At 42.7% G+C, this 115,343-nt stretch carries 105 protein-coding genes, 6 tRNA genes and 1 riboswitch (2 of these 112 cut by a window edge); of the genes, 50 read left to right on the forward strand and 61 right to left on the reverse strand.

Annotation, left to right across the window (positions count from 1 at the left end; genetic code table 11):
- A protein-coding gene (ponA, locus tag B1202_RS04450; RefSeq protein WP_078189384.1) for a penicillin-binding protein PBP1a crosses the window boundary here: on the forward strand, nt 1-419 show its 3' portion. It extends 2,122 nt beyond the left edge of the window; 419 of the gene's 2,541 nt are visible here — the last part of the coding sequence; its start codon lies off the left edge, out of view; its stop codon occupies nt 417-419.
- 55 nt (nt 420-474) lie between these two features.
- Here ponA and B1202_RS04455 read toward each other — a convergent pair whose 3' ends face one another.
- The 9 genes from B1202_RS04455 to B1202_RS04495 form a co-directional block, all read right to left on the reverse strand.
- Nucleotides 475-1,278 carry a putative RNA methyltransferase gene (locus B1202_RS04455; protein WP_078189385.1) on the reverse strand — a complete coding sequence of 268 codons (804 nt, stop codon included), beginning with the start codon at nt 1,276-1,278 and terminating at the stop codon, nt 475-477.
- Nucleotides 1,279-1,354: 76 nt separating this feature from the next.
- Nucleotides 1,355-2,473 carry a phospho-N-acetylmuramoyl-pentapeptide-transferase gene (mraY, locus tag B1202_RS04460; protein WP_078189386.1) on the reverse strand — a complete coding sequence of 373 codons (1,119 nt, stop codon included), beginning with the start codon at nt 2,471-2,473 and terminating at the stop codon, nt 1,355-1,357.
- The gene (locus B1202_RS04465) at nt 2,473-3,882 is read right to left on the reverse strand and encodes a UDP-N-acetylmuramoyl-tripeptide--D-alanyl-D-alanine ligase (RefSeq protein ID WP_078189387.1); all 1,410 of its coding nucleotides are present in this window, start codon (nt 3,880-3,882) and stop codon (nt 2,473-2,475) included. Before B1202_RS04465 ends, mraY begins: the two co-directional genes overlap by 1 nt.
- Nucleotides 3,883-3,891: 9 nt before the next feature.
- On the reverse strand, nt 3,892-5,388 hold the full coding sequence (locus tag B1202_RS04470; protein ID WP_078189388.1) for a UDP-N-acetylmuramoyl-L-alanyl-D-glutamate--2,6-diaminopimelate ligase: 1,497 nt from the start codon (nt 5,386-5,388) through the stop codon (nt 3,892-3,894).
- A gap of 10 nt (nt 5,389-5,398) precedes the next feature.
- A complete protein-coding gene (gene ftsI, locus B1202_RS04475; RefSeq protein WP_078189389.1) occupies nt 5,399-7,225 on the reverse strand; it encodes a penicillin-binding protein PBP3 in 1,827 nt (608 codons plus the stop codon).
- A 12-nt stretch (nt 7,226-7,237) separates the two neighbouring features.
- Nucleotides 7,238-7,570, reverse strand: coding sequence for a cell division protein FtsL (gene ftsL / locus B1202_RS04480; RefSeq protein ID WP_078189390.1), 333 nt, complete (start codon nt 7,568-7,570; stop codon nt 7,238-7,240).
- 10 nt (nt 7,571-7,580) lie between these two features.
- Entirely contained in the window at nt 7,581-8,492 is a 912-nt protein-coding gene (rsmH, locus tag B1202_RS04485) for a 16S rRNA (cytosine(1402)-N(4))-methyltransferase RsmH (protein ID WP_078189391.1), read from the reverse strand.
- A gap of 185 nt (nt 8,493-8,677) precedes the next feature.
- Nucleotides 8,678-9,694, reverse strand: a complete 1,017-nt coding sequence (locus B1202_RS04490) for a sulfate ABC transporter substrate-binding protein (RefSeq protein WP_078189545.1) — start codon at nt 9,692-9,694, stop codon at nt 8,678-8,680.
- A gap of 248 nt (nt 9,695-9,942) precedes the next feature.
- Nucleotides 9,943-10,950, reverse strand: a complete 1,008-nt coding sequence (locus B1202_RS04495; RefSeq protein ID WP_078189392.1) for a sulfate ABC transporter substrate-binding protein — start codon at nt 10,948-10,950, stop codon at nt 9,943-9,945.
- Nucleotides 10,951-11,331: 381 nt separating this feature from the next.
- Between B1202_RS04495 and B1202_RS04500 the strand changes: the two genes are divergently transcribed.
- The 4 genes from B1202_RS04500 to B1202_RS04515 all read left to right on the forward strand — a co-directional run bounded on the left by B1202_RS04500 (nt 11,332) and on the right by B1202_RS04515 (nt 13,965).
- On the forward strand, nt 11,332-11,625 hold the full coding sequence (locus B1202_RS04500) for a hypothetical protein (protein WP_078189393.1): 294 nt from the start codon (nt 11,332-11,334) through the stop codon (nt 11,623-11,625).
- Nucleotides 11,626-11,793: 168 nt separating this feature from the next.
- Nucleotides 11,794-13,302 carry a glutamate--tRNA ligase gene (gene gltX / locus B1202_RS04505; protein WP_078189394.1) on the forward strand — a complete coding sequence of 503 codons (1,509 nt, stop codon included), beginning with the start codon at nt 11,794-11,796 and terminating at the stop codon, nt 13,300-13,302.
- A gap of 91 nt (nt 13,303-13,393) precedes the next feature.
- Nucleotides 13,394-13,469, forward strand: a tRNA-Glu gene (locus B1202_RS04510).
- A 154-nt stretch (nt 13,470-13,623) separates the two neighbouring features.
- Nucleotides 13,624-13,965: a hypothetical protein gene (locus tag B1202_RS04515; RefSeq protein ID WP_078189395.1), complete on the forward strand. Its 342-nt coding sequence runs from the start codon at nt 13,624-13,626 to the stop codon at nt 13,963-13,965.
- 25 nt (nt 13,966-13,990) lie between these two features.
- On the opposite strand, the gene B1202_RS04520 is transcribed toward B1202_RS04515, so the two are convergent.
- The gene (locus tag B1202_RS04520; protein ID WP_078189396.1) at nt 13,991-14,956 is read right to left on the reverse strand and encodes a cation diffusion facilitator family transporter; all 966 of its coding nucleotides are present in this window, start codon (nt 14,954-14,956) and stop codon (nt 13,991-13,993) included.
- Nucleotides 14,957-15,309: 353 nt separating this feature from the next.
- Here B1202_RS04520 and B1202_RS04525 point away from each other — a divergent pair, with 353 nt between their 5' ends.
- Nucleotides 15,310-15,720: an SEL1-like repeat protein gene (locus tag B1202_RS04525; RefSeq protein ID WP_078189397.1), complete on the forward strand. Its 411-nt coding sequence runs from the start codon at nt 15,310-15,312 to the stop codon at nt 15,718-15,720.
- 63 nt (nt 15,721-15,783) lie between these two features.
- On the opposite strand, the gene ettA is transcribed toward B1202_RS04525, so the two are convergent.
- Entirely contained in the window at nt 15,784-17,445 is a 1,662-nt protein-coding gene (ettA, locus tag B1202_RS04530; protein WP_078189398.1) for an energy-dependent translational throttle protein EttA, read from the reverse strand.
- Between the two features lie 319 nt (nt 17,446-17,764).
- Here ettA and B1202_RS04535 point away from each other — a divergent pair, with 319 nt between their 5' ends.
- The 12 genes from B1202_RS04535 (at nt 17,765) to B1202_RS04595 (ending at nt 32,146) form a co-directional block, all read left to right on the forward strand.
- The gene (locus B1202_RS04535) at nt 17,765-19,042 is read left to right on the forward strand and encodes an O-acetylhomoserine aminocarboxypropyltransferase/cysteine synthase family protein (RefSeq protein WP_078189399.1); all 1,278 of its coding nucleotides are present in this window, start codon (nt 17,765-17,767) and stop codon (nt 19,040-19,042) included.
- 402 nt (nt 19,043-19,444) lie between these two features.
- Nucleotides 19,445-20,332, forward strand: coding sequence for an SDR family NAD(P)-dependent oxidoreductase (locus B1202_RS04540; RefSeq protein ID WP_078189400.1), 888 nt, complete (start codon nt 19,445-19,447; stop codon nt 20,330-20,332).
- A gap of 104 nt (nt 20,333-20,436) precedes the next feature.
- On the forward strand, nt 20,437-21,738 hold the full coding sequence (locus B1202_RS04545; protein WP_078189401.1) for an FAD-dependent oxidoreductase: 1,302 nt from the start codon (nt 20,437-20,439) through the stop codon (nt 21,736-21,738).
- A gap of 96 nt (nt 21,739-21,834) precedes the next feature.
- Nucleotides 21,835-22,617, forward strand: coding sequence for a bifunctional phosphoribosyl-AMP cyclohydrolase/phosphoribosyl-ATP diphosphatase HisIE (hisIE, locus tag B1202_RS04550; RefSeq protein WP_078189402.1), 783 nt, complete (start codon nt 21,835-21,837; stop codon nt 22,615-22,617).
- Between the two features lie 9 nt (nt 22,618-22,626).
- Nucleotides 22,627-24,129, forward strand: a complete 1,503-nt coding sequence (locus B1202_RS04555; RefSeq protein ID WP_078189403.1) for a UvrD-helicase domain-containing protein — start codon at nt 22,627-22,629, stop codon at nt 24,127-24,129.
- A 46-nt stretch (nt 24,130-24,175) separates the two neighbouring features.
- The gene (locus tag B1202_RS04560; RefSeq protein WP_078189404.1) at nt 24,176-25,579 is read left to right on the forward strand and encodes an ATP-binding protein; all 1,404 of its coding nucleotides are present in this window, start codon (nt 24,176-24,178) and stop codon (nt 25,577-25,579) included.
- A 342-nt stretch (nt 25,580-25,921) separates the two neighbouring features.
- Nucleotides 25,922-28,762 carry a monovalent cation/H+ antiporter subunit A gene (locus tag B1202_RS04570; RefSeq protein WP_078189406.1) on the forward strand — a complete coding sequence of 947 codons (2,841 nt, stop codon included), beginning with the start codon at nt 25,922-25,924 and terminating at the stop codon, nt 28,760-28,762.
- A gap of 1 nt (nt 28,763) precedes the next feature.
- A complete protein-coding gene (locus tag B1202_RS04575; RefSeq protein WP_078189407.1) occupies nt 28,764-29,129 on the forward strand; it encodes a Na+/H+ antiporter subunit C in 366 nt (121 codons plus the stop codon).
- Entirely contained in the window at nt 29,129-30,937 is a 1,809-nt protein-coding gene (locus tag B1202_RS04580) for a monovalent cation/H+ antiporter subunit D (protein ID WP_078189408.1), read from the forward strand. Before B1202_RS04575 ends, B1202_RS04580 begins: the two co-directional genes overlap by 1 nt.
- Before the next feature lies 1 nt (nt 30,938).
- On the forward strand, nt 30,939-31,460 hold the full coding sequence (locus B1202_RS04585; protein WP_078189409.1) for a Na+/H+ antiporter subunit E: 522 nt from the start codon (nt 30,939-30,941) through the stop codon (nt 31,458-31,460).
- Nucleotides 31,457-31,732, forward strand: coding sequence for a monovalent cation/H+ antiporter subunit F (locus B1202_RS04590; RefSeq protein WP_078189410.1), 276 nt, complete (start codon nt 31,457-31,459; stop codon nt 31,730-31,732). The genes B1202_RS04585 and B1202_RS04590 overlap by 4 nt, the downstream gene beginning before the upstream one ends.
- Before the next feature lie 12 nt (nt 31,733-31,744).
- The gene (locus B1202_RS04595; protein ID WP_078189411.1) at nt 31,745-32,146 is read left to right on the forward strand and encodes a Na+/H+ antiporter subunit G; all 402 of its coding nucleotides are present in this window, start codon (nt 31,745-31,747) and stop codon (nt 32,144-32,146) included.
- An 18-nt stretch (nt 32,147-32,164) separates the two neighbouring features.
- Here the strand turns inward: B1202_RS04595 and B1202_RS04600 are convergent, their stop codons facing one another.
- The 12 genes from B1202_RS04600 to tpiA form a co-directional block, all read right to left on the reverse strand.
- Nucleotides 32,165-33,001, reverse strand: a complete 837-nt coding sequence (locus B1202_RS04600; RefSeq protein ID WP_143221566.1) for a tetratricopeptide repeat protein — start codon at nt 32,999-33,001, stop codon at nt 32,165-32,167.
- Between the two features lie 168 nt (nt 33,002-33,169).
- Complete coding sequence (locus tag B1202_RS04605) at nt 33,170-33,577, reverse strand: ribosome-binding factor A (protein WP_078189413.1); 408 nt, start codon at nt 33,575-33,577, stop codon at nt 33,170-33,172.
- Nucleotides 33,577-36,270 carry a translation initiation factor IF-2 gene (gene infB / locus B1202_RS04610; RefSeq protein WP_078189414.1) on the reverse strand — a complete coding sequence of 898 codons (2,694 nt, stop codon included), beginning with the start codon at nt 36,268-36,270 and terminating at the stop codon, nt 33,577-33,579. Before infB ends, B1202_RS04605 begins: the two co-directional genes overlap by 1 nt.
- Before the next feature lie 10 nt (nt 36,271-36,280).
- Complete coding sequence (nusA, locus tag B1202_RS04615; RefSeq protein ID WP_078189415.1) at nt 36,281-37,765, reverse strand: transcription termination factor NusA; 1,485 nt, start codon at nt 37,763-37,765, stop codon at nt 36,281-36,283.
- Nucleotides 37,766-37,800: 35 nt separating this feature from the next.
- Nucleotides 37,801-38,325 (reverse strand): ribosome maturation factor RimP, encoded by a 525-nt coding sequence (rimP, locus tag B1202_RS04620; RefSeq protein ID WP_078189416.1) that lies wholly within the window; start codon nt 38,323-38,325, stop codon nt 37,801-37,803.
- Between the two features lie 216 nt (nt 38,326-38,541).
- Nucleotides 38,542-38,618, reverse strand: a tRNA-Met gene (locus B1202_RS04625).
- 90 nt (nt 38,619-38,708) lie between these two features.
- Nucleotides 38,709-38,785 (reverse strand) — tRNA-Met (locus B1202_RS04630).
- Nucleotides 38,786-38,843: 58 nt separating this feature from the next.
- Nucleotides 38,844-38,920, reverse strand: a tRNA-Met gene (locus B1202_RS04635).
- A gap of 73 nt (nt 38,921-38,993) precedes the next feature.
- Nucleotides 38,994-39,070, reverse strand: a tRNA-Met gene (locus B1202_RS04640).
- Between the two features lie 48 nt (nt 39,071-39,118).
- A tRNA-Leu gene (locus B1202_RS04645) sits at nt 39,119-39,203 on the reverse strand.
- A 52-nt stretch (nt 39,204-39,255) separates the two neighbouring features.
- On the reverse strand, nt 39,256-39,585 hold the full coding sequence (secG, locus tag B1202_RS04650; protein WP_078189417.1) for a preprotein translocase subunit SecG: 330 nt from the start codon (nt 39,583-39,585) through the stop codon (nt 39,256-39,258).
- Between the two features lie 13 nt (nt 39,586-39,598).
- Nucleotides 39,599-40,390: a triose-phosphate isomerase gene (gene tpiA, locus B1202_RS04655; protein ID WP_078189418.1), complete on the reverse strand. Its 792-nt coding sequence runs from the start codon at nt 40,388-40,390 to the stop codon at nt 39,599-39,601.
- 275 nt (nt 40,391-40,665) lie between these two features.
- On the opposite strand from tpiA, the gene pilB reads away from it, so the two are divergent.
- The 4 genes from pilB to coaE all read left to right on the forward strand — a co-directional run bounded on the left by pilB (nt 40,666) and on the right by coaE (nt 45,133).
- Nucleotides 40,666-42,375 (forward strand): type IV-A pilus assembly ATPase PilB, encoded by a 1,710-nt coding sequence (gene pilB, locus B1202_RS04660; RefSeq protein ID WP_078189419.1) that lies wholly within the window; start codon nt 40,666-40,668, stop codon nt 42,373-42,375.
- Nucleotides 42,376-42,407: 32 nt separating this feature from the next.
- Nucleotides 42,408-43,637 carry a type II secretion system F family protein gene (locus B1202_RS04665; RefSeq protein WP_078189420.1) on the forward strand — a complete coding sequence of 410 codons (1,230 nt, stop codon included), beginning with the start codon at nt 42,408-42,410 and terminating at the stop codon, nt 43,635-43,637.
- Between the two features lie 65 nt (nt 43,638-43,702).
- Nucleotides 43,703-44,521 carry a prepilin peptidase gene (locus tag B1202_RS04670; RefSeq protein WP_078189546.1) on the forward strand — a complete coding sequence of 273 codons (819 nt, stop codon included), beginning with the start codon at nt 43,703-43,705 and terminating at the stop codon, nt 44,519-44,521.
- 9 nt (nt 44,522-44,530) lie between these two features.
- The gene (gene coaE / locus B1202_RS04675; protein ID WP_078189421.1) at nt 44,531-45,133 is read left to right on the forward strand and encodes a dephospho-CoA kinase; all 603 of its coding nucleotides are present in this window, start codon (nt 44,531-44,533) and stop codon (nt 45,131-45,133) included.
- 14 nt (nt 45,134-45,147) lie between these two features.
- On the opposite strand, the gene B1202_RS04680 is transcribed toward coaE, so the two are convergent.
- From B1202_RS04680 to B1202_RS04690, 3 genes are all read right to left on the reverse strand, one after another.
- A complete protein-coding gene (locus B1202_RS04680; RefSeq protein WP_078189547.1) occupies nt 45,148-46,068 on the reverse strand; it encodes a DMT family transporter in 921 nt (306 codons plus the stop codon).
- Nucleotides 46,069-46,076: 8 nt separating this feature from the next.
- Nucleotides 46,077-46,835: a 23S rRNA (guanosine(2251)-2'-O)-methyltransferase RlmB gene (gene rlmB, locus B1202_RS04685; protein ID WP_078189422.1), complete on the reverse strand. Its 759-nt coding sequence runs from the start codon at nt 46,833-46,835 to the stop codon at nt 46,077-46,079.
- Nucleotides 46,836-47,011: 176 nt separating this feature from the next.
- Nucleotides 47,012-47,335, reverse strand: coding sequence for a pyrimidine/purine nucleoside phosphorylase (locus B1202_RS04690; protein ID WP_067763086.1), 324 nt, complete (start codon nt 47,333-47,335; stop codon nt 47,012-47,014).
- A 598-nt stretch (nt 47,336-47,933) separates the two neighbouring features.
- On the opposite strand from B1202_RS04690, the gene recN reads away from it, so the two are divergent.
- Nucleotides 47,934-49,595 carry a DNA repair protein RecN gene (gene recN, locus B1202_RS04695; protein WP_078189423.1) on the forward strand — a complete coding sequence of 554 codons (1,662 nt, stop codon included), beginning with the start codon at nt 47,934-47,936 and terminating at the stop codon, nt 49,593-49,595.
- A gap of 62 nt (nt 49,596-49,657) precedes the next feature.
- On the opposite strand, the gene B1202_RS04700 is transcribed toward recN, so the two are convergent.
- Nucleotides 49,658-50,383 (reverse strand): hypothetical protein, encoded by a 726-nt coding sequence (locus tag B1202_RS04700; RefSeq protein ID WP_143221567.1) that lies wholly within the window; start codon nt 50,381-50,383, stop codon nt 49,658-49,660.
- A 290-nt stretch (nt 50,384-50,673) separates the two neighbouring features.
- Between B1202_RS04700 and B1202_RS04705 the strand changes: the two genes are divergently transcribed.
- Entirely contained in the window at nt 50,674-51,228 is a 555-nt protein-coding gene (locus tag B1202_RS04705; protein ID WP_078189425.1) for a YqgE/AlgH family protein, read from the forward strand.
- Complete coding sequence (gene ruvX, locus B1202_RS04710; RefSeq protein WP_078189426.1) at nt 51,221-51,664, forward strand: Holliday junction resolvase RuvX; 444 nt, start codon at nt 51,221-51,223, stop codon at nt 51,662-51,664. Before B1202_RS04705 ends, ruvX begins: the two co-directional genes overlap by 8 nt.
- A gap of 105 nt (nt 51,665-51,769) precedes the next feature.
- Here ruvX and B1202_RS04715 read toward each other — a convergent pair whose 3' ends face one another.
- The 3 genes from B1202_RS04715 to B1202_RS04725 are packed head-to-tail and all read right to left on the reverse strand — an operon-like array spanning nt 51,770 to nt 55,107.
- On the reverse strand, nt 51,770-52,774 hold the full coding sequence (locus B1202_RS04715; RefSeq protein WP_078189427.1) for an HlyD family secretion protein: 1,005 nt from the start codon (nt 52,772-52,774) through the stop codon (nt 51,770-51,772).
- 34 nt (nt 52,775-52,808) lie between these two features.
- A complete protein-coding gene (locus B1202_RS04720; RefSeq protein WP_078189428.1) occupies nt 52,809-53,015 on the reverse strand; it encodes a DUF1656 domain-containing protein in 207 nt (68 codons plus the stop codon).
- Complete coding sequence (locus B1202_RS04725; protein ID WP_078189429.1) at nt 53,008-55,107, reverse strand: FUSC family protein; 2,100 nt, start codon at nt 55,105-55,107, stop codon at nt 53,008-53,010. The genes B1202_RS04720 and B1202_RS04725 overlap by 8 nt, the downstream gene beginning before the upstream one ends.
- Before the next feature lie 464 nt (nt 55,108-55,571).
- On the opposite strand from B1202_RS04725, the gene B1202_RS04730 reads away from it, so the two are divergent.
- Entirely contained in the window at nt 55,572-56,348 is a 777-nt protein-coding gene (locus B1202_RS04730; RefSeq protein ID WP_078189430.1) for an IclR family transcriptional regulator, read from the forward strand.
- Between the two features lie 230 nt (nt 56,349-56,578).
- On the opposite strand, the gene B1202_RS04735 is transcribed toward B1202_RS04730, so the two are convergent.
- Nucleotides 56,579-57,205 (reverse strand): alpha-ketoglutarate-dependent dioxygenase AlkB family protein, encoded by a 627-nt coding sequence (locus B1202_RS04735; protein WP_078189431.1) that lies wholly within the window; start codon nt 57,203-57,205, stop codon nt 56,579-56,581.
- 171 nt (nt 57,206-57,376) lie between these two features.
- Between B1202_RS04735 and B1202_RS04740 the strand changes: the two genes are divergently transcribed.
- Nucleotides 57,377-59,173, forward strand: coding sequence for an ABC transporter ATP-binding protein (locus B1202_RS04740; protein ID WP_078189432.1), 1,797 nt, complete (start codon nt 57,377-57,379; stop codon nt 59,171-59,173).
- Between the two features lie 58 nt (nt 59,174-59,231).
- On the opposite strand, the gene phoU is transcribed toward B1202_RS04740, so the two are convergent.
- Together phoU and B1202_RS04750 are read right to left on the reverse strand one after the other, a co-directional pair.
- Nucleotides 59,232-59,948, reverse strand: coding sequence for a phosphate signaling complex protein PhoU (gene phoU / locus B1202_RS04745; protein ID WP_078189433.1), 717 nt, complete (start codon nt 59,946-59,948; stop codon nt 59,232-59,234).
- An 83-nt stretch (nt 59,949-60,031) separates the two neighbouring features.
- Nucleotides 60,032-61,387 carry a TolC family outer membrane protein gene (locus B1202_RS04750; RefSeq protein ID WP_078189434.1) on the reverse strand — a complete coding sequence of 452 codons (1,356 nt, stop codon included), beginning with the start codon at nt 61,385-61,387 and terminating at the stop codon, nt 60,032-60,034.
- A 314-nt stretch (nt 61,388-61,701) separates the two neighbouring features.
- On the opposite strand from B1202_RS04750, the gene B1202_RS04755 reads away from it, so the two are divergent.
- From B1202_RS04755 to B1202_RS04785, 7 genes are all read left to right on the forward strand, one after another.
- Nucleotides 61,702-62,688, forward strand: coding sequence for a hypothetical protein (locus B1202_RS04755; protein ID WP_078189548.1), 987 nt, complete (start codon nt 61,702-61,704; stop codon nt 62,686-62,688).
- Between the two features lie 102 nt (nt 62,689-62,790).
- A riboswitch (TPP riboswitch) is annotated at nt 62,791-62,917 on the forward strand.
- Nucleotides 62,918-63,033: 116 nt separating this feature from the next.
- Nucleotides 63,034-64,929: a phosphomethylpyrimidine synthase ThiC gene (gene thiC / locus B1202_RS04760; RefSeq protein ID WP_078189435.1), complete on the forward strand. Its 1,896-nt coding sequence runs from the start codon at nt 63,034-63,036 to the stop codon at nt 64,927-64,929.
- Nucleotides 64,930-65,005: 76 nt separating this feature from the next.
- Nucleotides 65,006-65,626: an NUDIX domain-containing protein gene (locus B1202_RS04765; protein WP_078189436.1), complete on the forward strand. Its 621-nt coding sequence runs from the start codon at nt 65,006-65,008 to the stop codon at nt 65,624-65,626.
- Between the two features lie 10 nt (nt 65,627-65,636).
- Nucleotides 65,637-66,440 carry a 3',5'-cyclic-AMP phosphodiesterase gene (gene cpdA / locus B1202_RS04770; RefSeq protein WP_078189437.1) on the forward strand — a complete coding sequence of 268 codons (804 nt, stop codon included), beginning with the start codon at nt 65,637-65,639 and terminating at the stop codon, nt 66,438-66,440.
- A 209-nt stretch (nt 66,441-66,649) separates the two neighbouring features.
- Nucleotides 66,650-67,177, forward strand: coding sequence for an RNA polymerase-binding protein DksA (gene dksA, locus B1202_RS04775; protein ID WP_078189438.1), 528 nt, complete (start codon nt 66,650-66,652; stop codon nt 67,175-67,177).
- A gap of 4 nt (nt 67,178-67,181) precedes the next feature.
- Nucleotides 67,182-68,099, forward strand: coding sequence for a tRNA glutamyl-Q(34) synthetase GluQRS (gene gluQRS, locus B1202_RS04780; RefSeq protein ID WP_416202502.1), 918 nt, complete (start codon nt 67,182-67,184; stop codon nt 68,097-68,099).
- Between the two features lie 85 nt (nt 68,100-68,184).
- A complete protein-coding gene (locus B1202_RS04785) occupies nt 68,185-68,445 on the forward strand; it encodes a zinc-ribbon domain-containing protein (RefSeq protein ID WP_078189439.1) in 261 nt (86 codons plus the stop codon).
- Here B1202_RS04785 and ftsW read toward each other — a convergent pair.
- From ftsW to B1202_RS04810, 5 genes are all read right to left on the reverse strand, one after another.
- Nucleotides 68,434-69,630 carry a putative lipid II flippase FtsW gene (gene ftsW / locus B1202_RS04790; RefSeq protein ID WP_078189440.1) on the reverse strand — a complete coding sequence of 399 codons (1,197 nt, stop codon included), beginning with the start codon at nt 69,628-69,630 and terminating at the stop codon, nt 68,434-68,436. The genes B1202_RS04785 and ftsW overlap by 12 nt on opposite strands.
- Nucleotides 69,631-69,651: 21 nt before the next feature.
- Nucleotides 69,652-70,998 (reverse strand): UDP-N-acetylmuramoyl-L-alanine--D-glutamate ligase, encoded by a 1,347-nt coding sequence (gene murD / locus B1202_RS04795; RefSeq protein WP_078189441.1) that lies wholly within the window; start codon nt 70,996-70,998, stop codon nt 69,652-69,654.
- 159 nt (nt 70,999-71,157) lie between these two features.
- Nucleotides 71,158-71,409 carry a DUF6587 family protein gene (locus B1202_RS04800; protein ID WP_078189442.1) on the reverse strand — a complete coding sequence of 84 codons (252 nt, stop codon included), beginning with the start codon at nt 71,407-71,409 and terminating at the stop codon, nt 71,158-71,160.
- A gap of 36 nt (nt 71,410-71,445) precedes the next feature.
- The gene (gene feoB / locus B1202_RS04805) at nt 71,446-73,311 is read right to left on the reverse strand and encodes a ferrous iron transport protein B (RefSeq protein ID WP_078189443.1); all 1,866 of its coding nucleotides are present in this window, start codon (nt 73,309-73,311) and stop codon (nt 71,446-71,448) included.
- On the reverse strand, nt 73,308-73,571 hold the full coding sequence (locus B1202_RS04810) for a FeoA family protein (protein WP_078189444.1): 264 nt from the start codon (nt 73,569-73,571) through the stop codon (nt 73,308-73,310). The genes feoB and B1202_RS04810 overlap by 4 nt, the downstream gene beginning before the upstream one ends.
- A 172-nt stretch (nt 73,572-73,743) precedes the next feature.
- Between B1202_RS04810 and xerD the strand changes: the two genes are divergently transcribed.
- The 4 genes from xerD to thrC all read left to right on the forward strand — a co-directional run bounded on the left by xerD (nt 73,744) and on the right by thrC (nt 78,207).
- On the forward strand, nt 73,744-74,661 hold the full coding sequence (xerD, locus tag B1202_RS04815) for a site-specific tyrosine recombinase XerD (RefSeq protein ID WP_078189445.1): 918 nt from the start codon (nt 73,744-73,746) through the stop codon (nt 74,659-74,661).
- A 96-nt stretch (nt 74,662-74,757) separates the two neighbouring features.
- Nucleotides 74,758-75,570: a DsbC family protein gene (locus B1202_RS04820; protein WP_078189446.1), complete on the forward strand. Its 813-nt coding sequence runs from the start codon at nt 74,758-74,760 to the stop codon at nt 75,568-75,570.
- A gap of 130 nt (nt 75,571-75,700) precedes the next feature.
- Nucleotides 75,701-77,005, forward strand: coding sequence for a homoserine dehydrogenase (locus B1202_RS04825; protein ID WP_078189550.1), 1,305 nt, complete (start codon nt 75,701-75,703; stop codon nt 77,003-77,005).
- 62 nt (nt 77,006-77,067) lie between these two features.
- Nucleotides 77,068-78,207: a threonine synthase gene (thrC, locus tag B1202_RS04830; protein WP_078189447.1), complete on the forward strand. Its 1,140-nt coding sequence runs from the start codon at nt 77,068-77,070 to the stop codon at nt 78,205-78,207.
- Nucleotides 78,208-78,331: 124 nt separating this feature from the next.
- Here the strand turns inward: thrC and B1202_RS04835 are convergent, their stop codons facing one another.
- Nucleotides 78,332-79,381, reverse strand: a complete 1,050-nt coding sequence (locus tag B1202_RS04835) for a serine hydrolase (RefSeq protein ID WP_143221576.1) — start codon at nt 79,379-79,381, stop codon at nt 78,332-78,334.
- A 212-nt stretch (nt 79,382-79,593) separates the two neighbouring features.
- Here B1202_RS04835 and B1202_RS04840 point away from each other — a divergent pair, with 212 nt between their 5' ends.
- Genes B1202_RS04840 through B1202_RS04850 form a run of 3 tightly spaced genes read left to right on the forward strand, consistent with a single transcriptional unit; the run spans nt 79,594 to nt 83,264 of the window.
- Nucleotides 79,594-80,229, forward strand: coding sequence for a response regulator (locus B1202_RS04840; protein ID WP_078189449.1), 636 nt, complete (start codon nt 79,594-79,596; stop codon nt 80,227-80,229).
- 22 nt (nt 80,230-80,251) lie between these two features.
- The gene (locus B1202_RS04845; RefSeq protein WP_078189450.1) at nt 80,252-81,817 is read left to right on the forward strand and encodes a sensor histidine kinase; all 1,566 of its coding nucleotides are present in this window, start codon (nt 80,252-80,254) and stop codon (nt 81,815-81,817) included.
- 19 nt (nt 81,818-81,836) lie between these two features.
- Nucleotides 81,837-83,264: a sigma-54-dependent transcriptional regulator gene (locus tag B1202_RS04850; protein WP_078189451.1), complete on the forward strand. Its 1,428-nt coding sequence runs from the start codon at nt 81,837-81,839 to the stop codon at nt 83,262-83,264.
- 22 nt (nt 83,265-83,286) lie between these two features.
- Here B1202_RS04850 and B1202_RS04855 read toward each other — a convergent pair whose 3' ends face one another.
- The 4 genes from B1202_RS04855 to lptF all read right to left on the reverse strand — a co-directional run bounded on the left by B1202_RS04855 (nt 83,287) and on the right by lptF (nt 88,322).
- On the reverse strand, nt 83,287-84,462 hold the full coding sequence (locus tag B1202_RS04855; protein ID WP_078189452.1) for a S41 family peptidase: 1,176 nt from the start codon (nt 84,460-84,462) through the stop codon (nt 83,287-83,289).
- Nucleotides 84,463-84,479: 17 nt separating this feature from the next.
- Nucleotides 84,480-86,027 carry a 2,3-bisphosphoglycerate-independent phosphoglycerate mutase gene (gene gpmI / locus B1202_RS04860; RefSeq protein ID WP_078189453.1) on the reverse strand — a complete coding sequence of 516 codons (1,548 nt, stop codon included), beginning with the start codon at nt 86,025-86,027 and terminating at the stop codon, nt 84,480-84,482.
- 122 nt (nt 86,028-86,149) lie between these two features.
- Nucleotides 86,150-87,220, reverse strand: coding sequence for an LPS export ABC transporter permease LptG (lptG, locus tag B1202_RS04865; protein WP_078189454.1), 1,071 nt, complete (start codon nt 87,218-87,220; stop codon nt 86,150-86,152).
- Between the two features lies 1 nt (nt 87,221).
- A complete protein-coding gene (lptF, locus tag B1202_RS04870) occupies nt 87,222-88,322 on the reverse strand; it encodes an LPS export ABC transporter permease LptF (RefSeq protein WP_078189455.1) in 1,101 nt (366 codons plus the stop codon).
- 159 nt (nt 88,323-88,481) lie between these two features.
- On the opposite strand from lptF, the gene B1202_RS04875 reads away from it, so the two are divergent.
- From B1202_RS04875 to B1202_RS04890, 4 genes are all read left to right on the forward strand, one after another.
- On the forward strand, nt 88,482-89,930 hold the full coding sequence (locus B1202_RS04875; protein ID WP_078189456.1) for a leucyl aminopeptidase: 1,449 nt from the start codon (nt 88,482-88,484) through the stop codon (nt 89,928-89,930).
- A complete protein-coding gene (locus tag B1202_RS04880; RefSeq protein ID WP_078189457.1) occupies nt 89,923-90,330 on the forward strand; it encodes a DNA polymerase III subunit chi in 408 nt (135 codons plus the stop codon). The genes B1202_RS04875 and B1202_RS04880 overlap by 8 nt, the downstream gene beginning before the upstream one ends.
- 39 nt (nt 90,331-90,369) lie before the next feature.
- The gene (locus tag B1202_RS04885; RefSeq protein ID WP_078189458.1) at nt 90,370-91,008 is read left to right on the forward strand and encodes a hypothetical protein; all 639 of its coding nucleotides are present in this window, start codon (nt 90,370-90,372) and stop codon (nt 91,006-91,008) included.
- Between the two features lie 142 nt (nt 91,009-91,150).
- Nucleotides 91,151-91,369 (forward strand): hypothetical protein, encoded by a 219-nt coding sequence (locus B1202_RS04890; RefSeq protein ID WP_078189459.1) that lies wholly within the window; start codon nt 91,151-91,153, stop codon nt 91,367-91,369.
- A gap of 61 nt (nt 91,370-91,430) precedes the next feature.
- On the opposite strand, the gene B1202_RS04895 is transcribed toward B1202_RS04890, so the two are convergent.
- The 7 genes from B1202_RS04895 to glnK all read right to left on the reverse strand — a co-directional run bounded on the left by B1202_RS04895 (nt 91,431) and on the right by glnK (nt 97,600).
- Nucleotides 91,431-91,976 (reverse strand): VTT domain-containing protein, encoded by a 546-nt coding sequence (locus B1202_RS04895; RefSeq protein ID WP_078189460.1) that lies wholly within the window; start codon nt 91,974-91,976, stop codon nt 91,431-91,433.
- A gap of 112 nt (nt 91,977-92,088) precedes the next feature.
- Entirely contained in the window at nt 92,089-92,748 is a 660-nt protein-coding gene (locus B1202_RS04900; RefSeq protein ID WP_078189461.1) for a riboflavin synthase, read from the reverse strand.
- Between the two features lie 34 nt (nt 92,749-92,782).
- Entirely contained in the window at nt 92,783-94,075 is a 1,293-nt protein-coding gene (locus B1202_RS04905; protein WP_078189462.1) for a DNA adenine methylase, read from the reverse strand.
- A complete protein-coding gene (gene ribD / locus B1202_RS04910; protein ID WP_078189463.1) occupies nt 94,072-95,175 on the reverse strand; it encodes a bifunctional diaminohydroxyphosphoribosylaminopyrimidine deaminase/5-amino-6-(5-phosphoribosylamino)uracil reductase RibD in 1,104 nt (367 codons plus the stop codon). Before ribD ends, B1202_RS04905 begins: the two co-directional genes overlap by 4 nt.
- A gap of 36 nt (nt 95,176-95,211) precedes the next feature.
- Nucleotides 95,212-95,670 (reverse strand): transcriptional regulator NrdR, encoded by a 459-nt coding sequence (gene nrdR, locus B1202_RS04915; protein ID WP_067763170.1) that lies wholly within the window; start codon nt 95,668-95,670, stop codon nt 95,212-95,214.
- Nucleotides 95,671-95,808: 138 nt separating this feature from the next.
- On the reverse strand, nt 95,809-97,200 hold the full coding sequence (locus B1202_RS04920) for an ammonium transporter (protein ID WP_078189464.1): 1,392 nt from the start codon (nt 97,198-97,200) through the stop codon (nt 95,809-95,811).
- A 61-nt stretch (nt 97,201-97,261) separates the two neighbouring features.
- Nucleotides 97,262-97,600, reverse strand: a complete 339-nt coding sequence (gene glnK / locus B1202_RS04925; RefSeq protein WP_067763174.1) for a P-II family nitrogen regulator — start codon at nt 97,598-97,600, stop codon at nt 97,262-97,264.
- Between the two features lie 279 nt (nt 97,601-97,879).
- On the opposite strand from glnK, the gene B1202_RS04930 reads away from it, so the two are divergent.
- Both B1202_RS04930 and B1202_RS04935 read left to right on the forward strand, forming a co-directional pair.
- Complete coding sequence (locus B1202_RS04930; protein ID WP_078189551.1) at nt 97,880-98,107, forward strand: accessory factor UbiK family protein; 228 nt, start codon at nt 97,880-97,882, stop codon at nt 98,105-98,107.
- 66 nt (nt 98,108-98,173) lie between these two features.
- Nucleotides 98,174-99,664, forward strand: coding sequence for a YifB family Mg chelatase-like AAA ATPase (locus B1202_RS04935; protein WP_078189465.1), 1,491 nt, complete (start codon nt 98,174-98,176; stop codon nt 99,662-99,664).
- Nucleotides 99,665-99,707: 43 nt separating this feature from the next.
- On the opposite strand, the gene B1202_RS04940 is transcribed toward B1202_RS04935, so the two are convergent.
- Both B1202_RS04940 and B1202_RS04945 read right to left on the reverse strand, forming a co-directional pair.
- Nucleotides 99,708-100,439 (reverse strand): TorF family putative porin, encoded by a 732-nt coding sequence (locus B1202_RS04940; protein ID WP_078189466.1) that lies wholly within the window; start codon nt 100,437-100,439, stop codon nt 99,708-99,710.
- A gap of 396 nt (nt 100,440-100,835) precedes the next feature.
- Complete coding sequence (locus tag B1202_RS04945; protein ID WP_078189467.1) at nt 100,836-101,621, reverse strand: TorF family putative porin; 786 nt, start codon at nt 101,619-101,621, stop codon at nt 100,836-100,838.
- 715 nt (nt 101,622-102,336) lie between these two features.
- On the opposite strand from B1202_RS04945, the gene B1202_RS04950 reads away from it, so the two are divergent.
- The gene (locus B1202_RS04950; RefSeq protein WP_078189468.1) at nt 102,337-103,632 is read left to right on the forward strand and encodes an OprD family outer membrane porin; all 1,296 of its coding nucleotides are present in this window, start codon (nt 102,337-102,339) and stop codon (nt 103,630-103,632) included.
- A 103-nt stretch (nt 103,633-103,735) separates the two neighbouring features.
- Here B1202_RS04950 and ppa read toward each other — a convergent pair whose 3' ends face one another.
- Both ppa and B1202_RS04960 read right to left on the reverse strand, forming a co-directional pair.
- Nucleotides 103,736-104,272 (reverse strand): inorganic diphosphatase, encoded by a 537-nt coding sequence (gene ppa, locus B1202_RS04955; RefSeq protein WP_078189469.1) that lies wholly within the window; start codon nt 104,270-104,272, stop codon nt 103,736-103,738.
- Nucleotides 104,273-104,387: 115 nt separating this feature from the next.
- A complete protein-coding gene (locus tag B1202_RS04960; protein WP_078189470.1) occupies nt 104,388-104,786 on the reverse strand; it encodes an MAPEG family protein in 399 nt (132 codons plus the stop codon).
- Nucleotides 104,787-104,893: 107 nt separating this feature from the next.
- Here B1202_RS04960 and B1202_RS04965 point away from each other — a divergent pair, with 107 nt between their 5' ends.
- Nucleotides 104,894-105,283, forward strand: a complete 390-nt coding sequence (locus B1202_RS04965; RefSeq protein ID WP_078189471.1) for a hypothetical protein — start codon at nt 104,894-104,896, stop codon at nt 105,281-105,283.
- 57 nt (nt 105,284-105,340) lie between these two features.
- Here B1202_RS04965 and B1202_RS04970 read toward each other — a convergent pair whose 3' ends face one another.
- The 6 genes from B1202_RS04970 to B1202_RS04995 all read right to left on the reverse strand — a co-directional run bounded on the left by B1202_RS04970 (nt 105,341) and on the right by B1202_RS04995 (nt 113,889).
- Nucleotides 105,341-107,020, reverse strand: coding sequence for a long-chain-fatty-acid--CoA ligase (locus B1202_RS04970; RefSeq protein WP_078189472.1), 1,680 nt, complete (start codon nt 107,018-107,020; stop codon nt 105,341-105,343).
- Between the two features lie 149 nt (nt 107,021-107,169).
- Entirely contained in the window at nt 107,170-109,389 is a 2,220-nt protein-coding gene (gene parC, locus B1202_RS04975; RefSeq protein ID WP_078189473.1) for a DNA topoisomerase IV subunit A, read from the reverse strand.
- A gap of 163 nt (nt 109,390-109,552) precedes the next feature.
- Nucleotides 109,553-110,872, reverse strand: coding sequence for an MFS transporter (locus B1202_RS04980; RefSeq protein ID WP_078189474.1), 1,320 nt, complete (start codon nt 110,870-110,872; stop codon nt 109,553-109,555).
- 144 nt (nt 110,873-111,016) lie between these two features.
- Entirely contained in the window at nt 111,017-111,661 is a 645-nt protein-coding gene (locus B1202_RS04985) for a trimeric intracellular cation channel family protein (RefSeq protein WP_078189475.1), read from the reverse strand.
- Nucleotides 111,662-111,720: 59 nt separating this feature from the next.
- Nucleotides 111,721-112,188 (reverse strand): YchJ family protein, encoded by a 468-nt coding sequence (locus B1202_RS04990; RefSeq protein ID WP_078189476.1) that lies wholly within the window; start codon nt 112,186-112,188, stop codon nt 111,721-111,723.
- A gap of 129 nt (nt 112,189-112,317) precedes the next feature.
- A complete protein-coding gene (locus B1202_RS04995) occupies nt 112,318-113,889 on the reverse strand; it encodes a TerC family protein (RefSeq protein ID WP_078189477.1) in 1,572 nt (523 codons plus the stop codon).
- Between the two features lie 320 nt (nt 113,890-114,209).
- Here B1202_RS04995 and B1202_RS05000 point away from each other — a divergent pair, with 320 nt between their 5' ends.
- Nucleotides 114,210-114,830 carry a TIGR00730 family Rossman fold protein gene (locus B1202_RS05000; protein WP_078189478.1) on the forward strand — a complete coding sequence of 207 codons (621 nt, stop codon included), beginning with the start codon at nt 114,210-114,212 and terminating at the stop codon, nt 114,828-114,830.
- 85 nt (nt 114,831-114,915) lie between these two features.
- Here B1202_RS05000 and B1202_RS05005 read toward each other — a convergent pair whose 3' ends face one another.
- Nucleotides 114,916-115,343: the end of a hypothetical protein gene (locus B1202_RS05005; RefSeq protein WP_078189479.1), read on the reverse strand. 538 nt of this gene lie beyond the right edge of the window; the window shows 428 of its 966 coding nt (coding positions 539-966); its start codon lies off the right edge, out of view; the stop codon is at nt 114,916-114,918.

Here is a 115,343-nt window from a genome sequence, read left to right on the forward strand (position 1 = left end):
CTGTGGCTTGGGTCGGTTTTGACCAACCCTCTACCTTAGGTCGTCGTGAATATGGTGGTGTTGCAGCACTGCCGATTTGGTCAGATTTTATGGCGAAATCCCTCAAAGGCACACCTGAAGCTTGGGTTCGTTTAGATACTCATGCCAAGAATCCAATCAACCGTAATTCGGCTAAAGCGACTCAAGGTCAACCTGAACAAGATCGTGCAGCAACACCACCGATGGCTCAACCGCTGTATCGTCCTGCGCCTGTTGCACCGAAGCCGCAGGCTTCGCAAAATGATTTTGACGACCTTCCTGGGTCTACTGAAACCAATCTTGCACCGACTCGAACTGCGCCTCCGCCGATGCAGCCTAAACCACAAGGTGCAGAGCATAAAACGGACGCACTTGATCATCTCATCGATCAAGTTCAGTAAATAAGTTGCATAAAAAAGCCCTCAAACGAGGGCTTTTTTTATCACTTCCAATGCATTATTTCTTTTTAAAGAGATAAATTTGATACTGTGCTTGCAACTCAAATTGTTCATTTTTTTCTAGAGCTTCTCGACGCTCAGCTTTCACTTTATAGGCATAAGGCGTCATTGCAATTAAGTTTTTGAGATCCTGCTGAGAAAGTGACATGTTCGCTTGAACCACTTGTTCACTTTCCAATTCAAAATCATTCGCCAGTTGTTCCACAAATTTATGCGGTTCATGGGGTTTTACTTCTTCAAACAAAGCTTCACGCATTGCATAAAGATGCTCTGGTGCAGGTGTAACCACCATCAAGTGCCCCTCAGGCTTTAAAACGCGAAGGATTTCTTCTTTGGGAATAGGACTAAATAAACTCGTACACAAGTCAATTGAGTGATCTAACACAGGCAAAGTCGCCCCTGTTCCTACCACCCAAGTCACTTCTTTATTCAGTTTAGCGGCCACTTGTACTGCATTTTTAGCAATATCGACACCCACACACTGTAGTACTTCAGCTTGCATCGCATCGGTGTAATAGCCTTCACCACAACCAATATCCAACAAGTTTTCAACCCGTAATTTTTGAATCAAAACCACCACTGCCTGTTGCAAAGGTGCATAGTGACCTGCGCTCAAAAATGCTCGACGCGCCTGTACAGATTCAGGCGTATCGCCCGGGTTTTTACTGTGTTTATGTTGAACCACATGTAAATTGACATAGCCTTGTTTTGCAACATCATAGCTATGATTATTTTCACAGCGCCATGTCCGCTCTGTGAGTTTTAATGCTTCACGGCATACAGGACACATCAACAGGTTCATCATTTACTCCACTATATTTAGAAATAAAAAAACCGGCATCTGTGGGAGCAAATGCCGGTTTCGTTTATTTATTTGCTTAACGTAATTTTAAAGTCATTAGACCCAAAACTACCAGCATAATTGTGATAATCCAGAAACGAATCACCACCTGAGTTTCACGCCATCCCTTTTTCTCATAGTGATGGTGCAGCGGTGCCATTAAGAATACGCGTTTATTCCGCATACGCAGCGAGCCAATTTGCAAGAAGACAGAAATAGCTTCAACCACAAAGACACCGCCCATAATGGCAAAAACGATTTCTTGGCGAACCATGACTGCAATCGTACCGAGCATCGCACCTAGAGATAAAGCACCAACATCACCCATAAAGACTTGAGCAGGATGCGCATTAAACCATAAGAATGCTAAGCCAGCACCGATCATTGCCGCACAGATCACGACAAGTTCAGATGCATATTTCACATAAGGAATATGTAAATAATCGGCAAAACGAACATCACCAGCCAGATAAGCAAATACACCTAAACCTGCGGCAACCAGAACGATTGGCATAATCGCCAAACCATCCAAACCATCGGTTAAGTTCACAGCATTAGATGCGCCGTTAATCACCAAATAAGTAAAGACAATAAAGCCGATACCGAGTGGAATAATAGACAACGGAATGCTAATTTCTTTAAAGAATGGAATCAGTAGATCCAACATATTTGAGGTATGTACAGGATTCGCTTGCTGTGTCGCAATCACATAGAGCGCAATACCGGCGCCTAGAGATGCCACAGAAGTCCAAAAGAATTTCTTCTTCGCAGGTAGACCTGCGTTGTCTTTATAACGGATTTTAATCCAGTCATCTGCCCAGCCAACAGCACCAAAGATCACCATCACGCCAAGTACAATCCATACATAAGGGTTTGAAAGATCGGCCCAAAGTAAGGTTGAAATCCCAATAGACAGTAAAATCAACACACCACCCATAGTTGGTGTGCCCATTTTTTTGGCATGATTTTCAGGTGCAAATGAACTGACTGCCTGACCATATTTGAGAGCTTGCAATTTGCGAATCATCACAGGTCCAAGCAACAGACCAATGGCCAATGCCGTTAAGACACTGAGTAGCGAACGAAGCGTTAAATAACGAACAACCTGAAACGAGCTGTGATAACCCGCAAGCTGCTCAAATAACCATAACAGCATTAAAGTTTCTCCATCAAGTCAGCCATCAAAGTTTCCATGTGGGTATAACGAGAACCTTTAAACAGGAAACTCATGGACTGAGGCTGATGTGTTTTGACTAGACTAATTAATAACGGTAAGGCCTGTTCTTGAGATAGAAAGGCCTGTAATTTTTTACCATATTGGGTACTGCGCGCGCCTTCTTGCACAGCAGGTGAAAACTCACCGACAGCAACAACAAATTGAAGACCGGAGTGTGACACAAGGTCACGTCCCAACATGTAGTGCTGCTGTGCAGCAGATGAACCTAATTCACCAATATCCCCAATGACCATGACTTTGATGCCATCTTGCTGCGCAAGTACATCAGCAGCAGCACGCATTGAGGTTGGATTTGCATTGTAAGTATCATCAATAAACAAATAATCTTTGTGTTGAATAAAGTTTAGACGACCTTTGGCACCAGTTGCATGTTCAAGACCCACAACGATGTCATCTAAACTCACGCCAATCGACAACGCGAAAGCTGCGGCAGCAGTGGCATTTTGCACATTATGCTCACCCGCAAATGGCAGTTGAACAGAACGCGAACCTTGTGGCGTATTTAAGATAAAACGTGAAGATTGAGCCTGAAGTTCAGTCTCAGTCGCAAAGACATCCCCGCCCTGACCAAAACTCATTACTTGCTCAGTTTGCACCGCTTGACGAATAGCATCTGTAAAATCATCTGCCGCAGGGACAATCGAAGTTCCTGTTTTCGCTATATGTGCATAAATTTCAGACTTGGCACGACAGATGCCATCACGTCCACCAAACTCGCCCATATGTGCGGTACCAATATTTAAAATACCGGCAACCTGAGGCTGTACCAAATTTGACGTGTAATCAATTTCACCTTTATGACTGGCACCAAGCTCCATCACGGCATACTGATGTTCTAGACGCAACTCAAGTAACATCATCGGTACGCCAAGGTCATTATTTAAATTACCGCGCGTGATTAACGTTGGTGCAAGACGAGAAAGGATACTACCGAGCATCTCTTTGGTCGTGGTTTTACCACTGCTTCCTGTCAAGGCAATCACTTTTAAGGCTGGGTTTTGGGCACGACGAAATGCACCCAAATGTCCAAGCGCCAAACGTGTGTCTGCAACCACCAACTGACAAATATCCACATCGACCGGATGACTAACGATGGCAATTTCACAACCCTTTTCAGCCACTTGAGCAAGGAAGTCATGTGCATCAAAGCGTTCACCTTTCAGGGCAAGAAAAGCATCGCCTTGCTCTGCATGACGTGAATCGGTCAAAATTCGTTTCACAGGACCTGTCGGCGCTTGATTGTTATGCCAGTGCCCTTGTGTCGCTTGAACCAACTGTTCGGCAGTCCATGGTTCTAACGGAACCGTACTGGTCGTTGAAGTATGCATATCTGTTTCCTATTGCGCTGGATAAGCCGAGTCAGTGTTGTGATGCTGTGAATCAATCGCTGATTTCACTTCCACCACATCATCAAACCAATGTCGAACACCATCAATTTCTTGATAGTTTTCGTGGCCTTTACCAGCAATCACCACAATATCACCCGCTTGCGCATGGTTGACTGCGAATTTAATCGCTTCACGGCGGTCATGGATTTCATGGACAGTTTTTCCAGTGAAATCAATACCAGCCTTCATATCTGCAAAAATTTGTTCTGGGTTTTCAGTACGTGGATTATCCGAGGTAATCAACGCAACATCTGCATGATTTAATGCCGCTTGAGTCATCAATGGACGTTTACCACGGTCACGATCACCACCACAGCCAAACACCGCCCATAGCTGTTGCGAAACATGACGCTTTAAGGTCTGTAACACTTGAATCAAGGCATCTGGTGTATGTGCATAATCCACCACGAACAAACGTTCATCATCACGGATCACTTGCATACGACCCGGTGCACCTTTTAACTCGGGCGCAGTTGCGATCAAGGCAGATAAGTCAAAACCTGCTTGCTCCGCTGAAATTAAGCTCGCCACAATGTTTTCAATATTGAAGTGCCCCAATAATGGACTTTGCACCACAAATTCAGCTTGAGCAGTACGTAATTTAAATTGTGCGCCCGTTAAGCTGTATTGGATATCCGTCACTTGATAATCCGCAGCCTGACGCGTTGAATAGGTCAAAATTTTAGGCTGAGCCGGATTTTGACGTGCAGCATTCAGCATCACTTCGGCATGTTCATCATCGAGATTGATGACTGCAACTTTGAGCGATGGAAACTGAAATAAACGTGATTTCGCTTCAGCATAGGCTTGAAGGGTTTTATGATAATCCAAATGGTCACGACTTAAATTGCTATAAGCGGCAATTTCAATTGCACAGCCATTTAATCGACCTTGTTCTAAGCCATGCGAACTTGCCTCAATGGCAGCAAACTCTGCACCTTCAAGTGCATAGGCATGCAACGCATTTTGCATATGCAACGCATCTAAAGTGGTGTGAGAAGAGGCTTCTAAATTCGGTAAAATTCCGTTTCCAGTGGTTCCCATCACTGCACATTTTTTGCCTTGCAGCATGAGTAATTCAGCGATTAAGCGTGAGATCGTGGTTTTACCATTAGTACCCGTCACTGCCAAAATTCGTGCAGCTTGAACCGGTTGAGTCGCCTGTAAATATTGCTTTTGCCACTGCCCCATCAATTGACGCACATCAGCAATCACAACACTTTGATCCAAGCCCAAATCAGTTTCGGAAATAACTGCCAACGCACCATTTTCTAACGCTGTACGTGCAAATTGTGCTGTTTTTTCAGGTTGCGAAAACGAAGTCAGGGCAATAAATATTTGCCCTGCTGTAACTTTGCGACTATCCAGATTGAAGCCCTGAAAGGATTGTGTCATCCATTCAGCGGGCTGTTCAACGGTGTATAGATCTTGAAACGTAATTTTCATTCATCACCTATTACTGGATCTTAGGAGTGTCTAAAGGTTTATCTAAAGGTACGTTCATTAAACGTAAAGATTCTTGCATTACACGAGCGAAAACGGGTGCAGCCACCAGACCACCGTAATACTGACCTGTTGGGTTTTCCACCACAACAATCATGGCCAAACGTGGATCACTCACCGGTGCGACACCAGCAAAGAGTGCACGATATTCTGAAGTCGAATAGCCTTTACGGTCTGCACGTAATTTATGTGCTGTACCAGTTTTACCCGCCACGCGATAACCCGGAATATTGGCTTGACGTGCCGTACCACCCGGCAAGGTTACCGCTTCCATCATTAAAAGCACTTGATCAGCAATTTTAGGGTCAACCATCTGCTCACCTTTCGGCTTTTCCTCAAGCTTGTACAAGCTCAGTGGCATTTTGACGCCCTTGTTGGCAATCATGGCATATGCATCAGCCAGTTGGAGTACTGTAGCGTTCAGACCATAACCATAAGCCATGGTTGCTACTTCTGACACATTCCATTTGCTCTTCGGCAAAATCAGACCAGCACTTTCACCGGGGAATTTCACCGCTGAACGCTGACCAAAGCCAAGACGTTGATAGAACGTCGGTAATGTTTCATAAGGGAGAGATAAAGCGATTTTTGCCACACCGACGTTAGACGATTTTTGAATAATGCCGCCCAAAGTCAGAGGACCATAGTTATGCGTATCTCGAATAGTATGATTCCCAACACGCATAGAACCCGGTGTGGTATTTACCACCGTATTTGCCGTGTATTTACCGCTTTCCAACGCCATTGCCACGGTCATTGGCTTCATGGTTGAACCTGGCTCAAAGGAGTCAATCGCACCACGGTTACGCATGGCATCTTTATTTAAAACGCCTTTTTTATCGTTCGGGTTGTACGACGGCCAAGAGGTCATCGCCAAAATTTCACCTGTTTTGACATCCACGGCAATCGCGGTTGCAGAACGTGCATTATTGGCCACCCCTGCGGCGGTCAACTCACGGTACATGATGTATTGCAAACGTGAATCGATACTGAGCGTGATATTTTCGCCCGACTCGACTTCTTTCACGATCTCAGGGTCTTTAACGCGGTTGCCCTTTTTATCACGGACAATTTGCTGCGCACCATCGACACCTGAAAGACGTTCATTCAGCTGCATTTCCAAGCCTTCAATACCCATGCCTTCACTATTGGTTAAGCCAATAATTTGTGAGTTTGGCTGAGGCTGTGGATAATAACGCTTATAGTTTTTCTCAGTATATACGCCCTGAAAGTCACGTTTCATGATCAATTCAGCTTGTTGCGGCGGTACTTCTTTCTTTAAAACCAAATAACGTGAACGTGGACGCTCATTCATTTTGCGTTTCAGTTCAGCACGATCCATACCGACAGCATCGGCAAGTTCATCTAAGCTTAGATTTTTATCGGGTAATTGACGTTTTAACTTACGGTTGTTTGGATCTTTAGCCAATTCAGCCGTAGTTTCTTCAAAGAGTTTTTTATTGTCAAAATAATCACGTGGATCGATCACGATTTTCATGATCGGGGTACTAATCGCTAAAGGCACACCGTGACGGTCATAGATGACACCGCGCATGGCTTTTAAGGTTTCAGTTCTTAAAATTTTGGCATTGGCTTTATTTTGTAAAAAGTCTTTATTGATGATTTGTACATAAAAAGCCCGCCCCACCAATGCAATGAAGCACAGCAAAACCACTGCCCACATCAAGTGATAGCGCCACATCTCCACCGAAATGGCTGTACGACCAGTAACAGACTGCTGTTTTTTACGCGGAGTTTGTTTGTTTCTCTTTTCAACCATGTGACCGGCAGCCTATTTTTTCTGTTCTGGAGTTTGTGGCAATGAAATAACAACGGTTTGTGCAATAGGAGGCGAATACATGCGTAATTGGGTAACTGCACGTGTCCCAATTTGGGCTGTTGCACCGAAAGTTTGTTGTTCGATCAGCAAACGTCCCCATTCTGCGTTGAGGTCATCCCTTTCACGCATATAGGTACTCAATTGACGATAATCTTGGCGATATTCAAAGACTTGAAACACCACCATAATCGCACTCACAAAAACCAAGAGCAATAAAATGCCGTATGTAATGATTTTCTTCGACTGCGATTGATCAGAGTTTTTTTCGATTGCTTCGGTTTTCATTCTTTGCCTTTTAAGCTAAACGCTCTGCCACACGAAGCCAAGCACTACGAGATCGTGGATTGGCTTTAACTTCTTCTTCACTTGCTTTAATTCGTGACACTTTTTTTAAGCGGCGGGTATCTTCGCGTTTTTGTGGTAAACCCCAGCCTGTGTCTTCTGCAAGTGTAGATTCTTTTTGAATAAATTGTTTAATTAAACGATCCTCTAAAGAGTGGAAACTGATTACTGCAAGAGTGCCTTCAGGTTTCAGCATATCCACCGCTTGAGGTAAGAAGATATCAATATCGTCGAGTTCTTTGTTAATAGCAATACGAATTGCTTGGAAAGTTCGTGTCGCTGCATGTTTATTTTTTTCCCATTTCGGGTGGGCAACTTTCACAATTTCGGCCAATTGAGCTGTGGTATCAATATACCCTGCCGCTTTAATTGCTTTGGCAATACGGCGGCTATAACGCTCTTCACCATATTTAAAAATAATATTGGCCAAATCTTCTTCTTCAATATCAACCAACCACTCTGCGGCTGTTGGACCTTGTGAATTGTCCATACGCATATCAAGTGGGCCATCTTTCATAAAACTAAAGCCACGCTCTGCTTGGTCTAGCTGCGGAGATGACACCCCTAAATCCGCCATTATACCGTCGACCAAATCGATACCACGACTACGCAGTTCCTCTTTTAAATCGGCAAAACTGGCGTGAATAATTTTAAAACGCGCATCTTCTTGTTCTAATTCTGCTGCAACGGCCAATGCTTGTGGGTCTTTATCAAAGGCATAAACACGTGCATTTTCATCTAATTTAGACAGTAATAAACGTGTATGACCGCCACGCCCAAATGTGCCATCTACGAAAATTCCTGTATTGCGATCTGCCAGTAAAGCATCAACAGTTTCATGAAGTAATACAGAAATATGCGACATAAGGGTTCGTTCAACACAGCTAAAAATGTAACTGCACATTATTACCTTGTTTTAGCAAAGCTCCAAACGTCTTTTTGTACAGAAATATTACTTTCCATAGAGAAAACCGTTTTTATTTTTTGCCATCCATTAAAAAACCTCCCGAAGGAGGTCTTTGAACATCTCAAATCCTAGATTTCGATGTATTAGCGCTTGTTATTGTAGATCTGATCGAAGATCGCACCATTCACAAAATGTGTTTGTTGAGCTTTTGCCCAACCACCAAACACTTCATCAATAGTAAATGTTTTTAATGGCGGGAACTGTGATTTATATTTTGCTAAAACTGCTGCATTACGTGGGCGATAGAAATGACGAGCCGCCATCTCTTGACCTAATGGAGAATAAAGATAATTGATATAGCCTTGAGCTAACCATTTATTACCATTTTTATCGACAGTTTTGTCCACGATTGCCACTGAAGGCTCAGTCAAAATCGACATCGATGGATACACGATATCAAATTTGTTTTTACCCAAAGTTTTTTGAGTAACTAAAGCTTCGTTTTCCCAAGTTAACAGTACATCACCGATGCCTCGTTCAGCAAAAGTAGTCATCGATGCACGTGCCGCAGAGTCCATCACTTTTACGTTATGGTACATTTTACCCACGAAATCTTTGGCTTTGGCTTCATTACCACCCGGTTGTTTCAAAGCATAACCCCAAGCTGACAAGTAAACCCAACGTGGGAGACCGCCAGTTTTCGGGTTCGGGGTAATAATTTGTACGCCCGGTTTGGTTAAATCAGACCAATCTTTAATATGTTTCGGGTTGCCTTTACGCACCATGAAGACAATCGTTGACGTATATGGCGCTGAGTTATGTGGAAACTCTTTTTGCCAGCCCGGCTGAATCTGACCAGACTTCACAATTTCTTCGATGTCATTGGCCAATGCCAAAGTCACGACATCACCTTTTAAACCGTCAACCACAGAACGGGCTTGTTTACCTGAACCACCGTGTGATTGTTTAAATGCGACCGTTTTACCCGTACGCTCTTTCCAATATGCACCAAATGACTTATTAAATTCGTCATAAAATTCACGCGTCGCATCATAAGAAACGTTTAAAAATTCACGATCAGCGGCCTGAGCAGACGCTGAGAAAGCAACACCAGTGGCAAGCAACGCAGCACTGAGCCACGCCTTAAATTGAGTTTTCATAACAGCCAGCATAAAGTTATATTCAATACTGCTAAATATATGAAATAAAGTCATAAATCGCAATTGCAGCAAGTTTAGACCCTTTGCTGAATACAGCCAACACAGCGAATTTAATTGTTTGTTTTTCATATTAAAATACACAAAAACAATCTACTTATTCCCTATATATAGATTTTTATGCATTACATATGCGAAAAACGGATAATCTAGATTATCCGTTTTTACAACGCCCATTATGGTGGATCGTTTTACTCTTTATTCTTTTCACTATAAATTTGATCGAAAATCGCACCATTCACAAAATGTGTTTTTTGCGCTTTAGCCCAACCACCAAACACTTTATCAATGGTAAAGGTTTGAACTTTCGGAAATTGAGCAGCGTATTTTGCTGTGGCTTTTGCATCACGAGGGCGGAAGAAATATTTACCTGCCAGCTCTTGACCCTTAGGCGAATATAAATAGTTCAAATATCCTTTCGCCAAATTTCGATTACCATTCTTGTCGACGGTTTTATCTACTACAGCCACCGAAGGCTCGGCTAAAATCGAAATAGACGGATAAACAATGTCATATTTATCTTTGCCTAAGCCCTGAGTCGCTAACAGTGCCTCATTTTCCCAAGACAGTAAGACATCTCCAATGCCACGCTCAGCAAAGGTCGTGAGTGAACCACGTGCGCCTGAATCCAAAACTTTGACATTGCTATAGAGTTTTTTCACCAATTCTTTGGCTTTGGCATCATTGCCACCCGGTTGTTTTAAAGCATATCCCCAAGCTGATAAATAGATCCAACGCGGTGCCCCACCTGTTTTTGGATTTGGCGTAATAATTTCAACGCCCGGTTTGGTCAGGTCATTCCAATCTTTAATTTTTTTCGGGTTGCCCTTACGCACCAAAAATACGATGGTTGAGGTATACGGTGCAGAATTATGTGGAAATTGTTTTTGCCAGTTTTTATTGATTTGTCCGGTCGCCACAATTTCATCAATATCGTTGGCCAATGCCAAAGTCACCACATCTGCCTGCAAACCTGTTGCCACTGCACGAGCTTGTTTGCCAGAGCCACCGTGAGATTGTTTAAAGTTAATCTCTTGTCCTGTACGTTTTTTCCAATATTGTCCAAATTCTTGGTTATATTCCTGATAAAACTCACGTGTTGGGTCATAAGAAACATTCAAGAAATCTTTTGCGGCATATACCTGTACCGCTACCCCACCCAACAAAGCGAAAATGCCCGATGCTATTATTTTTTTCATCTGCTCAAACTCAAATTGATCTTGAGAGCACTATATAAATCAAAAATAACTTTAACAATCAGCTATCTATAATATAAATTCAAATCTATTTCTGTTTTAAAGATATCTAAAAATAACGTATTTAAAGCTTTAATTCTGCTAATACAGCAACAATCAGAAGCGATCTCCATGCTATCTTCATAGTTGTTTGCTAAAACATCCGAAAATCTGGAGAAAACAGTCTATTTAGGTAATCCTAGTACAGACTTTTTTAGTTTTTTTGTAAAAATTGTGACGTAGTTCTACTTTTTAATTACGAAAGATGGTTAAATCGTAGTCTAAATATTAAAACTATTTTGCAAATAAAAAGTTCCATCACCAAAACTAGGGGGAGATTTGGACATGAAATTTTCATACGCACTATGCCTAGGCTTAAGTTTAAGCTTTACTGCACAGACTGCTTTTTGTGCTGCAACCAGCACCGCATCGAATAACAAACTTACGATGCCTGCTGAACGTACCTCATTGATCGAAAAAGCGATTAATCAGCAAAAGTCTGAAGGTAAAGGCCGTACAGACGATAATTTAAAAGTACTTACGTCTATTAAAGCCGCACCGACTCAAAGTTTCTTTGCATCACAAAACCAAAGTTTTTCTCGTTTTGTTCAAGCCATTTTCTCTGGTAGCAACTCATAACGACATCAGCATATTGATGCTGTCCAAGCTATTGTTTTAGACCAGTTCCCCCACTGTCGTCTAAAAAACACTAAAAACGCCTGATCATTCAATGTTGAATTAAGCATTAAGTGATCAGGCTTTTTCGTTATAATAGATCCCAATTTACATTCTGATTAAAAGCTGATTATGACTGTTCGTACTCGTATCGCACCTTCTCCTACTGGTTTCCCGCATGTTGGGACTGCTTATATTGCATTGTTTAACTTATGTTTTGCGAAGCAACATGGCGGTGAATTTATTCTTCGTATTGAAGATACAGACCAACTGCGCTCTACACCAGAATCTGAAAAAATGATTTTAGATTCATTGCGTTGGTTAGGTTTAAACTGGTCAGAAGGTCCAGATGTGGGTGGCCCTCATGCGCCATACCGCCAATCTGAACGTATGGACATTTATAAACAATATGCGTTGGAACTGGTTGAAAAAGGCCATGCGTTCTACTGCTTCGCAACAGCAGAAGAGCTCGATCAAATGCGTGCGGAACAACAAGCCCGTGGTGAATCACCGCGTTATGACGGTCGCGGCTTAAAACACACTGCAGAAGAAGTGGCACAGCGTTTGGCTGCTGGTGAACCGCATGTCATTCGTATGAAAGTACCTGAAGAAGGGATTTGTAAATTTAACGACTTACTACGTGGTGAAGTCGAAATTCCTTGGGCGCAAGTCGACATGCAAATTCTACTGAAAACCGATGGTTTACCAACGTATCACTTGGCAAACGTGGTTGATGACCATTTAATGGAAATCACTCACGTGATTCGTGGTGAAGAATGGATTCCATCTGCGCCTAAACACCAATTATTGTACAAATATTTTGGTTGGGACATGCCTGTGCTTTGCCACATGCCGCTGTTACGTAACCCAGATAAATCAAAACTGTCTAAACGTAAAAACCCAACCTCAATTAACTACTACAAAGACATCGGCGTTTTACCTGAAGCATTATTGAACTACTTAGGCCGTATGGGCTGGTCAATGCCGGATGAAAGTGAAAAATTCACTTTGGCTGAAATGATTGAACACTTTGACATTCAACGTGTATCACTAGGCGGTCCAATCTTTGATGTTGAAAAGCTAAACTGGTTAAATGGTCAATGGATTAAAGGTTTAACACCGGGTCAATTGCTCGATACCCTACTGGCTTGGAAAGCTGATCGTAATACCTTGGAAGAAATTGCTGCTGCGATTCAACCACGTATTAATTTATTGTCTGAAGCAGTGAATTGGGCAGGTTTTTATTTCAACCAATTCCCAACACTCAGCAAAGAACAGTTTGAAAGCAAAAAATTGACTGAAGAACAAGTTCGTCAAAGCCTTCAATTTGCCATTTGGCGTCTAGAAAGCATGTTCACTTGGAACAATGACACCGTCAGCCAAACGCTTATGGATTTGGCGAACCAAATGGACATTAAACTTCGTGACTTCATGCCAACCTTCTTTATTGCTATTGCTGGTTCGACATCTTCGACACCGGTTATGCAATCGATGGTAACCATTGGTCCTGATTTAACCTTTGCTCGCTTACGTCATGCGCTTGAAATTGTGGGCGGTCCGAGTAAAAAAGAAACAAAAGCATGGGAAAAACTCAATGAAAGCCTAAAACTGCCGAAAAATGATGCAGTTGATGAAGCTTAATTGATTTTTTAGTTGACGGATGGGCGTTATCCCCCTAATATAGCGCCCATACCGAGAGATGGTGTCAACCAACTCTAAGTTGCCTCAAATTGTCCCTATCGTCTAGAGGCCTAGGACATCGCCCTTTCACGGCGGTAACCGGGGTTCGAATCCCCGTAGGGACGCCATATTCAAGGTGATGCAAATCATCTTATAAAAAACCCAAGCATTATGACTTGGGTTTTTTATTGCCTAAATTTTATCTAATATAAATTTACGGTATTTTTGCTTTCTGCGTCATTCTGATTAAAATAAACCATAGATTAAAATTATGGAGTTGTAATGCAATACCGTTGCCCTAAATGTCAAAGCCCTAAAATTATGCCTCTTGCGCAAGCAGGTCAGCCTGTTGCTCGACCTGTCGTGCCTAAAAGCCTGATTATCCTCATCCCTGCGGTATTTATTCTTTTACTATTGGTGATTATCAGCATCGCAATGTGGATTTTTGGTGACGGTGCAGGTACTACATTACAAACTGCGACTGTTGTTGTATTTATTGCTTGTTTGATTGCTGGCTTCATGTTCTACCGTGACCTACCAGATTTTAAAATCTCAATGCAAGGTTTTATGCAATCACAGAAAAAATGGAAATGCCGCGAATGTAATCATGAGTGGGAAATCTAAACAGGCTATTTAAATCACATCAGCATTAGTGCTGATGTGATTCATCATGAGAATGCGCGTGATCATCTTGATGATGTTCATGATCAGAGTTTTGGGTGTGTTGGTGCACCACACATTCATCTTCTTCGATCTGCAAAGTCATCTCCGTGATTCCGTGCTCATGTTGCAACATTTCAATTGCCTCAAAATACAAGGCATTACGATCGGCTTCAGGTGCAAAGAGATGAACCGTCAAATGCACATTCTTTGACGTTATTGCCCAGACCTTTAACTGATGAATACTCTCCACCCCTTTGAGTGCCAATAAATCATTGCGTAATTTTTCTATGTCGATTTCTTCAGGCACGCCTTCCAATAAAATATTGATACTTTGTTTGAGTAAAATCCACGTCCTTGGTAAGACCCAAAAGCCAATGAGCACCGCAATTAGCGTATCGACCCACATCCAGCCGGTAAAATAAATAATCGCTGCGCCAATAATCACACCGACCGAACCCAAGGCATCACTTAACACCTCTAGATACGCCCCTTTCACATTCAAGCTTTCTTGTGAACTGGAAAATAAAATACGCATCGAGATTAAGTTAATGATCAGACCGATGACGGCCACAATCATCATGCCCATACTTTGAATTTCCGGCGGCGTTGAAAAGCGCTGATAGGCCTCATACAAAATATAAATCGCAACCACAAATAGCATCAAGGCATTAAACAAGGCTGCCAAAATCTCAAAACGCTGATAGCCAAAGGTGCGTTTATTATCAGCAGGAAGCTTGCCAATTTTGATCGCGACTAATGCTATGGCAAGGGCTGCGGCATCTGTGAACATATGTGCCGCATCTGACAATAGCGCCAAACTTTGCGTCATAAAACCAGCAATGACTTCAATAATCAAAAATGTCGTGGTCAGTGCTAAGGCAAAACTTAATTTTTTGACATTCCCTTCTGTGACAACGGCATGGCTGTGGTCATGCCCATGATGCTCACTCATTATTTTCTGACCTTTATAAATTATATGTTCTTCAGTCTTGAGCTTAACAGGTGCAGTAAACGTAATAAAATTACATCATTCAACCTTCAGTATTACGTTTTACTTTCAAGCTTAAAAACTGCTTTTTCAGCATCTTCTTTCAATTTATTAAAAATAATTTTTCGCGATCTAGATGACTGAAATTACTTATAAATATTTTTCAATACCTATTCACATATCATGACAAGCATGCTAATTTTCATCTTAAGTGTGATCTGTTTAAAACAATTAAATCATTCATCGCAGCGCACGAATGACTACAATTAATATCCTTATTAATCAAGTGGTTATATCTAGAAACAAGGAGTTTAACAATGATGATACAAGCTCTGAAAAAAATCTATGCACTGTTGTCACAACAGATGAATCCAAAGTTGCAAGGAATGCACCTTTCGGTTCCAGAAGCCGAGGGTGATTACGCTCAAGGGACTTATTTTGAAATTCTTGCGGCTCAACACCATCAAGACTTTCTCAGTCACCATACTATGGATTCAGCAGACCAATCCCCTACTGACTATCGCAATGCCATGTGGAATTTTTTAAGTGCCGCATTAAAAGGTCATAAAGATGCCCAATATCGCTTAGGTCTCGGTTATTTACGTGGAGAACTCGGCTTAGACCGCAATTATGAACTTGCAGAGCTTTGGCTCAGTAAAGCGGCTGCACAAGGCCATGAACATGCAGACTACGTCTTACATCATGCCTATGAAGACATTGTTGTATAGTCATTGCTTCTCACGCAATAAAAAACCAGCCCGCAGGCTGGTTTTTTATTTTAAAACTGGAACTTAGTTACCAATTTTGCGGTATTTTTGACGCTTTGCAACAAGGTCATCACCATCACGTTTACGACGGTATTCTTCAAATTCATGGTAGTTACCCGTGAAGAATTCAGGGGTTTCACCTTCAAATGACAAGATGTGCGTTGCAATACGGTCGAGGAACCAACGGTCATGCGAGATCACCATTACAGTACCTGGGAATACTAAAATGGCATCTTCAAGCGCACGTAAAGTTTCGATATCCAAGTCGTTTGATGGTTCATCGAGTAAAATGACGTTTGCGCCCATTTGCAGGATTTTTGCAAGTTGTAAACGGTTACGTTCACCACCTGACAATTGACCTACACGTTTTTGCTGATCTTGACCTTTGAAGTTAAAGCGACCGATATACGCACGAGATGCGATTTCGTATTCACCAATCTTCAAGATGTCTAAACCGCCAGAAACTTCTTCCCAAACAGTTTTGTTATCATCTAAAGTGTCACGAATCTGACCGACATAAGCCACTTTAACCGATTCACCCAGTACCACAGTACCTGTATCCGGCTGCTGCTCGCCTGTCATCATACGGAACAATGTGGTTTTACCCGCACCATTCTCACCCACGATACCCACAATGGCGCAAGGCGGTACAACGAATGATAAATCTTTATAAAGCGTACGATCACCAAACGACTTGCTGATGCCTTCAACTTCTACAACCTTGTTGCCTAGACGTGGACCAGGTGGAATGTAGATTTCAGACGTTTCGTTACGCTGTTGGAATTCGCGTGAGTTAAGCTCTTCAAAACGCTCCATACGCGCTTTGTTTTTCTTTTGCTGACCTTTGGCATTTGAACGAACCCATTCAAGTTCTTTTTTCAATGCTTTAGCAAAAGATTCTTCTTGCTTCTGTTCTTGCTCTAAACGAGCATTTTTCTGCTCTAACCAAGAAGAGTAGTTGCCTTGGTATGGAATACCCATGCCGCGGTCAAGCTCAAGAATCCACTCTGCCACGTTATCCAAGAAGTAACGGTCATGGGTAATTGCAACGATCGTACCTGGGAAGTCTTTCAAGAAACGTTCTAACCAAGATACTGATGAAGCATCCAAATGGTTCGTCGGTTCGTCTAGAAGCAGCATGTCTGGTTTAGACAATAACAAACGGCAAAGTGCAACACGACGGCGCTCACCACCAGACAACTTAGATACATCTGCATCCCAAGCTGGAAGGTTCAACGCTGCAGCAGCCTGATCCATTTGGTTGACAATGTTATGTGCATCCCATGAATGGATAATCGCTTCTAACTTCTCTTGTTCTTTTGCAAGTGCATCAAAGTCAGCATCTTCTGCTGCATATTCTGCAAACACTTCATCAAGACGCGCCAAAGCATCCAACGGTTCACGTAAACCGTCTTCAACGTTACCACGAACATCTTTGCTTTCATCTAATGGCGGCTCTTGTTCAAGGTAACCAATTTTGATACCCGGTTGAGCACGTGCTTCACCTGAGAAATCTTTATCTACGCCCGCCATAATACGAAGCAAGGTAGATTTACCTGCACCGTTTAGACCAAGCACACCAATTTTTGCGCCTGGGAAAAATGATAAAGAGATGTCTTTCAGGATTTCGCGCTTAGGCGGAACCATCTTCGACACACGGTTCATCGTGTAAATATATTGGGCCACTTAGGACTCCTCAATAGTCAAAACATATACGGAACAACACAAAGTTGCCCCTGCTCAATTGAGCGAAAAAATAATCGGCTATTATACGCATAAAGTCGTGAAAAAATAAGGTTTCGCACGCGGCTTCAATGCATTGTTACAAGTTTAATGGCGAACAAAATTTAAACATGCGTTTTTAAGCATGATTTCGCTCATCTTTAGCTGAAAATTATTCAACAATATGAATAATTATGATATTAATTTTAAAAATAAAGCACTTTTATTCATATATATAAATGATAGACTGTTTAAAAAACTAGCTCACTTAGATGAAGTAATCATGACCTATAAAGACGAAACTTTAGCAATTCACGCGGGGTATACACCGGAGCCAACCACCAAAGCGGTTGCGGTGCCAATTTATCAAACCACCTCATATTCCTTCGATAACACACAGCATGGTGCTGATTTATTTGACTTAAAAGTTCAGGGTAATATTTATACCCGCATCATGAATCCAACCACAGCGGTACTTGAACAGCGTGTTGCAGCACTCGAAGGCGGTATTGGCGCTTTGGCCTTAGCCTCTGGTATGGCTGCCATTACATATGCGATTCAAACTATTGCTGAAGCAGGCGACAATATCGCTTCAGTTTCGACCCTTTATGGCGGCACATATAACCTATTTGCCCACACCCTGCCGAAACAAGGCATTGAAGTTCGCTTCTTTGATTATCAAAACCCCGAAGCGCTGCGCAGCCTCATCGATGACAAAACCAAGCTGGTCTTTGTCGAATCTATCGGTAACCCATTGGGCAATATTATTGACCTCGAAGCAATTTCGAAAATTGCGCACGAATATGGCATACCTGTAGTAGTAGACAATACCGTTGCTACTCCTGTCCTGCAAAAATCATTTGAATTTGGTGCCGACATTGTGGTGCATTCCTTGACCAAATATATTGGCGGTCATGGTAATTCTATTGGTGGCATCATCGTCGACAGCGGCAAGTTCCCATGGGGCAAGTACCCTGAACGTTTTAAATCACTCAACACCCCTGATCCAAGCTACCACGGGGTGAATTATGTCGAAGCTTTAGGTGAAGCTGCCTACATTGCCCGCGCGCGCGTGGTGCCGCTGCGTAATACGGGCGCTGCGATCAGCCCGCACAATGTGTTTTTGATCTTACAAGGTTTGGAAACCTTAAGCCTGCGCATGGAACGTCATACCGAAAATGCGCAAAAAGTGGCTGAATATTTACAAGCACATCCAAAAGTAAAATGGGTTAACTACGCTGGCTTAAAAGACCATCCACAGCATGCTTTAGCGCAAAAATATGTCAAAGGCAAACCGTCTGCGATTCTTTCCTTTGGGGTTCAAGACGGCCTTGCAGGTGGCACACGTTTCATCGATGCCCTACAACTCTTTACTCGCCTCGTGAATATTGGTGATGCCAAAAGTTTAGCTTGCCATCCTGCGACCACGACACATCGTCAGCTCAATGAAGATGAACTCAAAGCAGCCGGTGTCAGCATTGATATGGTTCGTTTATCGATTGGGATCGAGCATGCAGATGACTTGATTGCCGACTTAGAGCAAGCCTTAGCTGCTGTTTAAAGCATAATTGCACATTCCACAGGTCTTATTTTTAAGGCCTGTTTTTATTTCCATTTCATTTAAAGAACCTCCCCCACATAATCCGCCTTCCAAATTTGGGCATCTATTGCCCTGCTTCTATATTTATTTACAATTTTATTTATCTTGAAAATCGACTTTTTTTAGGTTGCAACGATGTTGATAAAAGCACTTCTCTTTCACATATTTATGTGTTAAAAATTGAGTAAATAGGGATTTTAATTTAGAGTAAAAACTCTAAATATTATTTTATTATCAATTACTTATCATGTGGCTTTTTTTAAATAAAACGCTATCATACCGCTGACTTAAAACAGCCCTGCACATAGCGTTGTCGGGCCGATAAATGAATACAATAAAACTGATTTAACAGGGAACCTCATCGTGAATTCAAGACTTGAGAAACGTTTCGTTGACCGTGTCAACGGTAAGACCATTTTAATCACCGGTGCATCGAGTGGTATCGGTTTAACCACAGCGCATCGCCTTGCCAACGCAGGCGCACATGTTCTACTGGTTGCACGTACCAAAGAAACTCTTGATGCCGTAAAAGCTGAAATTGAAGCCACTGGCGGTAAAGCCGATGTTTTCCCATGTGACCTCAATGATATGGACTCCATTGATGCTGTGGCACAACAAATCCTCGCTTCCGTCGATCATATCGATATCTTAATTAATAACGCTGGCCGCTCTATTCGTCGTGCCGTGCATGAATCTACCGATCGTTTCCATGATTTTGAACGTACTATGCAGTTGAACTATTTTGGCGCGGTACGTTTGGTGATGAACCTGTTGCCGAAAATGATGATTCGTCGTGAAGGTCATATCATCAACATCAGCTCGATTGGTGTATTAGCCAATGCAACGCGCTTCTCTGCATATGTTGCATCTAAAGCCGCATTAGATGCTTTTAGCCGTTGCCTGAGCGCTGAAGTTCACTCACATAATATTGCCATCACGTCGGTCTACATGCCATTGGTGCGCACGCCAATGATCGCCCCAACCAAAATTTATAAATACGTTCCAACCCTTTCTCCAGAACAAGCGACTGACCTGATTGCGTATGCCATCGTGAAACGTCCGAAGAAAGTCGCAACCAATTTGGGCCGTTTGGCTTCGATCACCTACTCCATTGCTCCTGACATTAATAACAAACTCATGTCGATTGGGTATAACTTGTTCCCAAGTTCTTCAGCGTCTATTGGTAAACAAGAAAAACTCAATTGGGTACAAAAAGCATATGCTCGCCTATTCCCTGGTGAACATTGGTAAGACCTGATGCACCCCTAAAAAAAGCCCTTTTGAGGGCTTTTTTTATTGGGTTTTATGCGGCAACTTTGCTACATTGGGCTGAGATAAAATCAACTTTTATAACAATGAAAACTCAAAATATTGCCATCATCGGTGCGGGTACTGCGGGATTGGCTGCTGCAGCAATGCTTGCTGCTCAAGGCCATCAGATCTGCTTATATGAAAAAGTCTCACAACTTGAACCTGTGGGCGCAGGATTATTATTACAACCTGCCGGACTGGCAGTTTTCGAACATTTAGGCACTTTGGAACACGCCTTAAGCCTAGGTGCTGTAGTAACTGGTCTTGAAGGTCAACTGGCTGGCGGCGACTTGCTGATAAACAGTCATTATCGACAGGCCGATGAACGTTCATATGGACTCGGCATTCACCGTGCCACACTCTGTCATGTCCTTGCATCCAAAGTCCGTGAGTATCCTCAACACGTTGAGTGGTGCATGGCGCATGAGGTACATGAACTTCAAGAATCCAGTGACGGTATAAACGTGATTGGGCAGTCCGCAGATCAATCCTTTCAACGTCAGTTTGATCTCGTGTTGATCGCCAATGGCGCACGCAGCCATTTACGCCCTAAAGCGTGGGAAAAGCTCAACCAAGCCTATCCTTGGGGTTCAAAGTGGATCATCGTGCCTGAATGCGAAGTGCTGAATCCGCAAATCTTGCATCAATTCTATGACCGCTCCAATATCATGATGGGGGTGATGCCTACGGGAGCAATTCCAACGCAGCCTGAACAGCGCCTTTCGAGCATTTTCTGGAGTCTACCTACAGCAGATTTAGAAGGATTCTTAAAAACCAAAAGCGCACAGCAGCAATGGCTGCTTGAAGTTTCGAAACGCTGGCCGAGTGTCGCAGAATGGTTAGCACATGCGATTCCACATCCAGATGATCCGCAGCAGTGGCTGTCTGCCAACTATCGTGATGTGGTGCTGAGCAAACTTGGTAAAGGCCGTATCGGCATCTTAGGAGATGCGGCTCATGCCATGAGTCCACAGCTTGGACAAGGTGCCAATATGGCGCTGCTCGATGCATGGGCCATCAGTCATGCCCTGCTCCAATATCAACAGGATTCCTCACTACAGAACTTATGGCAGCAGTATCATCAACTGCGGTTGCCGTCCGTGCGGTTTTACCAATTTTTTAGCCGCCTACTGACTCCTTTTTATCAATCACATCATCGCTGGACAGCACCGCTGCGTGATATTTCATTTCGTGCCATGTATCAGCTGCCGTTTTTCCGCAAAGAAATGGCCATCACGATTTCCGGCTTAAAAACGGGTGCGTTTGGACAAATGAATTATGCCGACATTGCCCGCAAGCCTGCAGATGATTCTGCGGCTGAACTGCGCAATTTAAAATTTGATTAAGAATTAACTCCCCATCATTCTCTTGATGGCTTACACTATGATGCTGCTCAAATGCTGCGGCATTTATTTTTTGATTTTTGAATTGGTGAAATCCTCATGAACAACCTGCAATGGCTCGATGAAGTAAAATTTAACGAACAAGGCTTAGTGCCTGCTATTGCACAGCATCATCAAAGCGGACGCGTTTTGATGGTGGCATGGATGAACCGTGAAGCGTTGGCGCAAACTGCAGAAAAAAATCAAGCGGTGTACTTTTCACGTTCACGCAATAAGTTATGGCATAAAGGTGAAGAATCTGGCCATTTCCAAACCGTGCATGAAATCCGTTTGGACTGTGATGCTGACGTGATTGTGCTACAAATTGAACAACATGGCGGCATTGCCTGCCATACCGGCCGTGAGTCATGCTTCTACCGCAAGCTTACTGCCAATGGCTGGGAAATTGTCGATGCGCAATTGAAAGATCCTGCTGCAATTTATGGCGCAAAATCAGCAAATCCGCATACCCTCGCGATGAATGCATCCAATGCACAATCTGAGCAAGTCGAAGTACTCGACTACTTAGGTAAAATGATGGCTGAACGCAAACAAGCTGATCCTGAGTCCTCTTATGTGGCAAAGCTTTACCATAAAGGCCTCAACAAAATTTTAGAAAAAATCGGTGAAGAAAGCGTTGAAACCATCATTGCCGCTAAAGATTTTAAAATCGAAGCCAATGAAGACAACAAAAACGATTTGATTTACGAAGTGGCAGATCTTTGGTTCCATACCATTGTGATGTTGGGTTATTTCGATATTGATCCACAATTGGTACTCAACGAACTCGCTCGTCGTCAAGGCCTTTCGGGTTTGGTTGAAAAAGCCAACCGTCAGCACTAAGACGCAACCGTGCCAGAGCTTAAAAAACCGACCGCGACCTATGAGCAGGCCACTGCCATAGATAACGCACGTCTTGGCAAATCATTTAAAGTGATTGCCTATGCTGGCACAGGTAAAACCACCTCACTCCAAATGATCAGTGATGCCATGCCTCAGCGGCGTGGCATGTACTTAGCCTTTAACAAAGCCATTGCCACCGAAGCACAGAATCGTTTTCATCAAAATGTCGACTGTCGCACCTTCCACTCATTGGCCTATCGCAGTGTTCCACGTGGAGTGACTGACAAACTGCGTCTACCGCGATTAAGCCCCAGTTTTATTGCCAAAGAATATCGACTAGAACCGATCACCTTACGTCGTATGATGGGCGGTCGTTATGAAAAATATGTACTCATGCCTTCGCGTTTGGCGAGTCTGGTGGCAAATGCTGTTAGTTATTTCTGTTCGACCAGTTCACAGTACCCTGCCCCACGACATCTACAAGCACCGAGTTGGTTGCATCCAGACGATATCGAAAGCTTACAAAAGCATTTATATCCTGCCATTGAACGTCGTTGGTTAGAGTCGATTGATCCGAACCATGCAGCAGGAATTGGACACGATATTTATTTAAAACTTTGGGCTTTGTCTGAACCGAATATTCCTGCGGATTATGTGCTGTTCGATGAAGCTCAAGATGCTGACCCACTAATGCTGGGGATTTTACTAAAACAGCGGAATACCCAAGTCATCTATGTGGGCGATGCGCATCAGCAAATTTATGCATGGCGTGGCGCAGTCAATGCCATGCAGCAACTCCCATTACCCGAATCACGTTTAACCACGTCGTTCCGTTTTGGTGAAGAAATTGCCTTGAACGCCAATGCTCTGCTGGGCGCATTGAATGAAACCGTGCCGTTATTGGGTAATCCGCAGCTCAACTCTAAAGTGGTCAATAAGCCGCATACCAAGATGCGCGATGCCATTTTATGTCGTACCAATGCACGCGCGATGGAACTGTTATTGGCTGGTTTGGTTAAGGGCGAAAAAGTTAGCCTGCAAGCAGATCATGCACGACTCAATCGTTTTGTGGATGCTGCAGCCATGCTCAAACAAGGCAAACGCGTAGTCGATGTCCCAGAGCTTGCGTGGTTTAACTCATGGCATGATGTGCATGAATATTGTGAAACCAATGACGGCAGCGATATTAAACCGCTAGTGAAGTTGGTCGATGACCACGGTACTGACCCACTGAAAAAGGCGCTGGCGAAAATCACCCCGATAGATCAGGCTGACTACATCATCTCGACCGCCCATAAAGCCAAAGGTTTAGAATGGGATCGGGTGCATATTGAAGATGACTACCAATTTAAGCTCAACGATAAAGATTATAAAATTAGTGACGAAGAGTTACGGTTACTTTACGTGGCCTGCACACGTGCTAAAGTAAGTTTAAATATCCATCATATTTATGACTTGATGCAGCACTTAAAACGTCAAATGCCTAAATCTTTGGCACAAGCGGTCAGCTAGTATGATGACAAAGGTGAATAAACAATAAATCAGTAAAAGGTGCACCATGAAAATACAATCGATTCAACTCAAGCACACCCTTCATTTTACTGATATCACCCTCAATTTTAATTATCACGATCTGCCGATTACCTTGATTTTGGGTGATCAAAGCTCCGGAAAAACCTCCCTACTGCGCTTTAGTTACCAGGCCCTCACTTGGTTTGCTGCACGCTATAAAGATTTGCGTACCGCAGGCGTGGTAATGCTCGATCAAGACATCATGTTAAATCGCTTGCAATCGAAACTTGATATTCAGGTCAGTTTTCCCGAAGACATTGGGGCATTTCAGCTTTCAAGTGATCAGCAAGACCAAGACCCGCAATGTTGTTCATGGCAATTGTATAAAACTTTAAACAGTCAAGGTGTCGGCCTCAGTAAGGCCGAAACACGGCAATTAGAATCGATGGTTTCACTGTATCAAAAAGCCCTCAAAGCTGATCCGTTACAAGGGTTGCCACTCATTGCCTATTACCCTGCTGAACGCTTCGTCAACGATGTGAATATTCTTAATAAAAACAATCCTGCTATTTTTCAGCCTTCACATGCCTATGAAATCTCGGCCATTCCCTTTACCACGTTTATTCGTTTTTTTGAGTGGTTCCGAGAAATATCCGACATTGAAAATGCACAAAGTGCCGAATTAATTCAAAATTTATTACATCCTAAAACCCAAGCCGATACATCCAACGCATCAGACACGCCAATTTTTGGGCAAAAACTAGCACAAGCTCAGGCCGATCTACACGCGCCGTCACTCAGATCATTAAAACAAGCTTTAGAGACCGTGTTGCCCGATGTGAGCAATATTTATCTGCAATATCACCCCAAATTACAGTTAATGGTCTGCTATCAAGGCAAAGACATGTTATTTCAACAGCTGTCGAATAGTGTGCGCAACCTTGTGGCCTTAATTGGTGATATTGTGCGTCGCCTCTGTCTACTCAATCCTCATAGCTTATATCCGTGCCAAGAAGGTGACGGCATTTTATTGATCGACGCCATAGACCACCAACTCGATCAAAACATGACTCAAGTGATTTTGACCCGTTTAAATCAAGCGTTTCCACGACTCCAAATCATTGCCAGCGGAAACCGTCCTGAACTGCTCGAACAAGCTTCTCGTTTTCAGTGCTTACAACTACAGAATAATAAGCTCAGTGAGATTCAGCCTGAAAAACTACAAGAAACCTATGATCAGATTTATCAGCAGTTGCAACTCGGATCAAAGCCATCGCTTCCAGCTAAAACTGAAGAGACGGAATTAAATGAGCCACTGAACAGCCCAGATACCATCCAGCACATGTTGCAGTTAATCCAGACGCAACTGACCGAGCAACAGCAACAAGAATTGGTTAGGGCTTTATCACAGCGGGGTGATCAGGACGTTACGATCCAACCGCTGAGTTAAAAATGCTGAGGCTGATTGGCTGAGCGTAATCCATAGCCTCGATGTTTAAATATTCAGCAACAAGGCCGCGATAAATGTCGAGTCAGTTGCGTCAGGCGTATAATGTGTAAGTGGTTCATAAAAAAGATTGATGTTGTTTTACGCATGTAATATGATCGGTTTTATTTGCAATTTTCATAGTAACATCGGAAATTGCTATCGCTTCACGAGTTGCGCAACACAGCTTGTTTTTAATTTTTTTGACACACATGGCTTTCAAGATTGAATTTTTGGACTGCTCTTTGCTGTCCTGTAATCCTTGAAAGATGAAATACACCTAGGTTTCACCGCCTAATCATGACAATGGATACGAGTGTGCTACCGATTATTATATTGTTACCGTTAATACTAGGCACAACACTTGTCTCGTGGTTGAAGCAATTCTCTCGCGGGGTAACAGCTTTAGGGGCGATTGGCGTCAGCCTCAGCAGTTTAGTTTTATTATTGAGTCAGGCCCCAGATGTCTTTAATGGCAAAACCATCATTCAAACTTGGCCGTGGCTCACTCAAGTTGGCATTGATTTCAGTTTCCGTCTCGATGCACTGGGCTTATTGTTTTCCTTGCTCATTACCGGGATCGGCACCTTAATTTATATCTATGCCTACTATTATTTAAGTCCAAAGAACTCGCTCAGTAAACTGTATGTTTTATTGATGCTGTTCATGGCTGCCATGCTCGGCATTTCATTGTCTAATAATTTAATTTTATTACTTATTTTCTGGGAACTCACCAGTATTTCATCTTTCCTTTTGGTCGGTTATTGGAGCAATTACGACGCAGCTCAGCGTGGCTCTCGAATGGCTTTGACCATTACAGGCATGGGTGGTCTATGTATGTTGGGTGGTTTTGTCCTGTTGGCGCAAATCACGGGCACCTATCAGATTGACCAAATCCTGACGATGAGTAGCCAAATTCAGCAGCACCCGCTTTTTGTACCTACACTGCTATTAATTTTAATGGGGGCCTTTACCAAAAGTGCGCAGTTCCCTTTCCATTTTTGGTTGCCAAATGCCATGGCGGCACCGACCCCCGTCTCGGCTTATCTACACTCTGCTACGATGGTGAAAGCCGGAATTTTCTTGCTTGCACGCTTATTGCCAATCTTTGCAGGCGCTGCGTTGTACCACAACTTGGTCACCTTTATTGGCTTATTTACCTTATGTATGGCGGCTTTCTTTGCCATTTTCAAAGAAGATTTAAAAGGGCTGTTGGCCTATTCCACCATCAGTCATTTAGGTCTGATTGTTTGCTTACTCGGGATCGGCTCTCCCCTCGCAGTTGCCGCTGCCATTTTCCATATCATTAACCATGCGACCTTCAAAGCAGCCTTGTTTATGATCGCAGGGATTATTGACCACGAATCAGGCACGCGTGATTTACGAAAACTCTCTGGTTTATGGCAGTTACTTCCGTTTACCGCAACGCTAACCATGATCACTGCAGCCTCTATGGCAGGTGTCCCATTAACCAATGGTTTCCTTTCTAAAGAGATGTTCTTTACTGAACTGTTAGCCAACCTGACTGGGCCAGTGATGATCGTGTCAGCCATCATTGCCACCTTTGCCGGTATCTTTGCTGTCGCGTATTCGGTACGTTTGGTTCACGGGGTGTTTTTTGATGGTCCATTAGGGAAAGATGTTCCGAATAAAGAAGCGCATGAACCACCGTTTGGCATGCGTGCACCGGCAACCTTACTAGCTGCTTTATGTATTTTAGTTGGATTATTCCCTGCCCTATTGGTTGAACATATAGTCAATAGCACAGCACGTGCGAGTATTCAAAACCCTGCGTTTGAAGGTACACATTTAGCAATTTGGCATGGTTTAAATGCCCCCCTTTTGATGAGCGTGATTGCACTCTTGGGTGGTTTAGTTTTCTATTTCGCATTGGCGAAGGGCGGCAAATTACGCCGGATCGACTTAGATCCACTTTTGGGTCGATTGCAAGGTAAAGTGCTGTTCGACTTATTTTTAAAACATCTTTTACTCAGCTCAAGAAAGTTCCGTCGCTTTACTGAAAATGGCAAATTACAAAGCTATTTATTGTGGATTTTGATCTTTAGTGTGGCCATCGTCATCGTTCCATTTTGGCTGCAAGGCATCGGCACAGGCAGCCGTGAACTAGTACATGCACCGGTCATCGCGATCGTTCTATGGCTGTTATTATTCTCTGCATGTTGGATGATGCTTTGGTTCCACCATGAGCGGATTAAGGCCGTCCTCATCAGTGGTGCAGTCGGTCTAGTTGTGACCATGGTGTTTATCTGTTTCTCCGCTCCCGATTTGGCGTTAACACAGATTACTGTTGACGTGGTGACCACCGTGCTCTTACTCATGAGCTTATCGTTATTACCACAGCTCACCCCTTATGAGTCGAGCGTGTCACGTCGTTGGCGAGATGCATTGATTGCGATTATTGCAGGTCTAGGGATTGCATGGATTTCATGGTTGATCATGACCCGTGATCACAACTCCATTTCATGGTTCTTCATGCAGCAGTCTATCCCACTTGGTGGTGGTACCAATGTGGTCAACGTGATCTTGGTGGACTTCCGTGGTTTCGATACCTTTGGTGAAATTACAGTTCTAGGAATTGCCGCGATTGGTACGCTGTGCATGATGGATGGTATGCGTGCTCATGGCACCACCATTACGCAAGGTCTGACCTATCGTTTTAATCCGTCGCCACTGATGTTCCGTATTACATCATCATGGATTCTGCCTTTGGCCTTGGTGGTCAGCCTGTATATTTTCCTACGGGGTCACAACTTACCAGGCGGTGGCTTTATTGCAGGTTTAATTACCTCTTTAGCCTTAGTGATTCAATATATTGCGCTCGGTCAAGACCGTGCTGAACAATTGATTGGTGCAAAATCAGGTCGCTTATATGAAGTGTGGATTGGTATTGGCTTAACCATTGCAGGTCTGACAGGGATCGCTGCTTGGCTATGGGGCCGCCCATTCCTGACCAGTGCCCATATCTATGTCTCACCTCCAATTTTAGGCGAAATGCACCTTGCCTCCGCTGCCCTCTTCGACACAGGTGTCTACATCACTGTTGTGGGCGCGACGATGTTAATGATTTCCGTCTTAGGCGACTCGCGTCACTCGAGTATGTCTGGTCCAGTTCCGAGAGGCGAATAAGATGATTAGTTTAGAATTTTTACTCGCTTCAGCCATTGGCTTACTGACCGCAACAGGGGTCTACCTGATTTTGCGAGCACGTACCTTTCCTGTCGTGCTAGGTTTAGCCATGATTGGCTATGCCGTGAACTTATTTTTATTTGTCATGGGGCGTATTCATGTCAACGCACCGGCTGTGTTAACGGAAACCACCAAAGCGACCGATCCCTTACCACAAGCCTTGGTCCTGACCGCCATTGTGATTGGCTTTGCGACCACTGCCTTTATCGTACAATTGGCTCTGCGTAGCCGCTATGAAACCGGAACAGATCATGTGGACTCCAAAGAAGAAATACCGCAAATTGACCCGCGGGAGGATGAGCCATAATGCATGACTTCATCCAATTTTGGACTACGCATAGCCCGATTTTCAGTATTTTAATTCCTGCAATTACTGCATTTATTTTAGTCCTGCTGGGCAACCCCGGCTCTGGCTCGTTGGCGCATGACTGGCGACAACCTTGGCGTCGTGGAATCAGCTATGTTTCCGGCATTCTCGGGCTGATCACATCTATCAGTTATTTGATGATTGCCAGCTCTGGCCAAGTTTTGGTTTATAACCTGAGCGAATGGGCCGCACCGTTTGGTATCGTCTTAGTCCTAGATCGACTCTCAGCATTCATGTTGGTGCTGACCTATGGACTTGCTGTGCCAGTCATGTGGTTTGCCAGCAAAGAATGGGACGAACGTGGTCGTTATTTCCATGCCATGTGCCATTTCTTACTGATGGGTTTATGTGGTGCGTTCCTGACAGGCGATTTATTTAACCTGTTTGTGTTCTTTGAAATCCTGTTGATGGCATCGTATGTTTTGCTCTTACATGGTCAAGGCAAAGCACGTTTTCAGCTTGGTATTCATTACGTCACCATTAACCTATTTGCCTCTGCTCTCTTCCTGATTGGACTCGGGATGATTTACGGCAGTGTGGGTAGCTTAAATATGGCAGACGTTGCACGACTTATGCCTTTGCTTGAAGCGGATCAGCATCGTATTGCTGTGGCTGGTGCATTGTTGCTGTTCACTGTCTTTGGCATCAAGGCTGCAATGCTGCCTGTAGGGTTCTGGTTACCGAAGACCTATGCTGTGGCGACCACTCCTGTCGCAGCCTTATTCACCATCATGACCAAGGTCGGTATCTATGCCATTCTCCGTGTCAATGGTACTGTGTTTGACGATGGGATTAGCCGTGAAATCTTACAACAGTGGCTATTACCGATTGGCTTAGTAACATCGCTCTATGGTGCTTATGGTGCAATCGGAACAGATCGTTTACGTCGTTTTGTCGGTTTTATGATTTTGTCTTCTATCGGGACAATATTGGTTGCGATTTCACTCTTTAATACAGATGCATGGGCTGCGGGGCTTTATTACCTGATTCACAGTACCATCATTGGTGCAGCTTTTTATATTCTCTCGGGTTGGATTACCTCACAACGTGGCGAATTTAAAGATCATTTTAAAATTGCGCCCCGTATGAAACAGCATAATACAGTTGCTGTCTGCTATTTCATCATTGCGTTGATGATGGCTGGTCTACCACCATTTAGCGGCTTTTTGGGTAAAGTATTTCTCTTACAAGCAACGGCCAATTCACCTTACCAAATTATGATTATTTTGATCGTATTGTTGGTGAGTTTACTCAGTATTATCGCATTCACTCGAGTTGGTTTTGTGCTTTTCTGGCGTTCATCTCGCCCAGAAGATGATATTGATACTGAAGAATATCAGCGTTATCAGGCTTTGCCGAATAAGGCACCGCTTCGTAATGACAAAACCATTTATCTGCTGTTAACAGCGCTTGTGGGATATATGGTTTTTGCTGCACCGATCTATGACTATACCTACAAAACTGCGCAGCAAATTCAAGACAATCCATTATATGAATCATTGCTGCTGAAAAAGGATGAAGAAGGTCAAATCATCAGTGTTCAACCTTATGATCCTGAAAATTTACCTGAAACCAAATATGGTGGTGAATCAGCCGATCCAAATGCACACCTCATTCCTGCATTGATCGCGCCTGAAACACTACATGGCGAGCATATTTCTGAGTATAAGCAACGCCAAATTCAGGGACAGCAACAAGAAGAAAAACTGCCTGAAGAGACCCAACTGAAACCGATGGAGGCACCTTAACATGGCGAACATATCTATATTAAATCGCTGGTTTCCGCATCCATTGGTTTCAGTCATGGTTGGCCTGAGCTGGGTAATGTTAGCGCACAGTTTAGATGCAGCCACACTCTGTATGGCCTTGGTTTTAGCCATTGTTATTCCGCGATTGGTTCGCCCTTTTATTGACCGAACGCCGAATATCAACTGGCTGGCGGCATGTAAATTATTCTTTGTGGTGCTGTGGGATATTATTGTCAGTAATATCCATGTTGCAAAATTAGTCCTTGGACCAACACATAAACTGCACCCGAAATGGTTCCGTGTCCCTCTCGATACACAGCATGAGGAAGTCAATTCTTTGCTTGCGATGATCATCACCACCACGCCCGGTACGGTATCTGCTGGGATTGACCAAGACCGTGGTGATATTTTGGTCCATGCGCTGAGCACGGATGACCCTGAAGCGGAAATTCAAACCATTAAAGAGCGCTATGAACGCCCTCTCATCCTCATTTTTGGCGCTGATACAGGAGAATCCGCATGACAATTTTACCGTATGCGCTTGGCATCTGTTTAGTTGCTGTGACGATCTCGATGTTACTGTGCCTTATCCGCTTGGTGATGGGACCCTCAATCGTAGACCGACTACTTGCTTTAGATACCTTATTCTTAAATGCCACCTGTTTAATTGTCATTTTAGGTATTTATTGGGCAAGTACATCGATGTTTGAAGGGGCATTATTGGTTGCCATGCTTGGCTTTGTATCCACGGCCGCTTTAGCACGCTATTTCACCACTGGCCACGTCATCGACTAGGAGTCCATTAATATGCAATTAGTCATGGAAATTTTGGTCTCGATTTTTTTGGTTATTGGCGCTTTTTTCATGTTGGTCGGTGGTATTGGCATGGTTCGCCTACCAGACTTATTTATGCGACTGCATGCACCGACTAAATCAAGCACCTTAGGCTTAGGAAGTTTTCTAATTGCTGCAATTATTTATGCAGCATTTCAAGGCCGTTTTGGTTTTGCAGAGATCTTGATCACGCTCTTTGCCTTTATCACAGCACCCGTTTCTGCAAACCTCATGGCGCAAGCGGCATTACATTTACGACTGCGCTCGATGAGTGGTGATGCGCCAGAAGCGCTCAATCGCCCTCTTCCTTGGCAGCGAACTCGGCGCCGTGCCTTTCACTCTAAAGTCCATTCAAAACCGGATGATCTGGATTAATTCCAGATCCAGTTTTGATTATGTCTTCGAGCTAAAAAAATCTTTGATTCGCATCCATATTTTTTCAAATACGCTGCTTTGAGCCATATATTGCAAACGCTTTTGGTTATATGGCGTCGTTTTTAAACCATATTTTTCAGCTAAATCAATCAGCATATTTGTTTCATAACTACTTTGAAAATGATCAGACCATTTAGGCTGATATTGACTCATCTCAAGATTCGCCAATTCATAAAACAGCTGTGCCATCACGGCATCCTGTCTTGAAACAAAATTTTTCCGCTCATTAATCTGTAAACTGGCCTGCTCTCGTATAGCATCATATTCTGCTGTTGTGAGTTTCCGCTGATCCTTCCAGTGCGCATCAGGTACATAACCTGTTCCATAATGTACATTCAACAATGGATATTCATAAAAATATTTTGCTGTCGCACGTTTTTCTTTGGCTGTTAAAATATTCAGATGAATCCATTCACTGCCAAGATGTATCGATGGATCACGCTTCATACCTTCAGCAATCCATTTTTTGGCCAGTGTAATATTGCCGATCAACTCATAAGCTGTGCCTAAATTCACTGCCGTCTTCGGTAAACCTGGATGCTCATTTTCAATTGCACGTAAAACCATAATGGCTAAATCGTAACGACCTGCGTAGATCTGGTGTACGGCATAATCATTTTCTGCCTGATAGTCTATTGGGCTAGGATGCCTTGATACAAAATTATTCAAATTCTCGTCATGATGTTCTTCGCGTTGATTTTCTTTTTCTGAATCAGTTGTATAAAAATCTTCTACATAGGTATTTAAACATGCCCAACTTGGCATAGTGATGAGTAATATGCTGCTCAATAGCATGATTTTTTTCATTATATTGTGTATATAGACTGGACTATCCAATGTCATTTTCAACCTGAGTTTTATCATCTAGTTATAATTCTGTATGTTATTGGGGATTTTTAAATGATGACCATTCAAACATAAAAAAGCCACCCGAAGGTGGCTTTTTTCATTCAGCGAACTGAATTATTCATCATCTTTTTTTGCTTCGTCAGTAGGAGGTAAGTCCTTGACCGCTTCCGCAATTAGACCAAACATATAGTTGCCATAAGCATTTGTTTTGTCGTAATGGAAACGCAAACGTGGCGTAATACGTGTTTTGATACGACGACTCAGTTCATGACGCAAGAAACCAGATGCTTTATTCAAGACATCTAAAGTTTCTTTATTTGCGGCTTCACTTTGCTCATCGCCTAGCTCACGACCCATTACAGTCACATAAACTTCGGCATATCCTAAGTCTGGGCTCACCTTCACGGCAGAGATGGTCACAAGACCACCTAAGCGTGGATCTTTCAGCTCCTGACGGATCAGTTCTGACAACTCACGTTGTACTGTATCCGCCATACGCTTCAGACGTTGACTACCCGCCATTAAAGACTCCGTTTAATCAATTGAACATCGTACACTTCGATCTTATCTTGTGCTTTGATGTCTTTATAGCCTTTCACCGCAAGACCACACTCCATACCAGCACGAACTTCTTCAACCACATCTTTGTAGCGACGAAGAGATTCAAGCTCGCCTTGGAATACCACCACGTCATCACGTAATACGCGAATCGGTTTATTACGGTGTAATGTACCTTCAAGTACCATACAACCTGCAGCAGCACCGAATTTACTTGAGTGGAACACTTCACGTACTTCAGCAACACCCAGAATTGTTTCACGGTGTTCAGGCGCCAATTTACCGCTCATCGCATCTTTCACATCATCAATTAATTGATAGATGATTGAGTAGTAACGAATGTCGATACCATCAGCATCAGCTTTTTGACGTGCGGTATTGTCAGCACGTACGTTAAAGCCAAGAAGAACTGCTTCTGAAGATTCAGCAAGTGTTACGTCAGACTCAGTGATTGCACCAACACCTGAACCAATAATACGTACTTTCACTTCGTCAGTTGCAAGTTCAGCAAGTGCAACGTGTAATGCTTCCAAAGTACCACGTACGTCTGTTTTCAATACCACGTTGACGATAGGCACATCTTTCTTGCCCATAGACGCCATGATATTTTCAAGACGCATCGCAGATTGACGCTCAAGACGTTTTTGACGTTCACGATCCATACGCGCATCAGCAACTTCACGTGCTTTTTTCTCGTCATTTACAACAAGAACTTCATCACCTGCCATTGGCGCTTCTGGAAGACCTAAGATTTCTACTGGAATCGAAGGACCTGCTGACTTGATACGTTGACCGTTTTCATCTGTCATGGCACGAACACGACCGTAAGATGCACCTGCAAGAACAAGATCACCTACTTTCAATGTACCGTTTTGAACAAGAATCGAAGTTACTGCACCGCGACCTTTGTCTACACGCGCTTCAATGACCACACCTTGTGCTGCACCTTCTTCAGACGCTTTCAGCTCTAGAAGTTCGGCTTGAATTGAAATCAAGTCAAGAAGTTCATCGATACCTGCACCTGAGTGTGCTGAAACCATTGCCACTGGTACATCACCGCCCCATTGTTCAGGAACGATTTCTTTAGTCGTCAATTCATTTAACACGCGATCTGGATCAGCAGACTCTTTATCCATCTTGTTGATTGCAACAATGATTGGTGTACCCGCAGCGCGTGCATGGTCAATCGCTTCTGCAGTTTGTGGCATTACACCATCATCTGCTGCTACAACCAATACCACGATATCTGTTGATTTTGCACCACGCGAACGCATAGCTGTAAACGCTGCGTGTCCTGGTGTATCTAAGAAAGTAATAATGCCTTTCTCAGTTTTCACATGGTATGCACCGATGTGCTGTGTAATACCACCTGCTTCACCTGCAGCCACTTTAGAGCGACGAATACGGTCAAGAAGAGATGTTTTACCATGGTCAACGTGACCCATGATGGTTACCACTGGCGGACGAGTGGTTTGAACACCACGTGCTTCTTCAGCGGCTTCAAGTAAGTTGTCTTCCGCTTGAGTATCAGAAACCAATACTGGGTTATGACCCATTTCTTCAACAACAAGAGCAGCAATTTCTTGATCAATCGCTTGGTTCTGAGTTACTAATTCGCCCATTTTCATGAGTGATTTAATTACTTCACGAACTTTAACCGCCATTTTTGCTGCTAAATCGGCAACAACAATTGTTGCACCAATTTCAACATCATAAACTTGCTTTTTAACTGGTTTTTCAAAGCCATGCTTGTTCGCTTGACTTGTTTTTAAACCACGTTTATGCGAGTTATCACGGAAAGATTGCTCTTCGCCACGACGACCACCTTTTTTCGGTGAACGTGAATTATTCGTGTTGGTACCACGTTTAATTTCACGGTCTTCTTTCGCAAATGAATCTTCATATGCTTGACCTACAAGGCCAGCAGCAAGTGGAGAATCATCAACAACACGGATGGTTGCAGTTGAATCTTCTGAAGAGTACTTAGATGCCATTTGACGCATTTGTTCAAGCGTACGTTGTTGCGCTTCTTCAGCAGATTTACGACGTGCCGCTTCTTCTACAGCTTTCAATTGTGCTGCTTGAGCTTCACGTGCTTTTTTCTGTTCTAAAGTTTCAACAGGTTTTGTAATTGGCTTGTTGTTTGACTTACGTTTTACAACAACCGCAGCTTTCGGTGTTTCTTGCTTCGCATGTTCTTGCTTCGCAGCAGCACGCATTGCTTCTAAAGCTTGTTTCGCTTTAGATACAGGTTGTTGCTTAGGTTCATCAGCTTTCGCTTCAACCTTAGGTTCCTGTGTACGCGCTTGTTGATCAGCTTGTGCTTTCGCTAAGGCTTCAGCTTTAATTTGCTCAGGATCTGGTTTAACAAATGTATGTTTCTTACGAACTTCTACATTAATCGTTTTTGCCTTCCCCGATGTACTCGCAACTTTAGCTGTACTGGTAGTTTTACGTTTCAACGTGATTTGTCCTGCATTGCCCGCATCCTGACCATGAACTTTTTTCAAATGGTTAACGAGGGCATTTTGTTGTTCAGTGGAGATAATATCTTCAGGTTTAGTTTGTGGTAAACCTGCATCACGAACCTGTTCCAGCAGCTTCTCAACTGGACGACCCACGCTGAGAGCTAACTCCTTAATCGACTTGTCCGTCATATATTACCTCCTAGTTAAACCATGATTCGCGCGCTTTCATAATAAGTTGACCTGCTTTTTCAGCACCTAAACCTTCAATATCAGAGATATCGTCAGTGGCTTGATCTGCAAGATCATCTACAGTTACCACACCGCGAGCGGCAAGCGCATACGCGATTTCTTTAGTCACGCCTTCCATTGCAACAAGCTCTTCGCTTGGCTCTTGGATGTTTTCTTGTTGTTTCAATGCATCAGCCAATGCAACTTCTTTTGCACGACCTTGTAGCATTTCAACAGTTTCAGCATCAAGTTCGATCTCATCGAATGTTTCCGCAGGAACATACGCGATTTCTTCTAATGATGTGAAGCCCATTTCAACCAACGCCATCGCTAAGTCTTCATCAATATCTAGACGTGTAACAAACATATCTAAATATTGTTGCGCTTCGTTTTGTTGACGTGCGTGATATTCTTCTTCAAGCATCATATTGAGCTTGTAACCAGTCAATTCAGATGCTAAACGTACGTTTTGACCTTGAGAGCCAATTGCACGCGCTAACTGATCACTCGTTGCAAAAATAATATCTGCAGTGCGTTCTTCTTCATCAATCACGATACCTGATACATCAGCAGGCTCTAAAGCACTTGCAATGTACTGTGCCGCGTCATCCGACCAAACGACTACATCAATACGCTCACCATTTAACTCTGACTGAACCGCTTGGATACGTGTACCACGCATACCAATACATGCACCTACAGGATCAATACGGTGATCGTTTGTTTTCACAGCGATTTTAGCACGAACGCCAGGTTGGCGTGCAGCTGCCTTAATCTCAATGATTTCTTCAGCAATTTCAGGAATTTCTTTCTTCATCAATGCGATTAGCATTTCTGGTTTAGAACGAGAAAGTAATAACTGAGCACCACGGCCTTCACGGTTCACATTAAACAAAATCGCGTTTACACGTTGTTTAGGACGTAGAATTTCTTTAGCGATCATTTCTTCACGCGCAAGATATGCTTCTGCATTGTCACCTAAGTCAATGATAAAGCCATCTTTGGTTTGTTTTTTCACTTCACCGTAGATGAGTTCACCAACTTTAGACTCGTAAGCATCTGCAATTAATGCACGTTCTGCTTCACGAATTTTTTGAACAATCACTTGTTTCGCAATTTGTGCCGCAATACGACCGAAATCAATCGATTCAACTTCAAGTTCACGAATATCGCCAATTGCCCATTTTGCAGGATCTACATCAGAGATCGCATCTTGGCATGCTGGCATTTCGTGATCTTCGTCGGCAACCACTTCCCATTGACGGAAAGTACGGTAATCACCAGTACGACGGTCGATTTCTACACGTAGACGAGCTTCTTCCGAGTGAGTTCCCTCGTAGAATTTCTTCTTAGTCGCTGCAACTAAAGCTTGTTCAAGCGCTTCAAAAATTGCATCACGACTTACACCTTTTTCGTTACTAACCGTTTCTACTACGGTAAGAATTTCACGAGCCATAAGTCACCTATTCGTTCAGATTCTTATTTATTAAATTAATCTTGGAAAACCAGATTTGCTTTATCAATATTGTGGCTGTCAATATCCAATACTTGTTGCTTTTCAACTTCAACCTGAATCATTTCGCTTTCAAGGTCTACACTTACAAGTTTGGCTTGGAATTTACGACGATTATCCACAGCACTGATCAAACGCAAAGCGACTTGCTGACCAATGTATGCCGTCATTTGTTCCAATTTAAAGAACTGACGATCCCAACCTGGAGATGACACTTCCAATGCATATTCGCCTGAAATTGGATCATGTACATCCAACATCGCACCCACTTGCTGAGTGACACGAACACAGTCCTGCACGCCGATACCACGGCCTTGCTCAACTTCGCCATCTTCATTGATGACAGGTTCTGCATTTTCATCAACTTCACGGTCGATATAAATACGTAACAGTGAACGCTTACCTTGAGGTTGGAAATCAATCCCCCAAAGTTCTACATCACATGCTTGCACCGCTGGGGCAATTAAGTCCTGAAGTGCTTGAGTTTTATTTGATAGCTTCATTTACTCTCGTCAAATTTGTGCGATTCGATGGTCGAAATGACCACTACAGACCAATGCAAAACTATAGTAGTAGTGAAACATGACGGTTTGACCAAAATACTGTCGACACTACACGATAGCCAATAAAAAAGGGCGTAAATCGCCCCATTATTACACAGAAAACCATAGTCCACTGTGCAAAAAGGCCCACCTAGTTGTGAGCCTCTTTTAGAAACTTGGTAGCGGGAGCTGGATTTGAACCAACGACCTTCGGGTTATGAGCCCGACGAGCTACCAGACTGCTCCATCCCGCATCAACATGCAAAAATTATATACAATTTCTTGGTCATTTTCAATCTAAAACAACCTGAAGAATTGCCCTACTGAGTTGCATCTCAGAGGATTGGTAGCGGGAGCTGGATTTGAACCAACGACCTTCGGGTTATGAGCCCGACGAGCTACCAGACTGCTCCATCCCGCATCAACATCACAATGGCTTTCAGATAAACTGCTTATATAGATTGTGTGCTATATAAGATTGGTAGCGGGGGCTGGATTTGAACCAACGACCTTCGGGTTATGAGCCCGACGAGCTACCAGACTGCTCCACCCCGCATCAATATGCAAATAGTTCTCTCAGCTTTAAAAGCTGTCCATTTAAAAGTTTGCATCTTAAAAATAGAATTGATTGGTAGCGGGAGCTGGATTTGAACCAACGACCTTCGGGTTATGAGCCCGACGAGCTACCAGACTGCTCCATCCCGCATCAACAGAGTTTTGCTGCATACACCAACTTATGTTCTGGATTATAAGTTGGTGCGGAAGGGGGGACTTGAACCCCCACGCCCGAAAGCACTACCACCTCAAGGTAGCGTGTCTACCAATTCCACCACCACCGCAGCTGTGACGCATTCTAGTCGCAACACGTCAAAAAAGAAAGCGCTAAATAAATTATTCAGAGCTTTTTGGTGCAGTTGGCGAAGTTTCAGCCGATTTTGCTGGCGCAGTCGGTACTGAAGAAATCGCATTCAGACTATAAGCATCTGTCGTTTGTTTCTTCGCAAACACAGCAAGTGTCAAGCTCGTAACAAAGAACAAAGCCGTTAAAATTGCAGTCAAACGGGTCATAAAGTTACCCGAACCAGATGCACCAAAGACAGTTGCAGCACCGCCGCCACCAAAAGATGCACCCGCATCTGCGCCTTTACCATGCTGAACTAAAATCAGCACGATCATTAAAATCGCTAAGATAATATGTACCACCAGCACAAACGTATGCATGCTGAACTCCTAATTATTTTGTATTTGCAAATGCTTGAGCAATTTTATAAAACGACTCTGCATTTAATGATGCACCACCGACCAGCGCACCATTGATATCTGGACAGGCTGCCAACTCTACTGCATTTTCAGGTTTTACACTACCACCATAAAGAATTGCAGTATGAAGTCCCATTGGAGTGATTTGGCTTAAACCTTCACGAATTTTAGCATGCATCGCTTGCGCATCTTCAGGTGACGCTGTTTTACCTGTGCCAATGGCCCAAATTGGCTCATAAGCCACCACAATTTGTTTCCACTGCTCTGCTTGTACGACAGCAGCAATATCACAGATTTGTTGTAACACAACTTGTTCTGCTTGGCCGCTTTCACGTTGTTCTAAGCTTTCACCCACGCAATAAATCACAGTCAAACCCGCGTTTAATGCATTTTTTACTTTTTCATTAATGATATGCGGTTGATCAGCAAAAATTTCACGGCGTTCTGAATGACCAATCAGTACAAATTCAACACCATAATCTTTTAATAGCTCAGCACTGAGCTCACCCGTATATGCACCTGTACCTGCGACGCGAGAAACGTCTTGTGCAACAGTCATGATATGACGGCTAGCTTGTGCTAATTCATTTTGCACCGTGGTCAGAGCAATAGCTGTTGGTGCAACTCCAATATGGCATGCCGCTTCAGCAATATTTTGTTCATTTAATAATTGCTTAAAATTCTTAAGAAGTGCGCCAGCATCGGCTTGCAATGGGTTCATTTTCCAGTTACCCACTACCCAAGGCGTAATCGTCGAACCCGACATATTTATCCCACATGACAAAGATGAAATCGGGCACATTCTACACGTAATTCATAATTTTGAAGATAAATTTCAACACATTTGCAACTTCGAAGCACGCCAGTCATTCCAAGATCTTCACATTTCTGGAAAAAAATTAAGCAGATTTAAGGACTGGTTCATGCTTTTTACCAATTCTTAGCTAGTGACAACACTTTAAGATATGGTATTTTTGTGCAACAAAAGTATAATTTTGCTATACCAATTATAAACAGACTGAAGCATAGGCAAGTAAAAGCATGACAGCAGTTCAAGGTTCTTCAAGATTTACGGGGTTTATTCGTCGCTTAGTTGACGAAGGGCATCTGTCTGCCGAAAAAATGCAAACAGCGCTGCAAAATTCAAAAAAGGCTCATCAAGATATCGTGCCGCATTTGATTCAGGAGTATCAACTTTCAGCACGCCTGATCGCTGAAACCATCTCGATAGAGTTCGGTGAACCGGTTTTTGATATTTCAACTTATGACACGTCTTTAATTATTCGTGATGAATTTGAAGATAAGTTAATTACCAAGCATCGTATTTTGCCCATTTTTAAACATGGCAATTTATTATTTGTTGCGATCAGCAATCCGACCAATATTGAAGCAGTGGACGCCATCCGATTTGGTAGTAAGCTGAATACCGAAACCATTATTGTTGAACATGACAAACTGGAAAAGTTAATTGAGCAAAACTTTGCTGAAGAAAGCACTTTCGACTTTGATGATGACTTTGATCTTGATTTAGATAATGAAACACCCGATCCATCTCAAGAAGATGAAGATGAGGCAACGGGTGATGAAGCGCCGATTGTTAAGTACATCAATAAACTCCTAGTCGATGCGATTCGTATGGGTGCATCTGACTTACATTTCGAACCCTATGAAAAGTCTTACCGCGTCCGCTACCGTGTCGATGGCGTGTTAAGAACAATTACTAATCCGCCCTTGCAGCTCGCGACTCGACTTGCTTCACGTTTAAAAGTCATGTCTCAAATGGACATCTCGGAAAAACGTATACCTCAAGACGGTCGTATCAAGCTAAAGCTGTCAAAGAACAAAGCTATCGACTTCCGTGTGAACTCTTTACCGACCTTATTTGGTGAAAAACTTGTTCTACGTATCCTTGACCCTTCTAGTGCGATGTTAGGGATTGATGCATTGGGTTATGAAGCGGATCAAAAAGAACTGTTCATGCAGGCTTTAGAAAAACCACAAGGCATGCTGCTCATTACCGGTCCAACGGGTTCCGGTAAAACTGTATCTTTATATACAGGTTTAAACATTCTCAACCGTGAAGATACCAACATTTCAACGGCCGAAGACCCTGTGGAAATTAACTTAGAAGGCATCAATCAGGTCAACGTAAATAATAAAGTCGGCCTCACCTTCTCTGCAGCTTTAAAATCATTCTTACGTCAAGACCCTGATATTGTGATGGTCGGTGAGATTCGAGATTTAGAAACGGCTGAAATTGCCATTAAAGCAGCTCAAACGGGTCACATGGTGATGTCTACACTGCATACCAATAGTGCACCTGAAACACTTACACGCCTACGCAATATGGGCGTGCCTTCATTTAACATCGCGACATCCGTGAACCTTGTCATTGCGCAGCGACTTGCACGTCGCCTATGTTCACAATGTAAAGAAACCGTAGAGGTACCAAAACAAAGTCTACTGGAACTTGGTTTTACTGAAGACGATTTAAATACACCAGAATTTCAAATATACCAACCTGTTGGTTGTGCCGAATGCCGTGAAGGCTATAAAGGTCGTGTCGGTATATATGAAGTCATGAAAGTGACACCTGAAATTTCAAGAATTATTATGGAAGATGGCAATGCCTTACAAATTGCCGAAGCTTCAAATCAAGCAGGTTTTAACAATTTACGCCGTTCAGGCTTAATTAAGGTCATGCAGGGGGTGACTTCACTTCAAGAAGTCAATCGTGTGACCAGTGAGTAAGTGAATTAGTATTTAAAAATAAGGATAAATTCATGGCTGTAAAAAAAGCGCAGATGATGCCAACCTTCAGTTATGAAGGCGTGGATCGCAAAGGGGCGAAAATCAAAGGGGAAATGCCTTCGCGTAATATGGCTTTAGCCAAAGTCACTTTACGTAAGCAAGGCATTACCATCCGAACCATTCGAGAAAAACGTAAAAACATTCTCGAAGGCTTGATGAAAAAGAAAGTATCCACTTTGGATATCACGGTATTCACGCGCCAACTTGCAACTATGATGAAAGCCGGGGTACCGCTCGTTCAGGGCTTTGAGATCGTGGCAGAAGGCTTAGAAAACCCAGCCATGCGTGAAGTGGTTTTGGGGATTAAAGGTGAAGTTGAAGGCGGCAATACCTTTGCAGGTGCACTCCGTAAATATCCGCAGTATTTCGACAACCTATTTTGCTCTTTGGTTGAATCAGGCGAACAATCGGGTGCACTTGAAACCATGCTGGATCGTGTTGCCATTTATAAAGAAAAAAGTGAATTGCTTAAGCAAAAAATCAAAAAGGCCATGAAATACCCAGCCACAGTTATTGTGGTCGCGATAATTGTGACCATTATTTTGATGGTGAAAGTTGTACCCGTATTTGAAGGCCTTTTCAGTTCATTTGGTGCAGAACTGCCAGCTTTTACTAAGATGGTTGTCAATATGTCAAATTGGACTAAAGATTATTGGTTTATCATGCTCGTGGTTATTGCAATATTAATTGGTGGGTTTCTAGAAGCAAAAAAACGTAGCAAAGCTTTCCGAGACTTCTTAGACAAAGCTGCACTAAAAGCACCAATTTTTGGTGATTTGGTTTATAAAGCGATTATTGCCCGCTATAGCCGTACCTTGGCAACCACCTTTGCCGCAGGTGTACCTTTAATCGATGCGCTCGAATCAACTGCAGGTGCAACCAACAACGTGGTCTATGAAACAGCGGTCATGAAAATTCGTGAAGATGTCGCGACTGGTCAGCAATTGCAATTCGCCATGCGTGTTACCGATAAATTTCCACCTATGGCAGTCCAAATGGTCGCTATTGGTGAAGAGTCTGGTGCTTTAGATGCCATGCTAGATAAAGTAGCGACACATTATGAGAATGAAGTAGATAATGCTGTAGATGGTTTAACCTCTATGATGGAACCCTTAATTATGGCTATTCTCGGGATTTTAGTAGGGGGGCTTGTTGTCGCAATGTACCTCCCAATCTTCCAAATGGGTTCAGTGGTTGGTTAAAACCAAGGAAAGGAAATATTTTGTTTACTGATTTTTTTAGCTACTTAATCAACAACCCAACTGCGATGTATATCGCAGTTGGGATTTTTAGTCTTTGCATCGGCAGTTTTTTGAATGTGGTGATTTACCGCACGCCGAAGATGATGGAACAAGAATGGCGCACGGATTGCCAACTGTTTTTACATCCAGACCAACCGATTATTGATGAAACAAAGATTACCCTGAGTACCCCTGCTTCAACCTGTCCAAAATGTAAAACGCCAATTCGTTGGTATCAAAACATTCCAGTCATCAGTTGGATCGTGTTACGCGGAAAATGTGGAAGTTGCAAAAACCCGATCAGTAGCCGTTATCCACTGATCGAATTACTCACCATGATCTGTGCGCTGATTGTTGTTGCAGTTTTTGGTCCAACCATCCAGATGCTGTTTGGTTTGGTGCTGACTTATGTATTGATTGCCTTAACATTTATTGACTTTGACACCCAACTTTTACCTGACCGTTATACCCTTCCTTTGGCTGCACTCGGGCTTGGCGTGAATAGCTATGCCATTTATACCTCTGCAACCTCAGCCATTTGGGGATATATCATCGGCTTCTTATGCCTATGGGTTGTTTACTATTTATTTAAAATCATCACTGGCAAAGAAGGTATGGGCTATGGTGACTTTAAGCTTTTAGCTGCCTTGGGTGCATGGATGGGCCCTTTCCTGCTTCCACTGATTGTATTACTCTCTTCACTGGTGGGTGCAATCATTGGCATTATTTTGCTCAAAGTCCGTAAAGAAAACCAACCTTTTGCATTTGGTCCCTATATTGCCATCGCCGGATGGATCGCCTTTTTATGGGGTGATCAAATTATGAAAATTTATTTGGGTCAGTAAGGTCGTTGTATGACATTTGTCTTGGGTTTAACAGGTGGTATCGGTAGCGGTAAATCTGCTGCAAGCAATTGGTTTGAACTCCAAGGCATTCAAGTCGTCGATGCTGATATCGTTGCACGGGAAGTTGTTGAACCTAGTCAACCCGCACTGAATCAAATTCAGCAACAATTTGGTGATTGGGTTTTACTTGCAAATGGCGAGTTAAATCGGCGCGCTTTACGTGAACATATCTTTAAGGATCCTACAGCACGTCAAGCACTTGAAGCCATTACCCATCCAGCAATACGTCAATCCATTATCCAACAATTAAACGAAGCCACTAGCCCCTATGTCATCTTGGTTTCACCACTGTTATTTGAAACCAATCAACATGAATTGACCAATCACACCTTGCTGATTGATGCCACGGAACAATTGCAAATTCAGCGTGCATCACAGCGTGATGGTCAAAATATCGAACAAATCCAAAAAATTATTCAAGTACAAATGCCACGTCAGGAAAAGCAAAAAATTGCAGATGATATCGTGCTGAATGATGGTCATTTAGATCATCTATATGCGCAGCTTCGACCCTTACATCTCAAGTACTTAGCGCACGCTGAAAAAAGCTAAATAAAAAAGCAGTCTTACTCAGACTGCTTTTTTTGTTGTTCGAGTTGCTGCTCTAGACTATCCTTTCGTCCCAACCATTTCCACGGTTGAATCGCTCCAATCCCCATCCCGACCAATCCGCATACAATTGCAAAACTTAAAGGTTCATTTAGCAGCGGCACCGCTAAAATCGCAGCAATAAAAGGTGCCAAAGTTACGATGCTTCCGGCTTTAAATGCACCTAAGCGCTTGATCGCCTCTACATACGTTAAAGTCGCAATAATCACCACAAAAATACCGTGAAAGATGACTTGCCCAATGAGCTGCAGCGGCTCAGGATCGGACCAATGCTTTGGGAAAAATAGTAAGTAAATTGGCACAAATATCACAGCAGACCAAATCGCAACCCCCGCCATGGCATGCCAAGCAGAGAGCTTCCATTGCTTAAGCAATACCGTAAATATCCCCCACCAAATGGCACTGATAAAAAACAGCAAATCACCCAAACCAAACGCTACACCGGTTTCCACATACATCAGATAGCTCATTAAGCTAATAGCAGAAACCATAATGACCACACTGATCCATGTATGCTTATCGAGCGGCTGTTTGAAGATCAGAAATGCGGCTATGGCCGTACATAAGGGAATACAACCATTGAGGAAAATTGCAGCATGGGCCGCAGGAGCATAATGAAATGCGCTATAGGCTGTTAAACAATAGGTCACCCCACCGAGCATAGCGAGGATAAAAGGCTCTTTCTTCCATAAAAAAGCCGTATCTTTTTTATAAATCAAAATTGGCATTAAGATGCAAAATGCCAAAGCAAACCGAAGTGCCGTGATGTCCCAAGCACTGATTCCCCAATTGGCGCTTAAACGCGCCGTTAAGGTGAATCCCCCCCAAATACACATGGTAATGAACACATATAAATAACCTTGCTTTTGAGGAGACATCATCACTGCTATTTCAATTCATTATTACGTTGACGGCATGCTTCATACAATGCCATACCTGTCGCGACACTGACATTTAAGCTTTGCAAATTGCCGGCCATTGGAATGTAAACAGTTTGATCACATTGCGCCTGCGTAATAGGACGTAAACCTGTATCTTCAGCGCCCATCACCACACATACACCCGTACCTGTGAAGTCAAAATTTTGAATCGGCAATGCTTTTTCATCTAGCATAGTGCCAACCACGCGTACATTAAAGTCTTCTTTGATTTGATCCAATGTACGTGCCAAGTTCGTCACCTGAATAAACTTCACTTTTTCAGCACCACCTGCAGCCACTTTACGGGCTGTTGGGGTAAGCGTCGCTGAACGATCACGTGGTGCAATCACCGCTTCAACGCCCATAGCTGCCGCTGTACGAATACATGCACCAAGGTTATGTGGGTCTGTAATATGATCTAAAGCCAATAGCAACGCATTTGGATTGGCTTGTAATAAAGTCTCTAAATCTTTTTCGTTTAAGACTGGATGTGGACGTACAGCCGCAACCACACCCTGATGGAACGGTTGTCCCGCCAGTTTTTCCAAACTATCACGACTAGCTTTTTGAATGCTGACACCAAACGGTTCTGCCAACTCAAAAATACGTTTTAAACGCTGATCATCACGTCCTTTTAACGCAAATAAAGTTAAAACGCGTTCTGGCTCAAGTTCCAGTAATGACTCCACTGAATGAACGCCATAATAATATTCCGGTTTCGCCATGAACGACCTCTAATTTGCAAACTTCGATAAACTTTTGAACAGGGTATATATCCCTAGAGCACAGCATAGGCTGCCAAAAAGAAAAATCCTGCAAAGCAAGCTTTACAGGATTTATGCTATGACACATAGTTTAACCGATTTAAGGTTAAAAAACTGTGCCTAAATTGATTGAATCATTAGCCTTCTAAGTGGCACACATAATCCAAGACTTCGTCTGTTTCAATTTTAAAACGGCTATTACCTGGCACGTAGAACGATTGGCCCGCACGGAATAATTCGCTTTCTTCGCTATCTGCAATTTGAACACGACATTCGCCTGAAATAATTTCCATACGTTCAGGTACATGAGTTTCAAAAGTCAGCGCTTGTTCAGTTGGAAGCAACACACCCAGTGTTTTCTTTGTTCCATCTTCAAATTGCACAGTATGGCTGATGCATAGACCGCCAAAATAAACATTTGATTTTTTGATTACCGATACATGATCAAACTGTGCTGACATGCGTTTTCTCCAGATAAAGCATATTTATAATATTTTGATCGATGTAGTTTAATTGTGCTGCAAAAACTAATCAATCTGTGTTGAAAACTGTGCGATAGATAATTACAAAAATCTGAGTACCGGATGTGCCCCAATTTCATCCCATCACCTCAACATTTAGAGTCTAAAACAAGCTGTGCCGTTGTACAAAATACTTTTTTGTTTCATCCACTAAAGTCCTAGTTAGGGTTGATCGAAACACTGCAAACTTATTTCAAAAAACTAGCAGTGTGATGAATCATATTGGTAGATTTGAGTGACCAAATCATGACGCTTTATGGCAATAACACGCTAGATTAAATACAAGAATACATACACAAACGTGTTTTGTGAGGAATTGGCAGGATATTGGATGGTTTCAGCTCACGTTATGCAAGATCATCTACCCTTTGCATCACAACACTACGTGCATACAGCGGATACGAAACTAATTTCTAATTAAACTGAAATTTAAGATAGAATTATGAGGTTTTTCGTCATCTTAAAATAAAACTTGTCTTGTGACCAAAACAAAACTTAATTATCTTTAACTAGAACTTTTCGCAGCTCGGATGCGTTTATGCTGACACATTTAACTCTGATCAATTTTGCATTAGCCGACCATTTAGCCATCGACATTGAACAAGGCTTTAATGTCCTGACGGGTGAAACAGGTGCAGGTAAATCTTTACTTCTAGACGCATTATCAGCTTGCTTAGGTGAACGTACAGACACCAACTATGTGCGCTATGGATCAGACAAAGCCGATGTGACAGCGACCTTTAGCTATCAAGAGCACAGTCCTGAAGCGCTTTGGCTCAAAGAACACGAACTAGATGATGAGTCTGGCGAAATCCATTTACGTCGCGTGATTTTTGCAACAGGTCGCAGCAAGGCATGGATAAATGGACGTCCGAGCAGCTTATCCGAATTAAAAGAAATTGGCCGCTTATTGGTTCAACTCTATAGCCAACACAGCCAACAACAACTTTTAGAACCACCCTACCCAAAACATTGGCTGGATCGTTATTACAATTTTTATCAGCCTGCTCAAGCCGTGCGTGATGCTTATAGCAAATGGCAAAAGGACATTCGTCAGCACCAAGCAGCACTCGACGCCCAAGCCACACGTAAGCAACGGATAGAAACGCTTGAACTTCAATTGGAAGAACTTGAAGACGTTGTGCAAACGGACTACAAGGAAATCGAGCAAGAATTTGACCGTCTCAGTCATCATGAACATATCATGCAAGATTGTAGCTATGGTCTAAATGCCCTCGATGACGCCGAGCAAAATATCAATCAAGAAATGGGCGCGATCATTCGTCGGATTGAATCGCATGCAGGACGTAGTGAACAACTTTCTGAAATTTATACGTCGCTGCTGAACGCTCAAAGTGAAATTGAAGACGCGACAGCAAATTTACGTCAGTTTATTGATCGTCAAAGTTTCGATCCTGAACGTATGGACGAATTAAACACTAAACTCGAAGTCTTTCATCGCTTAGCGCGTAAATATCGTACTCAGCCTGAAGACTTAAAAAATGATTATGATGCGTGGCAGCTTGAGCTTGAACAATTACATCAGCTTGAAGATCCTGAAACCTTAGCTGAACAAGTGGAAGTGTCTCATCAAGACTTTTTAGCCAAAGCACAGCATTTGGATGATATTCGTCGTGAAGCGTCTACCCCATTGGCGAAGCAATTGACTGAACAAGTGAAGCAGCTCGCGCTCCCAGAAGCACATTTTGAATTTAAGTTTGAACCTCTAGAACAAGCTTCAAGTGAAGGTTTAAGCTTTATTCAACTCCTGTTCACCGCAAACAAAGGGATTCCTGCTCAGCCTTTAGCACGCGTGGCATCGGGGGGTGAATTGTCACGTATCGCCTTAGTCATGCAAGTGATGAATGCTGAAAAAACTGAATCCGAAGTGTTAGTCTTTGATGAAATTGATGTCGGGATCAGTGGCGGAACGGCAGAAATTGTCGGACGTTTGTTGGCTGATTTGGCACAGCATGTTCAAATTTTATGTATTACTCACCAAGCCCAAGTCGCTGCTCAATCTGACCAACATCTTTTGGTGAAAAAACGTCAAACGGATCCTGCAAGCAGTACCATTATCGAATTAGAAGAAGATGATCGGATTCAAGAGCTGGCTCGAATGACCGGTGGGGTGGAGATTAGTCAAACGACCTTACAACACGCAAAACAATTACGACAATTAAAATTTCAACATAGTTAATTTTAATTGTTTTTAAAAAAGCCTGTGGATTAAAAACTACACAGGCTTTTTTCTTAAACACACTATTTGACAATTTCCTGATATACAAAGGCTTTCGAGCCTAAGGTATAGCGTAAATATTTATACTGCGGCTGATGTTGTTGATTGAGCAACATTACATCCACGTGTTTCGGACTGATTTTGAGATATTCATTCCCGCTACGACGATCGGTTTCATAATGGCAGTCATAATCTACCGAGATTTGATCTAGTTTCTTTTGCTTAGTTTGAAATACATAAGATTTAAGTAACTGTTTTGGCCCAACTTCAACGGCCCTTAGATGATGTAATCCACTGCAATTATCACCTTTATAATAACTCTTCACCAAATATACGGTTTTATTGTGGATGTTGACCGGTAAAATTTGATTGATATAACCTGAATCAAATGGATCTAAATGTTGCGTTTTTCCCGTTGCATATTGCACATAGCTACTCCACTCTCCCATGGTGCCTCCGCCAGACACATCAAAACTATAAAATTTAAGTTTTTTATCTGGTGAATATTGAACATGAACAAAACCTTGCTTTTCCAGTTGCGTAAATCCGTAGTGAAAACTGCTGGGATCTGCCGCGATGACATCCACAATTTCACGTTCTATCGCTTCATTGACCTCATAAAAATTTAAGTTTTTATATTTTTTAATTACTTGCGATTCATGTTTTTGTAAGTCAGCACTTCCTGCAAAGCCCGAAATAGGCAGGCTTGCACAGAGTGCCATCCCTATTATTTTTGAAAAATGTGTCATTGTTGCACCCTCAGTTTATCCTGCTATTTTAAGCAATCTCAGTCATCAATCACGTATATCTTCTCCTCGCTTTTGTACTGCTGTTGTTCAAATAACCAATTAACTCTTCACAATTCACCACATTGCAGACCTGCCTGCACGATGAAGATTTTTATCATGCCCCTCACCGGTCGAGCATGACAAATATTGAATTTGCAGAAAAACTCATTGTTGAAAACTTGTGAGTCTAGTATGTTGATAAATACAACGTTATTCGAATGAAACTTACCCCAATAAGGAGAAGCCATTAGGTGACTAAACAATACCTCACACACCGCTGCCTGATTGCTCCACCCGAAATGAACGATGAATTCTTTGCCAATACGGTGATTTATTTGGCGCGACATGATGAAGATGGAGCTCAAGGCATCATTATTAATCGTCCATCAGGTTTACAGATCAAAGAACTCTTGAATGATTTGGAAATTGAGGCAGATAATGTGCATCCTCATGAAGTGTTGCAAGGTGGTCCTTTGCGCCCAGAGGCAGGTTTTGTTCTTCATACCGGTCAACCGACATGGCATTCATCTATTGCTGTGGGTGAAAATGTCTGTATTACCACGTCTAAAGATATTTTAGATGCGATTGCACACAATGAAGGTGTGGGTCGTTATCAGGTGGCTCTAGGCTATGCCAGTTGGGGTAAAAGCCAATTAGAAGAAGAAATTGCTCGGGGTGATTGGCTCATTTGTGACTCAGACATGGATTTAATATTTAACTTACCTTATGACGACCGCTGGGACGCTGCCTATAAAAAAATGGGCGTAGACCGCATGTGGTTATCATCTGAGATTGGACATGCCTGATTTACCACAATATCAAATGATTATGGCCTTTGACTTTGGCACACAAAAAACAGGAATGGCTGTGGGACAAGCCCTGATTGAAAGTGCAAATCCCCTGCCACTCTTTCCCATGAAAGATGGCATTCCCAATTGGGATAATCTACTCAAGATTGTGAAACAGTATCAGCCGGATTTGTTCATCGTGGGTCTACCGCTCAATATGGATGATAGCGAATCTGAACTCTCCACACGTGCGCGTAAATTTGCACGACGCCTTCGCCACCAAACCAATATTGAAACCTTGATGGTCGATGAACGCTTAACTACACGTGAAGCGCGTGATGAATTAGATCACTATCAAGCCCAAGGCCGTGCGAAGAATCTTTCTGCCGACAGCCTTGCTGCAGCATTGTTTATTGAAAGTTGGTATCGAAATCAAGTCGGACTAAAACCTTAAGCGCTTTCAACAAACAGGCAAATAAAAAAGCATCCGAAAAAGGATGCTTTTTTATGCACAAGATTGATCACTCAATGCTGCGCAAATGAAATGATTGGGGATAACTTAGTTTTTATCCACAATATGAATCGTGGTGGTTCGACCTGCAACAAAAGCCAACTGATCATGCGGCACTTCATCCAGTACAATTTTCACTGGTACACGCTGTGCCAAACGGACCCAACTAAAGGTTGGATTGACATTAGCCAGTAAGCCATCAGTCGACGTACGTTCACGGTCTTCAATCCCTGTGGCAACGCCTTGTACATGGCCTTTATAAACTTCAGAACTTCCCATCAGTTGGATTGTTGCAGGTGCGCCAACATAGATTTTATCCAGTTTGGTTTCTTCAAAATATCCCACTACATATAATTGTTGACGGTCTATTAAGGCCGCTACAGCTTGTCCGACTTTGACGTAATTCCCTGCTTTGAGTTCAAAGTTAGACAATGTTCCATCAGTCGGTGCAACCACTTCCGAACGTTTTAAATTCAACTCAGCCAAATGCAAACTGCTATTCGCCGCTTCAATCAGGGCTTTTTGCTGCACCACACTGGCTTTGGCTTGCTCAATCGCTGCCTGAGTTTGCTCATGCTCTGCATGTGATTGATCACGTACTGCAAACATTTGATCTTGTTCTTGTTTTGAAATCGCGCCGTCCATCAAACTTGCATAACGATTGGCATTTTTATCTGCAAGATTAATATTGGCTTGTGACTTCACTAGATTGGCTTTGGCTTCAGCAAGCTGCGCTTCAGCCCCTGCTAGTCCTGCTTTGGCTTTCGCCAAGTCAGATTTGGCTTGCTCAACATCCAAAGCTTGACGTGCCACATCTATACGAAACAGCACTTGGCCTTTTTTCACTTGTTGGTTGTCTTGAACCAAAACGTCTGTGACCAAACCTGAAACATCCGATGACACTTGAATCACGTCACCACGTACCCGTCCATCACGCGTCCAAGGTTCCGAATTGTAATAGTCCCAAATATGTTTCAGCGCAAGTAATGCGCCACATAGCACGATTATCAACAATACAGGCCGAACATATTTTCGGACATTCAAATTGGTCATACGATTACCTCAATCATTTCATTTTTTAGGGGGCTTAGAACTGGCAGAAAATAAAGATTTCATGCACCAGCCAAAGCAACATCACAAATACACCCAAATAAAAAATATTGGGCATCGGCACCCAATCTGGCGCCATCCATCGGTCAAGCAAACGCATGATGACCCGCAATAACAAATAGGCCAATACCGCTTGAATCAATAGAATGGGCACATAGACGCCATACACATTTAGCTCACCCATGTTGTGCCTCGACCTGTAAATTATTTGGAGTCTGCTGTGTTAGGACATGACACAAACTGCTTTGAATATTGTTCAGTGAATACTGAATTCGATGAATAACATCGTCGTTTTCAACACCCTGAAGGGCCTGATTCAATCGTTGAATTCGCTCTACAATTTGCTGTTTCAAGCTCATATACACATTCTTTTGCCCTTGTTCCATGGCACGGAAATAGTCATCTAAATCTTGTTGTAACTCTTCGAGTTCGCTGACCAGTGCATCATTCGGATCGAGTTTATTCATGAGTTCTTGCAAGCGGGTCAAATCAATCACCGCACTGGCTTCCACCAAAGCCCACTCGATCTGTTGTTTCAAGTTCCCTGATTGCACCATTTTGCTGTTTAGGATGCCGATTCGGTCCAACATACTGCGTAAATGCACTCGAAACGGTAAGCCGTACGGCAGATATAAAGCCTGACGCAGTGCTTTGTAGTGCTGTGAAAGTATGCGTTGGGCCGTCATATCTGGTGACATCGCACGTACTAAATGAATAATAAATACTGAAATAATGGGTCCCAAAACCGTCCCAATCGATGCATCAAAGAAAAACACCTGATCGAGGCTAAAGCGGTTTTGAAAATTCAGTCCCATGATGGTGCCCATCAAAAGCGGCAAGCTGATCCCAATCAAAGGCGGATGTAAAAACAGCATCAGACAGAACATCACAAACGGTGCTAACACCACGATCAACTGCCAAAAAGCGGTTACATGCGGGAAAATGCCATAAGCGTAGATAAACACCATGAACGCCGCATACATATTGGCGCGAATAAACATTTTCAATGCAGGAACAGGGTTATCCATTGCAGTTAAAATACAAGCACTGATCGCAGCCATTTCGGCCATCATAAATCCAGCTTTCCAACCACTAACGATCCAAAAACCCGTAGAAATTAAAATAATCAAACATGCAGACACCCCGCCACGAATGGCAACCCCCGCATCTCGGTGCAAAGTTGGATAATGACTATTGCCCAAGGCGGTCAGTGTAGCTGGTAAAGTGGAGTCGCCTTGTTGTACCCGCTGCCAAAGTAAGCGAATCGCACGAATATTCTGAATAAAATGGCGAATATCCATTTTTAGACTGCCCAAAATCACCTGTTGTGATGGCAATGCCTGTGCCTGAATCTGTTGAAAATCTTGCTCAAACTGTTCAGGCAATTGATTAAGTTCACTTTCCTCAATCTGATGTTGATCTAATAAAAACGCGGCAATATGTTCATGGGCTTGCTTGAGTGCCGTCCGATAATGTGTGTCCAGACCGTCTAATTGTTTCATCCGTTCAGACATGGCCACCAAGTTACTGACCAACAAACTCAACTGATGCAAGATTTCCTGCAATGGACGTGTCATGCCTTTTAAGGTGGATTTTTCATAAGACAAATGCACCGCCATGACATGTATATCCGCGATATCTCGTGCAATATTGCCAAGATTTTTTGAATAATTTTCTAGTTCGGCAGGCTCTAATAAAATCTGATCAAATATTTCTTTGGTATCGGCAAAGGTTTTGCTCACGCGTGTTTCAACCGCAGGACCAATATGCATTGGAAATAATGTCGTGGTCACGATGGCACTACATACCACACCCACCGTAATTTCGAGAAAACGCCCCAAAGCCATATCAAAGATCGAAGCGGTATCAATAAAATACACCACGTTAAAACAGATAATGACCGTGGTATAACCCGCCAACATGGAAACATAACTACGAGGCGTACGGTCTAGCAGTGACAAATACAGGCAAAACCCAACCCAAACCGCCAAAAACACCGTAAACAGTACTGGCATATGGATGAGATGTGGCAGTGCCACCACCGACACGGCCGCCCCTAAGAACGTCCCTAATACACGATACAAACTTTTTGAAGACGTCATGCCTGAATATGGATTCGCGATTACGAAAACGGTGCCAATCGCCCAAATTGGATAAGCCAAATTCAGTACAAAGGCCACATACAATGCCAACATGCCTGCGATGAACGTTTTGGTCGCAAAAATCCAGTCCATTTTATTGGGCCGAAAAGCGAGTATTTGTTTCGTCAGCAGCATGATTGATCTCGTCGGTTTGCTTCTTTTTAGTGAAAACGGCCTCGTATCGAATGCTTAAACATTCGACAGCACAACCTGTATCACGGCACAGGAATGACTAGAAATTTCAATAAGTAAAGAAGCGATTCAAATCGTGTTTCAAACCATTTGAATACAAAAAGTAATGTGCAACATTGCCTGCGCATCGAACAGATGGGCAATATTTATTCAATATAGGATATTTTCATAGCAATTTTGCTAAAAAAACAAACCAAAGTCAATAAAAATATCTTATTTTGATAATTCAACTATATTTTAAATGCATATTTCAGGTTTTTACTATGCTTTTATCAGGATGACCCAAGAAACCCTGTGATAATTCAGATTTGTTTCATTTCCAGTGTAGAAAATCGCAACATCAGGCCGAGCAATTTGTTATAAAGTAACTTAACGATTCATTTTTTATTGTGACCAAGCAGGTTCTTATGGCGCTTTCCAGTTTTGGTAAAATTCTCACCGTACTCGACTTATTTTCAGTTGCTCGTCCCATCATCAATGTCGACATTATTAGTGAAGAATTAGGCTTATCTAAACCAACGAGCTATCGCTATTTAAAAGAACTGGTTTCTGCTGAATTATTGCAGCGCCTCAGTGGGACTTCTGGCGATTACACACTGGGTTCAAAAATTGCTGTGCTTGATTTTATTTCTCGCACCACCGATCCATTGGTGCAAATTAGCATCCCCTTCATGAAAGAAATTGTGGAACGCACAGAGTCTTGTTGCTTATTGACGCATCTGAATATCGACTCTTGTATTGATGTGCATCATGAACTTTATAAAGACTATGCCGCATTGGCTTATGGTCGAGGTAGCCCGCGTCCAATGTACAAAGGCTCATCGTCTAAAGTGATTTTGTCGCAGTTACCTAAGCAACGGATTTTAGATTATTACCACCGTTTTGCGGACGAGTTATCTCAAGTTGGTTTTGCGCATAATGAAGAAGAATTTATGCAGCAAATGAAAAAGATTAAAAAGCAGGGTTATTATTTTTCCAATGGTGAAGTTGACCCGAATATGTCGAGCCTATCGATTCCGATTAAATTTTCCAGTAAAGAACCCCCGCTTGCTTTGACTCTATTGGCGTCTAAAAATCGTTTTGAATTTATGAATTTTCAAAAAGTCGTAGAAATGATGCAAGACTGTACAGCGCGTATTGAGAAAAAATACAGCAGTATGATGGAAGAATCGGACGCCATTTAAATCTGATCAGTTTGCGCACAATTGATGCGATGTTGTAAAGATGATATTTAATTAATCTGATAAATCCATATTATTAATTGAATTTATTAATTATAAATATTGAATAAATTATCATAATATGATTATTGTTCTTTAGCAGTCATCTCAATCATGTGTTCCATGATTTTAGTTGATTGGCGCTATACTCTTCCTCAGAGAAAGAAAAAAGCTCATCTAGATATGGGCTTTTTTTATGGCTGTTGATCATAGAAATAACGAAAGGTTAAATTCACCCTCGGCTCGGTCACTTTCATCGACTTCATTAGGGCATGTTTCCAATACCGTTGGGTTTTCCCACGCATCACGATCAACTGTCCACTTTGCAGTAAAAGCTGCACTTTCTCTTGGGTGCTTTTATGTTTAAAGCAAAACTTTCGGCTTGCCCCAAAACTCAAGGATGCGATCACCACCTGCTGTGTGGGTGAAAGCAAAGATGGCTCATCATCACTATGCCACCCCACCGCTTGCGTACCATTTTCGTATAAATTGGCCAAACAGGAATTAAACGTCTGACCCACCCGTTGCTCAATATGTTGCTTTAAGCGCAGTAAAGCTGGATTCCAGATCAATGCCTGCTTTTGCATGCCTGAATAGTGATACTCATAATGGGCATCTCCATACCAAACCACTTTTCGCTCCGTTTGATAATACTGTCCATGCAAAATGACTTCATCATGCTGCCAAGCCAACTGCGTGAGGAAATAGCGTAAATATTTTTCACTGTCTTCAGCATTGAAGATCAGTCCATAATCTTCAACTTCACCATCATAGGGCAGCAGGTTTGCATGCGGTTCAGGCGCAAATAATTCAAAATTCATCGGTTCAACTCAACACTGTTTGGCGCAGCACCGTGATGCTGATGTCGTGAATAAATTTAAAAATATCTTAGCTGAAAAACTCTCGTCACAAATCAAAACATTGTCATCGCTTGTCGCATTGAATTTTCAGTCTTAGACTAAAGCTCATATTCACAATAAAAATAATTGCTTATGAATCTGTGGCAACTTTTCCAAAAACTACGCCCATTCGTACAGCCATACCGCTGGCTGGTGGTCGTGACGCTGATCTTGACCTTAATTGGTTCACTTACGGCACAGGTGAATGCCCTGACACTCAAATATGCCGTAGACAGCATCAATCAGCTTTTGCAACAAGGCCTCGGTCTAGCCAATGGTTGGCATATATTAATCACTATCACCGTAGTCTTACTGGGAAAAGAAGTCATCAATGCCATCGTGCAATTTGGACAAAAATCGTTTGGTGAAAAATTACGTATTTTAATTTCTCAGGATTTGTCCCAAGGCATTATTGAAAAATTTATCACCTATCGCTTGGCATTCTTCGATCAACAAGACAACCAAGCAGGCAAACTCCAAACTCGAATTGATCGGGGTGTCAGCTCGCTCACACGACTGGTTCAAATCTTTTTTATTGATATTTTACCGCTTTTTACCAGTGCGATTATTGCACTGGGCTTAATGTATTATGCCAATGTTTGGGTTGGCGTGGTGGCCACAATTATTGTGCCGATTTATTTTTGGCTGACCTTCAAACAATCACAAAAACTGGCAGGCAAACGCCGTGCCCTACGCGATAATTTTGAAAAGAAAAATCAGGGTATTCTGAGTATTATCAATTCGATAACGGTCATTAAATCTTTTAACAAAGAAGCCGTCGAATCGAAAAAGCAATTAAATCTGCAAAAGTCGCTGACTGAAAACCAGATGCAGACACGGCAAACCAGTTATATCTTTGACGGACTCAAAACCTTTATTGAACAGGTCGGTGTGGTACTGATCATCATTCTGACAGCCTATTTTGTTTTGGATGGGCAAATGAGTATCGGGATGATTATGTATCATGTGTTGTTATTTAATAACGTCTCTGCCCCAATTCGCTCGCTGCATCGTATCTATGATGAAATTAACTCTGCGATGATTTATTCGGAAAGCTTCTTTAACATCTTAGAAGCGGATCATGAAATTGAAACCAGTGGCACTGCCCAACCTCCGATTCAAGGTCAATTTGAATTGAGCAATGTCGACTTTAGCTATCCCAATGGCTTTCAGGCATTGCACCGCATCAACATGACCATCCAACCGAACAAAATCACCGCCTTGGTTGGTTTATCTGGCGCTGGTAAATCGACATTAATTAGCTTATTAGATAAGTTTTATCATCCTCAAGCGGGCAATATCAAACTCGATGGCATCGACCTAGAACAAATTGATACGCAGTATTTACGTGAAAATATTGGTTTGGTTTTACAAAAAAATCATATTTTCCCAGGTTCAATTTTTGAAAATATTCGCTATGGCAAAAGTACAGCCACAGAGCAAGAAGTCTTTGATGCCGCACGAAAAGCCTCGATCCATGATCAGATCTTAAAACTTCCACATGCCTATGAAGCCGATGCCTTACTGCTTTCGGGTGGACAACAACAGCGCATTGCCTTAGCACGCATGTTCCTGAAAAATCCGCCGATTATTTTCTTGGACGAACCGACGGCTAGTTTAGATGCGATCGCTGCTGAACAAATTAAAAATAGTCTGGATCAAATTAAGCAAGGGCGTACCGTCATCATGATTTCGCATAGTTTGTCGCAAATTATCGATGCTGATTACACCTATGTGATGAAAGACGGACAAATCGTAGAACACGGGGAGCATCATGATTTGTACCATCAAGAAGGTGCCTATAAGCAAATCTTCGATGCGATGGCGAAAAGTTTAAATATTGACAAAATTGCCCGGACTTTTGAGGAAGACGAAGAAACACATAGTTAATTTTAGGTCGAAAAAAGCCCATCGTTTGATGGGCTTCATTCATATTGGTTTTAATCAATTAACGCTGAACTTTTTGCTCAATTTCTTCAACACTGGTGTGACGGACATCTAGACCTTTCACCATATAAATCACCTGTTCAGAGATATTTCGAGCATGGTCACCAATACGTTCAAGTGAACGCAGCACCCAAAGTACATTCATCACCCGAGTAATGTGGCGTGGATCTTCTATCATATACGTCATGAGGGTACGGGTTGCCGATTGGTACTCGCGGTCAATATCAGCATCGGCCAAAAGGACACGTAAAGCCTGATCTACATCCAAACGTGCAAAGGCATCCAGCGCATCATGAATCATCACGCGGACTTGGTTGCCAATATGACGTGTTTCCATATAACCACGCGGTGAACCACCCTCTTCACACAAGCTTTGTGCAATACGGGCAATTTTTGCCGCTTCATCCCCAATTCGTTCTAAATCAGTGTTGGCTTTCGACATTGCAATCACCATGCGCAGATCAATCGCAGCAGGATGACGACGCGCCAAAATCAGGGTAAGCGCTTCATCAATTTCAGTTTCCATACGGTTCACCGTATTGTCTTGAAATTGAACATCAATCGCCATCGTTGCATCCGTATCCAATAAGGCATGAATGGCATTTGCAACCTGCTGCTCCACTAAACCACCCATGGTCATAAATTTGGTATGCACATCCTGCAACTCTTCATTGAATTGCGAAGAAATGTGATGGTTTAAAACAGGATTATTAGGCAAAGCGAGTCTCCACTACAACGTGAATCGGCAGATTTTAGTGCCATATTAAAGCATATTGATTGTGAAACTTTTATGACCATGGATTATTTCTTTAGTAGGATCGATGGCTGATTTTTCTGATCGACCAACCATGCATTCATTTCCACTAAATCAGCTTCCGTTAATTTCCCAACGGAGGCTTTGAGTTGCAATACATGTATTAAATAATCGTACTTGGAATTTAAATAATCTTGACGGGCTGAAAAGGCATTACGCTGTGCCAGCAGCACATCAACCATGGTTTTCAGACCTTCCTGATACTGGGCTTGTGAGGCCAATGACACTTGCGCGGAAGAATCCATCGCGGCTTTACGTGCCTGTAATTTACTTTGATCCGTTTCGACTTGCATATAAGATTTTTTTACATCGGTTTGTGCTTTTCGAATTGCTGCATCCACCTGTGCTTGGCTTTTTTCAACATTGATCGCCGCTTGCTTAATGGATTTCTGTGTCCGTCCACCATTAAACACATTCCAGTTCATTTCAATCCCCACCTGATCAAATTGACCATCTTGCGACATGATGGATTGTGGACTTTGCTTGTTATACCCATAGGTCCCTACCGCTTCAATCTGAGGATATAAGGCGGCCTTTTCAACGCGTTTACCATCTTCCGCATAACGTTGTTGCATACGCGCTTGTAAAATACCTAGATTCTGCCCCTGAGCCAGTTCTTCCCACGCTTGTACATTGTTTGGAATCGGTTTTTCAAACTGAAAATCTTCACGTAACACCGCCAGATTTTCTCGATATGGTCCAATCAACTGTTGTAATTGTTCCTGCGCCAAAACCAATTGAACATTTGTTGCCATGCGGTTTGCCCGTGCATTTTGATATTGTGCATTGGCTTCACTGACATCACTTTTTGCCACTAGGCCTTCTTTTAATTTGCCATTCATCATACGCAGCTGTTCAGATAGCGCCTGTTCTTCTTGTAGGTTGGCAACCGTCAATGCTTGTTGACGTAGGACATTAAAATAAGCTTCAGAAACATTTAAAATATGATCTTGTTTTTGAATCCGCAGATTAATTTCACTTAAGTTAATCGAGGTCTTGACTTGCTTCAGCCCTTCCCATGCATCCCAACGAAAAATGGGCTGACGGGCAGTGAGCGCAATTTGTCTTGTTGTGGTACTGTCTGGCATGATCAGCCCGGCTTGAGCACCGCTTTGGTTGGAATTTTGATTTTTTCGGGTCACATTTCCGGAGATTGTTACCGTTGGAAGTAAGTTCCCATTGGCAATCCCCAAATTCAATTTATCCGCTTCATATTGTAGTTTATTGGCTTGCCAATTGGGGTCTTCTTGTTTTGCACGTTCATAAGCTTGCACAAGATCTAGCGCACACGCCCATTGACTCGTGAAAAGCAAACAAAGACCCACCACAACTTTTTTGTTCATTTTTTTTGTAAATTCCTAATATTCAAATACCCGAGATTGAATATTCAAGCCTAAAACTAAGCAGATACTAATCATATCCTTGCAAATTTCCGTATGATTTTTATTAATTTTTTATATCAAATGCGACAAAATCAGATAATTTCAGTCGTTTTCGGACATTACTCACAACGCTATAACAAAGAACTGTACAATAGTACACATATTGCACGTGTTTCATCTATAGAATAGTCGACATTCCATCGGACAATACCACTTCTATAGCGCATCGAGTTCCTGTGTCAAAATTTTTTCAGCTGCCTGCAAAGTTTAGTGCAATGTTTTTATGTTTCAGTATTTTGAATGGATGCCAACAACAGCCTGAACCACAACCTGCACCAGAGTTTCCCAACAATAAGACTGTTCAAAAAGAAGCAGTCGATTTGTCTTTGCTGTGCAAAAAACTGGAAAAAAACATGTTGGAAATTGATGATCAACGCACAACTTTCGCTTTAGAACAAATCAACCAAGATCTCAAAGTCTGTCTGCCATTATTAAAAGCGGACGAACAAAAAAAATTACTGCGCTTGTCCAATCAAATGTATCGCAACTTCTTACATGTTGAACGTACGGCTCAACAGCAAATGGCGTTCGAACAATTTGCCTTTGATATGGCTCAGCATCCCACCATTCAACAAAATCATTATGAGCAGCTCACTGCCCGAGATCAGTATTTACTGAAACATAAAGGCCAAGCCTATGTGGAATTGTTCGATGCAGGTGAAGGACAGTTACGCTATCGTCGCAGTCCTGAATATTTAGCCAAAATTTTTGCGCCGTATATGGAAGAATCTGAGCAAGTCTTTATTGAAAAACTGGCTGAACAAAATGCACAACCTGCCTTGTTGCAACAAAGTTTAGCCATTGAGCCGCAAGAGATTGCGACACGCGCCATTTTTTGGGAAGACTATCTCAAACAATATCCAGATAGCCCATACAAAAAAGATGCACAACAATTGCTGTACCAATACAGCCAGTTGCTGTTTATTGGTTCAGCGCATAGCCCAGTTTCTAATGATTTTTCAGACCGCCTCAGTATTCAAGCCAGTTCTTTGGAAGAAATTGAACGATTGGCCCAATTAAAAAACTCCAGATTGGCAGATCAGGCGCGTTTATTTTTAAAATTATTAGATCAAAATACTGCCGCGTCTACTCAGCGATCAGAAGCGCAGATGTTGAATTTCATTGGTGTCCGTAATCCTGATCCGCATTATAAGAAAGACTGTTTTAGCGACGCCATCTGTGTAAATCAGTCCTCTACTTAGCCAAATCCAAATCAATTGCACACGAGCCTAGCCAAAATTCTGCACAGCAAAATCGATGAAAAATAACACTGTTTTAAAACAGCCTTCATGCTAATATCCGCACAAAGCTTGACGGAGCGCAGGTAATTTCCTGCTGAGATCATCTAAATTTAGTTCGCTAAATTTAAGGATGAGTACCGTTGAACCTGATCAGGTTAATACCTGCGTAGGAATCAAGCCATCTAAAAACTTAAGCCCCTCTTATCTCTTGGTTTTACGCCTTTATTTTCAGGTGAACCCATCAGATAAACCGCCACGTTTTTGGTCGTGCTTGATTCGTTGATGTCATTCATAAGGATCATTGCAATGAACCAATTAACGAATCTCACCGCTTCAGATCGCGCTGCTCAACATGAACAAGATGCTAAAGATCTTACCCGTATTCTCCCCGCGTCAAAGAAAGTCTATATCCAAGGCTCACGTCCAGATATTCGCGTACCAATGCGTGAGATCAGCCTTACAGATACGCCTACAGGTCTGGGTGGAGAAAAAAATCTGCCGATCATGGTCTATGACACCTCTGGTGCTTATACCGACCCCAATATTCAAATTGACCTAAATCAAGGTCTGCCCAATGTCCGTGAATCTTGGATTGAGTCACGAAATGATACGGAAATACTCGATACCCTAACTTCAAAATTTGGGCAAGAGCGTCTTCGAGATATTCGTACAGCAGAGATTCGTTTTGCGCATATTTCAAAACCTCGTCGCGCTCGTCGTGGACACAATGTCTCTCAAATGCACTATGCCAAACAAGGCATCATCACCCCTGAAATGGAATACATTGCGATTCGTGAAAATCAGCGTCAGCGTGAAGGTGTTGATATGCGCCAACACGCTGGTCAAAATTTTGGCGCACGTAATTTAACTGAAATCACCCCCGAATTTGTACGTCAAGAAGTGGCTGAAGGCCGTGCGATTATCCCCGCCAACATTAACCACCCTGAATGTGAACCGATGATTATTGGTCGTAACTTTTTGGTGAAAATCAATGCCAACATTGGTAACTCAGCGCTCGGTTCAAGCATTGATGAAGAAGTAGCAAAAATGACTTGGGCAACTCGTTGGGGTGCAGACACCATCATGGATTTATCGACAGGTAAAAATATCCATGAAACCCGCGAATGGATTATTCGCAACTCACCTGTACCGATTGGTACCGTACCGATTTACCAAGCTTTAGAAAAAGTTGATGGTGTTGCAGAAGACTTAACCTGGGAAATTTTCAAAGACACACTGATTGAACAAGCCGAGCAAGGTGTCGATTACTTTACGATTCACGCAGGCGTGCTGCTTCGTTATGTTCCACTCACCGCCAACCGTTTAACAGGGATTGTGTCACGTGGCGGATCCATCATGGCGCAGTGGTGCTTAGCGCATCATGAAGAAAACTTCCTGTATACGCATTTTGATGAAATCTGCGAAATCATGAAAGCCTATGATGTGTCATTCAGTTTAGGTGATGGTTTACGTCCGGGGTGTATTCAAGATGCCAACGATGAAGCTCAATTTAGTGAATTACGCACCTTAGGTGAATTGACTCACCGTGCATGGGAACATGATGTACAAGTCATGATTGAAGGCCCAGGCCATGTCCCAATGCACATGATCAAAGAAAATATGGATCTACAGCTAGAAGTTTGCAAAGAAGCACCTTTCTATACCCTTGGACCACTCACCACCGATATTGCCCCGGGCTATGACCACATTACTTCTGCGATAGGTGCGGCAATGATTGGTTGGTACGGCACGGCGATGCTGTGTTATGTGACCCCGAAAGAGCATCTTGGTCTACCAGATAAAAAAGACGTCAAAGACGGCATTATCACCTACAAAATTGCTGCCCATGCCGCAGACCTTGCCAAAGGTCATCCCGGTGCGCAGGCCCGTGATAATGCATTATCGAAAGCACGCTTTGAATTCCGCTGGGAAGACCAATTTAATCTGAGCTTAGACCCTGATACAGCGCGCAGCATGCATGATGAAACTATGCCGAAAGAAGCACATAAATCGGCCCATTTTTGTTCGATGTGTGGACCTAAATTTTGCTCGATGAAAATCACACAAAATGTGAGAGATTATGCAAAAAATCAGCAAGATATGCAGCTTTCTTCAGAATCTAATCCTGAAATTGAAACAGGTTTACAGAGCATGAAAGCGGCCTATCATGAACATGGTCAAAAGTTGTACCACAAAGTGTAAAGCTTAAAAAAAATCTTTTGTATTCAACAAAATCTCGGTTAGGATGAAATGGAAGATTTCATCCTAATTAGCGCTTATGAATATTATTAAACAGGCCACATATAACAAAAAAGATTACAGCATTGAAGGGCGTGAACATCTTTATAAAGGCTTTATTCAAGTTGAAAAAGTTCTGCTTCGACACCGCTTATTCCATCAAGACAGCATGATTCCAACCATTCAGCGTGAATTGATTCATCGTCCTGAAGCAGCAGGTGTGCTGATCTATAGTCATCAACAACAAAAATTTGCCTTAATTGAACAATTCCGAATTGGGGCGATTGATGATGAAACTTCACCTTGGCAACTTGAGATCATTGCCGGCGTGCTCGATGGTGATGAATCCGCTGAAAGCTGTATCCGCCGGGAAAGTTTGGAAGAATCAGGCTGTGAATTAGATGCGCTACAGCATTTATTTAGTTTTTATCCTTCTGCGGGTGCCTGTGCGGAATTATTCCACCTTTATAGTGCTGAAGCTGAACTGCCTGAACATGGTGGAGTCTTTGGCATGCCTGATGAAGGAGAAAATATTCAATTGCATATCTTAGATTATGCTGATATTCCTGAATTATTAACCAATGGTCGGCTAAAAAACGCACCTGTCATTATGGCCTTGCAATGGTTACAACAACAAATACATACTACAAGGAATGTCTAAGGGGAAGGACATGACTTTAAGGGATACACCACAATACGACTGGACACTGATCCAGATCTCGGACACACATTTAATGGATCAGGAAGATCTTGAGTTTGTCCGCATGAATCCAGAGCAGAGTTTTCACGATGTGATTCAACAAATTCAGTTGAACCATCATCACATCGATACGCTTGTCCATACTGGCGATCTTGCACAAGTGCCGGTAGAGCGCACCTATGCGCGTTATCGCGAATATATGCAACAGCAGCCGTTTCCGTTTTATCAGATTCCGGGGAACCATGACGAAGCGTCTTGCTTCCCTTTTCATCAACAAGAAGATCGTGCTCACTGCATCGCATTAGGTAATTGGTGTCTGATTTTACTGAACAGTGCGGTCAAGGGAAAAGTGGATGGTTGGGTATCACAACAGCAGTTGGAACAATTAGACCAGTTGCTCACAACACACCCACAGCAACACATCATTGTGGCATGCCACCACCACCCTTTTGCCATGCAATCGCATTGGATTGATCAGCATAAACTAAAGAATGCTGAACATCTGATGGATGTGCTTTCGCGCCATGACAATGTCAAAATTGTACTGTGCGGACATGTACATCAGGACTCGTCTAATCAATGGCACAATATTCAGTTTTTATCGACACCTTCGACCAGTGTTCAGTTCAAACCACATAGTGAAAATTTTGCCTTAGATGAAGCTTTACCAGGGTATCGTGCACTCTATCTGAATGATAATGGTGAATTTAAAACGGAAGTTGTTCGAGTCAAATTGAAACAACCTCAAATTAATGTTGAAATTTCAGGTTATTAACTTTTCAATTTGATTTTTTTGCTTTACTTTATGCCTTCTAAAGGAAAAGTGATAGTTAGAATCCAAACATCAAAGACTATCAATAAGCAGAAAAAGTCTATATGATGACGACCCCCACAGAAGGAAACTCTGTGTTGGGTGGATAAAAAACTTGCATATCACCATATTTTTTGCGTATAGATATATGCATATGATGAGGAATGCCCTATATGGCGAATGACAACCAAAATCAAGTCTTAGACGAACAAACTGATGTAGTAGACGAAAAGTCTACCAAACGCGTGCGCAAATCAAAGCCAAAGGCGACTGAAGGTGGTTCTACTGCAAGCTTATTTGGTATTGAACCTTATCAGCCTAAAAAGAATGAAGAATACATGTCTGAAGGGCAACTTGAGCATTTCCGCCACATCTTATTGGCGTGGAAAGCTGAGTTAATGTCAGAAGTAGACCGTACTTTGAATACCATGCAAGACGAAAATACTGCGCTTCCAGATGTGAACGACCGTGCAACGCAAGAAGAAGAATTTGCGATTGAACTTCGTACACGTGACCGTGAACGTAAACTGATCCGCAAAATTGAACAATCAATTGAAGCAATCAAAAATGATGACTACGGTTTCTGTGAAACGTGTGGTATCGAAATTGGTTTACGTCGCCTAGAAGCGCGTCCAACAGCGACTTTATGTATCGACTGCAAAACACTTGCAGAGATCAAAGAGAAGCAAAATAACGGTTAATTCTGTGTTGAGTAATTCCTCTCTAGCCCTCCCTTTAGAAAAGGGAGGGAAAGCTGCAGAGCATTACGTGGGTCGGTTTGCGCCATCGCCAACCGGCCCTTTGCATTTTGGCTCTTTAATTACAGCAGTCGCAAGCTACTGCGATGCCCGTGCCCATCAGGGGCAATGGGTGGTTCGTATCGAAGATACCGACATTCCACGTATATTCCCCGGCAGCGAAGAACACATCTTACGTTGTATTGATGCTTTTCAATTCGAACCAGATACCGAGATCATTTTCCAAAAAGACCGCCTCGAAATTTATGAGCAAGTCATTGCACATTTGCATGCCCAAGGCTTGGTCTATGCCTGTCAATGCACCCGAAAAATGCTCGGTTCGAATCATATCTATCAAGGTACATGTCGTAATCTGGGCCTTCCCCTTCAGGATCAAGCCATTCGAATCAAAGTCGATGCACAGAACATTTGTTTTACCGACCGCTTACAAGGGACGCATTACTCCAATCTGCAGCAAGATTTAGGTGACTTTGTCTTAAAACGCCGTGACGGCATTATCAATTATCAACTTGCTGTCGTGGTGGATGACTACCTACAAGGGATGACCCATGTCGTACGTGGGGCTGATCTTTTGGACAATACCGAACGTCAAATTTGGCTCGGACAGGTTTTGGGTTATCCGCGCCTTGAATACATGCACTTGCCATTAGCAATGAATGATCAGGGACAAAAGCTGTCAAAACAGAATATGGCTCAAGCTCTTGATTTAAGCCAAGCGGCACCTTTATTACAACAAGCATTGCAAGCCCTACACCAACCGGCAGTCGACTTAGATACGCCACGTATTATGCTACAACAGGCAATTGCGCAGTGGGATATTCAACATATTCCCCATGGCACAGCATTGCCTCAAATCTATCAATAAACCCACACGTTGACCAAAGCCAATCACTCGATATTCAATTGAATTATGCTTTAATAAAGTGATCAATCGACCGCTGGAGAGCCTAATGTTTTTTATTTTTGGAGTTGGTCCGAAAACCAAAGTCATTGAAAAGAGCCAATTTACTTGCCCTGTCTGCCGCAGCAGAACTCAGTATGAGTTAAAACAGCAACGTAATTATTTTTCTTTATTTTTTATTCCATTGATTCCACTGTCTAAAGCCAAGGCGAGCTTGGTCAAATGTCTCCATTGTGGAACGGAGATGCCGGCCAGTGTACTCCACCATGCATCTCCCGATCCGCAACGAGATACGAATTTAGAAGCTTGATTCTTCTTTACTTGGGTTTACTTCTTTGGTCGTCGCATCGATCTTTAAGATCAGACTCACCATAACCGCACAGATAATCAAAGAAGACCCCCCATAACTAATAAACGGTAAGGTCAAACCCTTGGTTGGAAGCATGCCCATGTTCATGCCTGCATTCACCAAAATTTGCAGCAAGAAGATAATACTGATGCCATAAGCCAAGTAGCCTGCACGTAAGTATTGATGACGTAAAGCACGATGACCAATGCGAATACAGCAGACCAACATCACAAATGACAGTGTCAATACCGTCAAAATCCCAAAGAAGCCAAACTCTTCACCCAATACCGCCAACATGAAGTCGGTATGTGCCTCAGGTAGATAAGACATTTTTTGAATACTATGACCTAAGCCGACACCAAACCATTCACCGCGACCAAAAGCCATTAATGCATTCGACAATTGGTAGCCTGCACCTAATGGATCATTCCACGGATTTGAGAACGACATCAAACGTTCTAAACGGTAGGGTTCAAATAAAATCAAGAACACAAAAGCCATAATGATCGCACCAAAGGCAATTGCGAACTGAATCAACGGTGCTCCTGCGAGGAAGAATACTCCTAGCATGGTTAAGGCAATCACCACCGTCGCCCCTAAATCGGGCTCTGCCATGACCAAACCAACGGTTGCAGCCATAATCACTGCCAAACGCACCAAGCCCTTAATGTTATTACGGACTTCTTCAGCACGTCGTACCACATAGTCTGCGGTAAATATCGCCATCATGACTTTGGCGACTTCCGAAGCCTGTAAGGTGAAACCAGCAATCCGAATCCAACGCTTAGAACCATTAACTTCAGTACCCACCGCCAATACGGCAGCTAACAGGACAATGGTCACAATCCATAAAAAGAAGGTGTTGTTAAACCAGACATTTAACGGCACTTTATAGGCGATATACGCAGCCATGGCGGCAGCGGCAATCGAAATCCCGTGTCGTGAAATGTAATGGAAGGCATTTTCATGCATGCGCTCTGCATAAGGCATCGAAGCAGATGCCACCATGATCGACCCAATACACAACAATGCCAAAACACAGAACATTAAAACATTGCGCACGTTGACCTCGGCAGGTAACCGAGGAATCCAACGCTCTACAACTTCATTTATTCTATTTATGGTCGTCTGAGCTAACCCAGCCATACAACTTTCCTTATCGTTCTTTTAAACGAGTGCATTCACAAACTCAACAAATTGGTGCCCACGCTGTGGGTAGCCACTGAACATATCAAAACTTGCGCACGCTGGAGACAATAACACCACATCATTGGCTACCGCATTTTGTTGGCACAGCTCAACCGCTTGTTTCAAACTTTCAGCATGAATCAGCGTGGTTGTCCCTTCAATCGCTTTTTCAATAATTGGACGATCTTCACCAATCAACACCGCAACTTTGGCATATTTTGAAAGTGAATCACGCAGCGCAGTAAAGTCCTGCCCTTTGCCTTGACCACCTAAAATAATCGCCACTTTACCGCCTTTGGCTTCAATCGCAGCACCTAGACCATCAATCGCAGCTAAAGTCGCACCAATATTGGTACCTTTAGAATCGTTATAATAACGAACACCATGCACTTCTTTGACAAATTCACAGCGGTGCTCTAAGCCTTTAAAGGTTTTCAAGGTTTCCAACATGCCTTCGAGTGGCAAACCAATCGCTTCACCCAAAGCTAAACATGCCAAGGCATTTGCCACATTATGGGTCCCTTGAATATACATGTCTGCACTTTTTAGTAAACGCTCACGACCACGTGCCAACCAAATTGTGCCGTCAGTATCGCGTAGAATACCGAACTGATTCATATCTGGTGCATTTAAGCCAAAGCTTTGCATTGGGGTGACATCTGGAACCAATGGACGTGTTAATGAGTCGTCACGGTTATACACCACTTTTTTCACCGCTTGGAAAATACGATGCTTCGCAGTGTGATAGCCCATCATATCGCCATGACGGTCCAAATGGTCTTCACTCATGTTCAACACCACAGCAACCTCTGCAGCCAAGTTCGACGTGGTTTCTAATTGAAAACTTGAAAGCTCTAAAACATAAAGCTCAGGATCATCTTTGGTGAGATCCAAAGCTGGACGACCCAAGTTACCACCCACTGCCACTTTTTTACCTGCATCTGCTGCCATAAGACCAAATAAAGTCGTTACGGTACTTTTCGCATTCGAACCTGTAATCGCGACAATTGGCTTATCCGTCGCACGACGTAAAATTTGAATTTCTGAAACCACAGGAATGTTGGCTGCAATGGCCGCCTGAATTTGCGGTAATTTTGGATCTAGCCCCGGGCTGATAATAATTTCTTCTGCTTGGAGTAATAAATCTTGATCCAATTGACCAAAACTGGTTTGTACATCACTTGGAATTTGATCATGACCCGGTGGGACTGCTCGTGAATCGGTGACTGCAACGCGGTAGCCATGGCTATGTAAGAAATTCACTGCGGAAACACCAGAAATTCCTAATCCGGCAACAACCTTCAATCCACCACGCTGTATTAACATTTTCGCCCCATTTTTTGGTCGGTTTTTAAATCTGACAAAATGTTAGCACTTTGCTGTTTTGAATGCTTTTTATGTTTTCACTTTCTCGCAGTTTTTTTGTGTCCGCTCGTAAAAAAACCGCCCATCTTGGGCGGTTTCTTCAAGCAACTGACGGTGAGCTTATTTCCACTTCACCGCTTGTACTTCAGCTTTTTTTGCAGATGGATTATCCGAAGCTGAACATCCACAACCGCCTGCACAACCTGCGGCCATTTTGGGCTTTAACCATTTGGCAAGACTATTCCAACCACGGTTTTCACAATGCTCAGATAAAGTTGTGAAGACTGAGTTCGATGTTTTTGGAAATACCTTCTTAAACACCACGACAGCACTCCAAATCACCAATACCGCAATAATTATTGATTCAAGCATGTCTCTCTCCTTTGTTCAGCTTTTGCCATTCAAAATTCACGATCCCAAATAGCGTGTTGCAATTTGATACGTGATGAATGCCATTAAATAAGCCAAACCAAATAAATAGATGGTCATGAAACTCACCGTTTTCAAGGAACCAGTTTCACGTTTAACAGTTGCCAGTGTCGCCAAGCAATGTGGCGCATAAATAAACCACACCAATAATGATAAACCGGTTGCCAATGACCAACCCAATGACCCATCACTACTAATTAAATTTGCCAGACCTTGAGACATGGCATCGTCATCAGTTGCAGACAAGGCATACACCGTACCCAATGCCGCCACAACGACTTCACGTGCCGCCATCGCTGGAATTAAGGCAATACAGATCTGCCAGTTAAAACCTAATGGTGCAAAAATCGGTTGTAATACATGCCCAAGCATACCTGCCAATGAATAATCAATATCCGGCAAAGTTGCGCCTTCTGGCGGTTGCGGGAAAGTACACAAGAACCATAACAAAATCGATAAAGCGAAGATGATGCCACCGACACGTTTCAAGAAGATCTTGGCACGGTCCAGTAAACCAATCCAAACACTCTTAATATCTGGGAAACGGTAGCTTGGAAGTTCCATCAATAAGGCATGCTGTGATTTATCTTTTTGGAAGAATTTCAGCACTGTTGCCACAATTAAGGCACTCACAATCCCGGCTGCATATAATGCAAATAGCACCAAGCCTTGTAAGTTAAAGACGCCCCAGACCATTTGCTCTGGAATAAATGCCGAGATCAACAAAGCATAAACCGGTAAACGTGCCGAACACGTCATCAACGGCGCAACTAAAATCGTTACCAGACGATCTCGAGGGTCTTGAATACTCCGGGTTGCCATGATGCCCGGTACAGCACAGGCAAAGCTCGATAGCAGAGGAATAAACGCACGTCCACTCAGTCCGGCTTTAAACATCAGCTTATCTAGCAAGAATGCTGCACGTGGTAAATAACCTGATTCTTCTAAAACCAAAATAAAGAAGAATAAAATTAAAATCTGCGGCAAGAACACTACTACACCGCCTGCACCCGCAATGATCCCATCTACCACCAAGCTGTTCAGTAGTGGATGTGAAATGTGTTCACCGACCAATTCACCGAACCAACCGAAGAAGGTTTCAATACCATCCATAAACGGCGCAGCCCATGCAAACACCGCTTGGAAGATAATAAACATCATCACCGCTAAGGTAATTAAACCAAAGACTGGATGTAGAAAAATTTTATCAAGGAAGTCTGAGCGTTTATCTTCATGATCAACAAACACCACCACGTCTTTTAAAATTTGTTCAATTTTTTCGTGGTTAGTCCCAGAAAGATTGGTATCACTTAATGACGCATCAGGTTTTCTGAAACCTTCAGCATCTAACGCGCCCATTAAGTTTTCAATACCCGCATTACGTACAGCAACGGTTTCTACGACAGGCACACCCAAACGCTGAGACAGCTTTTGGGTATTGATTTGCATGCCACGACGGCGTGCTTCATCCATCATGTTGAGGACAAGTAAAATTGGACGACCCAAATCGATCATTTCCATGACCAAACCGAGGTGCAATTTTAAGTTTGTCGCATCAACTACACATAAAAAGACGTCTTGATGGCCTTCTTCTGCAATTTTACCTTGCACGACATCACGCGTAATGGCTTCATCAGGACTCGTCGCTTCTAAGCTATACGTCCCCGGCAAATCCAAAACTCGAACAGATTTACCCGATGGCAAAGTAAATTGACCAACTTTACGCTCAACCGTTACCCCAGCATAGTTCGCAACTTTCTGACGTGTACCAGTTAAATGATTGAATAATGAGGTTTTACCACAGTTTGGATTACCAACGAGGGCAATACGTAACGCATCACTCATGCTGATGCCCCTTCCATTGCTATTTCCACTTTTTCAGCTTCTACTTTTCGCAGTGCGAAACGAGTAAACCCAACTTGAATTAAAATCGGGTCACCACCAAAAATACCTTTGGTAATCACCTGTACTTTTGTTCCAGGAACAAAACCCAAAGTCTCTAAACGGCTAGCGACTAAATCAGCCGGAGCATTGTTGCCATTCTGGTTACGATGTACCTTATGAATGACTGCGCTTTGTTTCACTTTCAAATCAGATAATCGCACGCAACTAACCCTAAAAAATTTTGAACATTATACAAACAAATGAGAATAATTAACAAATCGGATTCGATTTCAATTCTCATTTAGCAATCTAACATCGACACGACTATTTTTTTAAATTACATTGCATTAAACCATTGTGATTTCTTGGTTTAATTTCAAAAATGAGCGGCACATGTTAAATAAAAAACCACGAATCCCGACCCCAGTCCAAATTCCAGAAACACTCAGTTTTTTACACGGATATCGTGATGATTTAATTGCTCAAACCGTCAGCCCACACACTCGCAATGCATATTTATCTGATTTAATTCAATGCAGTGAGTGTCATACGCATGTCATGACAGATTGGAGCAGTGACGACATTTCAGATGTCTTGCTCAGCCTGACGAAACAAGGAAAAAGCCCTCGCTCGATCGCCCGCTCACTTTCTGCACTGCGTTCATTTTTCAAGTTCTTACGCGAACAAAAAATACGCAGCGACAATCCTGTTGCAATCCACAAAACACCCAAATTGGGTCGTGCCCTGCCAAAGGACTTATCCGAAGCAGATGTCGAAGCCCTGATTAATGCCCCAGACCTCAGCACCGCTTTGGGTCTACGTGATCGTGCCATGCTCGAAGTGTTGTATGCCTGTGGTTTACGGGTCTCTGAGTTATTAAATTTAAGATTAGAACTGATCAATCTGAAACAAGGCTATTTACGGATTACTGGTAAAGGCAATAAAGAACGCTTAGTTCCTTTAGGTCAAATGGCGGTGGAATGGATCGAGAAATATTTAGCTGAAGCACGCCCCATCTTATACAAAAGCGCAACCGATGCTTTATTTCTCACTCAACTCGGTGGAATGATGAGTCGCCAAAACTTTTGGTACGCGATTAAACGCTATGCGCTCATTGCAGGTATTCAGGCCGAATTATCACCACATACCTTGCGTCATGCCTTTGCCACGCATTTGCTCAACCACGGTGCCGACTTACGTGTCGTGCAGATGCTGCTCGGCCACAGTGACTTGTCTACCACGCAAATTTATACCCATGTCGCGCAAGTTCGTATGCAAAAATTACATGCAGACTATCATCCGAGAGCTTAACGGCAGGAAATATCAGACCAAGAAGTTCTATCGTGGCCGATATTTTTTGCTATGCTTACTCACCTGTTTGATAAAGCTAAAAGAAAAGGGTTGTTTATGTTATTTACCCGTTCAAAAATTTTTCTCGCATCGACACTTGTTGCCAGTATGGCGTTAGTGGCTTGTTCTAATTCAAATAATGACGAAAAGAAAGACGCGACATTAACGGCAAGTACACCTGCAACTGGTGAAGCTTCGAATTTATCTGAACGTAATGCTCAGCAGCGTTTAATTGATACTTTGCAATCCAATCTGCAAAAAGCCAATATCAATGCCAAAGTCACTGGGGTGAAAGCGACTGAAGTTCCTAATTTGTTTTGGGTTAGCTTTGAAGGCATGCCTGCGGTCTATGCTACAGCTGATGGTAAATACATTTTCCAAGGCGACGTTGTTCGTTTAGGTGAAAAACAACTCTTTAATGTAGGCGATACCCTACAAGCAGAAGCCAACAAAAAATTATTTGATCAATTAAAAACTGAAGACCTACTGATCTATAAAGCCAAAGGTAAAACCAAACACGTGGTTTATGTCTTTACCGATGTCAGCTGTCCTTATTGCCATAAGTTACATGAACAAATGGATGATATTAATGCCCGTGGCATTGAAGTCCGTTACATCGCTTGGCCACGTGGTGAGCAACACATGCCAATGATGGAAACGATCTGGTGTAGCAAAGACCGTCGTGCCGCATTTGACAAAGCCATTGCCGGTGAGCAAATCGAGCCAGCATCATGTAAAAACCCAGTGCGCAGCATGTATGAAATGGGTCTAAATATTGGTGTGAATGGTACGCCAGCGATCTATAACGCAGAAGGTAAACACATCGGTGCTTACATGTCGGCTTCCGAACTTGAAAGTGCGCTTAAATAACTAATTTTTATAGGCTAAATGAATGTTTTTTATGGGTAGGAATAAAGTGATTTCTACCCTAGAGTCCGAACGTTTTTTTAGCTATGATCTAAATTCACTTAAAGCAATGATGAAATAAATGGAGTGTGACGTGAAACCAGTTCGTCTGGCAATCCTCGGTCTTGGTACTGTGGGTGGTGGTGCCCTTAAACTACTAAAAGAAAATGCTGCTGAGATTAAACGTCGCACCGGTCGTGAAATTGAAATTACCCATGTGGGTACGCGTCGCCCTCGTCCTGATTTAGAACTACCTGCTTCAGTGAAGCAAAGTGCTGATTTATTGGATATCGTCCGTCAACCCGATGTAGACGTCGTAGTTGAAGTTATGGGCGGCATTCACCCTGCGTATGAAGTGATTCGTGAAGCAATCATTCATGGCAAACAAGTGGTCACAGCCAACAAAGCTTTATTGGCTGAACACGGCAATGAATTATTTAAATTGGCCGATGATCATCACGTTCAGATTGCTTATGAAGCAGCTGTCGCAGGCGGTATCCCAATTATTAAAGTCCTCCGTGAAGGTTTGGCGGCGAATAAAATTGACTGGTTGGCTGGTATCATTAACGGTACAGGGAACTTTATCCTGACTGAAATGCGTGAAAAAGGTCGTGCCTTTGCAGACGTTCTCAAAGAAGCGCAAGAACTCGGTTATGCCGAAGCAGATCCAACCTTCGACGTCGAAGGGATCGACGCAGCGCACAAATTAACATTGCTGGCTTCAATTGCTTTTGGTATCCCACTCCAGTTTGACAAAGTCTTCACGGAAGGCATCAGCAAAGTTACCGCGCAAGATGTGAAATATGCAGAAGACCTTGGTTTCCGTATTAAACATTTAGGTATTGCACGTCGTGCTGCAACGGGTATTGAGCTTCGTGTTCATCCAACGCTGATCCCTGAAGACCAACTGATTGCCAATGTAAATGGCGTTAAAAATGCTGTATTGGTTCAAGCCAATGCTGTTGGTCCAACGCTTTACTATGGCGCAGGCGCAGGTGCAGGCCCGACAGCATCAGCGGTGGTTGCTGACGTTGTCGATATTGTCCGTGACATCTCATATACCGAAGATGGCGCTGGTACAATTCCACAGCTTGCTTTTGAAGCACTGACCGATTTACCAATTCTTCCACGTGAAGAAATGACCACAGGATACTACATCCGTATTAATGCCGAAGATCAAACTGGCGTTCTTGCTGATGTCACTACGATTTTAAGCCGTGCAGGAATCAGCATCGATGCGATCATGCAACAGCCGCGCTTAAAAGACCTTATTCCTATCGTGATTCTGACTGATCCAGTCAAAGAATCTAAAATGGATGAAGCCCTTCAACAAATTCAAGCATTGCCTGTCATTCATGGCGAAATTGTACGAATTCGTTTAGAATCGCTTGATAATTAATCGGGTCGAGGGGAATATTTCAGTTCCTCTCGCCAAGCTCTACACACAATTGGAACATCATCATGTCTAATGCCAATCGTTATACTGGTTTAGTTGACCGCTATCGCGACCGTTTACCCGTATCTGCAACTACTCGCGCAATTTCTTTGGGCGAAGGTAATACGCCACTGATTAAGCTTGAGAACATTCCACGCATTATTGGCAAAAATGTTGAAATTTATGTGAAGTACGAGGGCTTAAACCCGACTGGTTCATTTAAAGACCGTGGTATGACCATGGCCGTAACAAAAGCAGTGGAAGCAGGCTCAAAAGCGATTATCTGTGCCTCTACAGGTAACACATCTGCTGCCGCAGCGGCTTATGCTGCACGTGCGGGTATTAAAGCATTCGTGTTAATCCCAGAAGGCAAAATTGCCATGGGTAAAATGGCACAAGCGATGATGTATGGCGCGGTAACGATGCAAATCCACGGTAACTTCGATGACGGTATGCGTCTTGTAAAAGAAGTTGCGGATCAAGCACCAGTTACGATTGTAAACTCAATCAACCCATACCGTCTGCAAGGTCAAAAAACCATTGCTTACGAAATCGTTGACGAATTAGGTCGTGCGCCAGATTACCACTGCCTACCTGTAGGTAATGCGGGTAACATCACAGCACATTGGATGGGTTATACCGAAGCTGTGGCGAATCAGCCTAAAGAAGAATTTGTACAAGTAGTTTATGATCCTGAAACTGATCAATTCACAGGTCCAAAACCTGCGGGTCTACCAACAATGGTGGGTTACCAAGCTGCTGGCGCGGCACCATTCCTACGCGGCGCACCTGTAGAAAACCCTGAAACAGTAGCAACTGCGATCCGTATTGGTAACCCACAAAGCTGGAACCATGCTAAAGCCGTAGTCCGCGACTCAGAAGGTTGGTTTGACGAACTTCAAGATGCAGAGATCTTAGAAGCACAGCGTCTATTGTCTATGTACGAAGGTGTATTCGTAGAACCTGCTTCTGCAGCGTCTATCGGTGGCGCGATTCGTGACATCAAAGCAGGTAAAATTGCTGAAGGTTCTGTGATCGTATGTACTGTAACAGGTAACGGTTTAAAAGATCCTGATACTGCCATCAAGCAATGCCAAGATGCTGTAATGTTGTCGATTGATGCAACTATGGATCAAGTTCGTGATTCAATTCTGTCAAATATGTAATTCATATGCTGACTGAATAAAAAAGCCCTGCTCTTGCAGGGCTTTTTTATATCTTGCATTCACTTCAGCATTTAAACGTTGAGTAAATCTAAATACTGAAAGAATAAAAAATCTGAAATCTTGTTTAAATACGTTTTGGTAACTGGCTCGCCCAGTTCATTAAACGCGTCGCATCATTGGTTCGTGCGACTGAAGAATCCGCACCCAATAACACCACCACCGCTGGACGGTTATTCAGTGTAGTATGCATCACTACACAGCGCCCTGCTTCATTGATATAACCCGTTTTTGAAATATTAATATTCCAACCGCCATTACGTACTAAAGCATTGGTATTGTTTGATTTCAACACGCGGTAGCCCAAATTAAAGTCATAACTTGGTGTGGTTGAAAATTGGCGAATCAAACCATACTGCGAAGCGGTATTCACCAAAATCCCCAAGTCACGTGCCGAAGCGACATTACCAGGGTGCAAACCTGTCGATTCCATATAATGTGTCGAATTCATCCCCAATGAGCGTGCTTTCGCATTCATCGCTGAAATAAATGCAGAACGACCACCTGGATAAGTACGTGCTAATGCCGAAGCCGCTGGGTTTTCAGATTTCATTAAAGCAAATAGTAAAGCTTCTGCACGGTTCATGCTGTCGCCAGCACGCAGCGTTGAACTTGAACTTTTACAGCCTGAACATGAAAAATCAGCCTGTTGTAAGGTAATTTTTTCCGACATGTTTAATCGGGCATCTGAAATCACAACTGCTGTCATCAGTTTGGTAATCGATGCAATCGGTAAAGCGGTATTACTATTTTTGCTATACAGCACCTCACCGGTTTGACCATCCATAACCAATGCCGCACGTGCATTTACAGAAGGCTGACCTGCGTATTGATTGGTATCAATGATACGGACCGTCTTCGATGGTGTCGCCTGTACCACACCGCCTGTGCTACGCACAGACGTGGTCACTTTCGTTGACCCCTGAGGAGATGGCTCTTCAGCGTTATAAGACACGTCACCGTTGAGTAACTGGTTTGCATCCTCAGATGACCAGCTAATATTTGACTGCTGATTTGCAGCACTATTCATCACAATTTCAGCAGAACTGAAACTGCTCATACTGAATAAAATTGACATGCCCAAAACGTGCATGAAGGATTTATTTAATTTTTTCACCATTGCTCACTCAACTCAGGATACTAAACATTTGCGCAAGACCAGCAATATGCCGTACATTGGTCACAACTACGAACATTTTTTGCTCACACATTGTGTATGAAGTTTTTCATTTCATATAAGAATAGGATTGCTAATTTTGTCGTTTCATTGCAAGCTTATTTTGCTTTATGTAACAAAAAAAACAGATTTTGACTTGAGGGAGAGTGTAGGTGATCACAGTTTTGGTGGTAGATGACCATGAATTAGTCCGTACTGGTATTTGCCGTATGCTCGAAGACCATGCAGATGTCCAAGTCATTGGACAAGCCGAATCTGGTGAAGATGCGATTACACTTGTTCGCCAACACCATCCGAATGTCGTTTTATTAGATGTCAATATGCCCGGGATCGGGGGTGTAGAAACCACACGTCGCCTACTCCAAACAGCGCCAGATACAAAAGTCCTCGCAGTCAGTGGACTTGCTGAAGAACCCTACCCGTCTTTATTGTTAAAAGCAGGCGCCAAAGGCTATATCACTAAAGGTGCACCAGTCACTGAAATGGTCCGTGCGATTAATAAAGTGATGCAAGGTGGCAAATATTTCAGTGCAGACATTGCGGAACAACTGGCCAGCTCATATTTGTCTGATACCCAACAATCGCCTTTTGATGCCCTGTCTGAGCGTGAAATGCAAGTTGCCATGATGGTGGTCAATTGTATTAGTGCACAAGAAATTTCTGATAAATTATTTGTTAGCGTTAAAACAGTGAATACCTACCGTTACCGCATTTTTGAAAAACTGAATATTGATAGTGATGTCAAACTAACTCACTTGGCGATTCGCTACGGGTTAATCAAACCTTAACACAACGTACATCCTGTTACTTATGACACAGCGTTCAATTCATAGTGAATTGAACCAGTATCATTTGGGCCTTTGGTACAGTGCTTATCGCTTTATCATCAGTGCCTGTCTGTTACTGGTCTTTTTACTCACCTACACTCAACTCAGTTCAGATTATGAATACCCACGTTTATACCTATATGTATTGACGATTTATTTGCTGTTTACCAGCATTCAATTCATGTCGCTTGGACGCTTCAAAGTCCGTATTCCGAATCAGTTGCTGCTGTTATTCATTGTAGATGTCATTTCGCTGAGCTTACTGACCTTAGCTATCGATGGACCCAATTTACATTTGAGTTTACTGTTTGTGATTACGATTTTTGCAGCATCCCTGTTATTAGATGCCCAAAAAGCTTTGGTCATCACCCTCATCGCTGTGATTTGCGTGGTGTATCAACTGTTTTTAGGTTCAATTCTTGAATTTACCTCACTCAAAAATTTAACCAACAGTGCGATTTTGGCTTTTTTATTTTGTGTGGTGTATGGCAGTGCGCAAATTGCCGTGAAACGTTTTCAGTTACTAGAAAATCTGAATTTTTCGCAATCCTTAGAACTACATCGACTACAAAATATTAACCGCTATATTTTAGAACAAATTGATACAGGCTATTTAGTATTGGATGAAAACTGTCATGTGGTGCTGAGTAATCCTGCTGCTTGCCATTTACTCGGCATGCCAAATTCTTATCATCATGATCAATATCCACTGTATACCACGCAGCCCGACTTATTTGAATTACTCAAGTTTGAAGATTTAAAAAGCGGGGAAAAATTCCAATTTGAATCGCAACAAAGCCAGTACCACATTCAGGTACTCGTACAAAAACTCGTTGTGCCGCATCAAATGCTGACCTTGCTGATTTTACAAGATGCACAAAAACTCAATCAGCAAGTGCAACAATTAAAATTAGCCGCTTTAGGGCAACTCTCCGCCAGTATTGCCCACGAAATTCGCAATCCTTTAGCCGCAATTGTGCATGCCAATGATTTATATCCGCAAAGTGATACCGAACAACAGCACATGTTGAATCATATGATTTCACGTCAAGCAGTGCGGATTGACCGAATTATTCAAGACACCCTAAATATGGTGCGTAATAAGGAAACCCATCCTACTCGTCTGAATTTAGAACAATTTTTACCGCTGTTCCTGCAAGAAGATCTGGCAGACATTCAACAGAACATTCGGCTCAATGTGCAAGCCAAAACCTTAATCGATTTTGATGAGGCACAGTTCAGACAAATTTTAATCAACCTAATTCGTAATGCGATTCGTCATAACAATCCGGACATGTCGTATATCGAAGTGGTGGCGCGTATAGATCAGAAAAAAGTCCAGATCGATGTCCGAGATTTCGGCAATGGGGTTGCTTTGCAAAACCGCGCACAGTTATTTCAACCATTTTTTAGTACCGAAATTACTGGAACTGGTTTAGGATTATATCTTGCTCATAGCTTCTGTGAAGCGAATCAAGCACAGCTTTCCTATGTAGAACAAAAACAGGGAGCTTGCTTTAGGATTGAGTGCTTACAAGCTGTTATTTAATTGTTTTTAGGGGAAAACTGTGGATTCACAACCACTGGTATTGTTAGTTGATGACGAAGAAGACTTATGTATGCTGATGCAAATGTCTTTATCAAGGATGGGGGTTAAAACGCATGTCGCACATCGCCTCGACGAAGCTAAAAAATCCTTGTCTACCTATAGCTACGATGCCTGCCTAACCGACCTCAACTTACCCGATGGTAATGGTCTACAGCTCTTAGATTGGATGAATGAACACTGTCCTACCCTGCCCGTTGCTGTGCTAACAGCCTATGGCAACATGGACATTGCCATTGCCGCATTAAAGGCGGGAGCATTCGATTTTGTCAGCAAACCGATCAATCCAAAACATCTTGAACAACTGCTACAAAAAGCCCTGAATAAGCCTTTGGCCGAAGACATTACTTCGCAAGATGCTTTAGAGCATAAAATGTTAATTGGTGAATCGCTCCCAATCCAGCAATTGCGTCGAACCTTAAAGAAAATTGCACGTTCACAAGCACCTGTTTTTATTACGGGTGAATCTGGTACGGGTAAAGAGGTCGTGGCCAATCTGGTTCACCGTTTAAGCAACCGTAATGAAGGACCCTTTATTGCCATTAACTGCGGGGCAATTCCGACAGAGTTAATGGAAAGTGAACTTTTTGGCCATAAAAAAGGCAGCTTTAGTGGTGCCACCCAAGACAAGCAAGGTCTGATTCAATCTGCACATGGCGGTAGCTTATTTCTGGACGAAATTGCCGAATTACCTTTAGCCATGCAAGTTAAACTGCTACGCGCAGTACAGGAAAAACGTATTCGTCCTGTGGGTTCAGACTGTGAAATTGACGTTGATTTCCGTGTGATCAGTGCCAGTCATCAGGACTTAGAAGCTCTCGTCCAACAAGGTCGCTTCCGCCAAGATTTATTTTTCCGCATCCATGTGATGGATATTGTGTTGCCTGCCTTACGTGAACGTGGCGACGATATCCTCTTATTGGCGCAACATTTTATTCAAAAAATTAGTCATGAATGGGAAATTGCCACTAAGCCTCTGACTGAACGAGCGAAAAATTTCCTACTCAGCCAATATTATCCGGGCAATGTTCGTGAACTCCGCAATATTATCGAACGTGCCATGACCCTCTGCGATGATGAGCAAATTGATCTTCAACATCTGCAAAGTGCGCCATTAAGACAACCGAGTGCTCAGTTCAATTCATCTCCAACAACAAATGAATCTGCTCAGCTGGGTACAACCAGCAACGAACAAAGTGTCGTTCCTCGTAAACTGCCTGAAGAAGGTTTAGAGCTCTTTTTAGAAAATATCGAAAAAGAAGTGCTCATGAATGCGTTGAATCTCACCCACTGGAACCGAACCCTTGCCGCAAAAAAATTAGGCATGTCATTCCGTTCATTGCGCTATCGTTTGAAAAAATTCGGCTTAGATACCGAAGACGAAGAGTAAAAGCTTTCCAACGTATTGCTGTTTATTTTTGATTCAGCAATAACTCTGCAACATGATCGACATAGTGATCTTCACGTGCATCATGTTGCAGCGGATAGTTATAGTCTGGCTGCACCCCAATTCCTTCAATCATTTTGCCATTCGGGGTCAGATATTGTGACACAGTCATTTGTAAAGCTGCACCATTACTCAATGGAAATAGCTTTTGAACCACACCTTTACCATAACTTTTCTCACCCGCTACCCATGCACGTTTATGCTCTTTTAATGCTGCGGTAAAGACCTCTGCGGCAGAAGCAGAACGATTGTTGATTAAGATGCCGACTTTCATATTTTGAAATTCAAAACTCGGTAAAGCCTGAAACTGTTGGTCACCCTCAGATCGACTTCGAGTCGACACAATAATGCCCTGATTCAAAAATAAATCGGCAGACTCTACTGCTGCGGACAGTAACCCCCCGGGGTTATTTCTTAAATCAAACAATACGGCTTTGACACGCGAACCATGACTTTCAATTAAACGCTTTATTTCATTGGCTGTATCTTGTTGAAAAACTTTAACGTGTAAAACTAAAACCTGATTATTTAATAATTTAGATTCTATATCTGTTTCAACTTTAGTGTTTCTGACCAAATTGATCGGTTGACTTGCAGTTATCAACTGTAGATTCAGCGTCGAGCCGATACTGCCGGTAAGCAGGTGTCGCACTTGATCTTGATTGAGTTTTTTGAGTTCTTGATCATCAATTTTAAACACCGCTGCGCCATTTTTCAGACCTAGCTTTGCTGAATCGGCATCAGGCTTTAAATTGGTGATGACCCATTGCTGTAAGCCTGCATCAAAACGCAAATTGAAATCGACACTCGCAATATCCCCTTCGGTGTATTGCAAAAGCTGCTTATAGTCTTCAGGTGAAAGATATCGTGAATAACGGTCTAAACCACTGACCATGCCCTTGATGGCTTGTTGGAATAATGTATCGTCATTTTTTTCAACTACATAATTTTCTTTGACAATGCCATAGATCTGAACAAATTGTTGGATCGATTCGACAGGTACTTCGGCATAACTTTGTTCATAGCTGCCATCAAATTCATCGAAAGCCGACTTTGCTTTGTCGGCTCCCCATGTCGAATGACTAGAACACAGCAGCAAGGCTGTAAGGCTTACAACTGACGTCCAGTGTGCTTTAGTCATTCATGCTTCCTTACATTTTAAGCTTCAAGAGTAATCAAGTTACGACCTTGCATTTCTGTTGGTACAGGAATGTGCATAAGAGTTAAAAGTGTCGGCGCTACGTCAGCCAAAACACCACCTTCTGCAATTGTTGCATTGGTCGGGCCAACATAGATAAACGGCACAAGTTCAGTGGTATGTTGAGTATGCACCTGACCACTTTGGTAATCCTGCATTTGCTCTACGTTACCATGATCGGCAGTCACTAGCATGTGCCCTTTATTTGCCATTACAGCTTCATACACACGACCTAGGCACGTGTCTACGGCTTCAACTGCTTTGACTGCTGCATCAAATACACCAGTATGGCCAACCATATCACCATTGGCATAGTTCACTACCAATAAGTCGTACTCACCTGAATTAATTGCAGCAACCAATTCATCAGTGACTTCATAAGCACTCATTTCTGGTTTTAAATCATAGGTCGCAACGTTTGGTGATGGAATCAAAATACGTTTTTCACCCGGATATTCATCTTCACGACCACCACTGAAGAAGAAGGTCACGTGTGCATATTTTTCAGTTTCAGCAATACGCAGTTGTGTTTTACCCAAATTAGACAGGTATTCACCAATCGAGTTATGCAACGCTTCTGGCATATAAGCCACAGGTGCATCAATTGTCGCTTGGTAACGTGTCAACATGACAAATTTTGATAAAGCGGGAACCACTTTACGTTCAAAACCTGCAAAATCTTTTTCCACAAATGCTTTGGTAATTTCACGCGCACGGTCAGCACGGAAGTTCATAAAAACAACGCTATCACCATCTTGAATCGGTGCTAAATCACCAATACGCGTCGCTTTCACAAACTCATCTGATTCTTCAGCGGCATAAGCCTGCTCTAGACCTTCAACAGCAGTCGCTGCCGTACGCACTGCTTCACCTTCAGTTAAAAGACGATAGGCTTGCTCAACACGATCCCAACGGTTGTCACGATCCATTGCAAAGTAGCGACCAATCATGGTGGCAATACGACCTTGATCCGGATACTGAGCAAACAGCGCATCTAATTTTTCAAGCGAAGGTTGTGCGCTTTTTGGTGGCGTATCACGACCATCAAGGAATGCATGAAGATACACTTTTGCACCACGTTTTAATGCCAATTCAGCCATCGCCACAATGTGATCTTCATGTGAATGCACACCACCTTCAGACAACAAGCCCATGATATGTACAGCACGATCTGCAGCTTTGGCTTTTTCAACCGCATCGACTAAAACATCATGTTCAAAGAACGCACCGGTACGAATATCTTTGGTAATACGAGTAAAGTCTTGATACAGCACACGTCCTGCACCAAGGTTCATGTGGCCCACTTCAGAGTTACCCATTTGACCATCAGGTAAACCAACGTCTTCACCAGATCCTGAAATCAATCCATGCGGATGCTTTTCCTGCATTGCAGTCAAGTTTGGTCGTTTTGCTGCTAAAAAGGCATTGTCCTCGACCGCTTCGCGATGACCCACACCATCCATAATTACTAATACGTGTGGGATTTTGCCAGCAGTTGCATCCGTCATAATGAACACTCTTTCGTTTATAAATTAATCATACTATCTTACCGAATTTTCGGTGAAGACTCTATGTGACAACCATGGTTTATCTAGGTCATCAACATTGTTTTACTCAATCTTGCATGCACTTAACGTGCGCGGTGCAGCAGATAGCCACCCGCTACAAACATCAAAATAATTGGTATAAAGACGAACCATGCAGGCGATGGTGCGTACACCAAACTTGCATAACCCAAGAAATCTTGTAAGTAATAAAAGCCCAGTCCAGCAAATAAGGCAATCACCAAGCGGAAACCCATCGACTGTTGACGTAAAGGTCCAAAAATAAATGAACACGCAATCACTACCAAGGCAATTAAAGCAAAGGGCGAACCAAACTTTTGCCAAAACGCCAATTGGTAAGTTTTCGGGACTTGGCTATATTCATGCATATAGCTCATAAAGCTCACCAATTGACTCGGTGATAGGTCTTCAGGGTCAATGGTAACCATATGCACATATTTAGGTTGCAATGCCAATGAAAGCGGCTGTTCAGCATTTTGCTTCGCCACAGCATCACCCGTCGCTAATAGGTCGACTTGGGTTGAATTTTGCAGTGTCCAAGCCCCATTTTTGACAAAATTCCCTTGCTCCGCATCTAAAGTGCCTCGCAAACGATATTTTTCATCAAAATCAACAACCTGAACATCTTTAATTTGACCTTGTGAATTGGCATAGTCAATATAAATAAAGCGTTGGCCTTCACGTGACCAATAGCCTTTGACTTCGCCCAGTTCAGCCGCAGTACGGTGGCTTTTCACGCTTTTGGCTTGTTCATTGGTATAGGGAATGACCCATTCGCTTAATGCAAAGGATAAAACCACCAAAATGAGTGCCGAACGAATCACCCAACCCACAATCCGCCAAAGGCTGATGCCGACCGAACGCATGACAATCAATTCACTGTTTGAAGCTAGAGTCCCTAAACCCAGTACCGCGCCAATCAAGGCTGAAATCGGCAAAATTTCATATAAATAATTCGGTGAACTCCATAACACATACTGCAAAGCATTCCATGCGTTATAGCCTTCTTTCAGCGAGCCCAATTCACCTAAATAAGTAAAAAGCACTTGTAAGCCAGCCAATACCGCTGTCGCACCAAGCATGGCTAAAGCAGTAGTTTTGGTCACATGTTTTGCAACTATACGACGTGCCAACATTTTAAGACCTCACTCGCTGAATTTGTTTCTTAATTTTGGGCGCTAATTTTTGTTTACGCGAGAACAATGCCGCTGCAATGCCGTAAATTACCAATACAAGTGGATAAGCCCCGATGCCCATTTCATCTTTACTGATCCGCGTTTTGATCGCCATTAAAGCCACGATTAAACTGGCAAAAATAAGTAAGGCTGGGAACAATTTCAGGTAACGCCCTTGGCGAGGGCTTACCTCAGACAAAGCAGTGGCAAGCAATAACGCCACCAAAATAGCGAACGGCACAAAGATTCGCCAACCGAGTTCGCTGGCAACCACAGGATCATGGCGGTTATCCCATAACTTCGAGGTTGGTAAAGCTTCTACTTCAGTACTTTCAAATTTTGCTTCTTTATCATTTTCTAAACGTAAACGATAACTTTGAAATTCTGCTTGAGAATAACGCGGTTGCCCCGGATAGATTTCGTAACGGCGGCCTTCAACTAAATCCACCACATTGGCATTGTCATCGGGCACTTCGACGCGGGTCGCTTCCTTCGCCAAAATAATGACATCAGGCTTACCCTCTTTTTCTGCACGCTGATAAAAGAAAATATCTTTTAAGTTTTTACGGTCTTCTGACAAGTCGCCTGCATAAATGGTATAGGGCCCAGAGGAAATAAACTCTTTCGGTCGAACCAAATCAAAGCCAGTTCGTACAGCTTGTGAAGTCGTTAAGGCTTCAAACTGACGGATGCCCCAAGGCGACGCCCACAGCATCAAAAATGCTTGAACAGCCATAAAGACCACGGTCATCGGCACCAATAAACGTGACAATTGATTTCGACTGACACCACTACCATTGAGCACAGCCATTTCATGATCGACATAGAGACGACCAAAGACCAACATCAGACCAATAAAGAAACCGAGCGGAAGAATTAAAGTTAAAAACTCAGGCAAACGGTAGCCAATGATGCTAAATAAAATACTTGCATCTAAACGACCCTGCGCCGCCACACCAAAGTACTTGATCAAACGACCACCCATCATGATCAAGGTCAATAAGGCAATCACAACCAGTGATGTCGACACCACTTGCTTGACCAGATAACGCCGAATAATCAAATTAATTCTTCCAAAAATAGGGCCAATAAAAACTAGCGTTAGTTTACCCGAATGTAGAAAATATAAAACCTATACCCTTGTTGCTCATTGAAACTCTATTCATATAAATGTTTCAATGGTTTAATGGTTTATAAATTTAAAAAGGCATAAATACCGCACATGAAACTTTCTATTAATACGTCATTCCAAGCGAATGCGTCCAGCCAATATTTGTTGATATTAGTAGATTCTGAGCACGTTACAAATGCAGCTACTTCATATCAAATCAATGATTTAGATAATTTAATTGAAGCGACTCAATTTAAAGCAGCACTCAATGAAAGCCTGCCTTTGGTGGCGAACATTGCCGCTTGTCGCAATAGCGCTCTTTTAGGCCTCGGCAAAGTTGCTGAATTACAGGTCAATAAATTTGCAAAAATTGCACAAACCATTATTAAAGCGTCACAAAAAAAATTCAAACAGATCAGTGTCGATATCTCTGCCCTACCACAAGAACAACATTATTTATTTGCACTTAGCCTGACGCAAGCGGCTTATGCATTTGATGAATACAAGTCTAAGAAAAATGAATTTGTTTTGGAGCAGATCCATTTAATCGCTGCTGAAAGTCCATTAACCACTGCACAGCTTGACTTAATTTCTGCAGTACAATCAGGTCAAAGTTTTACCCGTGACCTAGGTAACCGTCCGGGCAATATCTGTTTCCCTGAATATTTGGCTGAACAAGCTCAAGCGCTTGCAGCTGAATTTCCGGATCAACTCAAAGTGACTGTACTCGATGAACAGCAAATGGCTGATCTCGGTATGGGTGCTTTCCTTGCTGTGAGCAAAGGTTCTGACCGTCCAGGCCGTATTATTACCATCGAATACCTTTCAAACCGTGAAGAAGCACCTGTGGTGCTTGTTGGTAAAGGCGTGACTTTTGATACGGGTGGTATCTCACTTAAACCGGGTGCAGGCATGGACGAAATGAAATTCGACATGTGCGGTTCTGCATCAGTTTTGGGTACCATCCGTGCGCTGTGTGAAGCGAAATTGCCGATTCATGTTGTCGGCGCAATTGCTGCTGCAGAAAACATGCCGTCTGGTCATGCCACTCGCCCGGGTGACATCGTGACAACCATGAGCGGTCAAACCGTTGAAATTCTAAATACCGATGCCGAAGGTCGTTTGGTGCTGTGCGATACATTGACCTATGTAAAACGCTTTAACCCTGCACTGGTGATTGATATTGCAACTCTCACTGGTGCATGTGTCGTAGCACTGGGTTCAGTCCTTACCGGTATGTTCACTCCGGATGATGAACTTGCGGCTGAATTGACTGCTGCGGGTCAACATAGCTTTGACCGCGTATGGCGCATGCCCGTGATTGAAGATTATCAAGAACAACTTGATTCTCCATTTGCAGATATTGCTAACATTGGTGGGCCAAAAGCTGGCTCTGTGACCGCTGCATGTTTCCTTCAGCGCTTCACGCGTGAATACCGTTGGGCGCATTTAGACATTGCGGGTACTGCATGGAACTCAGGTGCAAATAAAGGCGCAACCGGTCGTCCTGTACCATTATTAATGCAATTCTTAGCGAATCGTGCTCAAGCGAATGGCTAAAGTTAGCTTTTATTTATTTGAAAAAAGTCCTGAACGACAAGTCGAAAGCACTTGTCGTTTATGCCGTAAGATCCTGCGTCAGCCTGTACGTATTTGGCTACATTGTGCTGACCCAGACTTACAGCAACAACTTGATGAACGCCTGTGGAGTTTCGATCACACAGGTTTCATTCCCCATGGTATCGATCAAGCCGAGGCAACGGTGTGTATTTCTGCCCAATTGCCTGAGCAAGCCGACTGGATTGTGTTTAATTTTAACGATCAAGCACTTGAACAGTTCGCAAGTTTTAGTCACATTATCGAAATTATTGAAAATAACGAACCCGCTAAAATTATCGGGCGTGAAAAATATAAACAATATCGACGTTTGGGCGTTCAACCACAGACCCATAAACTTTAACGTGATATTGGTTTTACCCTATTTGCAAGGAGATGCACCATGGCATTGAATGTCGGTCCAGACTTTAAACAGCGCTGGTTAAAAGTACCTGAAGCTATTCGTCAGACCTTTATTGATGACCTTGGTCGCGTTTGCGATGTACTCAATCCCAGTACAGACATTCAACAATGGCTGGTCAATGACCAACAGCAACAGCAAGTGTCTTTTGACAAAATTGAGTCTGCCTATGCAGATTTGAAAGCACAGCTGATTGAAGATGCTCGTATTCGCAAACAGTTGGCTTTAGAAAAAGCCTTAGAAGAAAAACGTGAAGCTGAACAAGCCTATGCAGAACAACTGAAACGTGACGAAGAGTTACGCTTTGCTGCACAAACGCAAGCGCTCACCATGATGCAGCATAATCTTGATCGTGAAGTACAACACTATGCCGCTCGCTATCATAAAAACCCTGAAACGGGTTTAGCGGGATTAAGCCAAAGCTTATCGGTTAGCGAAGGACAAATGTTGTCAGAACTTGAAAGTGTACGCGTGCGTTTGGAACTTGAGGCAGAAACGCAAATCGAGATGGCCGTCAGTGATTTCCGCGCAAAATTGAAAGCTGCCGCACAAGAAGAAATTGACTATATCTTAGAAAACTCCAATTTTTCGACAGAATCTACATCATCCCAAGCATCTTAAGCCGTCCATCGAAATCTGGTCACTGTCATTAAACTGACATGTATTTGCAACATGATGTTCATATGGCTGAAGCATTGTCCCTCAAAATACAATGCTTCAGGCATCCTAAAAATATAATCATGCATCCAGATGGGAATTCAATATGGACATCATTCACCAGATTACCCAGAAAATATCCTCTCTATCTGCTGGAGAACAATGGGACATTCGTGCCAAAGATCTTTGGCTGAGTCATTCAGACTTTCACAGTATTTCGGTTTATCTCAGCCGAGAATCAGAAAAAGGTGGTTTTAGCATTCAGCAACTGCCCCACAGCTCGATTTTTCAAACCCTTGATGTGGTGACCGTTACAAAACACTAAATTGTCATCTACTCCATAAAAAAGCCCACAACTGTGAGCTTTTTTTATGCCTAAGTTTGGCTTAGACCAAATCTGCAACTGCAGAAACGGTATGTCCTAGGAAATAACCGATACCGAGTAATAATCCAATCCAGATGAAACCACCTAACACGTTATAAAACATAAATGTGCCAAGGCTCATGCGAGCAGACCCAGCAGCAAAAGGCGCAAAAGAACGTACAAAAGGTACAAAGCGTGCGACTAAAATCGTTTTACCACCATGCTTCATAAAATATTTATTGGTTTTGACCATATATTCAGGCTTAAAGTAACGTGTGTGCTTATTAAAGTACTTAATGCCTAACACGCTGCCCGTGTAGTAATTGACGCAGTAGCCCAAGACCGATGCGACAAATAACATCAGCCCCATGGTGTGTAAATGCACCACTTCCGTCGTTGAGCATAATGCGCCGATGGCAAGCAATAGGCTGTCTCCCGGCAGGAAGAACATAAATACTGAACCCGTTTCTGAAAATATCACCAGAAATAAAATGGCATAAATCCACACACCATAATTTTCCAATAACATGGGTAACCACTGTTCCAGATTCAGTAAGAAATCAATCATTATCACCTTTCTGATTATTCATCATATATGTCATTCCGCGACGCATTATCACCAAAAATAAAAAAACAGTCTAATTTTTCAATCAGACTGTTTGGTTTTCTTCGGTATCAACTTATTTCAAGAAGCCATTTTCAGCGAGAAAATCTAAGCTAATTTTAGATTGCGCTGTGGTCTCAGCGGCTTTATCACCAAGCAATAAACGCTCAATATAACGTGCTAAAACATCCACTTCCAAGTTCACTTTAGCCCCAGCCTTCCACGTACCGATATTGGTTCGTTCAGCCGTGTGCGGAATTAAATTTAAGCTCAGCACATTGCCACGTAAATGGTTAATTGTCAGGCTAATACCATCCACGGTCACAGAGCCTTTTTCCGCTAAATAGCGTGCAATTTCTTTCGGTGCGGTCACTTCAAAATAAATAGAACGCGCATCTGAACGAACTTGAGTGATTTCACCCACTGCATCGACATGACCACTGACAATATGTCCACCAAAACGCGTAGTTGGCAACATGGCTTTTTCCACATTCACCGCCTGCCCTGCTTTCCAGTGTTCCAAGGTGGTCCGATTTAAACTTTCACGTGAAACATCGGCTGCATACCAATTACTGCCAAAGTCGGTCACAGTTAAGCAAATACCATTGGTGGCAATCGAGTCCCCCAAATGCACATCCGACATGTCTAAATCTGTCTGGATACGCAAGCGGACATCGCCACCCACGTTTTGAATGCTTTCAACTTTACCTAGACTTTCAATAATGCCTGTAAACATGTTCAATCCCTGAAAAATATGGGGGCGATGATTTTTACCACAAATCAAGTTGCGTACTCACACCAGAGGTATCGACACCACCCAATTCTGCAAAATGGTGCAATTGACTCAACAACTGACGGATCGGTGGACCTGATTTGGCATGCGTATCCGTGATAACAATAAACTCTAGTACGCGTGCACGTTCAGACTGACGCTGCTTACTCACGCGGTAACGTGGTACATCTTGCGTCAATAAGCTTACTCGGCCACGTTTTAAATTGGCTTGTAATAAATCTGTGGCGCTGATATTACCATCGGTTGAATAGCTCGTCAGGATGTAACGTGCATTGATGGTTTCTAATAATTTTTCATAAGCTTCTTTCGCATGCTTCGAAGAATTATATGGACTTGGACGTTCTTTACGCCATGCCCGGTCGATTCCACTCTTAAAGCCTTTGGTATCTGGCGTTGGTAAATCCACCTGATCCCATAACGTTAAGGCATTCAACACATGGTAGTTACTGCTATAAGCATGTTGGTTATATGGTGGATCGAGATAAGCCACATCTACTTCAAAGCCACTCATTTGATTGGCCAAATGCTGTGCGTCGACACACCACATTTCAGCGGCGGGTTTTTTCGGATCACCAATTTCACAAAAACGACTTGGGGTCAGCCATAACAAAGAGCCGATACGATCTAAGGCTGCTTGGGTTTTACCACCCCAACCATGATGGAAGCTTTTAAATACACCGCTGGTATTGCTGACAAAACTTGCTGAGTACAATAACGGCGCCAACAATGCACTCATTTCCACATCATCAATCGCGCCTTGAGCCTGCCAAGTTGCAATTTGCTGACGAATCGCATCGATACGCATACCATTACGACGTTTAAAGAATAAACGGTCACGTGCCGGATCGTAGATTTCATCATTCCGTGGACACAAGTTATGGGTCACCCAACCTTTCACTTCTGGCAAACGGTTCAGATAATCTATGGCTTTCTGATAGCCACCCAACTCTTTAAACGCAGGTGCTTCAACGCAAGAGAGAATCGCGCTGTTCAAGGCATGGCTGTAGGGTTCCCAGTCATTGGCAATAACACGATAGCCGTTTTGACGTGCCAACCGTGACACCACACCCGAACCTGCAAAAAAGTCAGCAAATATCGGCGCACGGCCATCTTCGCGTTTTAAGGTTCCCGTTTGCTCAAGTGCTTCTAAAATCAGATGTAATAGACGGCGTTTGTTTCCCAAATAAGGAACCAACTGATGGAAAAGATATTCGTCTGTGGTACGAGCCGCATGACGACGTTTGTGATAAACCGTAGACTCTGAATTCATAGCGTCTCTTGAGAAGGGATTAACCTTAAGCGAATGTCATCACCCAATTGAGTGACATCTTTCAGCTTAAATCGAAGCTGCTCTGCCATGCGGTCAAAATCCGCATTAAACATCGCACGTGCTGACTGACCCAACAAGGTCGGTGCAACATAACTGATCATTTCATCGATCAAATGTTCTTGTAAGAAAGCGGTCGAAAGTGTCGCACCGGCTTCAACAAGGACATCATAAATTTGGAACTGTTGAACGCATGCTGCTAACAGATCGGCCAAAGGCTGAATTTCAAATTGTACCACGCCCAAGTCAGCAAGTTCCTGACGATATGGCCCCATGACCATCACGGTTTCAGGTTGCTGCAATATTTTTGCAGTTAATGGCAAGCGGCCTTGGCGATCTAGCACGATACGTTTCGGCTGCACCACGTTACGCATGTCATCATCGTCATCGAGCTGACGTACGTTGAGTAAGCAATCATCGGCTAATACCGTTTCAATCCCAGTGATTACGGCACCAGAGATCGCACGCCAATGCTGTACATCTTGTCGCGCCATTGCACCGGTAATCCATTTAGACTCACCCGAGGCCATGGCTGTGCGTCCATCAAGGCTCGATGCGACTTTGAGGCGGACATAAGGCATGCCCGTCGCCATGGCTTTTAAAAAGCCCAAGTTCAATTGATGCGCTTCTGCTTCACAAATACCCGTAATGACTTCAATGCTAGCATCACGTAGGATTTGTACACCTTTACCCGCAACCAATGGATTGGGATCGGGACAGGCCACAACGACTTGAGCAACACCTGCTTCCACCAAACCTTTGGCACAAGGTGGCGTACGTCCATAGTGTGCGCAAGGCTCCAAAGTCACATAAGCGGTTGCGCCACGTGCGGCCTCACCTGCATCACGCATTGCAAAGACTTCTGCATGCGGCTGACCCGCTTTGGGATGAAAGCCTTCACCAACCAATTGACCATCTTTGACAATCACACAGCCCACATTGGGATTGGGACGAGTGCTGTATTGCCCCTGCTGTGCCAATGCAATTGCACGCCGCATCCACTGTTGATGCTGCTGCAAAGTCACTTGATCTAACTCAGACATGTAATCACTCATGATAAAAATGGAGGCAGATGTGCATTAGTGCTCACGCTGCTGCATTTGTTCAATTTGACGACGAAAAGCTTCTACATCTTGGAAGTCTTGATACACAGAAGCAAAACGTACATAAGCCACATGATCTAAAGCAAACAATGACTGCATGACAATTTCACCAATGGTGCGTGATTTCACATCACGTTCACCCAAACGGCGAATTTGCAATTGAATATCACTGAGTACTGTTTCAATTTGCTCTTGCGTTACTGGACGCTTTTGCAAGGCATGCATCAACGAGCGGCGGAGCTTGGCTTCATCAAAAGGTTCGCTCTTTGAATCAGACTTGATGACACGCGGCATCACCACTTCATAGCTTTCAAAAGTTGTAAAACGTTCACCGCAACTAATACATTCACGGCGGCGGCGTATCTGACAGCCTTCAGCAGCAAGACGTGAGTCAATCACTTTACTGTCTTCAGCGTTGCAAAATGGACAATGCATAGCGGTTAAATTGAACAAATCCGAATGGATTTAGAGTGTAGCAAAAATTTTGAAATTTGTAGAGCTTTACGCTAGATATGGAAAAAAAACAGCCCTTTCGGGCTGTTTTACACAATATATTGATTTACTGTGATCTTATTATTCTACACGTTCACCATGTTGACTTAAGTCTAGACCCATACGTTCGTCATCAGCTTCAACACGGATGCCAATCACTAGATCAATCACTTTCAAGATAATGAATGTCATTACTGCTGAGTAAGCAATAGTCGCTAGTACACCTTCGACTTGAACCCATAATTGATGCATTAAGTTGCTCGGTGCTTTATCACCCATGATGAATTCGCTAGCAAAGAATGCTGTAAGGATCGCACCGACGATACCACCGACACCATGTAGACCAAACGCATCCAAAGAGTCATCCGCTTTCAACGCACGTTTCAGCGCGGTAATACCCCAGAAGCAAACCACACCACCGATCAGACCCATCGCTAAAGCGCCGCCAACAGTTACGAAACCTGCCGCAGGTGTAATCACCACAAGACCTGCTACCGCACCAGAAGCACCGCCCAAGACAGACGCTTTACCACGAACCACTTTTTCAGTAATTAACCATGCTACTGCTGCTGCCGCTGCTGCAACTTGTGTTACCACCAATGCATAACCAGCGGAACCATTTGCACCCAGTGCAGAACCACCGTTGAAACCGAACCAACCTACCCATACAAGGCTTGCACCAATGACGGTTAACGTTAGGTTATGTGGCGCCATTGATTCACGGCCAAGCCCCATACGTTTACCAAGCATGTACGCTGCAACGAGACCCGCAACACCTGAGTTGATGTGAACAACCGTACCACCCGCAAAATCAAGCGCACCGTCATTACCTAACCAACCACCGCCCCATACCCAGTGGGTAATTGGTGCATAAACCACGACGCTCCAAATTGCGATGAACGCAACGAAAGCACCGAATTTCATACGTTCTGCAATCGAGCCGCTAATAATGGCAACGGTAATGATGGCAAATGTCATTTGGAAAATAACAAAAAGAATCTCTGGAATCGTACCAGACAAGGCTTCTGTGGTGATGCCCGACAACATAAATTTGTCTAAGCTACCGATAAAGGCATTACCTTCACCAAAAGCTAAAGTATAACCCACAATCACCCACGTTAAGCTCACGACACCTGCCGCAACGAAACTGTGTGCCATGGTGCTGAGTACATTTTTCTTACGGACCATACCGCCGTAAAATAATGCTAAACCGGGAATTGTCATGAGTAAAACAAGTGCAGTGGACACTAAAATCCATGCTGTATCACCTGTATCGAGCTTAGGCTCTTCTTCTGCAGGTGCTGGCGCTGCTTCAACTGGAACTGCAGCTTCTGTTGTATTTAGCGTTGTTGTATTTGCAGTATCAACTACTGTGACTTCTTCTGTAGGTGCTGTTGCGCTTTCTTCAGCCCACGCAACAGAACCACCTAAAAGTGCACTGGACAAGCCGAGTGCAATTAGCATCTTTTTCATTCGTATCCCCCGACCTGATTTTCTGAGTTATTAGCTACTCAGCAAACTTCATGCCAATTTTTTAAACGGCATCTGCACCTGTTTCACCAGTACGGATACGGATGACTTGTTCCAGATTGCTTACAAAAATTTTACCGTCGCCAATTTTTCCTGTGCTTGCAACACGAGTAATTGATTCAATTACGGTATCGACCATTTCATCACTGATTGCGATTTCGATTTTTACTTTTGGTAAGAAATCAACCACATATTCAGCACCACGATAAAGTTCAGTGTGACCTTTCTGGCGACCGAAGCCTTTAACTTCAGTGACAGTGATCCCTTGAACACCATTTTCAGAGAGTGCTTCACGCACGTCATCTAATTTAAAAGGTTTTACAATTGCAGTTACGAGCTTCATGTTTTGTTTTCCTTCGGCTTATTTCACCTGTAAGGTTTTATGTTCAATTTTCATGCCAATATGACTACAGTCGGGGGGAAAATAGTCAGCCCAGCATGAGATTTCTTTATAACCTATTTTATACGGATAATCTTGCGTATGCTTATAAAAATAGACGTTTTTACTAGAAGAATTACGATTTTACTGATCGATTAAACGCATATTTAAATGAAAGCACTATGGTCATGAATGTGGCAATGTTAAACTGCTGCCACCAATTCACTGAGGATGGTCAAAACAATGATTGAAACCTTATTACAAGCGATATTAGAACAAATCGATCAGCCGAAAAAAGACGTCGAACATAACCTGCGTAGCTTACTTAACGAAGCTGTGAGCAAAATGGATCTCGTGTCGAAAGAAGAAATCGAACGCCAACGTACTGCACTGAATAATGCCAATTTACGTTTAAATGAATTACTAAAACACGTCGAAGAACTCGAACAAAAAATTCAGAACAAAAAATAAGCACCTTTTTAGTGCAACAAAAGACGCATAACGATTAAAAATAATGCACCATAACGGAACAATAATATGTCTTTTGCCAAAATCTATACTCGGGGTTTGCTCGGCTTAAATGCACCCCAAATTGAAGTTGAAGTTCATGTCAGCCAAGGCCTGCCTTCATTGACCATTGTGGGCTTACCTGAGGCTGCCGTCCGTGAAAGTAAAGACCGTGTCCGCTCCGCAATTATTAATAGTGGCTTTCAGTTCCCAACCAAACGTCTGACCATTAATCTTGCACCCGCAGATTTACCCAAAGATGGTTCACGTTTAGATCTGGCCATTGCTTTAGGGATTCTGATCGCGTCGGGACAACTTCCTGAAAATGCAGCAGATGGCTTTGAATTTATTGGAGAATTGGCACTTGATGGTTATTTACGACCTGTCAGTGGCATCTTAAGTATAGCCATTGCCTGTCAGCATATCGGGCATCATCTGATTCTACCGGCACTCAATGCCGATGAAGCGGCGCAACTGCCGGAGTTCCAAGTCTTTCCTGCGCAGCATCTTAAGGATGTGTGTGAACATTTAAGCCGTTCAGCCTTAATCAGCAGCCATCCTTCGACATCGGCAGCCAATCAACACAGTTACCCCTTTGATTTATCTGATGTGAAAGGCCAACTCAGACCACGTCGTGCTTTAGAAATTGCTGCTGCAGGCGGTCATTCCCTACTATTTCGTGGCCCTCCGGGCACAGGGAAAACCCTACTCGCCTCACGTTTGGCCAGCATTCTTCCGCCCTTAGATATGCAAGAAAATTTGCAAGTCGCGAGTATTTATTCCATTGCAGGTGCAAATCATCATTTTGGGCAGCGTCCATTTCGTGCGCCGCACCATACTGCATCTGCGATCGCCCTCGTCGGTGGCGGATCAAATCCTAAGCCGGGTGAAATCACCTTGGCACATTTAGGGGTTTTATTTTTAGATGAGCTGCCTGAATTTGATCGAAAGGTGTTGGAGGTATTACGGCAACCACTCGAATCCAAAGAAATTGTGATTTCACGGGCTTCTCGTCAAATCACCTTCCCCGCAAATTTTCAATTGATCGCGGCAATGAATCCTTGCCCATGTGGCTATGCCTTTAATCAAGACAGCCGCTGTCAATGTAGTGCTGAAAGTATTAAACGCTATCAAAACCGTATTTCAGGTCCATTATTAGATCGTATTGACTTACATATAGATGTCCCGCCACTAGCAGCACATGAATTACAAAGTTCGCAAGAGGTTGAAAGCTCAAGTACGGTTAGGCAACGTGTCATTCAAGCTTATGCGTTACAAATAGAGCGTCAGCAAAAATCCAATATGGCACTCACGCCGACGCAATTGGAGCAACAAGCGGTTTTGGATGCTACTGCGCAGAATATTTTACAGTTAGCCCAGCAACGAATGAATTTATCGGCGCGTGCTTATCATCGGGTATTACGTGTGGCCAGAACCATTGCTGACTTGGCTCAAAGTGAACACATTCAAGCTCAACACGTTTCTGAAGCACTGTCCTATCGAAGCCAACTCAATGCTTAAAAAAATGGCGACCCTAGGTCGCCATTTTTAATGCTTTTTAACATTAAAATTCGTATTTCAAGCCAAATACGACTTTATTCTTTTGTTTTTCATCCAGACGGTCATAACCACCCACGATATAATCCATATTTACGCTCGCACCGGTGTCACCCAATGGATGGCTTAAGCCCGCTGTAAAATGACGGAAGCCAAAGTCTTCAGTGGTTTCTACAAATTCGTCATCATCACCATATGCATATAGGCCCAATGAAGTATTTAGGGTGAAATCTTTTGGCAATGCATAGCTATAGCTACCTAAGATATACGTATCACCCTTGTTACCCCAAGTCGTATTTTGCGTTAAGGTTTGCGCAGTTACGCTAAAGTCTTTGTAGTTCAATCCTAAGAGTGTTTCGAAACCATCGGAATCAACATCCGATTCATAGTAGTAATAATACGTACCACCGACGGTATAACCTAAATCTTCAGTAATTTTGCCGTTATAACCCGCATAAAAGTCATGTTCAAAAGAATCACGCCCTTCTTCACAAAGTGCATAATCTAAAGTTGAACCCCAGTAACCTGCATAGAAGCCTGACGCATGGCTATAGTCCAAACCACCTTGAATAGTTGCGCCGCTATTTTCAGGCACATTGGTAATACCACGTAAATTATAGCTAGACAGTACGCCGATATTTCCGGATACAGAATGCTCAGAAGCAGGTGCTTCAGCAAAAGTAAACGTCGATGCTGCTCCTAGTACAGCGATTGATAAAGCTTTAAGTGCAAATTTCATGGTTTGTTCCCCCACATCGTGCGACGACGTATTTTTTGGTTATTTCGTTGAACTCAATGAGGTATTAGCAAGCGCTGTGCCATGTTTAAAAATAAGCGCATATTTTTTTTATAAAAGCCACCATTTTGGCTTATCAAAAACCAATATATTACTGTTTTTATTTATTATTTTTTAATTATCCTATTTAACCTTTTTTCTCTAAATTTTTTTTTAGAATGCAGATTGTTAACGATTCAGATTATTTAAATCTTCGGGTTGATAGTTGTAACAGGATTTTAAAAATGCGCTTTTTTGAGTATATTTTTTCAACACCGATCTCAAAAATGCATAAAAAAAGTGCACAATCACCATTATGCACTTTCAAGAATATGACCGAATACGATCAACTCGTTAATGTTAGAAAGAATAGGTCAATCCAACCACAACGTTATCGTCTAATTGCTCGCCTTCACGATCTTTACCGCCCCATACATAATCAGCAGCAATTTCAAACCCAGTATCTGCAATCGGTTTACTCAAGCCTAAACGTGCTTCAGTGAACACCACATCTTCTGTAGTTGTTAATAGGCTGTCATCACGACTGTCATTAAAAACAGAAACACCAAGCGATGAATTTAATGAAACATCATAAGGTAATGCATAGCTATAAGTAGCATTCAGATATACATCACCTGCGTTGCCATAATTAACATCAGACAACAATACAGCCATGCTTGCAGTTAAATCTTTATAACTTATGTCCTGAATAAATTCGACGCCCGTTGTGCGACGCTTTTCAGAGCGGTCATCGTTATAAACTGAACCGCCACCTTGATAGACATAGGCCATCACTTGTGACTTATAGCTCCAATCTTCATTCAGTTCACGTCCATATCCAACATAGAAATCATGTTCAAAACCATGTGACTGACTGTCGTCCGTAGGGTCATAGTTGAGTGTAGAACCCCAATAGCCCGCGAACAGCCCACTGTTGTGTGCATATTCAAGTCCGGCTTGTAATGCAGCTTGATCATTTTCTTCACTCGCACGGTACACATATTTGTTTACCACGCCCAAACTTCCAGACCAATTCCCTTGTGCAGTTGTGGTTTGTTCAGTTTGTTCAGTTTGTTCTGCAAATGCAGGGACTGTACCTAGGGTCACTAAAATACTTAAAATTGCTTTTTTATAAAATTGAATCATGTTTAGTCCCCACATCGGATCGATCGTGGATTGGGTTGAGTAAAATTTAGCGCCGATTTTAATCGATTTTACCGCACTGTATAGCCCCTTTTTTCTTATTTTGATCAATTAAATCATTTAAAAACAAAGCTAAGATTATATAAAACAGTAAAAACTAAGCTTTTGATTCATAAAATATCTTTTATCTTGTTCTAGTCTTTAACAATGATTTAATGCATTCATTTATATGTATTTATCACGATTAATATCATCTTTTATTGAGCTAGAATTTAAGGAAAACATTTCTGACGACTTCGCTAAAAGTCATTCTCTATTTATAAAAAACACGCCAACGGTGCTTAGTGTGCCTGAACATTGATGCCATGCACCTCAGCAGTTTTTATACTTTTTGATCAAAATACGAATTTAGATTCAGCACAATTTGTCGCGAAGAGTGATGATAAATCAGCAAGTTAAATGAAAGTTTTTACCATTTTTTATATTTTTTTATGATAAGCAATGAATAAACTTCTCTTTAGATTAATATATATTCAATTTAAATAAACTATTTGTTAAACAACAATAACATACGAAACATTTGCTTATTACAGATTGACCGATGATCTGAATGTTTTCTAACTTTAGTGTAATAAGCGCATTAAAAATAGTGATTTTTTTAAGAAAAAATATACAATCGCACTACATATTAACCAAATTTGCATGAGGCTCTCTCCCAATGCTTAAAGCTCAACAACTAACACTTGCAGTATTAGTAAACGCTGCTCTTATTTCTACTGCTTTTGCTAGCGAACAAAGCGAATCTAAAGGCTTTGTGGAAGATGCCGAAGGCTCTGTATTGTTCCGTACAGGTTACATCAAACGCGATAAACAAGATGTAAATCGCGGTGACGATACAAGTTCTTTTGCGCAATCAGCAATTGTGAAATTAGAGTCAGGCTTCACTCAAGGTGTTGTTGGCTTTGGTGCCAATGTTGTAGGCGATGGTTCATTTAAAATCGGTGAAAATAAACATGCTGGTAATGGCATGATTCCACAACATAACGACGGCTCAGCGTATGATCACTGGGCACGTGGTGGCGCAAGTGTTAAAGCTCGAGTATCAAATACTACTGTTGAATACGGTACCCAAGTTCTTGATATTCCAGTGCTTGCATCTAATACAGCACGTATGGTACCTGAATACTTCACAGGCGTTTTAGCGACAAGTCATGAAATTGAAAATCTAGAAGTTATTGCTGGTAAATTCACTAAAAACCAATATTCAGACCAAATTAATTCTGACGGTAACGATCTAGATCGTGCTGTGGTTTGGGGTGCAAAATATAAGTTTAACGACCAACTTAATGCATCTTACTATGGCTTAGATAGCAAAAATGCGTTGGATCGTCATTACATTAATGCTAATTACACTATTCCGTTAGCTGAAAAACGCTCTTTAAATTTAGACTTTAGTGGTTATCACACAGAATGGGACAAAGCAGCTTCAACCTATTCTTCATCACTTGGTGATACAAATGTAGATGGCCGAAGCAACAATCTATGGTCATTGGCAGGTACATTAAATCAAGGCGCTCACTCAGTCATGCTGGCTTACCAACAAAACACAGGTAATACAGGTTATGACTATGGTAGCAATGCTGACGGTGCGCAATCTATTTATGTAGCCAACTCTTACCTTTCTGACTTTATTGGTAACCATGAGAAATCGGCACAAGTTCAATACAACTTAAACTTTGCTGATTACGGCGTGCCAGGTTTAAATTGGACGACTGCTTATGTATACGGTTGGGATATCAAAACTATTAAAAATGGTGTAGAGACATCAGACGATGCTAAAGAAAGCGAATTCTTTAACCAAGTGAAATATACTGTTCAATCAGGTTTTGCTAAAGATGCCAGCCTTCGTTTACGTTATTCACACTACCGTGCAGACCAAGCATACAATGACGTATATATGGCTGACACCAATGAATTACGCGTATTCTTAGACATCCCTGTGAAATTATTTTAATTTCGCAGCTACTCTAAGATAGCGAAAAAAAACCTGCACACTGTGCAGGTTTTTTTTATGAGCATCGTTTTCATATAACAACGATGCTCAGCTTAAAACAATATTATTTGTTTGCAGCTTTGTAAGCTTCAATTGAGCTAAGTACTTCTTGTTTCGCAACATCTGCACCTTCCCAACCACTTAACTTAACCCATTTACCAGGCTCTAAGTCTTTGTAATGTTGGAAGAAATGTTCAATTTGATTGATCAATAATGCAGGAAGATCGGTATATTCTTGAACATCTTTATAAAGCGGAGTCAATTTGTCGTGTGGAACCGCAACGAGTTTTGCGTCAACACCACCGTCATCTTCCATGTTCAATTTACCAACAGGACGGCAACGAATTACAGAACCTGGTTCTACTGGATGTGGAGTTACCACAAGTACGTCTAGTGGGTCACCATCCAAAGATAATGTATTTGGAACATAACCATAGTTCGCTGGGTAGAACATTGCAGTACCCATGAAACGGTCTACAAATAACGCATCAGAATCTTTATCGATTTCGTATTTGATTGGTGCTGCATTTGCAGGAATTTCAATAATGACATAGATGTCGTTTGGTGCATCTTTACCCGCTGGGATATTGCTGTAGCTCATAGCATCACTCTTTAAACAAAGTTAAATCTTTTAATCCGGCACAATTATAACGGTTTTATCGCTTTTTTTGTGATTTTAGCGATCATGCTGATAATTTAATCATCAAGCAGAACATTTAGCTTAATTTAATGACCAATAACATCAGACAAATTGGGCATAACATCGACAAGGTCCAAATAATTGAACGTAAAGTTGCCCAATTGGCTAAATAACATAGCCCATAAATAACGCGTAAAACGAGATAGGCAATCCCAAAGGTCATGATGTATTGCTGATGAATCACCATATATTCGGCCATTAAAATAGCCGCAATAAATAAAGGTAAACTTTCAAAACTATTTTGCTGCACTGCATGTGCACGGCTCGCCAATCCTGTAGAGCGCGCTAAAACTTCACGTGGATTTTGATTATCACTCGACTTAAAACCTGCAGCTCGCTTCGCAATAAATGTAAATACATATGGCAGTAAACAAGCGGCCAAAATGAGATAGATGATCCCACTGATGCTGTGCATGTGTTTTTTCTCAGGAAGATTTTATGGCTGCTATAATACCATGGCATTTCGTGAATAATTTTTGTTAAATATAGTGTTTTTATAATCGGCAGATGAAAGGATCCTCTATGAGCACTTCTGATCAAGATCAATTATTTGAAGTTCTTGAAGAGCAAAAACGCCATCAGCTTCGCGTCGATCGTGTCTTAAAAATCGTCATTCCAGTGACTGCATTTTTACTTGCTGTGATCTGCGCCAACTTAAATGTCTGGTCGACTGTTTTCAGCTTTGTCATCATGTGGATTGCATTCTATGCAGTTTCCATCAAGCAACTTCCCCTTTGGCATTGGGTCATTGTCATTGCACTATATTGTTTAGTCGACAATATTTTAACCTATGGCAGCTATAACCAATCCGGCTTTAGTCGTCAGTTCGGCGCGATGTTTATTTTCTTAGGTGTTTTTGGTGTAGGACGTCGCTACTTTGATCGCTGGTCGATGAATAAAGGTAAGCTTTAATGAGCTAAATTTAAAGCGATAAAAAAGCGCCCGAAGGCGCTTTTTTTATGCAACGTATTATGCGGTTTTACGCAAATCTTTACGTAGAATTTTACCGACGTTCGATTTTGGCAATTCATCCATAAATTCAACATAACGTGGGCGTTTATAGCCAGTTAAGTTTTCTTTTGCGAATGCCAAAACTTCTTCAGTCGTTAAAGATGGATCTTTTTTCACAACGAATAATTTAGGTACTTCACCTGATTTTTCATCAGGAACACCAATCGCAGCAACTTCTAGCACTTTTGGATGTTTTGCAACAACTTCTTCAATTTCAGAAGGATAAACGTTGAAACCAGACACCAAAATCATGTCTTTTTTACGGTCTACAATCTTCACATAGCCGCGTGGATCCATGACACCAATGTCACCAGTACGGAAGAAGCCGTCCGCCGTCATTACTTTGGCAGTTTCATCTGGACGGTTCCAATAGCCTTTCATGACTTGAGGACCACGAATCGAAATTTCACCTTGCTCACCTTGAGCAACTTCATTGCCATCATCATCTAAAATAGCAACTTCAGTCAGTGGCAATGGAATACCAATCGTACCGCTGAATTCCATTGATGCTGGAGGGTTTGCGGTTGCAACAGGTGAAGTTTCTGATAAACCATAACCTTCGATAATATTGGTACCGGTAACTTTCTTCCACGCTTCTGCAGTCGAAGGAAGTACTGCCATACCACCACCCATCGCCATTTTTAGCTTGCTGTGGTCAAGTTGCTTGAACTCTTCATTGTTCACCAAAGCATTAAACAAAGTGTTCACTGCTGGGAAGAATGAAGGTTGGTATTTACGTAATTCTTTCATTACCGCAGGTAAATCGCGCGGGTTAGGAATCAATACGTTCGCCTGACCTTTGTACATACCGTAAAGTGCACACACCATAAATGCAAAGATGTGATACAGCGGTAATGCACAGAAGATACGATCATCTGGCTGACCATCTTGCTGACCAAATTTACTTTGGAAAATACCATCACACTGCAACATGTTTGACACAAGGTTACGATGTGTCAATTCTGCGCCTTTAGATACGCCAGTTGTACCACCAGTATATTGAAGTACTGCAGTATCACTTAGAGTTAAGTTTGGACGTTTGTAATTGTTTGCACTCACTTTAGACATTGCTGCATTAAAGCGAATATGACCTGGAATGTTCCAAGCTGGAATTTGTTTACGCACTGAACGTAATACAAAGTTAACCAATGTACCTTTCAGTGTACCGAGCATGTCACCCACAGATGCCACGATCACATGTTTTACTGGGGTTTTACCAATAATCGCTTGGTAAACAGATGCAAAGTTTTCAATGATAACCAATGCCTCTGAACCAGAGTCATTTAATTGATGTTCAAGCTCACGAGAGGTATACAATGGATTCACGTTGACCAATACCAGTCCAGCACGGAATACACCTAATGCAACAACAGGATATTGAAGAACGTTAGGCATCATAACTGCAACGCGTGAACCTTGTGCCAAACCTAAACTTTGCAAATAGGTTGCAAATTTACGGCTTGCTTCATCAAGTTCTTTAAAAGTTAAGACTTTATCCATGAAGATAAAGGCATCTCTTGAGCCAAACTTCTGAAAATTACGCTCAAAAATATCGACCAATGAGGTATTTTCTGCGGGTAATTCTACAGTTTCTGGAATCCCTGTCTTTTGGTATTCAGCGAACCAAATCTTTTCCATAACGCCCAATTCTCCTGTCGTAATCCTTAATAATCCAACTGTTTTTTTTCAATATTAAGCGGTCATTATTTAACTTGTTTGTGCTTAATATTGCATCCATTTCACGAATAACAGCATATATAACGTATTTCGTTCCATGGATGCTAGTATTATCTTTGAATGAACAGTTTATTTGCTTTTTGATATCCACGTGGTAACAACACGCCTTTCGATGCACGTTTACCCACATATTTTTGCAGATCGTCGCCTTTAAGCTTTAATTGTTGATTTCCTGCAAGCACTTGAATTATTTCATCTAAATTCAAAGTTGTCATGGATACAATTTGATCTTTTGCCTCAAGTTGTATCAATTTATTACCTTTACCCTTATTCAATACTGGTAATTCATCAAGTTCAACCAACAGCAAACGACCCGCAGAACTGAGGAGTGCAAGATGTGTTGCATTCTCAATCGCCGTTAAATTCATGACCGCCGCGCCTTCAGATAAGGTAAGGAAGGCTTTACCTGCTTTTGCATTGGTATCGAGGTTTTTGGCTTGGGTTTTAAAGCCATAGCCTTTACTACTCATCGCCAAGACTTCTGTTTCATCTTCGGCAATAAACACTTGTTTAAAGCCGACACCACTTGCAGGTGCAAGTTTAGAACTCAGAGGCTCACCTAAACCACGCGCGGATGGCAAGGTATTGATGCCCAAAGCATAGCTTCGACCGGCATCATCTAATACATACACACGTTGATTCGATTTACCTTGGGCATGGCTGAGATATTGGTCACCTGCACGGAAATTTAAGTTCTCAGCATCGACTTCATGACCTTTCGCCGAGCGAATCCAACCCGCTTCAGACAACACCACAGTTACAGGATCTGCAGGAAGCATATCTTGTTCATTAATCGCATGGGCTTCTGCACGTTTCACAATTGGAGAACGGCGGTCATCACCAAATTTCTTCGCATCTTCTTTAAGTTCATTAATGATCAATGCTTTTAATGATTCAGGATTCGCCAATTGTTCACGAATAATGGCAGCTTTGGCTTCCAATTCTTCTTGTTCGCGGCGCATTTCCATTTCTTCAAGTTTTGCCAAATGACGTAACTTGAGTTCTAAAATCGCTTCGGCTTGAATTTCATCGATATTAAAATGCGTCATCAACACCGGTTTAGGCTGATCTTCTTCACGAATAATACGAATCACTTCATCAATATTCAGATAAGCAATGATCAAGCCTGCAAGTATATGTAACCGTTTTTCAATTTTATTCAGATGATAAGTCAAACGACGTGTTACGGTATTTTTACGGATTTCAATCCATTCCAACAAAATACGGCGGATCGATTTCACTTGCGGACGACCATCGGCGCCAATCATGTTCATATTGACACGATAGCTCGACTCTAGATCGGTGGTTGCAAATAGATGACTCATCACCGATTCAGCATCAATACGGTTTGAGCGCAGGACGATCACTAAACGTGTTGGGTTTTTATGATCTGACTCATCACGTAAGTCCGTGACCAATGGCAACTTCTTCGCCTGCATTTGATCTGCAATCTGCGTGATCACTTTCGAACCTGAAACCTGATACGGTAACTCCGTAATCACGATTTCATTTTTCTCAATGCTGTACACCGCACGAGTTCGATAACTACCGCGACCCGTGGTTTGAATTTTAAGTAATTCTTCTGGAGAAGTAATAATTTCCGCACGTGTCGGCAAATCAGGTGCAGGAATATATTCTGCGACTTTTTCATCGGTTAAATTAGGATTGCGAATTAAGGCGATGGTACCCTTCACCACTTCACGTAAGTTGTGCGGTGGAATATCGGTTGCCATACCCACTGCAATACCCGTTGTGCCGTTGAGTAAAATATTTGGAACACGTGCAGGTAAATTCACCGGCTCTTTCATCGAACCATCAAAGTTATCCTGCCAATCACAGGTTCCTTGTCCTAACTCTGACAGTAATAAATCACTATACGCAGACAATTTCGCTTCGGTATAACGCATCGCTGCGAAGGATTTCGGATCATCTGGTGAACCCCAGTTTCCCTGACCTTCAATAAATGGATAGCGATAACTAAACGGCTGCGCCATGAGGACCATGGCTTCATAACAAGCTGAGTCACCATGAGGATGGTATTTACCCAGTACATCACCAACCGTACGTGCAGATTTTTTTGGCTTACCCGTTGGCTTTAACCCAAGCTCGCTCATCGCATAGACGATACGACGCTGAACGGGTTTTAGACCATCACTGATATGTGGCAATGCACGATCCATAATCACGTACATGGCGTAGTTGAGATATGCTTGTTCGGTAAATTCTGCTACGGAACGGTTTTCTGTCGCATGATGCGCAAGGCTTGTCATAACAACCTGTAATCCTAAATTGTTCGTTCTTTATTGGGTTCTTATGCTATGTCGCAGGTGTCCCCTATACAAGGGGATGATCTAACACTCTGCGACAAATTGTGTCTTATGGCGTAAAAATATCCATTTTATTCACCATGATCAACTAAAAATTCAACAGTCTCTATAGACCAATGGATTCTAAAGTTTTGCCTTTGGTTTCCTCACCTAAAACCAAAATCACCACGGCAACGGCAATTAAGACTGCTGTAAACATCATAAAGACATAGCTAAAACCATGATCCATATCCATCATATGTGTCACAGCAAAAGGCGCGGCAATGCCCCCGATCCGACCAATGGCACCCGCCCAGCCCGAACCAAAGGCACGAATATTGGCCGGATATTGTTCTGGTGTATAGGTATAAAGTACGCCCCAAGCACCGAGATTAAAGAAGGACATTAAACAGCCCCAAATCACAATCTCTGTCACACTGCCAGACTGACCGAAGAAATATGCCGAAATGGCACACATCCCAATGAAGCCCGCCAACGTAGCTTTACGACCTAATTTTTCGACCAACCATGCAGCTGCAATATAACCCGGTAATTGTGCCAAAATCATGACCAAAACATATTCAAAGGATTGAACAATGGTGTAGCCTTCTTTGACCAATAAGCTTGGTAACCATGTAAAAATACCGTAATAAGAAAAGACGATACCGAACCAAATGAGCCACAGCATTAAAGTACGACGTGCAAAAATCCCTGACCACAACTGTGAAAAACTGATATTGTGCTTTTCTGCAACCGGTTTGACTTCAAAGATTTCAACAACTTCTACACCACATTTGGCTTCAATCTTTTTCACCAATGCATGTGCTTCATCAAAACGTCCACGGTTAATCAAATAAGGCACCGATTCAGGCACCATTTTCCAAATCACGATCGCATATAACGCAGGGATTCCGCCTATCAGGAACGCCGCATGCCAACCAAAATCAGGAATAATAAAGCGTGATACTAACGCCGCAACCAACCAGCCCAGTCCCCAAAAACTTTCTAGTAAGACAATAAAACGTCCTCGTACATGCGCTGGAATATATTCACTGACCAAAGTCACCGCGACTGGGAGTTGCCCCCCTAAACCTAAGCCGACAATAAAACGAAATACCAACAACCAAGTTAGATTAGGTGCAAACGCACATGCAGCGGTGGCTAAGCTATAAATCACCAATGTCCATGCAAACACTGTTTTTCGGCCGAAGCGGTCTGCTAGTCCACCAGAAAACACCGCACCAATCGCCATCCCAACAAAACCAATCGAGACCACCCAACTTTTATCATTTGGCGTCATGGCCCAATCTTCAGCCATTTTCGCTAAGATGAAGGAAATGAGCCCCGTATCCATGGCATCAAACATCCAGCCAAGGCCAATAACCCAAAGTAAAGTGTAGTGAAACTTACCGATGGGTAAGCGTTGTATACGTGAGACTAAGTCCATAACAAGATCTCTGAACTGGTGGAAGGATGAACACTGCTTTCCCAACAGGATGTATGATTTTGCGTTTTTTAGTATAGATCCATGCAAAAGACCGACCATTGATCCGTCTTTTTAGCATTTTAATGTCATGTTATAGCAACGCGGTTACGACAAATCTTTTGAAGATACTGACTGATCATCATCATCTTTATAAATAAATTTAGGCATTTCTAAGCCAAAGTAAATGGCGATCAGACGTAAGGTGAAACCGAAAATGAGCGTCGCAATGACGGTCAATTCTAGCGATAAGCCAATCTCAATACAGAGCCAATAACAAATCACGGACACAAAAGAAATACTGGCATAAAGTTCACGACGGAACACCAGCGGCACATCGTTACATAGAATATCTCGTAGAATACCGCCAGAGACCCCAGTTAACACCCCTGCTACCGCAGAAACGACAAAACCATGTCCCATTTCTAAAGCGATTTGACAGCCAATAATGGTAAAACCAATGAGACCAAGGGCATCGAGAACCAAGAAGATATTACGAAGATGACGCATCCACTTTGCAATCAGGATGGTGACAAATGCAGCAAAGCAGGTCAGCATGAGATATTCGGGATGCTTAACCCATGTCAGTGGATAGTGCCCAAGTAGCACATCACGAACCGAACCGCCCCCCAGTGCCGTGACACAGGCAATCAATGTTACCCCAAACCAGTCCATACTCCGCCGACCCGCAGACAATGCACCTGTCATTGCTTCTGCCGTGATTGCGATAATATAAATAACGGTAAGTAACATCGCCCTTCTTCCACTGAGGGTTGAGATGCGCGCTATTCTAAGCTAAATCTGCTCAAATGTTATAAAAATTGCGCACAACATTGTTTAAATTTTCGTCCAGAACCACAAATACATGGTTGCTTCATGGTGATTTGCATCTCTGTGGTCGGATCAAGGAAATACCAGCGCTGCTCGAACTTCACAAAGTGTGAAATTTCATGATGTACCTGCGCTTGCTGCCCATCGTGATAATGGGCTTTAAATTCAACTTGAGCATGGTTTTTATCGAGTTTTTCTTGGGCTTGTACCACCTCGAGCTTTAACCACTGATTGGCCTGACTCCACGCTGCAATGGCACTCACATCCAAGGCTTGCTGCTGTCCAAGCGCAGTTGTTTGTACAATATAATCAATCTCATGCTGTGCAAAAGCACTATAACGTGAACGCATCAACTGCTCTGCAGTCTGTGCATTTTCACGGCCCGCATGTAAGGGCTGACAACAGTTGGCATACTCACCTTTGCCACATGGACATTGGACTTGTGACATGTTTGTTTCCATAAAAATAGCCTGACAATGCAGGCTATTTTAACGGATCTTTCCACACAATTTTCATCAGCAGCATGTGAATCCATACTGATCTACATAGATTAAGCTGAATGTTCTCTTGGTATCCGCTTAATCTTCAGTTGGCATGGGAATGACATGCACTTTTTCAATCTTATGACCATCCATCGTGACCACTTCAAAAATGTGTTCATCCGCTTTGAATTTTTCACCATTGGCCGGTAAACGACCCAAATGGAATAAGATATATCCAGACAGTGTCGAATACTGTTCGGCATCATCCACCAAATCACGACCCAACAATAAAGACACATGACGAATGTCGGTTGAGCCATCGAGTAACAATGAACCATCATCGAGACTTTCTGCTGCCGTCTCAGGTTCATCTTCATCGGGGAACTCACCTGCAATCGCTTCTAAGACATCGATCGGTGTTGCAATCCCTTCAATTGAACCGTATTCGTTTAACACCAAGGCCATTTGCAACGGCGCTTGACGTAGCTGTTCCATCACCATCAAAACTTGTGCATTTTCATGCACCACCACAGGCTCACGGAGATGCTTTTTAAAATCGAGTACACCCGTTTCAATATAGTCATTCATGACTTTATGAGTCAGTACCGCACCCGCAATGTTGTCCAACTCGCCATGAGCCACAATCAAACGTGAATGCGTGGTACTGAGTAATTGAGCACGAATCGCCTCAGGCGCTTCGTCTAAGTCAATCCATTCCAGTTCAGGACGAGGTGTCATCACCGACTTCACAGGACGTTCAGATAAACCCAGTACCCCTTGTACCATGACACTATGGTAAACCCCGTTGTCTTCATCAAAGACTTCATCGGCAAAGGCACGTGTTGCAAGCACATCTTCATTTTCATTTTGATTGTCTGCAACATTTTTCCCACCGAGCATACGCATCACTGCTGAAGCAGTGCGATAACGTAAGTCTGTGGTTGTGACCATTTTTTCCTGATTATGACGCATGGTTTGGTTCAAGAACTCAATCAGGACGGAGAAACCAATGGCTGCGTATAAGTAGCCTTTTGGAATATGGAAACCAAAGCCTTCGACTAAGAGCGAGAAACCGATCATCATCAAGAAGCATAGGCACAGAATCACCACCGTTGGATGGCGGTTCACGAAGTTCATCAGTGGCTTAGACGCCCACAGCATAATGCCGACAGCAATAATGACCGCAATCATCATGACCGACAGGTGTTTCACCATCCCGACAGCGGTAATCACGCTATCCAGCGAGAATACGGCATCGAGCACCACAATCTGCACAATCACCATCCAAAACGTCGCATGCACAGGATTTTCTTCCTTGAGCATCGGCTTGTTTTCAAGACGTTCACGCAGTTCCATGGTGCCTTTAAACAGCAAGAACACCCCACCAAACAGTAAGATTAGGTCTCGACCGGAAAATGGGTGGTCGAAAATATGGAACAGTGGATTGGTTAGAGTCACCACCCATGCAATTGAGGCCAGTAAGACCAATCGCATACACAGTGCAAGCAATAAGCCGACAATCCGTGCGGTATTACGCTGTTCCGGCGGTAATTTTTCCGCAAGAATCGCAATAAAAACCAGGTTATCGATACCTAAAACAATCTCAAGCACCACCAGTGTCAATAAACCCACCCATGCAGAAGGATCAGACATCCATTCAAAGATCATGGTTGTATCTCCTGAATGTTATTCACACGTAGATCATGCTGATTTGAAGATGAAATGCATTGGACATGCGCAAACGCTTTTAATGGCGTTCTTTCTAATATTTTGATGTGTGCTGAGTGACAACAACCACTACCCATGACGGTTCTTTAGCTTGAAATGAAGTTTTAAGTATAGCAAGTTAAGGTAAAAATTCACCCTTTTTTACCAAAGTACAATCTCAGTATGGAAGAATTTAAACCCAGTGATGACATTAAATTGTCATATTTAGCTGCCAATGTAGTGTCATAAAAAATAACATGCTAAGGTAAAATTAAAACGTAATGAATAGCGGATTAAAAATGACAGAAAAACGTGGAAATCCTTCTCCTGCTACAACACAACCTTTAATCGCACTGTATTGCGGCTCCCGCTCTGGTAACAATCCAATTTATCAAGAAAAAGCCATCGCATTAGCGCAAGGCTTGGCTGAACATGGTTTTGGTCTGGTCTATGGTGGAGCCAGTATTGGCCTGATGGGTCAAGTCGCTGACGCTGTGGTCGAACATGGCGGCGAAGCCGTGGGTGTGATTCCTGAGTTTATGTTGGATTATGAAATTGCACATAATCATTTGACTGAATTACACGTCGTGCGCAGTATGCATGAGCGTAAAGCCATGATGGCAGAACGTGCAAGTGCCTTTGTTGCCCTGCCCGGTGGTCTCGGTACATTCGAAGAAATTCTAGAAATCGCCACTTGGGGACAGTTGAATCAACACCAAAAACCGATGATGCTTTATAACGTTAATGGCTTCTATGATGCACTAATTGCACAATTAGACCATGCGGTCGCTGAAGGTTTCTTGCCGCCGCAGCATCGTGCCAAACTGATCGTGTGTAATTCATCGAAGCAGATCTTTAGTGCACTGAAAAATTTAGATTGCCCGAAAAATTTCGTGGTCTAACTGTATTTTAGATGTCAAAAAGGGGAATAAATCATTCCCCTTTTTTATTGCTCGATGTCCTACTTCAAATCTATATCGTGCCGACTTAACCCGACACCACACGATAGAACCATGGCAAGGTTGTCGCTAAGAAAATACTCATCAATAAACCAAGCATCAATTTCATCGCATCTTTGCTGACATTTCGTGAAGTTCGATATTTATTCACTTCATGTAAATGCATGGACATGGCAAATTCACGTCCTGCGAGTAAACCCAAGAACACCCAAGTGGTACTCATTGGAATATTACTCCACTCTTTGAACACCAATAAAATCAAGGCATACATAAAGTCGATAATGGTTGCCGAGCGGATATCAGCCACACCCGTTTTGGTGTCGATAATGCCCTGAATCGCCCCACCACGTTGATACAAAATGATCCCAAGCAGTACGATAAACACCACAATTGCAAAAATCAGGAACTCCAGCGGCACCTGACGAGGGACGTAGACAAAAATATTGGCCAAATCCT

The sequence above is a fragment of the Acinetobacter amyesii genome (assembly GCF_002018365.1).
GTDB lineage: Bacteria > Pseudomonadota > Gammaproteobacteria > Pseudomonadales > Moraxellaceae > Acinetobacter > Acinetobacter amyesii.

Bases quoted from the DNA above. Each gene is read 5' to 3' on its own strand.
- B1202_RS04995 (WP_078189477.1), bottom strand. From the start codon at position 113,889: ATGATCTTTGAATGGATGTCTGATCCTTCTGCATGGGTGGGTTTATTG.
- B1202_RS04935 (WP_078189465.1), top strand. From the start codon at position 98,174: ATGTCTTTTGCCAAAATCTATACTCGGGGTTTGCTCGGCTTAAATGCA.
- B1202_RS04560 (WP_078189404.1), top strand. From the start codon at position 24,176: ATGAAAATACAATCGATTCAACTCAAGCACACCCTTCATTTTACTGAT.
- B1202_RS04845 (WP_078189450.1), top strand. From the start codon at position 80,252: ATGACACAGCGTTCAATTCATAGTGAATTGAACCAGTATCATTTGGGC.
- B1202_RS04960 (WP_078189470.1), bottom strand. From the start codon at position 104,786: ATGCACAGCATCAGTGGGATCATCTATCTCATTTTGGCCGCTTGTTTA.
- B1202_RS04980 (WP_078189474.1), bottom strand. From the start codon at position 110,872: ATGGACTTAGTCTCACGTATACAACGCTTACCCATCGGTAAGTTTCAC.
- ruvX (WP_078189426.1), top strand. From the start codon at position 51,221: ATGCCTGATTTACCACAATATCAAATGATTATGGCCTTTGACTTTGGC.
- B1202_RS04665 (WP_078189420.1), top strand. From the start codon at position 42,408: ATGGCTGTAAAAAAAGCGCAGATGATGCCAACCTTCAGTTATGAAGGC.
- glnK (WP_067763174.1), bottom strand. From the start codon at position 97,600: ATGAAGCTCGTAACTGCAATTGTAAAACCTTTTAAATTAGATGACGTG.
- tpiA (WP_078189418.1), bottom strand. From the start codon at position 40,390: ATGTCGGGTTCGACGATTACGCCTTGGGTAGTGGGTAACTGGAAAATG.
- parC (WP_078189473.1), bottom strand. From the start codon at position 109,389: ATGACAAGCCTTGCGCATCATGCGACAGAAAACCGTTCCGTAGCAGAA.
- B1202_RS04985 (WP_078189475.1), bottom strand. From the start codon at position 111,661: ATGTTACTTACCGTTATTTATATTATCGCAATCACGGCAGAAGCAATG.
- B1202_RS04900 (WP_078189461.1), bottom strand. From the start codon at position 92,748: ATGTTTACAGGCATTATTGAAAGTCTAGGTAAAGTTGAAAGCATTCAA.
- murD (WP_078189441.1), bottom strand. From the start codon at position 70,998: ATGTTAATACAGCGTGGTGGATTGAAGGTTGTTGCCGGATTAGGAATT.
- cpdA (WP_078189437.1), top strand. From the start codon at position 65,637: ATGACTTTAAGGGATACACCACAATACGACTGGACACTGATCCAGATC.
- infB (WP_078189414.1), bottom strand. From the start codon at position 36,270: ATGACGGACAAGTCGATTAAGGAGTTAGCTCTCAGCGTGGGTCGTCCA.
- B1202_RS04895 (WP_078189460.1), bottom strand. From the start codon at position 91,976: ATGATTGATTTCTTACTGAATCTGGAACAGTGGTTACCCATGTTATTG.
- B1202_RS04715 (WP_078189427.1), bottom strand. From the start codon at position 52,774: ATGACCAATTTGAATGTCCGAAAATATGTTCGGCCTGTATTGTTGATA.
- B1202_RS04500 (WP_078189393.1), top strand. From the start codon at position 11,332: ATGAAATTTTCATACGCACTATGCCTAGGCTTAAGTTTAAGCTTTACT.
- ribD (WP_078189463.1), bottom strand. From the start codon at position 95,175: ATGTCTGAGTTAGATCAAGTGACTTTGCAGCAGCATCAACAGTGGATG.
- B1202_RS04520 (WP_078189396.1), bottom strand. From the start codon at position 14,956: ATGAGTGAGCATCATGGGCATGACCACAGCCATGCCGTTGTCACAGAA.
- B1202_RS04595 (WP_078189411.1), top strand. From the start codon at position 31,745: ATGCAATTAGTCATGGAAATTTTGGTCTCGATTTTTTTGGTTATTGGC.
- B1202_RS04945 (WP_078189467.1), bottom strand. From the start codon at position 101,621: ATGATTCAATTTTATAAAAAAGCAATTTTAAGTATTTTAGTGACCCTA.
- B1202_RS04580 (WP_078189408.1), top strand. From the start codon at position 29,129: ATGCATGACTTCATCCAATTTTGGACTACGCATAGCCCGATTTTCAGT.
- ftsI (WP_078189389.1), bottom strand. From the start codon at position 7,225: ATGGTTGAAAAGAGAAACAAACAAACTCCGCGTAAAAAACAGCAGTCT.
- B1202_RS04930 (WP_078189551.1), top strand. From the start codon at position 97,880: ATGATTGAAACCTTATTACAAGCGATATTAGAACAAATCGATCAGCCG.
- B1202_RS04680 (WP_078189547.1), bottom strand. From the start codon at position 46,068: ATGTCTCCTCAAAAGCAAGGTTATTTATATGTGTTCATTACCATGTGT.
- dksA (WP_078189438.1), top strand. From the start codon at position 66,650: ATGGCGAATGACAACCAAAATCAAGTCTTAGACGAACAAACTGATGTA.
- B1202_RS04750 (WP_078189434.1), bottom strand. From the start codon at position 61,387: ATGAACAAAAAAGTTGTGGTGGGTCTTTGTTTGCTTTTCACGAGTCAA.
- thiC (WP_078189435.1), top strand. From the start codon at position 63,034: ATGAACCAATTAACGAATCTCACCGCTTCAGATCGCGCTGCTCAACAT.
- B1202_RS04740 (WP_078189432.1), top strand. From the start codon at position 57,377: ATGAATCTGTGGCAACTTTTCCAAAAACTACGCCCATTCGTACAGCCA.
- B1202_RS04905 (WP_078189462.1), bottom strand. From the start codon at position 94,075: ATGAATTCAGAGTCTACGGTTTATCACAAACGTCGTCATGCGGCTCGT.
- B1202_RS04725 (WP_078189429.1), bottom strand. From the start codon at position 55,107: ATGCTGCTGACGAAACAAATACTCGCTTTTCGGCCCAATAAAATGGAC.
- rsmH (WP_078189391.1), bottom strand. From the start codon at position 8,492: ATGTCGCATATTTCTGTATTACTTCATGAAACTGTTGATGCTTTACTG.
- B1202_RS04885 (WP_078189458.1), top strand. From the start codon at position 90,370: ATGGCATTGAATGTCGGTCCAGACTTTAAACAGCGCTGGTTAAAAGTA.
- B1202_RS04585 (WP_078189409.1), top strand. From the start codon at position 30,939: ATGGCGAACATATCTATATTAAATCGCTGGTTTCCGCATCCATTGGTT.
- B1202_RS04605 (WP_078189413.1), bottom strand. From the start codon at position 33,577: ATGGCGGGTAGTCAACGTCTGAAGCGTATGGCGGATACAGTACAACGT.
- B1202_RS04730 (WP_078189430.1), top strand. From the start codon at position 55,572: ATGGCGCTTTCCAGTTTTGGTAAAATTCTCACCGTACTCGACTTATTT.
- ftsW (WP_078189440.1), bottom strand. From the start codon at position 69,630: ATGGCTGGGTTAGCTCAGACGACCATAAATAGAATAAATGAAGTTGTA.
- B1202_RS04590 (WP_078189410.1), top strand. From the start codon at position 31,457: ATGACAATTTTACCGTATGCGCTTGGCATCTGTTTAGTTGCTGTGACG.
- B1202_RS04720 (WP_078189428.1), bottom strand. From the start codon at position 53,015: ATGGGTGAGCTAAATGTGTATGGCGTCTATGTGCCCATTCTATTGATT.
- B1202_RS04670 (WP_078189546.1), top strand. From the start codon at position 43,703: ATGTATATCGCAGTTGGGATTTTTAGTCTTTGCATCGGCAGTTTTTTG.
- B1202_RS04455 (WP_078189385.1), bottom strand. From the start codon at position 1,278: ATGAACCTGTTGATGTGTCCTGTATGCCGTGAAGCATTAAAACTCACA.
- mraY (WP_078189386.1), bottom strand. From the start codon at position 2,473: ATGCTGTTATGGTTATTTGAGCAGCTTGCGGGTTATCACAGCTCGTTT.
- B1202_RS04515 (WP_078189395.1), top strand. From the start codon at position 13,624: ATGCAATACCGTTGCCCTAAATGTCAAAGCCCTAAAATTATGCCTCTT.
- B1202_RS04875 (WP_078189456.1), top strand. From the start codon at position 88,482: ATGAAACTTTCTATTAATACGTCATTCCAAGCGAATGCGTCCAGCCAA.
- thrC (WP_078189447.1), top strand. From the start codon at position 77,068: ATGTCTAATGCCAATCGTTATACTGGTTTAGTTGACCGCTATCGCGAC.
- B1202_RS04940 (WP_078189466.1), bottom strand. From the start codon at position 100,439: ATGAAATTTGCACTTAAAGCTTTATCAATCGCTGTACTAGGAGCAGCA.
- B1202_RS04990 (WP_078189476.1), bottom strand. From the start codon at position 112,188: ATGTCACAAGTCCAATGTCCATGTGGCAAAGGTGAGTATGCCAACTGT.
- nusA (WP_078189415.1), bottom strand. From the start codon at position 37,765: ATGGCTCGTGAAATTCTTACCGTAGTAGAAACGGTTAGTAACGAAAAA.
- B1202_RS04880 (WP_078189457.1), top strand. From the start codon at position 89,923: ATGGCTAAAGTTAGCTTTTATTTATTTGAAAAAAGTCCTGAACGACAA.
- ftsL (WP_078189390.1), bottom strand. From the start codon at position 7,570: ATGAAAACCGAAGCAATCGAAAAAAACTCTGATCAATCGCAGTCGAAG.
- gpmI (WP_078189453.1), bottom strand. From the start codon at position 86,027: ATGACGGATGCAACTGCTGGCAAAATCCCACACGTATTAGTAATTATG.
- coaE (WP_078189421.1), top strand. From the start codon at position 44,531: ATGACATTTGTCTTGGGTTTAACAGGTGGTATCGGTAGCGGTAAATCT.
- B1202_RS04785 (WP_078189439.1), top strand. From the start codon at position 68,185: ATGTTTTTTATTTTTGGAGTTGGTCCGAAAACCAAAGTCATTGAAAAG.
- B1202_RS04570 (WP_078189406.1), top strand. From the start codon at position 25,922: ATGGATACGAGTGTGCTACCGATTATTATATTGTTACCGTTAATACTA.
- xerD (WP_078189445.1), top strand. From the start codon at position 73,744: ATGTTAAATAAAAAACCACGAATCCCGACCCCAGTCCAAATTCCAGAA.
- B1202_RS04470 (WP_078189388.1), bottom strand. From the start codon at position 5,388: ATGAAAATTACGTTTCAAGATCTATACACCGTTGAACAGCCCGCTGAA.
- gltX (WP_078189394.1), top strand. From the start codon at position 11,794: ATGACTGTTCGTACTCGTATCGCACCTTCTCCTACTGGTTTCCCGCAT.
- rimP (WP_078189416.1), bottom strand. From the start codon at position 38,325: ATGAAGCTATCAAATAAAACTCAAGCACTTCAGGACTTAATTGCCCCA.
- B1202_RS04600 (WP_143221566.1), bottom strand. From the start codon at position 33,001: ATGCTATTGAGCAGCATATTACTCATCACTATGCCAAGTTGGGCATGT.
- secG (WP_078189417.1), bottom strand. From the start codon at position 39,585: ATGCATACGTTTGTGCTGGTGGTACATATTATCTTAGCGATTTTAATG.
- B1202_RS04535 (WP_078189399.1), top strand. From the start codon at position 17,765: ATGACCTATAAAGACGAAACTTTAGCAATTCACGCGGGGTATACACCG.
- lptG (WP_078189454.1), bottom strand. From the start codon at position 87,220: ATGTTGGCACGTCGTATAGTTGCAAAACATGTGACCAAAACTACTGCT.
- B1202_RS04970 (WP_078189472.1), bottom strand. From the start codon at position 107,020: ATGGAAAAGATTTGGTTCGCTGAATACCAAAAGACAGGGATTCCAGAA.
- B1202_RS04800 (WP_078189442.1), bottom strand. From the start codon at position 71,409: ATGCTTGAATCAATAATTATTGCGGTATTGGTGATTTGGAGTGCTGTC.
- rlmB (WP_078189422.1), bottom strand. From the start codon at position 46,835: ATGGCGAAACCGGAATATTATTATGGCGTTCATTCAGTGGAGTCATTA.
- B1202_RS04465 (WP_078189387.1), bottom strand. From the start codon at position 3,882: ATGCATACTTCAACGACCAGTACGGTTCCGTTAGAACCATGGACTGCC.
- B1202_RS04765 (WP_078189436.1), top strand. From the start codon at position 65,006: ATGAATATTATTAAACAGGCCACATATAACAAAAAAGATTACAGCATT.
- B1202_RS04495 (WP_078189392.1), bottom strand. From the start codon at position 10,950: ATGAAAAAAATAATAGCATCGGGCATTTTCGCTTTGTTGGGTGGGGTA.
- B1202_RS04525 (WP_078189397.1), top strand. From the start codon at position 15,310: ATGATGATACAAGCTCTGAAAAAAATCTATGCACTGTTGTCACAACAG.
- nrdR (WP_067763170.1), bottom strand. From the start codon at position 95,670: ATGCATTGTCCATTTTGCAACGCTGAAGACAGTAAAGTGATTGACTCA.
- B1202_RS04950 (WP_078189468.1), top strand. From the start codon at position 102,337: ATGCTTAAAGCTCAACAACTAACACTTGCAGTATTAGTAAACGCTGCT.
- B1202_RS04735 (WP_078189431.1), bottom strand. From the start codon at position 57,205: ATGAATTTTGAATTATTTGCGCCTGAACCGCATGCAAACCTGCTGCCC.
- B1202_RS04890 (WP_078189459.1), top strand. From the start codon at position 91,151: ATGGACATCATTCACCAGATTACCCAGAAAATATCCTCTCTATCTGCT.
- B1202_RS04545 (WP_078189401.1), top strand. From the start codon at position 20,437: ATGAAAACTCAAAATATTGCCATCATCGGTGCGGGTACTGCGGGATTG.
- B1202_RS04690 (WP_067763086.1), bottom strand. From the start codon at position 47,335: ATGTCAGCACAGTTTGATCATGTATCGGTAATCAAAAAATCAAATGTT.
- B1202_RS04575 (WP_078189407.1), top strand. From the start codon at position 28,764: ATGATTAGTTTAGAATTTTTACTCGCTTCAGCCATTGGCTTACTGACC.
- B1202_RS04855 (WP_078189452.1), bottom strand. From the start codon at position 84,462: ATGACTAAAGCACACTGGACGTCAGTTGTAAGCCTTACAGCCTTGCTG.
- B1202_RS05000 (WP_078189478.1), top strand. From the start codon at position 114,210: ATGAATAGCGGATTAAAAATGACAGAAAAACGTGGAAATCCTTCTCCT.
- B1202_RS04755 (WP_078189548.1), top strand. From the start codon at position 61,702: ATGTTTTTATGTTTCAGTATTTTGAATGGATGCCAACAACAGCCTGAA.
- ppa (WP_078189469.1), bottom strand. From the start codon at position 104,272: ATGAGCTACAGCAATATCCCAGCGGGTAAAGATGCACCAAACGACATC.
- B1202_RS04700 (WP_143221567.1), bottom strand. From the start codon at position 50,383: ATGACACATTTTTCAAAAATAATAGGGATGGCACTCTGTGCAAGCCTG.
- feoB (WP_078189443.1), bottom strand. From the start codon at position 73,311: ATGAGTGATGCGTTACGTATTGCCCTCGTTGGTAATCCAAACTGTGGT.
- pilB (WP_078189419.1), top strand. From the start codon at position 40,666: ATGACAGCAGTTCAAGGTTCTTCAAGATTTACGGGGTTTATTCGTCGC.
- B1202_RS04820 (WP_078189446.1), top strand. From the start codon at position 74,758: ATGTTATTTACCCGTTCAAAAATTTTTCTCGCATCGACACTTGTTGCC.
- B1202_RS04920 (WP_078189464.1), bottom strand. From the start codon at position 97,200: ATGAAAAAGATGCTAATTGCACTCGGCTTGTCCAGTGCACTTTTAGGT.
- B1202_RS04490 (WP_078189545.1), bottom strand. From the start codon at position 9,694: ATGAAAACTCAATTTAAGGCGTGGCTCAGTGCTGCGTTGCTTGCCACT.
- recN (WP_078189423.1), top strand. From the start codon at position 47,934: ATGCTGACACATTTAACTCTGATCAATTTTGCATTAGCCGACCATTTA.
- B1202_RS04965 (WP_078189471.1), top strand. From the start codon at position 104,894: ATGAGCACTTCTGATCAAGATCAATTATTTGAAGTTCTTGAAGAGCAA.
- hisIE (WP_078189402.1), top strand. From the start codon at position 21,835: ATGAACAACCTGCAATGGCTCGATGAAGTAAAATTTAACGAACAAGGC.